We start from the raw sequence: 115,343 nt of genomic DNA on the forward strand, positions 1-115,343 counted from the left end.
ACGCGCCCAGTGCGGCCAACACCGGAACGAGCGCGATCGAGGCCTCGGTGAGGTGGTACGCGACTTTCTGACGGTGGCTCGGGTCGTCGTCGCGAGTGAGTAGACCGGCGGAGACGAGTTTGGTGAGCCGAGCGGCCAGGATATTCGAGGCGATGCCCTCGACGGAACCGGTGAGCAGCTCCCGGAAATGTGTCTGCCCGCCGAACATGATGTCGCGCAAGATGATCAGGCTCCAGCGGTCGCCGAGGAGCTCGACCGTCAGATTGATCGGGCAGCCCGACTTGCCCGGCGGCACGGGCAACTTTTCTCGAGCAACTGGTTGCGACACAGGATCAGTCTAGGTTATGTTCTTCACTGCTTGCACATCGCAATCAGAAAGGGCACACCGATGGCTCAGATGGTTCGCGTTCAGAACTTCAGCGTTTCCAGCGACGGGTACGGGGCGGGGCAGGGGCAGAGTCTCGAACGTCCCTTCGGTCACGCCGACCCCGCCGACCTCATGTCCTGGGCGGGCGCCACCGCGCACTGGGTCAACCGTACCGATCCCGGCGGCACCTATGGCCTCGACGACTACATCGTGCGCGACTACGCCTTCAACATCGGCGCGGAGATCATGGGTCGCAACAAGTTCGGCCCGCTGCGTGGCCCGTGGGAGAACTACGACTGGCAGGGTTGGTGGGGCGACAACCCGCCGTTCCATACCCCGGTCTTCGTGCTCACTCACCACGAACGCCCGTCGTTCACCCTGGCCGACACCACTTTCCACTTCCTCGACGCCACGCCGGAGGACGCGCTCGCCCAGGCTCTCGACGCTGCCGACGGCAAGGATGTGCGCATCGGCGGTGGCGTCGCCACGGTCCGTGAGTTCCTCGCGGCCGACCTCGTCGACGCCATGCACATTGTCGTCGCACCGGTGAAAATCGGTGCGGGCGAACGACTGTGGGAAAGCCCCGACGAATACGACGACCGCTTCCACCACGAACAGGTCCCCAGCCCCAGCGGAGTCGTCCACCACTTCTTCTGGCGCCGATGAGTATCGCGTGAGCTGATCGCGTTCGACGACTGTCAGTGTTCGCAGAGGGAGAATTCTCGCTCGTACAGCTCGTCGTTGTGTTCGTCGACGAAGAACTTCCGCTCTCGCATCAGTTCTTCGCGGAAGACCGCGGCCTGGGCGGGGGTCATCGTCGACGTGGGCGACCACGGTTGTTGCGGGGGGATGTCGGAGGTCGAGACGATGGTGATCGACGGGTCGACCAGGAAGAAGGCCAGGATCTTGCGGTGGCCGTCGCGGGTCGGGTCCTGGAGCCGGAACGGGGCGACGCGATGTTGCAGGATGTTGGGGAATGCCACGCAGCGACCGGCTCTGGCCTGTACTGATCCCAAGTCCTGATTGAGGATGTCCTCGTCGGCGAGGCCGAAGACCTCACGCATCCCGGTCTCGTCGTTCTGCTGGTACTGCGGGTCGTCGACGGCGGCGCGGAAACCGAGCACGCTGTCGGTAATGTTGTCGTTGTCCCAGTAGTAGATCCCGGTGGCGACGATGCGTTCGTTGAGCATCCCTTCGACGTGCCAGGAACCGCCCGGGTATTCCGGCTTCGCGGGCGTGAGCTGAATGGTGGCGAGCTTGACGATGACCTGCAACCGGCGACCGTTGAGATCGACGCGAACGCTGTCGTCGACGGGCGGCGGCGCCTGAAAGACGGGTGCGTCGGGAACGGCAGGTCGGCGGTTTTCCCACCAGTGATCCCAGGCAGCTTCGTAGGCCTGGTCGGCTTCGTCGTCGTCCTCATCGGTCGGCTCCGTGGGTTCGCTGTCGTCGTACCAGCTGAACGGGTCGACCTCGATCCGCACAGGTCGTGGGTGTCGAAGGTCGGTCAGGACGTTCGCCAGCATCGGTAGCATGCGGGCGAGGAGGTCCGGCAGGACGGATTCGAGTGCGTGATGGCGAGCGGGGTCGACGTTGTTGATGTAGGAGCGGAGGACAACCTCGCCGACATCGGTGACGTCGACGTCGGTGGGCAGCCATTGAAACTTCGGTGAGTAGGCGTACCGGGCATCGTGGGTCGCCGGGCTGGGCCATGGCGCGTCGGCGGACCGGCTGACGCCGCGGACCAGGCAATACAGCGAGGGATGCACGAGATTGCGCACCTGATGATTCGAGCCCGGATGCCAATCCTGTTCTGCCGCGGGAACGTCCTCGAGTACCCGGGCCGCTTCGATCAAGCGGGACCGCAACGCGTCGTCGATCAGGGTGTCCGACTGCCACACCCCATCGACAGCGGAGACCTCGATCCCGGTGCTCTCGTCGCGCACACCGGCGTAGTACGCGAGTTCATCGAGCACATAGCGGATTTGAGCCGCCGACATCCCGAGCTCGGTGGCTTCTCGAGTCCATCGGGCGAGGATGTCGGCGTCGGTGATCTTCCGATGCCACTGCGATTTCGCCCGGATTCCCGCGCTCAATCGCATCATCTCCAGCTCGCGCACCGTCCGAACCGGCGCGAGCGCCACCAGATGAGCGACACGAAAAGGCAGGGGAAACGGGGCGATCTGGGTCAATTCTTCGTTCTCTCAACAGTTCTGGCGACGCGAATACCGAGACGACACTAGTGGACGCGAAAGCCCTCAGAGACGAGGGTCGGTCGGCACGGATTCCATGGCGAGGATCGCGAAGACCAACTCGTGCACCCGCCACAACGGTTCGCCGGCCGCGACGGCATCCAGGGCTGCCAGGCCCAGGGTGTGTTCGCGCAGGGCGAGGGTGCGTTTGCGGCCGAGGGTGCGGTCGCGGAGTCGGGTGAGGTGTTGCGGTGCGGTGTAGTCGGGGCCGTAGATGATGCGCAGGTATTCGCGGCCTCGGCATTTGATGCCCGGTTGGGCGAGTTTGCCTTTGGCGCGGTGAGCGAGTCCGGCGTAGGGCTTGATGACCATGCCTTCGCCACCTGCCGAGGTCATCGCGAGCCACCAGGTGGTGGCTTCGGCCTCGGCGGCGGGGTCGGACAGATCGACGACGCGATGTTCGGTGGGGCGGAAGGTCACCGGGTCGGCGGCTACCAATCGGTCGCTGATGCCGAGGTGGCAGCCGTGGTCGCGGTCGGCGTAGGTGGCGCCTTCGGCGGCCAACAGGGCGAACGGGGCGATCTGAACGCCGTCGAGTCCTGTTGTCGGCCAGCAGTATCGACGGTACGCGGCGGCGAAAGCGTCCGCGTTCTCGGCGCGGTCGGCGGTGCGACTACGCAGTTCGCCGAGGTCGAGTCCGCGGGCCAGACCGGCATCGAGTGCCGCGACAGCCGACGGAAGCGCCGAGCGCGCGGCCGCACCGGTAGCCGCGTACTGGGTGCGGATCAGCCCGGCGGCTTTGGCCGACCAGGGCAGCAGCTCGCAATCCAAGAGCAGCCAACCCGATTCGAGTTCGTCGAAAATCGGTGCCGCTGCGGTCCGTACGCGGTCGAGCAGCGTTTCGGTCAGCGAGGGATCGGTGAAGAACGACCGTCCGGTGCGGGTGTAGATCGCGCCGGAACAGCCGTCGCCGACCCCGAAACGATCCGCTGCGCGATCGCGGCACACGAGCACCACGGCCCGCGAACCCATGTGCTTCTCCTCGCACACCACCTTGTCCACGCCCGCCGCGCGATAGTCGGCGAACGCCTCCGTGGGGTATTCGAGATAGCCCTCGACGGTCGACGTGGACGGCGGGGACATGGTCGGCGGCAACCACAGCAGCAGCCGAGGGTCGATCGCGAACCGGCTCATCACCTCCAGCGCGGCCGCGGAGTTCTCGGCGTCGACGATCACCGTGCCGTAGTCGGTGCGGATGTGCCTGCGACCCGTCACATCGGCGAGGTCGAGAGTTTCGTTGTCACGGGCGGATTCGGCGTCGGCGAGCGGCTTGATCGGTTCGTAGTACACCTGCGAGGCCCGCACCGCCACGAACGTCTTCTCCGGGTAGCGCATCGCCGTCAACTCGCCGCCGAACACCGCACCGGTGTCCAGGCAGACGGTGTTGTTGACCCACTCGATCTTCGGAGTCGGCACGTGCCCGTAGACAACCGTCGCCGCGCCACGGTAGTCCCGCGCCCATGGGTAACGCACCGGCAAGCCGTATTCGTCGGTCTCCCCGGTGGATTCGCCGTACAGGCAGAAGTCGCGCACTCGACCGGATGCCCGACCGTGATACGCCTCTTTGAGCCCGGCGTGCGCGACCACGAGCCGCCCGCCGTCCAAGCGCAAGTGGCTCACCAGGTCGTGGATCCACTGCGCCGCGGAGGCGATGAATTCCGGGGACTCGCTCTCCAATTGCTCGAGCGTCTCCGCGAGACCGTGCGACACCGTGACGTTCTTACCGCGCAACTTCTTCAGCAGCTTCTGCTCGTGATTGCCCGGCACGCACAGCGCGTTGCCGCCGGCGGTCATCCCCATCACCAACCGCAGCACACCCGGGGAATCGGGCCCACGATCGACGAGGTCGCCGACGAATACCGCCTGACGCCCCTGCGCGTGCGTGGCGTCGACAGCACGACCCGCCTCGTCGCGAACCAGCGTCCACCCGAGTTCGACCAGTAGCGTTTCCAATTCGGCTCGGCAGCCGTGCACATCGCCGATGATGTCGAACGGCCCCGTGAGTTCGCGCCGGTCGTTCCATGCCTTCTCGTAGGTGATCGTCACCTCGGCCGGATCGCTGACGACGTGCACCTTGCGAAAACCCTCGCGGCCGAGTTCCCGCAGCGAACGCCGCAGATCCTGGCTCTGGCGCTTCAGCACAGTGCGACCGAAGTCTCGATCGGTGCGGCCCTGAGTGCGTTCCCACGCGATGGCTTCGGGCGTATCGATGACGATCGCGACCGGCAGGACATCGAAAGACCGTGCCAACGCGACCAATTCGGCCCGCGCGTGCTTCTGCACATTGGTGGCGTCGATGACCACCCGGCGACCGGCGCGCAGCCGGATGCCGGCGATGTGCCCGAGCGCGTCGAAGGCGTCCTTCGTCGCGGACTGGTCGTTCTCGTCGTCGGCCACCAGGCCACGGAAGACGTCCGACGACAGCACCTCGGTCGGCTTGAAGTGCTCGCGGGCGAAGGTGGACTTGCCGGAACCGGAGATGCCGATGAGGGCGATGAGTGACAGCTCGGGCAGGTCGATGTTCACAGCGCGCCTTTACGTTCGGGCCCGGAGGCGGTAGCGGAGCGTGGCCGCGCGGGGTCGAGCGCAGGCGCCGATGTCACAGTGGCCTTGCGGAAGAGCGCGAGCTGGGTGGGGGAGCCGGACCGCGGATCGTGGTCGCCGACCGGACGGATGTCGACGGTGTAGCCGAACGTCTCGGCGACGTGGGCGCACCAGTCGGCGAATTGCGCACGGGTCCACTCGAATCGGTGATCGTCGTGGCGGTGTCCGTCGAGGGTTTCGTAGTGCACGTTGTATTCCACGTTCGGCGTCGTCACGATCACCGCGCCGGGGGCGGCGTGGCCGAAGACGGCGCGTTCGAGCGCGGGCAACCGTGACTCGTCGACGTGTTCGATCACCTCCATGAGCACGGCCGCGTCGAAGCCTCGCAGCCGGTTGTCGTGGTAGGTCAGCGCCGACTGGATCAGCGTGATCCTGGCTCGCTGCCGATCCGACATCCGATCGAACTTCAAGCGCCGCTCCGCCATCGACAGCGCCGCGCTCGAGACATCGGCGCCGACGATCTCGGTGAACCGGGCATCGGCCTGCAGGGCGAGGAGCAGAGCGCCAGGGCCACAACCGAGATCGAGGACGCGCGAGGCGCCGGTCTCGGCCAGTGCGGCGAGGACGGCTTCCTTGCGCAGCTTCACCAGCGGTGTGCGGCGCTCGGCGGCTTCGACGCGTTCGACGGCGTCGGTGGGCATCTCGGCGTCGTCGAGTGGTTCGTCCACCGCACGCAGGCGCTCCAACGCCGACAGGGTCAGTGTCCGTCGCCCGGCCAGGTAGCGCCGGGCGATCAGCTCGCGATCGGGATGGGAGCCGAGCCAGCCCGCACCCGCGCGCAACAGCTTGTCGACCTCGTCGGCGTCGACCCAATAGTGCTTGGCGTCGTCGAGCACCGGCAGGAGCACATAGAGGTGGTTGAGCGCGTCGGCCAGCCGCAACGTCCCGGTCAAGCGGAGCTGGGTGTAGGGGGAGCGACCCCACTCCGGGAACTCGGGATCGAGCGGCTGCGAGGTCGTCGATACGGTCCAGCCCAGCGGCGCGAACAGCCGCTCGACGATCTCGGTCCCGCCCCGGCACGGCACCGCGGGTACCTCGATCTCCAACGGGATCGCCGTGCCCGCCAGCTCCGCTCGATCCCGGCTCGTCCCGTTCAGCGCCGACCGGAACACCTTGCCCAACGCCACCGACAGCAAGCTCGACGCCACGTACGGTCGGTCGTTCACATAGCGTCCCAGTGCGGAGCCGTTGTGCCCCTTGGTCGGCCGGGCCAGTTCGACCGGGTCGACATCGAGCAGCAGCGCGACGGTGCAGCGGTCGACGTCGGCCTGTGGATAGAACACGTGTGCCGTGCCGCCGGTGGTCGTGAACGACTGCACGCGGTCGGGATGCTTGACCACGAGATATCCGAGGTCTGTCGCCGGCGTGTGAGTCGTAGAGATCGTCAGGAGCACTCGCTGATCCTGTCACGCCCCGCCAGCGGTTTTATCCGGTCGCCGACTCAGCCGAAGTCGAACGACGGCGGGATGGCGACGATCACGACCGCGGCCCACACGCCGTACACCGGCAGGTAGTCGGTCTGCCAGCGTTCCAGGGCGGCGAAGGTTCGCCTGCCACGCAGGAATCCGAGACCGAGGTGGCCCGACCACGTCAGGTTCACCAGCAGCACCACATTCAGGCCCAGGGCCACCACCTTGTTCGGGGTGGAGCCGAATTCGGCGATGCGGGTGAGCATCGCGGCCAGCATCACCACGTCGACTGCCAGCGCGGCGACCACCAGGAGCAGTTGCAGGCGATCGAAGAGGCCGGGCGGGGTCAGTGGGTCGCGGGCCGAGATCGTGTAGAGGAGCAGGCCGAGGACCAGCACGAGGATCAGGTCCATCAGGATGAGCAGATCGCGATCGACGGCGGTCAGGCTGTGGGTGGTCGCGAGGGCGGCGAGCAGCGCGAACAGCATGACGATGGTGAGCGGGGTGAACACCCGTGTGAGCACCGGCGCGATGTTCTCCACGACGTTCTGTTTGGCCTCGACCAGCCAGGCGGCGACGATCACCGCGCCCGCGGCGCCGAAGGGCAGCACCCAGTCCTCGATCACCGGCTCGATGTCGAAGTCGAGCGTCCCGAACGCGCCGACCGTGAGTCCCACCAGCACGCCGCCGCCGAGCGCCAGCAATGTCAGGTAGACGAACCATTCCCCGGTGAACCGGATGAAATCCATCCGACGCCGCCCGGATCGCCAGTCACCGCCCGCGTACGCCAGGCCGACCACCAACCACAGCAGGATCGGTGCGTGGATCGCGGCGATGATCTCGGTCGCGCCCTCGGGCTCGAACGGAGAGAGGTTCAGGACGAGCGCGGTGAGCACGAACGGGACGAGCAACACCGTTGCCACCCGCACGGAAACCTGCCGCTTCCAGGCGAAATAGCCTGCGAGGAAGGGTAATACGAACAGGCTGAGGTTGCGGGCCACAGCGGATCCGTCGAGCCAGGTGAAGCCCGCCTTCATCGTGAACGCCGCCCCGACGGCGAGTACGAGAACCACCAGCAGTTCGCGATTGTTCGCACCGCTCTCGGACTCCTCGGGCACCAGAACCAGCTGCTTCCACAGTCTTTCGGAATGCTCGCGGGCGAACTCGCGCGAGATCGCGTCCATGCTGCCCATCCGCTTGACCGCGACGAGGAAGGCCTCCTCGCCCGACAGGCCCCCGGCCTGCAAGGTCGAGATCTGTTCGCGCAGATGGTCTTCCATTTCGTCGACATCGGCGAGGGAAATGGCGTGATGACGCTGGACGTATCCGCGCCACTGGTCGATATGGGCTTGCAGCTCGGTTTCCATCACGCCCATCCCTTCGTCGTGGGTGCGGTGGCACCGCGCCAGACCTGCTCCAGCGCCTCGGCGACCACGCTCCACTGCGCCTGTCGTTCGGCCAGTGCTGCGCGACCCGAATCGGTGATCAGGTAGTGCTTGCGTCGGCGTCCGCCCTCGGACACCCGCCACGTCGACGACACGTGCCCGAGTCGCTCCAAGCGGTGCAACAGCGGGTACAGCATCCCGTCGGTCCATTGCATTCGCCCCCGTGAGAGCTGGTTGACCTGCTCGAGGATGGCGTAGCCGTACGACTCGCCCTCGGCCAGGATTCCCAGCACCAGCGGCGTCGCCGAGGCTGCCACCAGGTCTTTGTCTATGCGCATGACACTCCTATACCTAGAAGATCTATGTCATAACCTAGCAGATCTAGGTATATGGGTGTGGATGTCGCACCCTAGGGTGAGGATTTCGTTGAATCGCCTAACGACCGTGTCGAGGGCCCCGATGAAGTGTGCACATACGCGCTACAGCGCGTAGGGGACACAGAATCGAGGAACCATGAAGAATGCAGTTCGGATGGGTGCGCTGATCGCCGTCGCCGCGGCGCTGGTCGCAGGCTGCACTGACGAGAGTGGTTCAGGGACAGCTACTTCGACGTCCCGCGCGCCGGCGACCCCATCGTCGACCAGTGCGCCCGCGCCGGGCACGCAGGCTCCCGGGGCCACCGCGCCCGAGCGGACGTCCGCGCCACAGCCCGGCGCCACCATCGCACCGGAGCCCGAAACACCGCCCGTCACACAGGCTCCCACGGTGGTCCCGGCTCCCGACAGCGCCTCGCCCGCCCCCGGCGACGACATCAGTGGGCCGGGTCGCTGCATCGATACGTCCTCGGCGGGTGTTCGCAATGCCCTCGCGAGCCTCGGCGGAAGCTGGGTCGCCGGGCAGGCCTCGGCCGATCAGCCGGGCAACTGTGGGGAACTGCTGTGGGTGCGCGCCATCGGCGGCAACTCGGCGGGGGCGCCGATTCACCTGCTGTTCTTCCACGACGGAAAATACTTGGGCACAGGCACTTCAGAGCCTTATGCCTTCACCACCGTCGTGGGTTCGAGTAGCACCGCCGTCACGGCCGAGTACCGGTGGCTGGCCGCCGACGAGCCGTTCGCCACACCGCAGGGCGGGCCGGCCACGATCACCTACTCGTGGACCGGTTCGAGTGTCGTGATGAGTGGGCCGCTGCCGTCGGAGGTCACCCGACCTCACCGCTGATCCCGGGCGAGACGCCCGAGCCGGAGGGCTCCGGACGCAGCACCAGCACCGTGATCTCACTCGGCGCGAACACCCGCAGTTGCGGACCCCAGAAGCCGGTGCCGCGGCTGGTGTAGAGCTGGGTGTTGTTCGCGTGGCGGCTCAGGCCCGCGACCACCGGCTGATCGAGCCGGACGAGGTAGTGGAAGGGCCAGATCTGCCCGCCGTGGGTGTGACCGGAGATCTGTAGCGCGACGCCCGCCGCGGCGCTGTCGGCGATCTGTTTGGGCTGGTGGGCGAGCAGCACGACCGGCAGCGCGGGGTCGGCATCCGCGAGTGCGGCGGGCAGATCAGGGCCGTGACCGGGCAAACCGACGCCGGTCGGGTCGTCGATGCCGGCGACGACGAGCCGGTCGCCGTCGCGGGTGAGGACTTTGTGCTGGTTGTGCAGCGGTTGCCAGCCGAGTGCGGCCATGTAGTCGATCCAGCCCTGCGCGTCGCCGAAGTACTCGTGATTGCCGGTGATGTAGAACCGGCCGAGCGACGCTTCGACCTTGCCGAGCGGATCGACCTGAGCCTGGCGTTTCGCGACCGAACCGTCGGCGAGATCGCCGGCATGACAGGCGATATCGGGCCGCTGGGCGTTGACCACCTCGACCACGCGCTCCGACCAGCGCCGCCGATTCAGCGCCGCGTAGTGGGTGTCGGTGACGACCACGACCCGCAACCCGTCGAGCCCCTGCGCCAGTCCGCGAATCGCGACATCGACCGTGCGCACCCGCGGCACCCGGCGCGCCTCGTACACACCCCAGCCGACCAGCGCCGCCGACGTGACCAGCACCCCCGCCGCCACGATTCGCGCACCGTCGATCCCACCGACGGCCAGCGCGCCACGCACGAACACTCCGATCACCGACCAGGAGAAGACCACCCACAGGACCCCGAGCAGGGTGTCGCCGACGATCACCGCCGGATCGGACTGCGCGGGCCCGTGCCCGAGGAACATCGTGAACGGCAGGCACACGAGAGCGGCCACACAGATACCCGTCCCGACCCAGAACAGGGTCCCGTTGCCACCGGTCGGCGCCGAGACCAACGTCCACCAGGGCACCCCGAACAGCAAGGCGAGGACCAGCGACAACATCATCAGGCGTACGGCGATCTTCACGGCGGTCCCGTTCTCGGCAGGGGCGGCCGGGCGCGGCCACGAATCGACCTCCCAGGGTAGCGCTCCGTCCGGGCGCCCCTGCGCCGAGAATCCGCAGTTGCGGGCACGCGCGCGAACCGAGCTGCCGCACTGCGCAATTCGATGTTCCCCGGGGATCAGGGGCGCGCTATGCTGCCCGGCAGGGCCCCGCGCGCAGGTTTCGCACCGCGGCGGGTCGAGTGGGGAAGCGGCGATGCCGCACAGATGGGAAGGCCGGAACATCGATCATGCGTGGGGTAAACAAGCTATTTCGGCGGGTTGTCGCAGGTGCCGCGGTGGCGGTGCTGCCGTTCGGCGCTTCGGTAGCGCCCGCGGCCGCCGACGCCGACCCGTCCGCGATCGACTTCCGGGTGGATACGTCGATGGGCGAGATCAACACCAGGATCATTCGCGCGGCCGACGGCAACACCGATCGGGTGGTCTACCTGCTCGACGGTGAACGCGCCGAAAACGACCTGAACGGCTGGGAGAAGCACACCACCATCCCGGCGCAGATGGCGAAGTTCAACATCAACGTCGTGATGCCGGTCGGCGGGCAGTCCAGCTTCTACGCCGACTGGGAGCAGCCGAGCAACTTCTTCGGCGTCAACCCCGACGGGTCGATGCTGCCCAGCGCGGACTCCGGTTCGGCGATCGGCGGCTGGGAGGACACCCAGGGCAAGACCACCACCTACCGGTGGGAAACCTTCATCACGAAGACGCTCCCGGAGGCGATGAAGTCGCGGCTCGGCTTCAGCTCGACCCGCAACGGGGTGGTCGGCCTGTCCAGTGGTGGTAGCGCGGCGATGTTGATGGCGGCCTACTACCCGGAGCAGTTCACCTACGCGGGATCGCTGTCGGGCTACCTGCACATGTCGATGCCCGGCATGCGTGAGGCGCTCGGCGGGGCGATGATCGCCAGCGGTGGCTACAACATCGAGGCGATGGCGCCCGCGGGCAGCGAGAAATGGCGCCGGATGGACCCTTACGGCTTCGTCGAGAAGCTGATCGCCAACAACACCCGCCTCTATGTCTCCGCGGGCAGCGCCAAGCCCGCCGACCAGGACCTGTCCTCGATCGACGCGATCACCCAGGGCATGCCGCTGGAAGCGATCGCTCTGGCCAACACCCGATCGTTCGAAAAGCGCGTGACCGCACTGGGTTACGAGAACGTCAGCTACGACTTCCCCGACATCGGCATCCACAACTGGGGGACCTGGGAACAGGTCGCCATCCGCCTGATGCCGGACATGGCCCGCAATATCGGCAAGCCCCTGCCCGCGGGTGCGACGCCCCCCGCCGGTGGTGCACCGCCCGCTGGTGGACCTCCGGCCGGTGGTCCGCCCGCCGGCGGCGAGCCGCCGAAGTAGCCTCCGACGCAAATGAAACCGCCGCTACCCATGCTTCGGGTAGCGGCGGTTCGCGTTTCGGGGCGCTCAGCTGGTCTTGATCGGGGTGTCGTCGGTCAGGCCCCAGCGGGTTTCGGTGTGGACGGCGATCTCGGCGGGAGGTGCGGCGACCGTGCGGGTGAGGCGTTGGAGTTCGCCCCAGTCGCGGGTCCAGTCGTCGGCCAGGTAGGCGGGGATGGTGCGCGATTGCATGAGCAGGCCGGTCCAGCCGAGCGGTCCGCCGCCGGTGTCGCCCTGCCAGGTCTCGGAGACCTGTGCGTTGAGCTTGTCGGGCTGGATCCGCCAGATCGGCATCTCCGCGACACCGTGGCGATGATCGAACGGTCGCTGGCACGAGAAGGCCAGTCCCACATGCCAATCCGCGAGCACCGGATCGGCGCTGCCGACGACGGTGTGCAGGCTCGACAGTTTCGGCAAGCGGGGCGGGGTGAGCGCGAGCCACTGCAGGGGATCGGGCTCGCTCGCGTCGGCGGACAGTCGAATGGCGTTGGTCTCTGCTGGAATTCGATCCAGGGCTACTGGGATATTGCGCCAGCCGGGTGCTCCGCCGACCGTCGGCGGGGCCATATCGCCCAGAGCGGTGATGGTTCCGTCGTCGGAGCGGCGCGCGAACTCCACCCGCAGCCGCTGCCCCGGCATGCGCGAGCCGTCGGGGGCGGTGGACTCGATCCGCCCGGCGACCGTCAGGATCAACACCCGGTACGCCGTGTCCTGTTGTACGGCAGCGAGATCCATTCGGTACCACTGGGTCGTCAATTGTGTTCGCCGCGGCTCACCGGTCGAGTAACTACCGAGCACCGGTGTGCGTTCCGGAGCGAGCCCGAACGGCAAGGCCATCGTGCTGCCGTTCACGCCGGTCACCGCGGGTCCGGAAGTGCCCGGTGCGCCCGGTGGCCCCGCGTTCGGACCGCTCGGCGGCGCCCCGTTGGCACCGCCTGGTGCGGAGCCGCTCGGTGCGCCGCCCGGCGCACCGCTCGTACCACCGGGAAACCCGCCCCCACCAGGTGCAGAGCCTGCGGGGCTCGCGCCGCCTTGCATGCCTGGGCCGGGGCCCGCGCCGCCTGGGAGGCCTGTGCTGGGGCCCGCGCCGCCGGGCGCGCCTCCACCCGGGCCCGCGCTGCCGCTGGGACCAGGCCCCGAGCCCGAAGGTGGGGCGGAGGATTGGCCGGGTCCGGGGTCGGGGGCGAGGCTGCCGATTCCGTTCGGGGTGAAGCCGGTGTTCTCGGCAGCCAGCCCGTCGGCGACACGGCCGCTGTACGGGGTGAGCAACGAGCCCGCGGTATTCGTCTCGACGAGAACGTCGTCCGCCATCGCGCACCGGTCGCCCGCCAAGGCACGCAGATTCGACAGTCCGACCGAGTAGGCCGGATATTGCGCGATCGCCGCCGAAGCGAGCGATCCCACTTCGAACACCACCATCGCCGCCGCGGCGACGGTCAGTGGCGCGACCGCGGGGACCCGGCGGCGGCGTCGGCCGACGCCACGGCCGCCACCAGCGCCCACGCGGCCACGATCGAGCAGGCGGCCACTGTCGGCACCCACCTCGGGGTCACCGCCGAGGCCGGCCCGGTCACCGTTGTCGGGTGGATCGAGGACCGCGCCGTCGGCACCGCGAGCGCCGTTGCCGTGGGTGCCGACATCGTCGTGACCACTCACTGTGGTGGCGAAGGGCGCGCGGTAGTACTGGCACAGTGCGACGACGAGGGCCGCGGCCGTCGCGGCGAGGAATGCGGTCGATACCGCGACGCCGCCGATGGTGGGGGCGCGGTCGGGCCAGGGGACTCCGTAACCGGAGACGTACCACCAGCCGTTGGAACCGGTGAAGCTCACGGCGAGCAGGAACAACACGGCGGCCGCGAACAGGGTTCGCGGGTACCCGAGCCGGGTGCGGGCCAGGGCGACCGCGGTGATCGCGGCGAGTGCGGCCGCCAGGCCCGCGTAGACACCGAAGTGGTGGGTCCACTTGGTGGGGGTGAACATCATCAGCAGCAGCGCCATGAACACGACAGCGAGCATCCGGGTGACCGGGCCACGGGCGGTCGCCGGGATGCGGCCACCGCGCAGGGTCGCGGCGATGCCGACGGCCAGGCACACGAGCATGGCGAGGACGCCGAAGCGGCGGGCCAGGGAACCGTCCGGGTTGACCGACAGCAGCGAATCCCAACGGGTGCGTTCCTCGAACCAGGACATGTCGGGGCCGACGAGTTGGCGGACACGGGTGGCTTCGAGCACGGTCGACAACGTTTGATCGGCGAAGACGACGACCAGCACCAGCGTGCCCGCGGCGACGATCGGGGCCACGAGTGCGGTGTAGCGGAGGAATACGGCTCCGCGAGCGCTCGCGTCGGCGCCCGAATCAGGTGTGGCACGGGCGATGATCGTCCGCAGTACCGGTCGGGAACCGGCCAACAGTGCTGCCACGCAGATCAATCCGGTGGGGCCGGCGGCGAGGGAGAACGCGGCGATCAGCACCGCGACGGCGGCGGGCAGCAGGCGGCGGGTGGCGATCGCCCGCTCCATCGAGCACCAGGTGAGCAGCGCGCCGACCGCGATCAGGGGTTCGGGGCGCAGTCCGTTGTTGTAGGGCAGCCAGATCGAGAGGAAAACCAGCGCCGCGGTCCCACGCGCGACTCGGTGCGAACTCACGCCCGAACCCAGGCGCGGCAGCACTTCCCGGCTGAGCACCAGCCAGCACGCGAACCCGGCGAGCAGCGCGGGCAACCGCATCCACAGTCCGGTCTCACTGACCCGGGTCAGCTGCGCGAGCACCTCGTACGGCCATCCGAACGGCGCCTCGGCGACCTGGAACCACCGGTAGTAATTGGCGGTGTAGCCGGCTTCCCTCGACGCGCGCGCCATCGTCAGGATGTAGCCGTCGTCGGAGCTGTTGGCGCCGATCACATGCCAGACGGCCAAGGTGCCCGCGACCGCCGCGTCGATGCCGGTGAATCGCCACCAGCGCGCGGGAAGGATGCGCCGGGAGCGTCGACCGTCACGAGTGTCGCTGCGGTGCAGGCAGATCAACGCGAGCAGCGCACACAACACCGCCCCGATGATCGCGGCCAGCTTCCAGCCGGTGGGACTCGACGAGAACCGCGCATCGATCTCGGCATGCAGCCGCGCGTCTCCCATCCGTCCACGATCCAGTTCGGTATAGACCCCGACCACCTGCGGCCGCATGTCCGCGTCGACGGTCGTCTTCGTCGGTGACCCGTCGGCCCGGGCCATGCCGGTGAGCTCGGCGGTCGTGCTCGATGCCGTGGAAACCACCGTCAACGCACCGCATCGAGCATCGCTCGTATTCGCGGGCACAGTGCCCGGTCCGGATGGCGGCTTCGTAGACGACGGCGGCACTCCGCTCGGCCCGTTCGGCGGAACCGTGCCCGAGGGGGGAGGGCCGGCGGGGGACTGGGCGCCGTTGGGTGGGTTGGCCCCAGCGGGTGGAGGTTGCCTGTCGGGGCGGCCCTCGGCTTCGGAGCCGGGAGTGCCCGCTGGTGTCGCATCGGCTCCCGCGATGTCCGCGATCGACGCGCTCAACAGCAGCTTGTCGCGGAGGACGACGGACAGCGCCCGGTCGCCTCCCGGCCGGTCCTCGATCCGTGCGACCAAGCCCTTCGAACCGGCTCGCGGCGCCTGAGCGGGAACCGTGGAAAGGACTGTCCCACCGGTCATATCGCGCAACGCCGTACACGGGATGCGCACATCGAGCGACAGCGGCACGTAGTTTACGAGCGGCGCGCTGAGTTGCATCGACTGCGGCTGTGGCCAATCCAGGCTCGCGCGCTGCTGCTGAACCGGCAGCAACGGAGTCGCCACCGCCAGTGCTACCGCCAGCGCCCCCGCCACGATCCCGATTTTCTGCATTCGGCCGAAGCCGGAAGAATCTCCACCCACAACCGATGATGCTAGCCATGGTCGTTCGGTCGTTGTCGCCTCAGCGTGGACGGCGCAGTTCGGTGACCGCGATCCGTGCCGCCTCGCCGATCGCGGCATCGACCACCGGCAGCATCGGGTCGGCACGGGCGGCACGGGTGAACACCGCCACCGCCACCGGTGTTTCGCCGGGGAACTCGATGACGGCTACTTCGTTGCGGATCACGCCGATGGTGCCGGTCTTGCCCGCGACGAGCACACCGCGATGCGGGAATCCGGCGGCGACACGGTGCGGCCAGACCTGTTTGCTCATCACCGCGCGCGCGAAATCGGTGCTCGCCGTGGACAAGATGTCGCCCGACCACAGCTTCCACAGGAATCGGGTCATCTGTTCGGGTGTCGTCGCGCTGGCGTAGGAGGGGTCGTAGGCGGAGACGGTCCACGCCTCGTCGTTGTCGGCCAGCGCGGCGAAAGCCTCCGCGGTGCTGTGGGTATCGGTATCGCGGACCAGGCTGCGATGTTGGTCGGCCGTGCCGCCGATGATGCGGGTATCGGTCAGATCGAGTTCCTGCGCGAGCTCGACCACCGCGACCAGGCCGACCTCGCCGAGCAACACGTCGGCGGCGGCATTGTCGGACACCGTCATCATCGAGGTCGCCAGATCGCGGCGGCTCAGCGTGACCGGATCGTGCAGTGCCGCGATGCCGGTGGGGCCCGGCGTGCAGTCGGCGGGGTCGATGGTGAGCCGGCCCGCGGGGTCGATTCCGCCGCGGTCGACCTGTCGTAAGAACGCTGCCAGCAGCAGCAGCTTGTAGACCGACGCGATCACCACGCGGTCGTGCCCGCCGACCGAAACCTCGCCGGGGGTGCCGTCGCAGCGGCGGGCGTGGAGCCAACCGGAACAGCCCGCGTCCGCGAACACGGCACGAATCCGGGCGGTCGCCGACGTGCTCATCGCAGTCGCTCCCGGTAGAGCACCCGATCCAACGCCTCGGCGTGCGCGCCGGCATCGGCCCGGCGAATCACCCTGACCCGCACGGCGATCGACTGCGGCGCCAACGTCAGCCAGGCCACTCCCGGCGTCGGTGTCGGTGGTGCGGCGCTGATACCGAAACTGGTGCCCGCGGCGACGGCGGCCAGCACCGCCCTGTCGTCGGGAGCCGCGAGCGGCACGGCGTCGAGTCCGCGTTCGCGCAGCAGGTCGAGGATGGCGTCGAAGGCGGGCGGGTTCGCCGCGCGCGGTGGGTGCGCGAAATGCAGTCCGGCCAGCATCGGGAACGTCGGCCTTTCGGCGGTGGTGGTGCGATGGTCGGTGGGCACCACCAGCCAGCGCGGCAGCTTCATCACCGGCCCGGCCTCCACGCCGTCGACCAGCGCTGGATGTTCGATCACCGCCACATCGCACACACCCGTCCGCACCTCGGCGACGAGATCGACGGTCGTACCCAACGTCGTCGCCACGCTGCCGCCCGCCGCGCGCAGACTCGTGACACACGCGGCGACCAGGCGATCGGGCAGCGCGCTCGTCGCCGCGAACCGCACGGTGCCGCTGAGCTGGGCGATCCGCTGTGACTCGGCGAGCAACCGGTCGGCGTCGTCGACGAGCAGCCGGGCGCGCGGCAGCAGGTGCCTGCCCGCGGTCGTGAGCAGCGCGCCCTGGCTGGTGCGGCGGATGAGTTCGACGTCGAGATGCTGTTCGAGGCGACGCAACCCCTGCGACAGGGGCGGTTGGGTCATGTCGAGCGCCGCTGCCGCCCGCCCGAAATGGCCCTCGTCCGCGACGGAGACGAAGAATCGGAGGTGGCGGATCAGATCCATACCGCCATTGAACCAGCGCACCTGCCGCGACTCGGCCGATCCGGTGCGACGAGCTGGTCGGGATCGGTATCCGCCCCGTTCTCACCCCGCTGACCTGCGGTCATATCGTGTCGGACTCGTCCAGGCCACTGTCCGATATTGGCCCGGAAACGGTCCGCGATGATGTGGTGCACCGGTGACTTCCTCCATACCGACACCCCGCCTGCGGACCCGGATAGCCGCCCTCGCACTGGCGATATCGGCCGCGACCCTCACCGCCTGCTCGAGCAACGATGCCGCACCGGCACCGACCACTTCGACGACCGCGCTCGCCACCGCTCCGTTCGCCGACCTGGAGGCGAAATACGGTGCTCGACTCGGCCTCTCGGTGGTCGACACCGGCAGCGGCGCGAGCGTCGACTACCGCGCGGGCGAACGCTTCCCGATGGCATCGACCTTCAAGGGCTTGGCGTGCGGCGCTCTCCTGCAGGCACATCCGCTGTCCACCGGCTACTTCGATCAGGTCATCCACTACACCGCTGCCGACATCGTCGTGAACTCACCGGAGACGGCGAAGCACATCGACACCGGTATGACGGTCACCGCGCTCTGCGATGCGGCGATCACCCTGTCCGACAACACCGCCGGAAATATGTTGCTCCGATTACTCGGCGGCCCGGAAGGATTCACCGCCTTCCTGCGTACCCTCGGCGACACCGTGTCGCGGCTGGATCGCTGGGAACCCGAACTCAACACCGCGATCCCCGGCGACGAACGCGACACCACGACCGCCGCCGCGCTCGTCGCGAACTACCGCGCCCTCGTCGTCGGTACCGCTCTGCCCGAGCCCGAGCGTGTCCAGCTCGCCACGTGGCTGAAGGCCGGCAAGACCGGTGCCGAACGCATCAAGGCCGGCTTGCCCGCGGACTGGATCGTCGGCGACAAAACAGGCACCCCGGCCTACGGCTCCGCCCTCGACGTAGCCGTCGCCTGGCCGCCCGGTCGTGCGCCTGTCGTCCTGGCCGTTCTCACCACCAAGCCCGACCAGAACGCCGACCCGTCCAACGAACTCGTCGCCGAGGCAACGAAAAGTGCTGTAGGCGAGCTGAATTGCGGTTGACCTCGTCGCTCAGTCCAGCCGCCACCCCGACGACACCGACCGCGCGCACCGATGCGGTTCATCACCGGCGGCGACGAAAAGAGCGGTGAGCATCGGGATTCCGAAGTCGAGGGTCGCCGGGGGGAGCGGCCCGGTGGCGACGAGGCCCGCCAGTCCGTGGCCGATGGCCCAGCTCTGGGTCGCCAGGTCGAGCGGGTCGGTGTCGGCGCGGAATCGGCCGGTGGTTCGAGCGGACTCCACAGCGACGACGAGGCGGTGCAGGGTGGCGTCGGCGGCCTCGGCGTCTTCGAGATCGAAGCCCGCCTCGAACATCAGCCGGTACAGGTCCGGGTTGGCCATGGCATTGGACAGATACGCGCTGCCGAGTGCAGCCAGGTCGGTGACCGGGTCGTCGGTGCTCGGCACCTCGCGTAGGCGCAGGGCGAGGCGGGTGAAACCCTCCTGACGGACTGCGCGCCACAGGCCGTCCATGCCGTCGAAATAGGTGTACACCGCCATGGTGGAGACCTCGGTGCCCGCGACCAGGCCGCGCAAGGTGACGGGCTCGCGGGTGGCCACCATGTGCGCCGCCCGTTCGATCAGCATCGACCGCACTGCGGGATTCTTGGTTCTGGCCATAGCGCAAGATTACATATCACTGCTATGTTATTGATCGGAACCCTCCGATGACGGGAGAAGACATGGCTGTGCAACTGGTGAATCCGGACGGGCTGCCCAAGCCGGAGGTGTACCGGCAACTCTCGATCGCGACCGGGTCGCGGCTGGTCTTCCTGGCCGGGCAGGTCGCGCGCGACGGTGAGGGAAACCCGGTCGGCGCGGGAGACTTCGCCGCGCAGGTCGAGCAGGCGTACCTCAATATCGGCACCGCGCTCGGGGCGATCGGTGGTTCGTTCGACGATGTCGCGAAACTGACCGTCTATGTCGTCGACTGGAACGCGGACAAGTACCCGCTGCTCGGTGAAGGTGTCGCGAGGGCCGCGGCGAAGCTCGGCGTCGATCCCGTCAAGCCGATCACATTGATCGGGGTGGCCGCGCTCGGTGAGCCGGATCTGCTCGTCGAGGTCGAGGCGACGGCCGTGCTGGAATGAAGCACGCGCGGTGCCACGCCCGGGGAGCGAGGGCTCGCCGGGCAGTGCGGACGCCGTCTCCAGAATAGGTGTCTTCACTCCCTGACGAGACGGAACCCATTGCAGTGACGAAGTTCCCGACGCCCGCACTACTTTCGGCATGACATGGTCGCTCCGGTGACGAAGCGTCTGCGCCGGCTCGCCGCGCCCATAGCTGCCGCGGCCGCGCTGGCCCTGGTGGCGTTCGGTGTGCGAGACACCGAAACGTCGTGGTCGAGTGCCTGGGCGACCTCTGTGCAGTACCCGATCTATCAGAACTGGTCCGCGCTGGGCTTCTCTGATCAGACTGTGCGACAGGTGATCCGCCTGTCGCAGCAGGGCCCGCAGGTCCGGGTTCGGCTGTCGAACCGGTACGGCGAATACCCCTTGCCCGTCTCGGCGGCGACGGTCGCGGAAAGCGCCGGCGGAGCCGGCGTCGTCGCGGAATCGGTGCGGGCGTTGACCGTTGGTGGTCGCTCCGACTTCGTGATCGCCCCGGGCGCTGAGATGACCAGCGACGCAGTGCAAAGCGTGGGGGCCTCGCTCGCGGTGACCCTCTACTTCGCGCAACCCACCGGCCCGGCGACCCAGCACGGACAGGCGCTTGCCACCACCTACCGGGCACACGGCGATCACGCCGCCGAACCGTCGGCAGCACCCTTCACCGAAACCTCCCAGTCCTGGTACTACCTGGCCGGCGTCGACACCCTGTCACCGAACGCGGGACACGTCACCGTGGCCTTCGGTGATTCGCTCACCGACGGCTACCGCTCCACCCTCGACGCCGACCAGCGCTATCCCGACCAACTCGCGGCGGCGGGCCACCACGGGCCGGTGGTCAATGCCGGAATCAGTGGCAACCGGCTGCTCACCGACTCGACCGTGCTCGGCGACAGCGCGCTGGCCCGGTTCCGCCGCGACGTTCTCGAACAACCGGGCGTCGGCACCGCCGTCGTCCTGATCGGCATCAACGACATCGGCCTGTCGGGCAGCGCGGGCCCGGACGGGATTGTGTATCCGCGAGTGTCGACCGATCAACTCATCGCCGGATACCGCGAATTGATCAGTCAGGCACGAGCGCGGGGTGTGCGCATCGTCGGTGCGACGATCTTGCCGTTCGCCGGGTCGACGTATTTCTCACCCGAGAAGGAGCGCCTGCGTAGCGAGGTGAACAATTGGATACGGGAGTCGGGCGCCTTCGACAAGATTGTCGACCTCGAACAAGCACTGGCCGCGCCCGATGATCGAACTCGGCTCGCCGACGCGTTCGACAGCGGTGATCACCTGCACCCCAATGATTCCGGCTATCGCGCCATGGCCGTGGTCATCGCACCGGCTCTCACCGCGTGAGCACGGTCTCGCCCGACCCGTCATGACCAGGCCGGATGCTGACCCGTATCCCAACGTCCGGTGAACCCTGATCGGTCGAGTGGCAGGTCGGGCGGGGGCTCGATATGCTCGACTTCCATTACGAAACAGGCTGCCTTGCTGCGTGTTTGATCGACCATGAGGGCAGGGGGCCTGTGAGTACTGCGGAAGCACTGCCGATGGCGCAATCAGCAGCCGCGCCGGCGGAGTCCGGTGACAGCGCCGGATCCGTGGTGCTCGGCGCCGGGGTGGCGGTGATCGCGATCGCCGCGGTGACCGCGGTGTTCGCGCCCCCGTCCATCGGCATCCCGGTACTGGCCGCCGCGGTCGCCGCGGCGCTGTTCGGTTGCCCCGCGGTCTGGTTCGCGCTACGGCAACGCGCACAGGCACGCGCGAGTACGGCCGCCGCCGAGCGGGCCGAACAGCAACTGGCCGCCACGGTCGCCGAGGCGAGCGCGCGGCTGACCCAGGCCGACGAGCACACCGCCGCGTACGCGTGGGAAGCCCAGGAGGCGGCGCGACGCGGCGCGGCGGCGCTGGCCGCGTTCGCCGGTGCTGCGGGCCGCATCCAGGCGATGACCACCTCGATGCTGGCCGAGCTGCGCGAGATGGAACACCGCCACGCCGACCCCAGGGTGCTCACCGATCTGCTCCACATCGACCACCGCACCGCGCAGGCGGGACGCCTGGCCGACAGCATCGCGGTGCTCTCGGGTGCGCGCACCGGACGCCGGTGGGCGAAACCGATCGCGATGGAATCGATTCTGCGCGGCGCGATGGGTCGCGTCGCCGGCTACCAGCGGGTGCGGTTGCGCGCGATCGCCGAGATCGGTGTCGCGGGGCACGCCGCCGAAGGCGTGATGCACACCCTCGCCGAACTTCTCGACAACGCGTGCAACTTCTCCCCACCCACCACCGAGGTGCACGTGTACGCCGCGGAAGTGCCCGCGGGCGTGGTGATCACGATCGAGGACAGCGGCCTGATCATGAGCGATTCCGCGCTCCGGCGCGCCGAAGCCGCCGTCACCGGACGTGATCACAAGGGCAAGGGCGCCGACCTGGCCTCGCTGTCGGGCACCCGCCTCGGGCTCGCCGTGGTCGGGCATCTGGCGCGCAAACACGAACTCACCGTGTCGTATCGGCCCTCGGCGATCGGGGGCACCGCGGTCGTGGTTGTGGTCCCGCGCGAGCTCACCGCGCGCGCCGAACGCCGCGGTCGCAACGTGGTGGCCCCGCCACGCTTCGCCGAGCCCGCCACGCTGAGCCAGTTCGATACCCCGATTCCGCGCAGGACCGACACCGGCACCATGGATTTCGGTGATCCGGTGGGCCAACACGCGCGACCGGAGGCCGACGGCGCCATGCCCTCTTCGCCCGCGCTGCCGAAACGTCGCAGGGGCGACACGTTGGCCCAAGTCCACCCCGAAGGCCTGACCGCCGCGCCCACCGCCGAGGCGCCACCGGCCAAGCCCACCGCCCTCGGTGCCTTCCAGCGTTCCGCGCCGGGCCGCACCACCTCGAGCCACGAACCGGGCGGCGCCGCCGCGGCTCCCGACCCACTGGAGGACCGATGACCACCACTGCTCCCGCGAATCTCGGCTGGCTGCTCGAGAAGCTGCTCGCCCGCACCCCCCGGGCCAGGCACGCCCTGCTGCTCTCGGGCGACGGCCTGAAGATCTGCCACACCCCGGAACTCGATGTGGACCGCGCCGATCAGCTGGCCGCGATCGCCGCCGGATTCCAGAGCCTGTCGCACGGGGCTTCCGTCGAGTTCGGTGACGGGCGGGGCGGAGTTCGCCAGTCGATGACCGAGTTCTACGGCGGCATCCTGTTCGTGGTCGAGGCCGGGCGGGGCGCGCACCTGGCGGTGGTCGCCGCCGAGGACGCCGACGCGGGGCTGGTCGGGCACACGATGCACGAGCTGGTCGAACAGCTCGGCGAGCACCTGGCGGCCCAGCCCAGACGCGGAGCGGTCGAGTGACCAGGGCAGGTCGTGACGACGATCCCGACCGCTTCTACACCCTGACCGGCGGCCGAGCGCCCGCGACCGAGGACTTCGACCTGGTCACCCTGGTGGTCAGCGAGTCCGCACCCACCGCGGGCATGACCTCGGAGCAGTACGCGGTCCTCGACATGTGCCGGGCGCCGACCGCCGTGGTGGAGATCGCGGCCGAACTGCGTCTGCCGGTCGGGGTGACCACGGTGGTGCTCTCGGATCTGCTCGCCGCGGGCAAGATCACGGTGCGCCCACCGCTGTCGGCGGCGATGTCGCTGGATGCCTCCACCCTCGAGAAGGTGCTCGTTGGACTTCGCAAGCTCTGAGAACGTGCCCGAGCGGGCTCGAGCGCCGCTCCACAGCACGGCAATGCACGGGTTGAAGATCGTGGTCATCGGCGGATTCGGCGTCGGCAAAACGACATTGGTGCGTTCGGTGAGCGAGATCAGGCCACTCGACACCGAGGCCACCATGACCGATGTCGGCACGGACGTCGACGACACCAGCGGTGTGCCGGGCAAGTCGACCACCACCGTCGCCTTCGACTTCGGTCGTATCACCCTCGATGACGAACATGTGCTGTATCTGTTCGGAGCGCCTGGCCAGCAACGGTTCTGGTTCCTGTGGGACCGCCTGTTCGCGGGCGCGCTCGGCGCGATCGTGCTGGTGGACCAGCGCCGGATCAGTGACTCCTGGTACGCGATCGACCGACTGGAACATCAGGGCACCCCGTTCGTGGTCGCCTGCAACGACTTCGGTGGTTCCCATGCGCCCGACGCGGTGCGTGAGGCACTCGATCTCGATCCCGCGGTGCCGCTGGTGATGTGTGACGCGCGCTCGCGCGAATCGAGCAAGCAGGTGCTGATCGCACTGGTCGAGCACCTGTATTCCGCTGTCCCACAGGGAGAAACCGTCTCATGAGCACCCCGACCGGCGCCTGCCCGATGACCGGCGCCGTGCCGTTGAGCGGCCCCGAGTTCCACATCGAACCGCACGAGGTCTACCGGCGGATGCGCCGCGATCACGGCCCCGTCGTCGAGGTGGAGCTGCCGGGCGGGTTTCCGGCCTGGCTGATCATCGGCTATCGCGAACTGCATCAGGTGACCAGTGATCCGCTGCTGTTCCCGCGTGATGTGTCGCTGTGGAACCAGTGGGGCAGGGTACCGGAGGACTGGCCGCTGCTGCCGATGATCGGGCACCCGATGCCCTCGATCTATTTCACCGCCGGCGCCGAACACCGCAGGCATCTGGCGATGGTGGAGCCCGCCCTGGACGCGGTCGACCACTTCGAATTGCGTAGGGCCTGTGAGGAACTCGCCGACCGGCTGGTCGACGGGTTCTGCGGTCGCGGCAGCGCCGACCTGATCGCCGAGTTCGCGGTGCCGCTGCCCGCTCTCGCGCTGGCGCGCATCCTCGGCCTGCCCGACGACGACGCCGCCGACCTCGCCCTGGCGATGAAACAGCTCGCCGACGGTGGCGCCGACGCCCAGGCCGGGCACGTGCGCTTCGGTGAGCACATGGCACGCCTCGTCGCCGTCAAGAGGGCCCGTCCCGCCGGGGATCTGGCGTCGATGATGCTGGCCGACCCCGAGCCGTTCACCGACGAGGAGTACATGAACGACCTGATGGCGATCGCCGCCGCGGGTCACCTCACCACCGCTGACTGGCTCGGCAGCTCGATGCGGCTGATGCTCACCGACGACCGGTTCGCGAACGCGCTCGGCGGTGGCAGGCGCAGTGTCGGTGAGGCCATGAACGAGGTGCTCTGGGAAGAGGGGCCCACCTCGATTCTGGCGGGCCGGTGGGCGGCGCGCGACACCCGTCTCGCCGACAAGACGATCCGGGCGGGCGATCTCCTGCTGCTCGGTCTCGCGGCCGCCAATCTCGATCCACATGTGCGCCAATCGTTTACCGACGGCGGCTCGGTACCCACCGGCAACAATGCCCATTTCGCGTTCAGCTACGGCGAGTATCGCTGTCCCTTCCCGGCGCAGCAGATCGCGGAGATCATCGCCAGGACCGGGATCGAGGTGCTGCTCGACCGGCTCCCCGACGTCGACCTGGCAGTACCCGCCGACCAACTCACCCGGCGACCTTCGGCTTTCCTTCGGGGCATGACAGCGCTGCCCGTTCGTTTCACACCAGTTCGACCCGTCGGAGGTTTTTCGTGAGTTCGCCATGCCCTTTCGCCATCGACCCCATGGTCGGTGACCTCAACGGGGAAACCGCCCGACTTCGAGCACTCGGCCCGATCACCCGGATCGACCTGCTCGGCGTGCCCGCCTGGACCGTCACCGATCACGCCCTCGCCCGTCAGCTGACCACCGACACCCGGCTGGTCAAGGACATCAACGCGTGGTCGCTGTACGCCGACGGCGTGGTGACCACGCAGTGGCCGCTGATCGGGATGGTTCTCGTCGACCGTTCGATGTTCAGCGTCGACGGCGCCGAGCACCGCCGGTTGCGGCTCAAGACCGCCCAGGCACTGGCGCCGCGGCGGCTCGAAGAGCTCCGTCCGGTGATCGAACAGCTGACCGCCGATCTGCTCGACGACCTCGAAGCCGCCGGCGCCGACGGCGCCGCGGTGGACCTCAAGGAGGTCTTCGCCTACCCGCTGCCGATGCGCGTGGTCGGCGACCTGATGGGCGTCGCGCGCGAAGACCACGCGCAGCTGCTCGAGTGGTACAAGAAGTTCTTCTCCGTGATGACCCCACAGGACGAGCGCCTCGAGGTGATTAGCGGCCTCGACGTGTACTTCACCGACCTGGTCCGGCAGAAGATCGCGGACCCGGCCGACGATCTGACCTCGGCGTTCGTCACCGCCGACGAGGGCGGCGAGCCGCTCACCGAGGAAGAGGCGATCGGCAACATCAAGGCCCTCGTCGCCGCCGGACACGAGACCACCGTCAGCCTGATCATCAATACCGTGCGTGCGTTGCTCGCCGAGCCCGAGCAGCTGGCGAAGGTTCTTGCCGGGGACGTGGAGTGGAAGCAGGTCATCGAGGAATCGCTGCGCTGGGACGGACCGGTCTCGCACCTGCTGATGCGTTTCGCCACCGAGGACATCACCGTCGGCGACACCGTGATCGCCAAGGGTGAGGGCGTGGTGATGTCCTACCGTGCCGTCGGCCGCGACACCACGGTGCACGGCGAGACCGCCGACGAGTTCGACGTGACGCGCTCGACCGCCAACCGCCACTTGGCCTTCGGCTACGGTCCGCACATCTGCCCCGGCGCCGCGCTGTCGCGGCTGGAAGCCGCGATCGCGCTGCCCGCGCTGTTCGCCCGCTTTCCGAAACTGCGACTTGCCGTGCCCGACAGTGAGATCGGCAACCTGCCGGTGCTCACGCAGAACGATCTGGCCGCGTTGCCGATCATCCTGAGCTGACCGGCGATGCGTCGCGCCCGGTGGCTCCTACGCCGGGCGCGACGCTATCCGTGCGCTACAGGCCCAGATCGCGGCCGATCAGTTCCTTCATGATCTCGTTGGAACCCGCCCAGATCTTGGTGACCCTGGCGTCCATCCACGCCCGTGCGACCCGGTACTCACGCATGTAGCCGTAGCCGCCGTGCAGCTGCACACACGCGTCGAGCACGTCGTTCTGCACCTGCGCCGACCACCACTTGGCCTTGGCCGCGTCGACCGCGGACAGCTCACCGGCAGCGTGGGCGACGATGCCCTGATCGACGAACGCCTGTGTCACTTCGACTTTGGTGACCAGTTCGGCGAAAAGGAACTTGTTGTACTGGAAGCTGCCGATCTGCTGTCCGAATGCCTTGCGCTCCTTGGCGTATTGCAGCGTTTCGTCCAGGATCGCGCTGGCGTGCGCGAGGTTGGAGACCGCCGCGCCGATGCGTTCCTGCGGCAGCCGCTCCATCATGGCGATGAAGCCGCGGTCGACCTCGCCGAGCCGGTTGGCGTCGGGCACACGCACATTGTCGAAGAACAGTTCGGCGGTATCGGATTCGGGCTGGCCGACCTTGTCGAGCTTGCGCCCGCGAGTGAAGCCGTCCATCCCGGTTTCGATGACGAACAGCGTGATGCCCTTGGCCTTCTTCTCCGGGCTGGTGCGAGCGGCGACGATCACGAGGTCGGCGTTGAAACCGTTGGTGATGAACGTCTTCGAGCCGTTGACGATCCAGTCGTCGCCGTCGCGCACGGCGGTGGTCTTCAACGCTGCCAGGTCGGAACCGCCCGAGGGCTCGGTCATGCCGATGGCCGTGATGATCTCACCGGTGCAGAACTTCGGGAGCCAGCGCTGCTTCTGTTCATCGTTGGTGAGCTCGACCATGTAGGGCGCGCACACGTCGTAGTGGATGCCGAACGAGGACGCGATCGCGGCGCTCGCCTTCGACAGCTCCTCGCCGAACACCGCGTTGAACCGGTAGTCACCCGCGTCGCTGCCACCGAACTCCTCGGGCACACCGAGGCCGAGGTAGCCCATTTCGCCTGCCGCGAGCCAGGTTTCACGGTCGATCGCCCGTTCCTCGACGAATCGTTCGGCATTCGGCTCGATCGAGCGCTTGACGAACTCGGCGACCGACGCGCGGAAGGCGTCGTGGTCCTCGGTAAAGATGGAGCGCTTCATGGTGTCCTTTCGCTGACTTACTGTTCGGGCCGTTCGCCCAGCAGAACCAATGACGCCCGGACAACTCTGGCCGCGTCGGGTTCCTCACCGCTGATCACATCGGTGTAGATGAAGGTCTCGGTTATCCGCACCAGCAACAGCGCCAACTCCGACACCGGCAGCAGCGGATCGAGATTTTTCGCCGAAATCTCTTCGGCGAGAAGTTCTTCCACGATCGCGACGACGCGATGCTGCACCGATCCCGCGCGCGTGGTGAGTAGTCGCAGCGCCCGTTCGGGTTCGCGCAACAGGAACTGGCGGAAGGCGTCGGAGGTGTTGGTGGCCTGCGCGAAATCGCCCAGAATCGTCGCGATGCGGTAGGCGCCGCGACCCGGAGCCGCGGCCGCCGCGCGACGCAAGGTCGGCTCGGCGACCGACCAGATGACCTCGGCGAGCAGTTCGTCGCGCCCGCCGACCCATCGGAACAGCGTTGCCCGGTTCACCCCGAGCGCGACGGCAAGTTCCTTCATCTCTAGTCGGTGCCCGGCCAGGAAGACGGCCCTCGCGGCGCGGAACGCGCTCACGGCATCGGGGCGTGCCGCGGCGTCCTGGAGTCGCTTCTCCAGCGCCGTCTGCTCGATCATGTCACCTCCGTGCACCGTTTCCTACAGTGTATGAACTGTGCAACATCTGTCAATATGTTGCACTCCGGGCACAAAGACGGGCACAAAAAAACTCCCCGGTCACAATGACCGGGGAGTTCTCGTTGTAGCCCCGACGGGATTCGAACCCGCGCTACCGCCTTGAGAGGGCGGCGTCCTAGGCCGCTAGACGACGGGGCCAGAACAACAGCTCACTTGCGTGAGCCGCGCGGACCATACGATAGCCGACGACCTGGTGATCGACCAAAACGGGTGATCGAGCCCAGAGTCCGCGCCCCTGCGCAGTGGTTGACCATCCCGCACCGGCCGGGCACAGTGAGGCCATGACCAGCAAAGAGCTGCGCGGCGGGGTGGAGATGAGCAATCTCGATCAGCCGTTGTTCGACGGAGCGGAGGCGACCAAGCGGGACCTGGTCGACTATCTCGAGTTCGTCGGCGAGCGCCTGGTCGAGGTGTTGCGGGGGCGGGCGCTGTCGGTGGTGCGGGTGCGTCCGGGGCAAGAACCGTTCATGCAGAAGAACCTGCCGAAATACACCCCGGAATGGGTGCCGCGCGCGACGGTGTGGGCGGAGAGTTCGCACCGGGAGATCACCTACGCGCTCGGAGATGATGTGCGCACGCTGCTCTGGTTCGGGAATCAGCGGGCGGTGGAGTATCACCCGCTGTTGTTGCCGATCGACCACAGCGCGGGACCGACACATCTGGTGCTCGATCTGGATCCGTCGCCGGGCCAGACGTTTCGTGATGCCGCCGCGGGCGCACACCTGATCCGGGCAGCGCTGGAAGCCGACGGCCTCGCGGGGGCGGTGAAAACCAGTGGCGCCAAGGGCTTACACGTTTTCGTGCCGATCGAGGCGGGCGTCGCGATCGAGGACGCCGCAGCCGCGACTCGCGCCGTCGCCGCCAGGGCCGAGCGCATCGACCCGAGCGTGGGGACCACGGCGTTCATTCGCGAGGACCGCGAGGGCAAGGTCTTTCTCGACTCGACGCGAGCAGGCGGTGCGACGGTGATCGCCGCCTACAGCCCGCGTATCCGCCCGGGTGTGCCGGTGTCGTTTCCGTTGCGCTGGAACGACATCGACTCGGTGGTCCCCGCCGACTTCACCCTGCGCACCGCACCCGGCCTGCTCGGCGACGCCGACCCCTGGGCTACGGAAATGCCCGCGCCACAGGCGCTTCCGGCGGACCTGATCGCCGAGGGGCACACGATTCCGATCGCTCGCGTCCAGGCTATGCACGAAGGCAAACGTCGGGCGCGTGCCCGTCGCTCCGATTCCTCGTGACTGCCGCCTTGTTTCGACGCCGCCCGCTCAGCTGATCGCCGAGATGGCTCCGACCAGTTCGACCCGGCGGGTGATCCCGAGACGAGGGTAGATGCGGTAGAGGTGCGAGCCGACGGTGCGGTGGGACAGGTAGAGTTTTTCCGCGATCTGGCGGTTGGTGAGCCCCTCGGCGGCCAGGGTGGCGATCTGTAGTTCCTGGGCGGTGAGTTGGTCGCGGGCCGTGGGGGAGCGGCGGGTGCTGGCCTCGCCCGTGGCGCGCAGTTCGTTGCGTGCGGCCAGGGCCAAGGGGGCGGCGCCGAGGGCATCGAAGGTGTCGCGGGCTTCGCGCAGTGCTTCGCGGGCTTCCGAGGTGCGGCGCAGTCGGCGCAACCGGCGGCCGTGATGGAGCTGCAGTCGGGCGCGGTAGAGCGGCCAGGTGCCCGCATGGCCGTTGAGCGCAACGGTGTAGGCAGCGTCGGCGTCGGTGTCGTCGGCGAGTACCGCGCGGCTGTATTCGTCGACGACGCACAGCATCGAGGTAGGGACCCGCTTCGACAGCAGCGGCAGGTCGGCCAGGAATTCTCTTGCGACACCGATGTTTTCGGAGGCCACGGCGGCATCGGCGAGTTCGGGGGCGACCCACCAGCATTGCATGGGGTGGCTCACCGGGTCGGCCGGATCGTAGACCCGCGCCAGCGTGGCGAACGCGTCCTCGGCGCGCCCGGCCAACAGCAGGAGCATCCCGCGGGTCTGCTGCGCGGCGATCTGGATGCACCGCATCCCGGTGGACAGCGGGCCGGCGCCGATCGCGCGCAGATGATCGGCGGCCAGGTCGGGTTCGCCGCGCAACGCGGCGACCATCGCCAGATTGACGCGCCCGGTCGCGGCGTAGAACTCCTGGCCGCTCTCCTCGGCGAACGTGCGGGCCTCCTCGGATTCGGCGCGGACCCGGTCCCAGTCGCCGAGCCAGATGCGAGTCCAGTTCCCGGCGCCGAGAATGCCCGAGAGCAGGCCGAGTCGTCCCTGGCTGCGACTGATCGCGGCGGCGTCGTCGATATACGCCGTGCCCCGGCGGAAATCGCCGAGGAACAGCGCGGTGTAGCCGAGCAGGCGCAGGGCGGGCGCGTCGGCGCGATCGGGCTCTAGCTGTTCGAGTTGCTCGAGGATCTCCTCACCGCGCTCCCACGGCAGGCTGAGCGCGCCGACCGCGAGCACTCGGGGATCGTGTGCGGGCAGGGCAAGGGAATCCAGCTGAGCGGCAATGGATTTGCGTGAAGCCTCGGCGGCGTCCTGGGACGAGCACCGTGCGGCGGCGCACCACAATATCCCCGCTGCCAGGTCGGTATTGCCCGCCGCGTGCACGTCGGCGGCGATATCGACGAGCTCCCGGATGCGACGATCGGCGTCACCGTAGCGCTGGAAGGCCACGACTTCCTCGACGGCGGCCAAGCGCGCCCGTTCGATCGGGCCGAGAACGCTGAGGTCGGCCCGGCCCAACAGGTCGACGGCCTCGCGGCGCGCACCGGTCTCGCTCGCCAGTTCCGCCGCCTGCAGGAGTAGGGCGGTGGTGCGGTCGGGTCGTTCGGACAGCTCCGCCGCACGGTCCAGGGCGGCGACCGCGGCCATGATGGCGCCGCAGGCTCGCGATCGCTGCGCATAGTCTTCGAGCCGCGCGGCGATGGCGTCGTCGGTCCCGAGTGTGGCCGCGGCACGATGCCAGAGTTGCCTGTCCGGGAAACCCGAAAGGACCTCGGCCAGAATCGAATGCGCGCCGAGACGTTGGGTCAGCGGCGCCCGGACATAGGTCGCCGAACGCATCAGTGGATGCCGGAAGCGCAGGAGCGCACCCGCCATCTCGACCAGGCCGGCGTCGATGGCTTCCTGCAGGTGCCCCGTGCCGACCGGGGTGCCCGCGAGTTCGGTGGCCGCCCGCAGGAGCCTGCCCACGTCGCAGCCTACATCGGCGGCGAGGACGACGAGCAGGGTCCGGGCCGGCTCGCTGAGCTCGGCCGACCGGGTGGCGAAGGCGGCTTCGAGGCGGGCGGTCAACGGGAAATCCTCGATCACCCGCTCCGTGGTCTCGCGGATCGCACGCGGTAATTCGATGAGCGCCAACGGATTTCCGTCGGCTTGGCGCAGCAGCCGTTGTCGCACGGTGCTCGACAACGTGGGCGCCTGCGCCTCGAGCAGCACGGCGGCGGCCTGTTCGTCGAGCGGTTCGACCGTGATCTCGGGCAGCCCCGCTCGTCGCGCGGAATCCTCGGATCCGGTGCGGGCGGCACCGAGTACGAGCACCGCGTCGCTGCCGATCCGGCGCGCGAGGAAGCCGAGCACATCGGCGCTACAGCTGTCGAGCCACTGCAGGTCGTCGAGGATCAGCACGGTCGGTCGAACGGCGGCGGCCTCGCCGACCAGTTGCAGCGCGGCCAACGCCACCGCGTACAGGTCGGGCGATCCGTCTTCCTGGCCGAATGCCGCGCGCAGCGAGCGTTGCTGGGAAACGGGAAGCTTGGCCATCTCCGAGTGGAGGGGGCGTAGGAGCTGATGCAGGGCCGCGAAAGGCAAGCCCGCTTCGTTCTCGACGCCCACGGCGGAGACGACAGTGAGGTGCTGGTCGGTTGCCGCCTGCCGAATCACACTCAGCAGAGCCGACTTTCCGATACCAGCGGGCCCACGCAGGATCATCGCCGAGCCGTTTCCGGCGACCGCTCGATCCAGCAGATCCACCAGCACGGCCGAATACCGGTCTCGCCCGATCAACGCCGACCGTGAAATCTCACCGAACATCGCCCGATCCTGACAGAGAACCGCCGGTTTCACAACGCGACGACGCAGGTAGATGCGGTAAACCGGGCGATGACTGAGTCATCGCCCGACACCACGACTCAGTCGTGTACGCAGTCATTCGACTGATTCGCACGGGGTGGGTCCGCTCGTAATTTTGTCGCCATGACACACACCTTCACCACCTCCGACGGCGCCGAGATCTTCTTCAAGGACTGGGGCACCGGCCAGCCGGTCGTCTTCAGCCACGGCTGGCCGCTGAGCGCCGACGCCTGGGATGACCAGGCCCGCTTGGTCGCCGAGCACGGCTATCGCGCCATCGCCCACGACCGCCGCGGTCACGGCCGATCGAGCCAGACCTGGGACGGCAACACCATGGACCGCTACGCCGACGACCTTGGCGAACTGCTCGAGCACCTGGACCTGCGCGACGCGGTGCTGGTCGGTCACTCCACCGGTGGCGGTGAAGTCGCCCGCTACCTGGGTCGCCACGGTAGCGCCCGGGTTGCCAAGGCAGTGCTGCTCGGCGCGGTGCCCCCGGTGATGGTCAAGTCCGACACCAACCCCGACGGCACCGCCATGGAGGTCTTCGACGGAATCCGCGTCGGTGTCGCCACCGACCGTTCGCAGTTCTACTGGGATCTGAGCGAGGCCTTCTACGGTTTCAACCGGCCCGACGCGACCGTCTCCGAGGGGGCGCGCCGCGCGTTCTGGCGACTCGGCATGCAGGTCGGGGTGCGAGCCGCCTACGAATGCATCGCGCAGTTCTCCGAGACCGATTTCACCGAGGACCTGCTCGGCATCGACGTGCCGGTACTGGTCGCCCACGGTGACGACGACCAGATCGTCGCGCTCCACGGTTCGGCGATGAGGTCGGCCGAGCTGATCAAGAACGCGACGCTGCGGGTGTATGCCGGTGCGCCGCACGGCCTGTACGGCGAATTCCGCACCGCGTTCGAAGCCGACCTGCTCGCCTTCCTCGCGCACTGACCGACCGAGTCGCACGCCACTTCTCCGCTTACCCCGAACAGCTCCCGAGGAACCCATCATGCGTATCACCACTGCCGTCAAGCTCACCGCCGTCGCGTTGGGTCTCACAGCCACCGTCGCCAGCGCGGGTTGCGCCGGCGCCCAGCCCGCCCCCGTCACGCCGACCGTTGTCCTCGTCCACGGAGCCTTCGCCGAGTCCAGCAGCTGGAACGGCGTGATCGAACAACTCAACCAGCAGGGGCTGACCAGCATCGCCGCAGGCAATCCGCTGCGCAGCGTTTCCGGTGACGCCGACACCGTCCGCAGTGTGGTGGCGTCGATCGACGGGCCGGTCGTCCTGGTCGGGCACTCCTACGGCGGTCAGGTCATCTCTCAGGTCCACGACCCCAAGGTCAAGGGGCTGGTCTACGTCGCGGCGTTCGCTCCCGAAGAAGGCGAGACCATCGGCGAGCTCTCGGGCAAGTTCGCGGGCAGCACGCTCGGCGAAACGCTGAACAAGGTGGCGCTGCCCGACGGCAGCACCGACCTCTACATCCAGCCCGCCAAGTTCCACCAGCAGTTCGCCGCCGATGTACCCGCGGCTCAGGCCACCTTGGACGCCGCCACCCAGCGTCCGCTCAACGATCGCGCCCTCAACGGCAAGTCCGGTGCGCCGAACTGGAAATCTGTGCCGTCGTGGTTCGTGTTCCCGGATGCCGACTACAACATCCCGGTCGCCGCACACCGCTTCATGGCCGAACGGGCGGGCTCGCGCGCCACGGTGGAGATCAAGGGCGCCTCGCACGCGCTCACCGTCTCCCAACCCGGCGCGGTGGCGAAGGTCATCGTCGAGGCCGCGACCGCAGTCGACTGATCCCTGGCAACTGTGCCGCGTGGACTTCCCCGCGGCACAGCAGGCCGGGAACGGACTGCGCTGTTCGGGGTTCAGCCGCCGAGTGACGCGACGCCCGCCTGGGCGAACTTCTGGTCGAGGTCGCCACTCGGGGCGCCCGCCACGCCGATGCCCGCGATGGGGGCGTTGTCGGCCTTCACCGGGGCGCCGCCGCCAAGGAAGAGGGTGCCGTCGATGTCGGCCAGGTGGGGCGCGGACCCGAGGCGCTCGGCCAGTTCGGTGGTGGGGGCGTTCCAGGAGACGGCGGTGAAGGCCTTCTGCTGGGCGGCGTCGTAGGACTGCGGGCCCGCGCCGTCGCCGCGCAGGGTGACGATGACATTGCCGTTGCGGTCGACGACCGCGACGCTCACGCGCTGGTTCTCCTTCGCGGCGGCGTCGAGGGCGGTCTGGGCGGCCTTGGTGGCGGCGGTGATCGACAGATGGGTGGACCGGGTCAGGTTGGCGTCGGCGGTGTCGACGACGACGGGGGTGCGGGTCGCCGGGTCCTGATCCTGGGCCTGGACGGTGACGACACCGACGACACCCGCGCCGATCACCGCGGCAGTGGCGCCGGCGACGATGAGACGGTTGCGGACGCTGAACGTGCTGGTCATTGCTGCTCCTGAGGGGATTCTCGACCGCCCGGCGATCTGCGGTGGCCTGGTGATATCCATCCTGTTCGCTCGGCGACCCCGCCGAATCGGCGTAGTGGCTGCACTCCGCGGCCGGATCGGTCGACCCCCGGGTCGACCGATCGGCTGACCCGCCGCGAGCACTCGCCGGGGACAATCGGAGTTTGCCCAGGCTTATGGGCCGCCTCCAGCCGGACCGACCTTCGAGGTATGGCGCCGAAGTGGACGGCGAGAGGCAAGATCGAAGTTCCCGGCCGAAACCCGCGGCGTCGGCCGCCCAGGACAGGAGTTCCATGAAGCGCACTCCGCAGGACGACACTCGCCTGTTGGCGGTCATCGTGCACAGCGCGTTCTACGTCCTGCTCGCCGCATCGCTGTTGCGATTCCTGTTGCGCCACAGTGAAAGTCCGCGTACGCCGTGGGTCATCGCGCTGGCGCTGACTCTCGCGGCCCTCTACGCCATGAGCGAGTTGCGTCATTCGAGCCGACCGCTGTGGTTCATTCTGCTGGTCATCGCGTGGGCCGTGCTCGTGATCCTCGCGCCGAGTTTCGCGTGGTGTGCGGTGCCGCTGGTGTACACGGGGCTGCGGATTCTGTCCGAGCGGGTCGCGGTGTCGCTGGTGGTCGTCCTCACCGCGCTGGTGGTTCTCACGCAGGTGAAGTTGGCCGGATGGGTCGACCCGAATGTGCTGTTGGCCCCACCCGCGGTGGCCGCGGTGACCACCGCCTTGTTCGTCGGAATGCGACGCCAAGCGCAGCGGCAGGCAGCCCTGATCGACGACCTCGTGCGAACCAGGAAGGAACTCGCCGCCACCGAGCGCAGGGAAGGCACCCTGGCCGAACGCGAACGCCTCGCGATGGAAATCCACGACACCCTGGCCCAGGGCCTGTCGAGCCAGCGGATGCTGCTGCAGGCCGCCGACCTGGTGTGGGACACCGACCCGGAGCTCGCGCACACCCACCTGCGCTCGGCCGCTGCCATCGCCGACCGCGATCTCACCGAGGCCCGTCGCTTCGTCCACGACCTGGCCCCCGCCGACCTCGCCGCGAGCGGATCGCTGCCCGCCGCCCTGACCGCCATCGCCCAGCGCGCCACCACCGACACGCTGACCGTGCGCTGTCATATCGAGGGAATGCCGGGCCCACTGCCTCAGCGAACGGAAGCGACCCTGCTGCGGATCGCCCAGGGCGCGCTGGCCAACGTGGGCGAACACGCCGCGGCCACCACCGCCACGATCACCCTGACCAGCCTCGACGACCAGATCGTGCTCGACGTCGCCGACGACGGACGCGGCTTCGATCCCGAAGCGCAGGCCGCCGATCCCCAACGACATCGCGGCCACGGTCTGCCCGCGATTCGCGCGCGAGTGCGCCAACTCGGCGGCACCTGCACCATCGAGTCCGCCTCCGGTGACGGCACAGTGCTCTCCGCCGCGATTCCGCTCGCGCCCGGCGCACCGTTCGCCGACGACGCGACCGCCGACCAGTGAAGCGATCGCCGACAACGCGGCGGGCATTCCATCGGCTGACCGCGCCGTCGCCGGCCTGCGAGGATTCGCGGCGACCCCGAACGCGCGCACTAGCATCGGCACGTGACCACCACCGTGCGCCTGTTGATCTGTGACGATCACGCGGTCGTCCGCGCCGGACTGCGCGCGCTGTTGTCGAGTGCGCCCGAGATCGACGTCGTCGGCGAAGCTGCCGACGGACCGACCGCGGTCACGCTGGCCGCGAGCCTGCACCCCGACGTGGTGCTGATGGATCTGCAGCTCGGCAGTGAGCTGGACGGCGTGGAAGCGACCCGCCGGATCACCGCTCAGCCCGCGCCGACCCCGCACGTGCTGGTGCTCACCACCTACGACACCGACGCCGACATCACCCGGGCGATCGAGGCGGGGGCCACCGGCTATCTGCTCAAGGCCGAACGGCCGGAGGAACTGTTCGCCGCCATCCATGCCGCCGCGAGCGGGCAGACCACCCTGTCCGCACCGGTCGCCGCCAAGGTGATGGCCAAGATGCGCAACCCCGGCCGCACGCTCACCGCCCGTGAGCGTGACATCCTCGGCCAACTCGCGCGCGGCCTCGGCAACCGCGAGATCGCGCGCGCACTGCACATCAGCGAGGCCACGGTGAAAACCCATCTGGGCCGCATCTACGACAAACTCGGCGTCGATACCCGCGCCGCGGCGGTCGCGGTGGCCACCGAGCGGCGCTTGCTCGCCTGACGCCGCCTGGGCGACAGGGCTGCGCCGGTCGGACGGGGTGTGGCCGCGCCCGAACCTACGCGGGCGCCAGGGTGGCGGCGCCGAAGGACACGTGGAAGCGCTCGCACCAGATGCTGACCGACTTCACCGTCGACAGATCGGTGCCCGCGGGCAGCTCGTAGTTCTGGTTTCCCTCGTTACCTTTCAGGGGCCCGAGGTCGATGTGGTCGCCGTCGTCGAAGTTGTACCAGTCGTCGGCGATCACCGGCTGATCGGTGAGCCAGACGTGCAGGGCCGGCCCGTCGGAGGTGTTCAGGTCGACGATCCGGAGCACGATGGTGCCCTCTGACGTGCGCTGGAGCTGCGCGGTGCCGGAGGTGTCGTGCTCATGGGACAGGAAGGCGCCCTCGGCGATCACCGGCGGCGGCGCACCGTCCACCGCGACGATCGGCGCCTCGTCGACGGTCACCGTGGTGAACAACCGCCATGGTTGGAACAGGTAGAGCCCCACGGCTACAGCCGCGACCACACCGAGGGCGATGGCAGTGAACAGGGTCCGGCGAGTGCTCATGTGTGCCTCCTTCGCACCCATCATCCCCCGGCCGGGCCCGCTTCACATCCCCGAATTACCGGAACGGAAACGTGACCGCGGTCTCGAAATTCATATGAGCCCCGTCACATTACGGCACTATAACAACACAGGTGTGATTACGGATTTATCACGGTCGACCAGCGATGAACGGTGTTCCTTTGGACAATATCCGCTACAAACCGCTCCGTGATCGGTACGTGATCTCAGCGCGCATACCGGCTACATTCGGTCACGGCTTGAACAACAACCCGAGCCGAATCGAATCGCAGAACGCCGGAAAGCCTGCCCCGCGATTCGAGGATCCCCGACATTACTGAGGGGCAGGGACGCGGTAGTTTTCATCACCGAGTCGGTGGGCGCAGACAGGAAAATACTTTATGTCTTTCAATCGCAAGTTCACCACCCGTGCCCTTGGTCTTGCCGCTGTTGCCGGCGCGATGATCGCCGTTCCGGCCGGTCTGACCACCGCAACCGCCTCGGCGAACAACTGGGACGCCGTGGCGCAGTGCGAGAGCACAGGCAACTGGAACATCAACACCGGTAACGGCTACTACGGCGGCCTGCAGTTCTCGCAGAGCACCTGGGAAGCCTACGGTGGTACGGGCACGGCCGACAACGCCAGCCGCGAGGAGCAGATCCGCGTGGCCGAGAACGTGCTGGCCGCGCAGGGTCCCGGCGCCTGGCCCGTGTGCAGCGCCTACCTGTAAAGGGCGCTGACAAATAAGACTTTCCTTGTCGGGAAACGAATTACCCGCTATTCGAAGCACACGTCGAATAGCGGGTTTTTTCGTTGTCCGGAGAATCCAGTCGAAATACCGTGAGCGACGCGGCGAGCATCCGGGAATCCGCCGGATCGGCCGGGTCGAGTCCGGTGAGTTCGGCAATCCTGCGCAGCCGATAGGTAAAAGTATTCGGGTGCACGTGAATCAGCCGTGACGCTGTTTTACGATCGCCGCCGTGCACGAGGTGCGCTTCCAGCGCATCGATCAGGTGTGGACTGCTCAGGAGCGGAATCACCTGCTGCGCCAGCCGTTCTCGGGCCGGGCCCGGCCGGGTGAGTTGATATTCGAGCAGCAGGTCGTCGAGTCGATAGCAGCCGCCGGGCTTACCGCGGAGCCGAGCCAGCTCGGTCAGTTCGGTCGCGTCCTCGGCCGCCGCCGGAATCGCCTCACGGCTGACGCCGCGGAATTCGGCCAGATACACCGGGACGCCGAACTGGGTGCGCAGCCGGTCGGCGAGTTCGTCGAACTTCTTCGCCTCGAGGACGTCGGATTCGGAACTGTGACCGATCAACGCGATGCCGTGGGTGCCGTCGAAGGTGGCCGGGGTGGTGGTGCCGGTGAGTTCGTCCAACGCGCGTTGCAAGACCCGGATCCGTCGCCTGGTCACCAGGTTGGCCGCGGTGCCGACGCGGGGCGGCTCGCTCAGGTGGACGGCCAGCACCGTGTACTGGTCGGCGAGAATCGTGTCGGCGCGGGCCGCGAGCTCCTCGGCGGGCAGGCCGCGCACCAGCGCCGAACACAACTCCCGGCGCGCCTCGCGTTCGGCGTGATAGATCGACTGCTCGACCTCGGTGTAGGTCTCCACGACCGTCATGTTGATGTGGCGCAGTAGATCGAGCAGCCGGCAGCCGACGCGCGCCATCTCCGCGGTCTCGGTGGGCAGGGCCAGCGACAGTGCCTCCGCGAACACCGACTGCGCCGATCCGTGTATCGCGCTGATCAGCATCGGCAACGGCAGTCGATCCTCAGCGTGGCGCTCGGCCACCGGGGCAACGAACGCCGCGACCTCGGCGTAGGTGAACTCCCGGTCGGCGCCGATCGCCTCGAGCACGGCCCGCCCGCACGCGTAGATGGTCGGCAGCACCTCCGCGGTGAAGTGGCCGTCGGGTAGCTCGGCAGGCGCGTTGGCCCCGAGACCGTCGGCGAGCATGCGCTCGGAGATCTGCGGCCACCGCGTCAGCAGGCGGGCGGTCAGCGCGGGCAGAGCGGGGAGTTCGGAAACGGGGTGTGCGGCGAGCATGACTCGATTGTGTCCGACGACATTCCCGTGCAGGACCATCCGATCGAAATAGGACAGAACTTGGTTCCGGTGCCAAACCGGTCCAGAGTTTCTCGTTGCCCGGTGCAGTGACATCACTGTGTTCTGGGTCATAGATTCGCAGAGCGCGTCCGAGCTACCTGTTCGTCGGCGCGGATCTACGGAAGTGACACTCATGTTTGCAACGATGCAATCCCTTCGCCGTGCCCTGTGTGGACTCGGCATCACCGCGGGCCTGATCGCGGCCGCCGGCCCGGCCACCGCGACACCCACGCTGGAGCCGACGGTCACCGCACTGGCCGAATACCTGGACGCGGGCACGGTCGCCGCCGCCGACGGCCGCACACCCACCGCCATCGCCGACACCGGCAGCGCCTCGGGCAGCAGTTCCGGTTCGGCCGGCAGCCGCTCCTCCGACGCCGTCGGTGAGGGCCCCGAGATGTCGGCCTACCTGCCCGCCTTCGCCTACGGCCTGCTCCACCCCGACGCCGCGCCCGCCGGTGCCAATCGCTGGGACTGCAAGCCCTCGGCGCAGCACCCCCGCCCGGTGGTGCTGCTGCACGGCACGTGGCTCAACGCCTACGACACCTTCTCCTCTCTCTCGCCGCGCCTGGCGAGAGCCGGGTACTGCGTGTTCGCCCTGAACTTCGGTAAATCCGGACTGCTCGAAGCCGGTGGACTCGGTGCGGTGCTGCCGGGCCGCTACGGCGTGGGCCCGATGGCCGACTCCTCGCGTCAGGTCGCCACGTTCATCGAGCGGGTACGCGCGGCAACCGGGTCGGACCAGGTCGACATCGTCGGCCATTCCCAGGGCGGCACCATCGCGAACCACTATCTGAAGTTCGAGGGTGGTCAGGGCAAAGTCGGCAAGCTGGTCAGTTTCGGCGCCACCCACCACGGCACCTCGCTGCTCGGCATCGCCGCCCTCGGGCGCATGATCAACAACGCGGGCATCGACATCATGGGCTTCTACCGGCCGGTCATCGGCGCGTCCAATGTCGAGCAGGCGATCGGATCGCCGTTCTACACCACCCTCAACGCCACCGGCGACACGGTGCCCGGCGTTGCCTACACCGTCGTCGGTTCCCGCTACGACGAGGTGATGAACCCCCTCGACCTCGGTTTCCTCCAGGCGGGGCCCGACGCGACCGTCGACAACATCGCGCTGCAGGACGGCTGCGAGCAGGACGTCTCCGACCACCTGACCATGATGTATTCCCCGCGTGCCGCCTCGATCGCGCTGCGGGCGCTGGATCCGGCAGGCAGTCCCGAGTTGGCCTGTACGTTCAACCCCTGGTTCTTCGGTGGCGGTGGCAGCCTATGACCGTCGCCGCACCGCTCGCCACCTCGCGCGAGGCGCCGCTACTGCCGCCCGACGACCCGTTCTACACCACCCCACCCGGCATCGACGCGCTCGCGCCGGGGACGGTGGTGCGGTCGCGGCCGGTGGAGATCGCGCTGTTCGGGGTGATCCGGCAGCAGATCACGGCGTGGCAGTTGCTCTACCGCACCTGCGATCTCGACGGCACGCCGGAGGTCTCGGTGACCACGGTGCTGCTGCCCTGGGGTGCCCCGCCGCGCCCCCGGCCGCTGGTGTCGTTCCACTGCGCGATCGACGCTGTCGCACCACAGTGCTTCCCCTCCTACGCCTTGCGACGTGGCGCGTGGACGATCGGCTCGATCGCGCCCCTCGAGCTGCCCATCATCGCGATGGCGCTGGAGCAGGGGTGGGCGGTGTCGGTGCCCGATCACGAAGGATCGGGCGGTCGATTCGGGGCGGCGCGTGAGCCCGGTTACCGGGCGCTGGACGGGATTCGGGCCGCGCTCGACTTCGCCCCGACGGCTTTGGTACCAACCACTTCTGTTGCCCTGTGGGGCTATTCGGGCGGCGGATTGGCCACGGCGTGGGCCGCGGAACTGGCCGCCGAATACGCACCGGAGCTGAATATCGTCGGTGCGGTCGCCGGGTCGCCGGTGGGTGACCCGGCCGCGGCCTTCGTTCGCCTCAACGGCGGGTGGTTCGCCGGGTTCCCCGCGGCGTTCGTCGCCGGATTGCGGCAGGCCTATCCCGAACTCGATCCGGTGCTGCACGATCACCTCGACGCGCGATTCCGTGACCTGCTCGGTGAAGCCGAAGTGCGCAGCACCTTCGCGTTGCTGTTGCGGTTCGCCCGCCGCGATGTCACCCGCCATCTGCGGGCAGGCATGGCGGAGCTGCTCGCCGAACCCGTCCTGCGTCGCGTTCTGGCCGACATCGAGCCCGGCACCCGTGCCCCCGCCGCGCCGCTGCTCATCGTCCAGGGGGTGAACGACGAGGTGATCGCCGTCGCCGATATCGACGCCCACGTGCGGCGCTATCAACAGGCCGGGGCGACGGTGCGCTATCTGCGGGTGCGCCGGGGTTCACACCTGCCGCTCGAATTCCTCGTCGTGCCCGCGGTTCTCGACTGGCTCACCGACCGATTCGCCGGTCGCCGCGCGCCGATCGGTACGTGCACTGTTGACTCTGTCGCCCGGTCACCGCGAGCCTTGCGCACCCATCTCGCGTTCGCGCGGCTGGTGCTGCGCATGGTCGCCGGTCTGCCGATCACAGGGCCCGGTGCGGCATCAGGTGAACGAGCCGGTCTGTGTCGCGGCGATTCCGAACGTCCGTACGTTGTCGATGATGCCGCGATCGCCGTCGAGTGTTGAGGGCGTGTGCTCGCGCAGGTGGGTGGTGGTGAGCTGAGCACCGCCGCGCACCGGTTCGCCGGCAGCGAGGAATTCGACACTCTCGCGGTCTGTTTCGCCGTCAGTCGTGAATTCCTCCGTCGAACTCACAGGTCTGCCACGTATCGGTCGTCCTCGGGGTGCGCTTCGACAGCCGTCAGATATGCCCTCAGGCGACGCCGCAACTCGTGCACGGCCAGCTCCTGGGCGGCCACCAACTCGTCGACCGTCACGCCGGCGGCAGAGCTCACCGTCGGCGGGTACGCGCAGAGGTCGCCGCGGTCGGCCTCGATCAGCATGCGCCGCACGGCTCGCTCCTGCTTGTCGATCGCGTTGGCACGGCGCCGGTTTCGGGTGTCTTCGTCGAGTCGATGACGGGCGATGGCCGCGATCAGGGAGTGCCGACGCCGATCGGCGCCGTCGATCGCGGTCGCGCGCTGCCGCCGAGCCGCCTCGCTGTCGGTGGCGGCGAGCTCCTCGGCCCGCGCGCAGGCGTCGCGCACGCTGTCGCGATGCTCGGCCTCACCGTCGGCGAGCAGCAATCGCGCCTGCGCTTCGAAAGTCGCTGCCATCGCCCGCAATCCCGCCCTGGCATGGGCGCTCACCCGAAACACCATCGTCGCCGCGACGGCGAGCTGCCGCGCTGCGTCGTTCCTCGAAGGCGTCATCCCCGCGTTCCTCACTACCGGGCCCATCAGCGGCCGTCGAGAACATAGATGCGCCGCATCGCCGTAACGGTTCGCCGCGAACCGTTCGGGCTCCGCACGGCATCACTGTGGCGAGGGGTTTCACCGACGTCGTCGCCACCACCCACCGCGACGGCGTCAGTGAAGTACTACAGCCCTGGGAGCGATGGCCGCGTTGTCGCTCGCCGAGTGGAGCCGCAGGGGGGTTCCACCTGGTGAATGGCCCGCCCTCCCGGGGAACGCCGGAACCCGATCGCCGGACGAACACGTCCGGCGATCGGGTTCGGGCTCTGCGCCGCGGCCGTGACGATCAGCTCAAACCGGCGACGATCGCCGCCCGCACCGGATCGCCGACGGGCAGGCCCTTGGCCACCCGACGCCACGCATTGCGCCCCGCGGTGAGTGAGCAGCGCACCGCGTCGGTGACCGCCGATGTGTGCGCGGTACCCAAGGCCGCACCCGCGAGCAACGAGATCTCCAGATCCTCCGACATCGTGAGGGCCCTGGTAACCACCTGACCGGTGAGCGTGCCGTCGTCATCGGCGTAGAGGACCACGAGCAGTTCGGTGCGCTCGGCACCGAGGCTCACCGCGACCCGCACGACGTCGCCCGCCGTGGCGCGTGCCCCGAACGAATGCACCGAGACGCGCGTCTGCTCCGCGCCCGCGGGCGAGCGGGTGAATTCGATTCCCAGCTCCCGATCGAGCTGTTTCTGCACCGCACGGGTCGCCGTCGTATCGCCCTGCGACGACGCGGCGAGCGGCTGCACGGTCCAGCCGGGCACTGTCATCACCGCTGCGCGCACACCGAGATCGCCGACGGAGGCCGACCCGCTCTCGCCTCGGAGGAGTCGTTCGGCGATCCGTGCCCCCGCGGCGGCGGACACGGCATCCACGTCCGGGATGTCGGACTCGGCGAAGGCGATCAGCACCGCGAGATCGACGGGCAGACTCAGACGGTGCGCTTCATGATCGGGCATCACGCCGTCTCCTCGTTGTCCCGGTCGCGGGCGTCGAGCTGCTCGCGCACCGCCTCGCGGAGCAACTTGGCGCCTGCCGCGCGCAACCGCTTGACCTTCTCCTGGCTGAACCGCAGGTCTCGGGCCACCTCGCCGGTGGTCTGCACATCGGAATAGCTGCCGTCGGTGGCGATCAGGAAGGTCGCGCGGAGCACGGCCGCGGTCTCCGCGTGCGCGATCGAGTCCAGTGCGTCGCGCAGGATGGCGCGATCGACGAGCCGGGTCTCGGTATCGCCGCACCGGTGATCGGCGAGTACCAGCACCGCCGACTCGTATTCCACCCGCTGGCCGGGGTGGCGCTTCTCGGCCGTGCGACTCCGCCGATCCTGCAACACCTGCCACTGAAGCTTCTTGAGCACCAGCGCTTTCCAGTGCCGGATCCGCTCGGTGGGCAGGGTCGCGGTGAGCTCGACCATGGTGTCCTGGGCGACATCTTCGAAGTCGCTGCGCATGTCCGGGTCGAGCCGATCCAGGACATAGCGGGCTTTGGCCGCCGCGTAGCTCGACATGGTGGCCAGGTCGGCGCCGAAGATATGGACGACCACTGCCGGGCGAAGCGACGCGGGGACCTCGCCCCACGCGGCGCCGAGCCACTGGTCCAAGGGCTCAGTACTCAACTGGCACCCCCACTCGGCCGGCGACCGGCAAACCGCGCCTCGTCTTCTCGACGCCGTCGAGGCTACCTGCGCCGCGCGTCCGGCCGAAGTGAGACAGCGGCCCACGGTCCGGGATCGAGCCAGTCGCATCGCGGAGCCTCCTGTCGGGTCGATCGGCTCCTACACAGATGCCGTTGCCGCCCCGGGCGGTTCGCTCGTCGGACACGCGCGATCAGGTGGGGCACGCCGGTGAGGCGACCATGAACGAGAACGCGATCTGGCAGTACCACGCCTTCTCGACCTTCCATTTCCCGTCCTCGGCGACGAAGTTCACGATGATCGGATGCGGCGCGCTGTTGTTGATCGACGCGGTGCCGTCGGCGAGCATGCCGGGTGGGGCGGTTCGTGTGCCGGTGATGGTGATCTCGATGGTGGCCCCGCCCTGGCGGGGGGCGTCGGCGACGCGGTTCGGCAGTTCGGGGTCGCTGCCGATGCCCTGGATGAGCTCGAGCTTCTCGGCGTTGGGTACCGCCGTGTCGAGCAGGCGTCGCATCAATTGCTCGACCTCGTCCGCGTCGAGCATCGACGGAGCCGCGGAAATCTCTTGCGCTACAACTGTTGTCGGCGCGGTAGTGGTGTCCTGGGTGGCGGTACAGCTCGCGGATACCGCCATCGCGGCCAGCGCGGCCGTAGCGGCCAGGGTGCGTTCGGCGATGTGTCGTCTCGACAACGTGGTCCCCTGGGTCGATCGGTGGTGTGCTGGAATTCAATCGTATCGGGGCGTGCTCGGGCGGGTCGGGGTGATGCCCCGGCGGGAGACGGGGGACAGATGGCGGTCGAACCGACCGATGACGCGCTACTGGTCGAGCTGACCGGTGCGCCGCAACGGTGGCTGGCCCTGTGCCGCGATGCCGTCGCCGCCGGGCCCGACGACGCCCACCGCCTGCTGCTACACCGCCGGGAAACAGGGGTACTGGCACGGCAGTCGCTGGCCCGGTGGAAGAACCTCGCCGCGGACGACGATCCGCTCGAGGAGGAAGCCGAGGATCCTGATGCCCAGGGTCGCCGGATCACCGCGGATCTGTCCGCGGCACGCGCGATGGCGGTGCTGGCACAGGCATTGACCGGTGCGCTCGACACCGACGACGCGTGCGAGACCTTCCTCGATCACGCCGAACGCGCCGGTCTGACCTCGGTCGGCACCCAGTTGCTGCCCGCGGGGACGCCGATCACCGGTGCGGACGCCCCGCTCGGCGACATCGTGCGTCATCTGCTCGGTCAGGGCGGTCGTCCGGCCCGCGGCTACGCCATCATGGCCGCGCTGGAACTGGCCGGGCACACCCTCCCGGTGGTGCGCAGCAGTCGGATCAGCGTGCTGTTCTTGAACTTCGGCGGTGGCGGCGAGGTGGGCGTGCTGCGCCTCGACCAGGTCCGTGGTGGACCGAGCGGCCTGCATCCGGACCCCGCGCGCATGAGCTTCCTGCAAGCCGATCGCGAATTCACCGACAGTCTCGACAGTGCCTGGCGGATCAGCAGACTGGCCGCCACCGACGCGTGTGTGCGGTGGTCGGTCTCGACGCACGGCAGCGCACCGGCCAACGACATCAACGGTGCGTCGATGGGCGCGGCGATCGCGGTCGCCCTCGACGACCTCGCACCACGGCACGCTCTGCTGCGCAGACTGCGGCCACGGCGCCTCGATCCCGAGTGCGCGGTCACCGCCGGGCTGTCGGGCGCGAACCTGACGGCCGTCGGCGGTTACGCGGGCAAACTCACTGCCGCGCAACGCTCATCGCTGCGAGTGGTGGTCGCTTCGGAGGCATTTCGGGAGGCCGCCGAGAAGGCGCCACAGAACTACGCCGACCGGATCTCGGCCGCTCGCACCGTGACCGAAGCGATCGCCAGGACCCGCACCCGGGCGAACCTCGCGCTGTGGATCGCGTCCGTCGCGGCCGGGCTCGCCGTGCTGCTGGCGGTGGTGTCGGTGACCAACCTGGTCCAGTTGCGCAACGAGAACGCGGTCGCGCGAGCGGAATCCAGTTCACGACTGTTCGCCGGCGTCGCGCGCGGGGGCGGCAGCCTCAATCCCGCACTGTCCCAGCAGATCGCGCTGGCCGCCTACCGCACCGCCGCGACCGAGGAGGCGCGGTCGGCACTGTTGGAGAACACCGCGACGAACGCGCCGATCCGGATCAGCCCGGGTGTCGTGCTCGGCCGGGGCGTGGTCTTCGATCCCGACGCACCGCGCATCGCGACCACCGCGCGGGGCGACCTGATCGCGATCGGTGAAGGCGACGGCACCGTCGAACTGGTCCGGGTGACGGAGGCAGGCGTCGACCGATGGCCACGGTTCGCCACCGGCAGCGGACACATCCGCGGCGTGGCGCTCAGCGCCGATCACGCATGGTTGGTGGTCGCGGGCGATCTGCGCTCGGCGTTGTGGAACATCGCCGACCCCGACGCGCCGCGCCTGGTGAGCCCGCTTCCGCTGTCCGGTCGGTTGCCGTCGTCGGTCGCGCTGAGCCCCGACCTGGGGTATGTCGCCATCGGTACCCACAGCGCGACGATTTCGCTCTGGCGCCTTGGCGATGATCCCGCGCACCCGGTCGCCTTACCGACGCAGTCGGCCACGGGCCGGCGTGTGGAGCTCGCCCTGAGCGATCGCACCCTGGTCGCGGCGGCGCCGTCGTTGTTCGGCGGAATCTGGACCACCACGGTGCTGGCCTGGAACACCGAGACCTTCGACCGCGATCAGACGCCGGTGTTCGAGCGCCGCATCGAACGTCCCGGCGGTGCCGAGGCGCGGTCGGTCGAGTTCACCGCCGACGGCACCGTGCTGGCCGTCGGCCTCAATCCGGGTGAGGTCGCGCGCTGGCGGGTCGGCGCGACCACTTTCGACCCGATGCCCGCCGTGACGCGGGGCGCCAACGAATACCTCGACGTGTCGGTGACCGAGGACGGTCGATCCGCCGTGATCGTCGGCGGTGACAGCAGGGCCCGCATCCGCGATCTGGACACCGGCGAGGAGCTGGTCACCTTTCCGATCGATATGGTCGCGCGGGCGCGCTTGCTGCGCGGTGGAAGATCCCTGGTGACAACGAGTTTCGACCATGCCGTGCACGTTTTCGCGCTACCGGGCCCGGTGGTCTCCACCAGTTCGCTCACCCTGTTCCGGTTTCCGCTCGACCAGCCGGCCCTCCCGCAGGAGCTGTTCCCGCACCTGCGAATGCTGGCCCGAACGCCCTTCGCCGTCGATCGGGCGCTGCTCGACGGCGACCCCGCCGGCCTGATCGACGTCGTCGCGATCGCCCCGGACGGAACCAGAGCGGTGACCAGGACCGAAACCACGATCCAGGTGTGGGACATCGCCGACCCGGCGAATCCGCGTCGGGTCGGCGCGCCGCTGAGCGCGGCCGGCGTCGACATTCGCGCGATCACGTTCAGTCCCGACGGCGCCATGGCCATCGGCCGCAGCCTGACCCAGACCGTCGAGATCTTCGATGTCACCGGCGAACCCGAGTTGCGGTCGAGCATCCGATTCGGCCGCGGCTACCCGACCTCGCTCGCCTTCAGCCCGGACGGCACTCGGCTCGCCGTCGGCAGTCATCGCACCGGCAATGTCAGCGTCTTCTCGACCACGCCCGCCGCGCCGCCGATCGCCGAACTGTCCGATCTGCCGACCCCGGGCCAGACCATTTCGCTGGCCCTGAGCGCGCGCGGCACTCTCGCGGTCGGCACTCTCACCGGCGCCTTCGTCTACGCGCTCGGTGAGCCGGGTACTGCGCCGCGCGCCCTCGCGGTCCCCTCGGGTGCCAACGGCTCCGTCGGTTCGGTGGCCTTCGACCCCGGCGGAACCCGGCTCGCCGTCGACGACATCGTCAGCGGCGCCATCCTGCTCTGGGACTACACCGACCCCGCCGACCCCACCGCTTACGCCACCATCGCTCGGGGCCAGCGTCACCGGCAACCCACCATGCTGGCCTTCGCCGCGGACGGCGCCGTCCTCACCGAATCCGCCGTCGACGGCACCCTGCGTCAGTGGCGCACCGATGCCGCCGCCGAGGCCGACCGGATCTGTGCCAGCGGCACGACCCCCATCACCCGCGAGGAATGGGCGCGTGCCCTGCCCGGTCACGCCTATGTGAACACGTGTCCGGTGCGCTGATCGCTGACGACGCGACCTGCGTTTTCGCATTTATGTGTGACAGTATGTCGCGGTGCCCCTATTTCTTGGGGCAAGAGAAACGTTGCCTTATCGAATGTCGCCAGAAAATCTCATCGGGCTCTCAGAGTTATGTAAGAAAGATTGGGTATCGCGCGAAAATGCCAGGTAGGCGCCGTGCTGTGGCCGAACTGTTACCAGTGTCACTAAATCGGGAAAACCGTAACTCGGGGCGTTCGGGTGTCGATACGCCATTCGTAAGCCAGCTTCGGCTGGGCCTATGCGAGAAACAGAGGAATTACTATGATCCCCGTTATCATCGACACCGGTAGCGCCGCCCTGAACGGCCTCTTCGATACTTTCGGCGCCGCACTCCACGGGCTGGTCGACACCCTGTGGACCGGTTCCTTCGGCGGCTGACTATAGCCCCATAGGTCGATGAAACGACCTGGTCCGCGCTAGCGCGTGATCGACGAGAAGGCCCCGCACCCGATGGTGTGGGGCCTTCTCTCGTCGGTGGGGTCAGTGCGCGTGCGGCGCGCTCTCGCTGACATGTTTCGGGCCGTGCGCGTCGGCACAGGGGTGGGAGTCGCGGTGGCCGATGTCGAGCAGCTCGGGACCGGCGTGATCCACCTGCAGGGTGACGTGTTCGATGTGGTGCTCGTGGTCGAGCATGTGCGCGATGTCCTCGCGGACCGCATGGCAATCGTGGGCGGTCTGCACGAGGACATGGGCCGACAGGGCGGGGGAGCCGGAGGTGATCTCCCAGATGTGCAGATCGTGTACCTCGGTGACGCCGTCGCGCGCGGCCATGTCACGGCCGATCTGCGCGGGGTCCAGATGTTCGGGCGCGGCCTCGAGGAAGATCCGGCTCGACGCCTTGATCAGCCCGATTCCGGCCTTGATCATCAGCGCCACCACGATCAGCGTGGCGACCACGTCAGCCTGGACCCAGCCGGTGAGGATGATGACCAGACCGGCGACCGCGGTGGCGATGAACGCGAACAGGTCGTTGAGGATGTGCTGGTAGGCGCCTTCGATATTGAGGCTCGTGCGGTCGGCGCGGCTGATCATCCAGGTGGCCAGCACGTTCACGGCGATGCCGACGATCGCGGTGATCAGCACCAGCCAGCCGTGCACCTCCGGCGGCTCGAACAGTCTGCGGATCGCCTCGTAGCCGAGCCAGAGTGCCAGCAGGAGCAGGGTGAGTCCGTTGGCCTGTGCCGACAGGATCTCGGCGCGCTTCCAGCCGAAGGTCATCCGTCCGGTCGCCGGGCGCGCCGCGAGCCGGATCGCCCACAGCGCCAACGCGATCGAGGCGGCGTCGGTGGTCATGTGCGCGGCGTCGGAGAGCAGTGCCAGCGAATCGGCGATGATGCCGACGGTCACCTCGCCGATCAGGAAGGTGACGATCACCGCCAGCGCGCCGGCCAGCCAGCGTCGATCGCTGTCGGCCGATACTCCGTGGTCGTGCCCGTGTCCTGCGCCCATCGCGTTCCCCTCTTCTGCGGTCCGATCGTTGGCAATCATATGCATACATCGCTATGTATGCAATTCCTTCGCGGTCGGGCGCGATCGGCGCTGGTCACCGGATGTCATCGTGGCGTATCCAGCCTAAGCCTGTGGGGGTCTGCCGCTCCTCGCGTCGGTTCCGGAGTTGGGTGGCCGCTGTGGGCGCGCTGTCCGTTCGCGTGCGGCCTCGCCGCCCCGCAACGCGCGACCCAGGAGAGGCCCGCGACCAAGCCTGATCAGTCCTGGTCGGGCCAGGTATCGGCGACGATCAGTCGCCCGGCTGCCGGCAGCAGCGCGTAGTGGGCGGCGATCACGTCGGGCGGATAGGTCGGCCAGAACGATACGGCGCCGGTCGCCTTGTCGATGACGTACACCGAGCCGCCGACCGGAATCGGCCGATCCGGTGGCGCGTGTAACGGCTGAACCGCGAAAACGGTGAAGCCGTCGGCGAATTCGACGATCTGCCGGTCGTGCCCCGGCGGATCTGCTGGTAGGTACTCGGCCGCCACGCGGGTGGCCTCGGCTGGGTCGACCGGCGTCTGCGCGTCGGTCGGATATGCATGGATGTCCACGTTGTTCGCTCCTCGCGGCGATTGTCGTCGCCCCGCAGCGATCGTGCTGGACTTCGCTCGAATGCGCGAGTCCGGACAAGGAACGAGCCCGGCGTCCCTGCTCCCCCCTCCTGGAGCAGGCCCGGCCGGGCTCGCAGGAACTACTCTGCGCTACAGGTCCAGCAGGATCCTGAAGAGTCGCTTAAGGCTCGACGTTGTCATCGACGCGGTCCGCCGCGATATCCCCGTATGACGGACAACTCCTGCGGTGCGCACTGCGCGCGTCTGTGTACCAGGGACGGGCTGGCCGAGGTGCTGGCCACCGATCGCGGCCTGCTGCACTGGCGGGCGATGCGTGGCCTCGGCGACGCGGGCCTGGCGGAGCACGCGGTCCAGGAGACCTTGCTGCGTGGCTGGCGTTCCTGTCACGACTTCGACGACCGCAAAGGCAGTGTGCGGACCTGGCTGCTGGCGATCGAACGCAATGTCGTCATCGACATCCTGCGGGCACGCGCTGTTCGGCCCGGGGACGTGGGTTGGGACGACATCACCGAGGTATCGGTCTGTGGCGGAACGGATTTCGCCGACGGGTTGGTCGACGGGCTGCTCGTCGACCAACTGTTGGCCAGGCTCCCCGAACCGCAGCGAGCGGCGGTGACCGAGGTGATCCTGCACGACCGTGGGTACCGGGAAGTCGCCGCGGATCTCGGTGTTCCGGTGGGGACGGTGAAGACCCGGGTGCACTACGCGCTGCGATCGCTGCGTCAGTTGCCAGAAGTTGCCTGAACGCTGTCCTCCCGTGCTCATCTGGGCATCCGACCAGCGTATTTCGACCTTTCCATCCAGTTACAGTTCGGTAACTGTGCTTGCCCTGTGGTTGCCAACGTTGCAAGAGTGAACCACTGGGTTTGGTGTTACCAGGTGTTACCAATGGGAAGGGAGGGGTGCTCCGGTCCCGGGGCGCCGACCGAACATGCAACCAAACATCATCAAGGCCGGAATCTGCTCTACCGTCTCCGCCGCGGTGGTGGTGTCGCTGTCGGGGTTGGTTCCTGTGACCGCCCACGCCGCCCCTGAACCAGCCACCAGCGAGCTCGCCGGTAAGACGATCTTCCTCGACCCCGGCCACCAGGGGTCGGCGCATTCGGAGGACCTGAGCCGCCAGGTCGACAACGGCCGCGGCGGCACCAAGGACTGCCAGACCACCGGGATGACCTCGCTCAACGGCATCCCCGAACACACCATCAACTGGGACGTCGCCCAACTCGTGCGGGCCTCCCTGCAGGCACTGGGTGCCGACGTGGTGCTGAGCCGTGCCGACGACACCGGGTGGGGCGGCTGCGTCGACGATCGCGCCCGCGCCGCCAACGAGTCCGGCGCCGACGTGGCGGTGAGCATCCACGCCGACAGCGCGGGCCCCGACCAGCACGGATTCCACCTGATCGTGCCGCAGCTCCCGATTCCCGACACGGTCGCCGACAGGGCGCAGTCCGGTGGCGGGCGACTCGCGTCGAGCGCGGTTCGCGACGCCTACCTGGCGGCCGGCTTCTCGCCGGCGAATTACGCCGGCGTCACGGCGGGCCTGCAGACCCGTGAGGATGTGGCAGGCCCCGCGTTGACGCAGGTTCCGCTGGTGTTCGTCGAGATGGGCAACGGCGCCAACGTCGACGACGCCGCCCGCCTGGAATCGCGCGAAGGCCAGCTCGAGCACGCGGTCGCCATCACGACGGGCGTCGTCGGATTCCTCCTGAACAAGCCGATCCCCGCCTTCGCCGCCGCACCGGGTCGGGTGCCGGTCGCTACCCCCGCCCAGGCGCCGCGGCGCGCACCCGCGGCAGACACCACCGAGACTCCCGCACCCACCAGTGCGTCGTCGGCACCGAGCGCGCCCGCGAACCAGAACGGAGCTTCCGCGCCCGCGCAGGATTCGGTCGGCGCCGGGACACCCCCCGAGAGCTCGAACGGGGCCACAGATCCGACCGAGTCCTCGCAGCCGTCGAGCAAGCCGCAAGAGGTCACCGCATCGACTCCGGGGGCGCCTGCGGCACCAGAAGCCGGCGCCGCGCCGGCTCCCGACCAGGCACCGGCTGGTCCACCCGCGCTGTCGAGCGGCTCGAGTGAACAGTCCGCACCGACCGAGGATCCGGCCCCGGCCGACGCCGAGGGTCCCGCCGCCGCGGCTCCCGCGCCGGTTCCCGCCCGCGCCCCGATCGCGAATCCGGTACCGGTGGCTCCCGTGCGTACCGCGGCACCCGGTGCTCCGGCCCGCACGGCGCCGCCAGAGGCTCCCGCCACCACGACCCCGAAGAAGCGCGGCACCGCACCCCAGACCGAGGCGACACCCGGCGAATCCGAGCTCGATCTGAGCACCCTCGGCGGCCCGATCACCACGGTCATGACCCTGCTGATGCCGCTGGCCCAGGCGCTGGGCATGGACGAATCGACCATCCCCGGCCAGCTGATCAATCTGGCATACACCCTGGTGGGCATGGTTTTCGGCCCCAGCTGAGAGTTCATCGCACCCACACCGCCCACTCCTGATATCCGGGAGTGGGCGGTGTGCTGTGCGGCGACGGCGAGATGGCAGCATGGGCCGGGTGATTCCTGTGGTGATCGTGGCCGGTTTCCTGGGCTCGGGGAAGACGACCCTGCTCAACTATCTGTTGCGCAACAATCGGGGCACCCGGATCGGGGTGGTGGTCAACGATTTCGGGTCGGTGAACATCGACGCGATGCTGGTGGCGGGACAGGTCGACGCGATGGTGTCGCTGGGCAACGGCTGCGTGTGCTGCGCGGTGGATGTGTCCGAACTCGACGACCTGTTCGCCCAGCTGGCGCAACCGCGCAGTGCGGTGGACGTGATCGTGGTCGAGGCCAGCGGACTGGCCGAACCCCGCAACCTGATCCGCATGGTGATCGCCAACCCGAACCCGCGCATCGCCTATGGCGGACTGGTCGAAGTAGTCGATGCCGAGCAGTTCGCCGCCACCAGCGCGCAACATCCGGAATTGGTGACACATCTGCGAATGGCGGATCTGGTCCTGGTCAACAAGGCCGACCGAGTGGAAGCCGAGGCGCTGGCGGCTTTGCGCGCCCAGCTGGCCGACTGGGTCGGGCAGGTGCCGGTCTACGCGACAACGCACGGACGAATCGATCCCGGCCTGCTGTTCGACGATCGGGCCCCCGATCGGCCGAAAGTGGCCGAGCAGCTGAGTTTCGACACCCTGCTCGACGACCATGATCACGACCATGACCACGACGACTCCGACCACCGACATCTGCACGACGACTACGTCTCGGTGTCGTTCACGAGCGAGCGAGCGCTGAATCCCCGTGCGCTGGTGAGCTTTCTGGAGGACCCGCCGTCAGGGTTGTTCCGCGCCAAAGGATGTGTGGAATTCGCGGTCGCGGGGGAGCGACGCAAATTCGAAGTCCACCTGGTCGGCAGGCATGTGGTCTTCACTCCCGGTCCCTGGGCGCGTGGCGAGCAGCGCGTCTCGAACCTGGTACTGATCGGCACCGGGCTCGACACGGATACCGCACTGAAACGCTTGCACGACACCGTCTTCGACGGCGACACCCCGCTCGACGAGCAGGCGATGCTCGGCGTGTGGAGATACACACCGAGCGAGCTCTAGCCTCCGCTCAATACCGGCGCCGGCCGGGAGTCCCCGCGGCCCAGCGGAGCCGCCGCCGGACGATCTCGGCGATCAGGTCGGCGTCGGCTGATGGAATGGTCAGGCCGAGGCCGGGCAGGACGGTGGAAACGACGACGGCCGTCGGCTCGGTGGCTTCGAGGGTGCGGCCGTCCGGCAATTCGATCCAGGTGTAGGCGGGTCGGCCGGGCGGGTACCGGTGCACCGAGACGTCGGCGATGTATCGGAATTCGACGACGAACAGGTTCGTGGTCTGCGTGGGGTGCGCGGACTCGTACCTGTGTATCCGATCGACCGTCTGGACCGCGATCCTGTCGCCCGTCATCGTGACCGCGACAGTGTGGAGGTTGTCGCGGTCGTGCCGGAAGAACACGAAGTCGCGGCTGACGTGATAGCCCTGTGTACGCAACCTGATCGGCACGTGCGACTCGGCGAATCGGCACGCACTCACCGCGGCGAACTGCCCACGGGCGAGCTGGGTGTGATAGGCAGCGACAACCGCCGCCACGAGATAGACAGGCAACGACCAGAGCAGATGCCCTGAGCCGTAACCGAGTCCGGGAGCCGCGACCATCTCGATGACGCGGAGCACGAGCTGCGCCAGCAGCACGAAGGCCACTACGAACCACGGACCGGGCGGCCACAGCCGTTCTCGGACCCACATGATCGCGGCACCGTGTGTTCCCACGGCGGCCAGCAGTTGGCACGGCAGCATCCAGACGATGACCGACGCGGGCGCGAGGGTGATCAGCGGGATGGTGGCAAGAACCCACGCGACCGTCGGCGTCACCACAAAGGCAGATCCGAGCAGCCCGGCAACCCGCGGCCACCGCGCCGCAACGGTGCCGGCGATCAGCGGATCGGCCAAGGCCTGCGGCGGTAGTGGGAACAATTTCGCCCGAATACGATGCGACGCACCGCCCATCTGCGTCGATCCGTGCACTGCCATCACTGGTATTCCCCCGCGGTCGCTCGTTGTGAAGGCCACTCACCGAAGAGCGCGAGGCCGCACGCCATCGTGACGTATCGCTGATCGCCCTCGCAATCAGACCACTTGCTGTGAGCCCCGCAGGAACAGACGAAGCTATTTCTGTTAGCGTCCGGGCGTAAGGATCGGGGTCGACGCTGCGACTTCGATTCGAGATCGGAACGGGTGGGGATGGAATCGATATCAGGTAGCGGTGGGAGCGTGTCGGTCGACACGACCGAACTTCGTAGCCACAGTGCCGCCGTGGATCAACAGCGCAGCTACACCGATTACGGCTTGGACGCGGCCGGCCATGTGGCGAGCCTCGACGATGCTTACGGAATCTTCTGCCTGCCCTTCGCAGCCATGCTCGATGACGTGCACGCGAGCACGATCGCACTGCTGAGAGGCCTCTCCGAATCTATGGGCACCACGGTGGCCAATCTCAACAAGTGCGCGGAGACCTACGACACGGTCGATCAGGGCAGAGCGCAGGCCATGGGCGGCGCTAGCAGCCAACTGACCGGTTAGACCGGCGGGTTTCGGACCGCGGGAGGGGAAGAAATATGAGCTTCGATGATCCGAGCAGCACCAATCGGTTGGTGACCGCCGGAACTGACTACCGCAACAATTACCAGCCGCTGACCGAGTCGCTGATCACCAATACCGGTCTCCCGACGGAGTCCGGCACCGGCATCATGACGGGCTTCACGACGTTCGAGGCCGGCTGGGAGATGGGCGAAGGGCTCGCGAAAGGCGATGTCGGACTGGTGATCTTGGGCGCCGCGGCCGGCTCGCTCGACGTCGCCTCGGCTATGACCGATCCGATCGCTTACATCGGTGCCCAAATCGTGTCCTGGATGCTCGAGCATGTCGAACCGGCGCGTAAGGCACTCGAGTCGGTGACCGGTAATCCATCGATGGTCAAGGCGTACGCCGCGTCGTGGGAAAACATCCAAACGCACATGACGCAGGTACGCGATGATCTGAAGACGGCGGTCGACACGGGGATCAGCAGCTGGGAGGGCGAGGCGGCGACCGCGTATCGGGCCAAAGCCGCGCAACTCATCGGCCAAGCGGATGCGGCGGCCGGCGCCGCCTACGGTGTCTCGGTGGCGACGCTCAAAATGGCCGAGATCGTTACCGGTGTTCGCACCGCCATCCGCGACCTGCTGTCCGCGCTGGCAGGTGCGATGATCTCCTGGACAGCGGAACTCCTGGTCAGCGTCGGCACCGCTACGCCGCTGGTCATCGCTCAGGCCACCACCAAGATCGCCTCGGTGGTGTCGACCGTCGCCTCGCTGATGGCGAAATTGAAGTCAGCCGTGACCGATCTCGGGACGTGGGCTGTGGTCTTCAAAGATCTCATCGACGGTGTGTACCGCCAGGAATCGGCAGGCACCGCCTAGGAACGGTCTCGCCGCACTCGGATGGCGGCAGCACCGAACGCCATTGCGAGCTAACCGCAGGCGTTGACCCATTCGGAGAGCCCGTCGGCGAACAGTTGGCGCTTCCAGATGGGCACTTCGTGCTTGATCCGGTCGACGAGGTCGGCGCAGACGGTGAACGCTTCGGCGCGGTGGGGTGCCGCAACTGCCACCACGATCGCGAGCCCGCCGATGGTGAGGGAGCCGATGCGATGGGTGGCCGCGACCGGAAGTCCGCTCGCCTCGGCTACTTCGGCGCAGATCGCATGCAGGAACCGTTCGGCCTGTGGGTGCGCGGAGTACTCCAGCGCCGTCACCGCCTGCCCGCCGTCGTGGTTGCGTACCTTGCCGGTGAACACCACGATCGCGCCGAATTCCGGCCCGTCGACGGCCTTTTCGACAGTGAGGGGGTCGAGGTCCTGATCGCTGATCGTGGCCAGGCGGACCGCCCCGGAGTCACTCATGGTTGCCGCCTCCGGCTACTTGCGCGAGCAGATGATCCAACAGGGGCCCCAGCACGGCGATGCCGTCTGCGACCCCACCGGGCGAACCGGGCAGGTTCACCACGACGGTGCGCCCGGCCAGCCCGGCTACGCCGCGACTGAGCGCGGCGAGCGGGAATTTCGCCGTGCCGCGCTGCCGGACGGCATCGGCGACACCGGGAAGTTCACGATCGAGTACGGCGCGAGTGGCCTCGGGCGTCGCATCGGTGGGGGAGGCGCCGGTGCCACCGGTGGTGACGACGAACGCCGGGGTCCCGCTCAGCGCGTCGGCGAGCCCGGCGGCGATGTCGGCATCGGCGTACACGAGCGGGCCACGCACCGAAAACCCTTGGGAAGTCAGCCATTCGACGAGAACGGGGCCGGTGGTATCGGTTCGGGTTCCCGCCGCCGTGCCGGTGGACGCGACCACGACAACGGCGGTTCGGGCATCTGTCGGCGTACCGGTTGATTCCGACCCGGCAGGCTCTGCGGCCTTGTCGTTGCCCGCGTCACCGCGGCCACGGGTCGTCGGCGTTGCTACGTCCCGCACAATCGCGGTGCCGGCCGGATCCGGTGTGGATCCGCTATCCACCTGAGCCGGTCGGCTCAACGCGTCCCCGCCGGGACGGCCCACCTCGGGTGCATCGGGGCGCACCCAATGCCCGTGCTTGCCGCCCTCTTTGGTGACCAAACGCACCCCGTTCATCACCGCGGCGGGGTCCACGGCCTTCACCATGTCGTGCAGCGTGAGACCCGCGACGGCGACAGCGGTGAGCGCTTCCATCTCGACCCCGGTCGGGCCCTTCGTCTTCGCGGTCGCCTCGACGGTGATGGTGGTCTCGGTGAACCCGAACTCCACCTTCACCGACGACAACGCCAACTGATGACACAGCGGGATCAGCTCGGAAGTCTTCTTCGCACCGGCGATTCCGGCCAACCGCGCGGTGGACAGCACATCCGCTTTGGGCATGCCCTCGGCCCGCACCAGCGCGATCACCTCGGCGGTGGTCTGCAATTCGCCTGCGGCCACAGCGATCCGGGTGGTGTCGGCTTTCGCGCTGACATCGACCATGCGCGCGCGACCCTCGCGGTCGACGTGGGACAACTCGCTCATAGCAACAAGATTCGCACAGGGACACCGGCGGCCAGCGAGGTGACCTCGGCCGGAACGTCGACGAGCGCATCGGCCCAGGCCATGCCCGCGATGAGATGCGAGCCGGGGCCCGAGATCACTTCGACCCCGTCCTCGGTCATCGACCCGCGCAGGTACTGGCGACGACCGGCAGGGGAGCGCAGCGGCGTGCGCAGGGTCGTTTCGCGGCTCAGGGGCTCGGGCAATCCGGCCAGGGCGCGCACGGTCGGGCGTGCGAACACGGCGTAGGACACCATCGTGCTCACCGGATTGCCCGGGAAACTGAGTACGGGAACGTCGTCGACCACCGTGTACCCCTGCGGCCCGCCGGGCTGCACCGCGACCGAGCCGAATGTCCCACCGAGCGGAGCCAACACATCCTTGACGACCTCGAAATCGCCCTTGGACACCCCACCGGAGGTGAAGACGAGGTCGGCGGCGGCGATCGCGCCGCGCAGCACCGAGGTGAACACCTCGGGATCGTCGGTGCTGTGCGCGACCTCGACCACCTCGACACCGTCGGCCCGCAATGCCGCGGCCAGCGCGATGCCGTTCGAGTTGTAGATCTGGCCCGGCGCCAGCACCGTGCCCGCGGGCTGGAGTTCGTCGCCGGTCGTGATGCACACAGCGCGTAATCGGCTCAGGACCGGCACCGTGGGAAGGCCGACGGCGGCCAACGCCGCGATGTGCCGGGGGGCGAGCACGGTGCCCGCCCGCGCGACGAGCTCACCGGCGTGCACATCGGTGCCTGCTTCGCGCACGAATTCGCCGCGCCCACGGCCACGTTCGACCACGATCCGACCGTCACCGGCCTGCACATCCTCGACCGGGACCACGCAATCGGCGCCGGGTGGCATCGGCGCACCGGTCATCACCTTCACCGCCGAGCCCGGTGGCAACGCGTCGGTACCCGCCTTGCCCGCTGCCACCACGCCGACGACAGGCAGCGTGACCGGCGTGACGGCCACATCGGCCGCGCGCACCGCGTATCCGTCCATCGCCGAGTTGCGGAACACCGGCAGGTCGATCGGCGAGACCACATCGGTCGACAGTGTGCGACCGAGCGCATCGGGCACCGGCACCTGTTCGTCCGGGCGGTCGGCGAGGGGGGCCAACAGCGCGGCGACGGTGTCGCGGTACTCGTCGACGCTGCGTGCCGACGCGGTGGCGGGCCGAGGAGTCATGGTGCCAGCTTAATCGCCGCTGAGGGGGCCGGTCGGGGTCGCGTAGCTCACGGTGGCGGGCCGGCCGCGGTGAGCTGACGAGTTCGCGAAGAATCGGCCCGGCGCACAGAATGTGACGGGCATTACGGGTCATACTGTAGAGATGACGCTGGTCGAAATGGGGATACCCGCCGTGCGATCGGAGCGGCCGTCTCTGGACGGCAGGCCCGAAACGCCGTTCCTCGTCGACCGCTTCGGCCGGATCGCCCGCGATTTGCGCGTGTCGATCACCGAGAAATGCTCGCTGCGTTGCACCTACTGCATGCCCGAGGAGGGCCTGCCGCCGATCCCGCGCCAGGACCTGCTCACCGCCGACGAGATCGTGCGGCTGGTATCGCTGGCCGTGCGCGAGCTGGGCGTGCGGGAAGTGCGGTTCACCGGCGGCGAACCGCTGATGCGCCGCGAGCTGGAACAGATCATCGCGGGCTGTCACGCGGCGGTGCCCGGTACTCCGCTGGCCATGACCACCAACGGTGTAGGTTTGGAACACCGCATCCGCGGGCTGGCAGCGGCCGGTCTGAGCAGGGTCAATGTCTCCCTCGACACCGTTGATCGGGTCGATTTCACCCGCCTCACCCGCCGCGACCGCCTGGAATCGGTCCTCAGCGGCATCCGTGCCGCGCGGGAGGCGGGCATGGCGCCGGTGAAGGTCAACGCGGTGCTGATGCGCCAGAACCTGGCAGGCGCGGCCGACCTGCTCGCGTGGTGCCTGGCCGAGCAGTGCGAACTGCGATTCATCGAGGAAATGCCCCTCGACGCCGACCACGAGTGGGCGCGCGATCACATGGTGACCGCCGCCGACCTTCTCGATGTCCTCGGCGAGCGGTTCACCCTGACCGCCACCGCCCGCGCCGACCCCTCGGCCCCGGCCGAGAAATGGCTGGTCGACGGCGGCCCGGCGACCGTCGGCATCATCGCCACGGTCACCCGCAAGTTCTGCGACAGCTGCGACCGCACCCGGCTCACCGCCGACGGCATGCTCCGCTCGTGCCTGTTCAGCGACCAGGAGTTCGATGTGCGCACGGCGTTGCGGGCAGGCGCCGACGACGACGAGGTCGCCGAGCTGTGGCGCGGTGCGATGTGGCAGAAATGGGCCGGTCACGGGATCGACGCCGCCGGTTTCGTCCCCCCGGAACGCACGATGGGAGCCATCGGTGGTTGAGGTCCGCTATTTCGCCGCCATCGCCGACGCGGTCGGCAAGAACGCCGAATCCCTCGATCTGCCCGCCGGCGCCACCGTCGCCGATCTGCGCGCCACCCTCGCCGCCACCTATGGTTCCGACGTCGACGGCCTGGTCGGCGTCTGCGCCTTCCTGATCGGCGACGAGCTCACCCGCGACCCGTCGGCCATGCTCCGCGACCGTGTCGACGTACTGCCCCCGTTCGCCGGCGGATAGTCGCACATGGTCCAGAGCAAGGCCACCGATGTGGCGGCCTACCTCGCCGAACTCCCGGTCGATCGTCGCGAGACTCTGACGAGGCTGCGTGAGTTGTGCCTGGCGGAGCTGACCGGCTTCAGCGAGGTGATGTCCTACGGCATGCCCGTCTACGAGCGCGACGGCGTCGGCGAGATCGCCTTCGCCGGTCAGAAGCAGTACATCTCGTTCTACCTACTTCGTTCCGACATTCGGGCGGCCTTCGCCGACCGCCTCTCGGAGCAGGACATGGGCAAGGGATGCCTGCGCTTGCGCAAGGAACCGGACTACGACCTCGTTCGAGACCTGTTGCGTGCCACCGCCTCCGGCGAGGGTCCGACGATCAGTTGATCCAACGGTCCCGGTTCGGCGCACCCGCTAACGCCACCAGGTGTCGTGCGGGGTGACCGGAACGGTGCGCTTGTGGCGGGTGTTGGTGAAGATCGACTCCAGGCGCGCGGCCACCTCGGGGGTGACGTCCTTGCCCTCGAGGTAGTCGTCGATCTGGGCGTAGCGCAGGCCGAGGGCGTCCTCGTCGGCGAGGGCGGGACGGTCGTCCTCGAGGTCGGCGGTGGGGACCTTGGACCAGACGCTCGACGGCGCCCCGAGTTCCTGGAGCAGGGCCGCGCCCTGGCGCTTGGTGAGACCGGTCAGGGGCGTCAGGTCCACACCGCCGTCGCCGAATTTGGTGAAGAATCCGGTGACAGCTTCGGCCGCGTGGTCGGTGCCGACCACCAGCAGGCTCTCCTGGCCCGCGAGGGCGTACTGGGCGACCATCCGCTCGCGTGCCTTGATATTGCCGCGCACGAAGTCACGCAACCGCTCGTGGTCCAGCGCGCCCGCGACCTCGATCCCCACCGCGTCCGCGCTGGGGCGAATGTTCACCACGACGGTGCGATCGGGGTCGACGAAGTTCAGCGCGATCTGCGCGTCGTGTTCGTCGGCTTGCACGCCGTAGGGCAGCCGCACGGCCAGGAATGTCGCCTCGACGTCGTCGGCGCGCAGTTCCTCGACGGCCAGTTGGCACAGCCGTCCGGCCAGTGCGCTGTCCTGCCCGCCGCTGATCCCGAGGACGAACCCCTTGGCCGGGGTGGTGGCCAGGTAGTCCTTGAGGAAGTCGACGCGGCGCCGGACCTCCTGTTTCGGCTCGATCTCGGGCAGCACACCCAATTCGGCAATGATCTGTTCACGCAGTGTCCCCATGCGGTCTCACTCTACTTGCGAGACAGGCGAAACGACCCGGCGAACGAGCCATTCCCAGTTGTCCCCGATGTGCTCACGCGTGTAGCCGAGTACCTCGACCTGATGAATGACCAGTGCCGCGGACAGCGTGGACAGCAGCGTGTCGGCGATCAGCGCAATCTCACCGTCCGCCCCTGTCGCCCGCAGCAGCAGCATGACGTGCGCCCGGTGCAGGGCGTAGGGTCCGCCACCGAAGCGCCCGTTCTCCTCGGCGGCCTGGTGTAGATCGCCTTCGACCTCGATATCGAGCAGCCGGGTCCGCCCGAACGCGATCAGCCGTTCGACCGGGTTCGCCGCGGGGCCGAGGGGTGCGGGTCCGAACATGAACGCGGCTTGGAACTTCTGCTCGGAGTGGTCGAGCAGGGCCAGCATCAGCCCGGTGCGGTTGCCGAACCGGCGAAAGACCGTGCCCTTGCCGACGCCGGCGCGCTTGGCGAGCGCGTCCATCGTCAAACCGGCGACTCCGTGCTCACGCACCAACTGCTGGGCCGCGTCGAGCAGCAGCGCGCGGTTGCGGGCGGCGTCGGCGCGTTCGACGGGCTCCGCGCTGCCGGGCAGTGGCCGTCCGATCCCCAGCAGGGGTGGCTCGTCGGGCCCGGGTGTGCTGTAGCTCACGCCGCTCACACGTCCTCCGCGGGAAGTAATCGGACCGTGGTCCGGTTATTGTCGGATGAAACTTGGATCATTTCACTGAGTACACCAGGAGTCGTTATGAGCGAGACCCGCATCCTTACTCTCGTCGGAAGCCTGCGCGCGGGCTCCATCAACCGCCGCCTGGCCGAGGCTGCCGTGCAGACCGCGCCCGCCGATGTCGAGATCACCATCTACGAGGGTCTCGGCGAGATCCCGTTCTACAACGAAGACCTTGACGTGCCCGCGGCGGTGCCCGCGCAGGCCGAGGCGTTGCGTGCCGCCGTCGCCGCGGCCGACGCCGTCCTGCTGGTCACGCCCGAGTACAACGGCACCCTGCCCGCCGTGCTGAAGAACGCCATCGACTGGGCCTCGCGTCCGTACGGCGCCGGTGCGATCAAGGGCAAGCCGGTCGCCGTGGTGAGCGCGTCGATCAGCCCGAACGCCGCGGCGTGGGCGCACGGCGACACGGTCAAGTCCGTCGGCGTGGCGGGCGGCGTCGTCGTCGAGTCGGCGCACGCGAAGTTCGCGACCATCGGCGAGCGTTTCGCGCAGACCCATCCGGCCGAGGACGCCGAGGCGCTGACCCAGCTCGGCGCGACCGTGCACGAGTTGGTCGCCGCGGTGAACGGCACGCTGATCTCGGCGTAAGCTGGGCGATCGGCAGGGGCGTCGCATCCATCGCGGATGCGGCGCCCTTTCGGTGTCCGCGGAGTTTGCTGAAGACTCGCCGGTAGACGAAATCGTGATCTGAGCCACTGTTTTCCCTGCTCGTCGCTGGCCCGTCCTGGGACTTACCGCGTGGGAATTACATCCGTGCGACTCGCAACACCTTGTGTTGTTCCCATCTGTCGGACACTAGGTGTAGTGTCTGTCGTACTGGAAGACGGTGTGGAGCCACCACTGATCGGGCCCAAGGGAAGGGGTTGCGAGCAGGGCTTTCTTCGCCAGATCCAGGAGTTTGCGCAGCATCACCCGTTCGTGCATTGCATACGGATCACAGGCTGTGGATCAGGCATAGGAGAGAGGGACTTCCATCATGACCATCACCGTGTACACCAAGCCCGCTTGCGTGCAGTGCAACGCCACCTACAAGGCTCTCGACAAGGTCGGCGTGGACTACGACGTCATCGACATCTCGGAGAACGACGAGGCGCGTGACTTCGTCATGGCGCTGGGCTACCTGCAGGCGCCGATCGTCGTCGCGGGTGACGATCACTGGTCGGGCTTCCGTCCCGACCGCATCAAGGCGCTCGCCGTCGCGGCTGCCTGATTCGCGCCGGTTCGCCGGTAAGGAGGCGCCATGCCCGAGCAGACGACTCCGGGCGGGCTGGTCTACTTCTCCAGCGCTTCGGAGAACACTCATCGTTTCGTCGAGAAACTGGATCTTCCGGCAACTCGACTTCCACTGCACACCGCTGATTCGCTGCGGATCGACGAACCCTATGTGTTGATCACCCCCACCTATGGTGGTGGTCGGCACGTCATGGGTGGACACCGTCCCGACAAGGACCTCGTTCCGCGGCAAGTCGCCAAGTTCCTCAACGACCCACACAACCGCGCGCTGCTGCGCGGGGTGATCGCGGCCGGAAACACGAACTTCGGCGATACCTATTGCGTTGCAGGAGACATCATCTCGCAAAAATGCGGGGTGCCGTACTTGTATCGCTTCGAACTCATGGGAACCGCTGAGGACGTCGCGCGCGTCCGAGAGGGATTGGGATTGTTTTGGCAACAGCAACCACAGCACCGGCAGGCAAGTCAGCACGCCTAGAGCAGTCGGCGGTGCGCGGCGAGACCGGCGAGGTCATGGACTTCCACGCCCTCAACGCCATGCTGAACCTGTACGGCCCCAACGGCGAGATCCAGTTCGACAAGGATCGCGAGGCCGCACACCAGTACTTCCTGCAGCACGTGAACCAGAACACCGTCTTCTTCCACAATCTGGACGAGAAGCTGGATTACCTGGTCAAGGAGAACTACTACGAGACCGAGGTGCTCGACCAGTACGGTCGCCCCTTCGTCAAGAAGTTGTTCCAGCAGGCGTACGCGAAGAAGTTCCGGTTCCCGACCTTCCTCGGCGCGTTCAAGTACTACACCTCCTACACCCTCAAGACCTTCGACGGTAAGCGCTACCTGGAGCGGTTCGAAGACCGTGTCTGCATGGTCGCGCTGACGCTGGCCGCCGGTGACGAGGTGCTCGCGAGCAACCTGGTCGACGAGATCATCGACGGCCGTTTCCAGCCCGCCACCCCGACCTTCCTCAACTCCGGCAAGAAGCAGCGCGGCGAGCCGGTGTCGTGTTTCCTGCTGCGCATCGAGGACAACATGGAGTCCATCGGGCGCTCCATCAACTCCGCGCTGCAGCTGTCCAAGCGCGGCGGCGGTGTCGCCTTGCTGCTGAGCAACATTCGTGAGCACGGCGCCCCGATCAAGAAGATCGAGAACCAGAGCTCGGGTGTCATCCCGATCATGAAGCTCCTCGAGGACTCCTTCTCCTACGCCAACCAGCTGGGCGCGCGCCAGGGCGCGGGCGCGGTGTACCTGCACGCGCACCACCCCGACATCTACCGCTTCCTCGATACCAAGCGCGAGAACGCGGACGAGAAGATCCGCATCAAGACCCTGTCGCTGGGCGTGGTGATCCCCGACATCACCTTCGAGCTGGCGAAGAAGAACGAGGACATGTACCTGTTCTCGCCCTACGACGTCGAGCGCATCTACGGTGTGCCGTTCGCCGATGTGAACGTCACCGAGAAGTACTACGAGATGGTCGACGACAAGCGCATCCGCAAGTCGAAGATCAAGGCGCGCGAGTTCTTCCAGACCATCGCCGAGCTGCAGTTCGAGTCGGGCTACCCCTACATCATGTTCGAGGACACGGTGAACCGGGCCAACCCGATCAAGGGCAAGATCACCCACTCGAACCTGTGCTCGGAGATCCTGCAGGTGTCCACCCCCTCGGAATTCAACGACGATCTGTCGTATTCCAAGGTGGGCAAGGACATCTCGTGCAACCTCGGTTCGCTCAACATCGCCAAGGCGATGGACTCGCCCGACTTCGGCCAGACCATCGAGACCTCGATTCGCGCGCTCACCGCTGTCTCGGATCAGACCCACATCTTCTCGGTGCCCTCGATCGAGCAGGGCAACAACGAGTCCCACGCCATCGGCCTCGGTCAGATGAACCTGCACGGCTACCTGGCGCGTGAGCGGGTCCACTACGGCTCCGAAGAAGGTGTGGACTTCACCAACATCTACTTCTACACCGTTGTCTACCACGCGATTCGGGCCTCGAACCTGATCGCCAAGGAGCGCGGCTCCGCCTTCGGTGGGTTCGCCGACTCCAAGTACGCCAGCGGCGAGTACTTCGACAAGTACACCGAGCAGGCATGGGTGCCCAAGACCGACAAGGTGGCTCAGATGTTCGCCGAGGCAGGCGTGCGCATCCCCACCCAGGACGACTGGCGTCTGCTGAAGGCCTCGGTGCAGGAATACGGCATCTACAACCAGAACCTGCAGGCCGTGCCGCCGACCGGTTCGATCTCCTACATCAACCACTCCACCAGCTCGATCCACCCGGTGGCGTCGAAGATCGAGATCCGCAAGGAAGGCAAGATCGGCCGCGTCTACTACCCGGCCCCTTACCTGGACAACGACAACCTCGAGTATTACGACGACGCCTACGAAATCGGCTACGAGAAGATCATCGACACCTACGCCGCAGCCACCCAGCACGTGGACCAGGGCCTGTCGCTGACGCTGTTCTTCAAGGACACCGCCACCACCCGCGACTTGAACAAGGCGCAGATCTACGCGTGGCGCAAGGGCATCAAGACGCTCTACTACATCCGCTTGCGCCAGATGGCCCTCGAAGGGACCGAGGTGGAGGGTTGTGTCTCGTGCATGTTGTGAGCTGAGCTGACGATCAGGGGCGGTCTCCCGAGGGGGACCGCCCCTTCGCGTCACCGGGCACTGTCGACGAGGTCGAAGCAGGACCAGCCACCACGGAACCATTGACCGATCAGGTGCCAGGTCGAGGGGTAGGTGCCGTCGGCGTGGCGCAGCCGGAGTCCGTATCGGCACTTGCCGATTGTCGTCCGGGTGAGGCGTTGGACGACCGTGCGGTGCAGGAAGGACGCGCCGAGCCAGGCGGCGATGCCGTACAGGACGGCCGTCGCGCCGGGCGCCACGTACCAGGCGGTGGCGCCGATCGCGGCGTGCAGCGTCATGTCGATGAGAAAGGCGGCGATCACCCCCGTCTCGTCGCCACTGGAAGTTCTTGCGGTGAGGGGGAATTCGTCCTTCGAGCGCGGGGACTGCGTTGTCTCGGTCGCGACGAACACCGATTGCCGGTCTGTAGTGCGCTCGTATCCGCTGTACCTCGGCGGTGCTGCGTTGCTCATGCGGCCCAGCGTGCTCGACACCGCTTAACAACCACCCGGTGCCGACCTTGGTGAATCGCCTACCGGTGTGGCTGCGGTTTCGTCACAGTCGCGGCGCGTGCCCGGTGGTGATCGGCCCAAGTCTTGTCCCACGACGGCTCGAGACGATGGGGAACCTTGTTAGCGTGGCCGCGTTGACCAGGCACGGTGAGAGGGAACGGATGAAGCGCGCGCTCATGGGGGTCGGTGCCGGGGCAGCGGCAATAGCGGTACTCGTCGGATGTTCGAGCGCGGAGCGCGAGTCGGCGGAACCGGTGGCGTTGTTCGAGCCGTGTACCGGAGTGACCGCGGACGCGTTGCGCAAGGCCGGTGTCGATCCGGCGACGAAGGAGGCGGCCGGCGGCGGCGCCGCCGGCTGGCAGACCTGCGAGTGGACCGGCGAGACCGCCCATCTGCGGGTGTTCTCGACGTCGCGAACCCTCGAGGAATTCGAATCAGAGTCGGGTGCAGCGGCCTTCACCGACCTCACGGTCGCGGGCCGGAAAGGCCGTCGCCTCGCTGCCGCGACCGGCCCCGCCTCCTGTGATGTGCTGTTCTCGGCGGACCAGGGAGTGATTCGCATGGTCGTAGTGAACAACGCCACCCAACAGGGCGCCGACCCTTGCGCCATCCTGCGTCAGATGGGCGAATCGATCGTGCCGACCTTCCCGGAGTAAGTCGACAACCCGTCGACGCGCAGCCCGCTCGACCGTCCGGGTCAGGCCAATGTCGGGATCACCTCGCGTTCGAAGAGTTCGATGCCGGAGGTGTCGTAGGCGGCTTCGGGGAAGTTGAGAATGGTGTAGGCGAGGCCGCGATCCTTGACCTCGGTGAGGCGCTCGACGATCTGTTCCGGGGTGCCGACCGCCGCGCTGGTCGCGAACTGTTCGTGCACACGGGCTTTCGCGCCGTCGGCGCCGAGGAAGGGGGTGAAGCGTTCGACGATGGTCGAGAGCCGTTCCTGCACTTCGGTTTCGGTGCTGCCGACAACGGCGTTGAAGTTCGAGCTGCGGGTGATGGCGGTGAAGTCGGTGCCCACGTCCTCGCAGTGTCGGCGCAGGATGTCGGACTTGTGGGTGAACTCGTCGGGTTCGCCGCTGAAGTTGGTGTAGTCGGCGTACTTCGCCGCGATGCGCAGGGTCTTCTTCTCACCGCCACCCGCGATCCAGATCGGAATACCCTTCTCCTGCAACGGGCGCGGGTGCACGATGGCGTCGTCGACCTGGTAGTACTCGCCCGCCAGCGTCGCCCGGCCGGTCTGCCACGCCTGGCGGAGGATCTGCACGCCTTCGTCGAGGCGGCCCAGGCGCTCACCCGCAGGCGGGAAGCCGTAACCGTAAGCGCGCCACTCGTGTTCGTACCAGCCGCCGCCGATGCCCATCTCCACCCGGCCGCCGGAGATGAGGTCGACGGTGGCGGCCACCTTGGCGAGATAGGCGGGGTTGCGGTAGCTCATGGCAGTACACATCTGGCCCAGCCGCACGCGGGACGTGGCGGCCGCGAACGCCGCCATCAGCGTCCACGCCTCGTGGGTGGCCTCGTCGGTGGGAACGGGCGTGGTGTGGAAATGGTCGTAGACCCAGATCGACTCCCAGTCGGTGCCCGCGTCGAACCGCTGGGCCAGCTCGCGCATGACCGACCACTGGTCCGCCGGTTCGATACCGACCAGATCGAGCCGCCAGCCCTGGGGAACGAAGATGCCGAAGCGCACAGGTGTCTCCTGGAGTGAGTAGAACTCGAGCGGCGCCGCACGCCGCGGTTGTCGAGATCCACTGTTCCACTTCTTCGTGTTCGGGCAATTGTTCCGCGCACACCGCACCGAACCCGGGACCGGCTGTTGTGCGCCGAAATCCGCACGGCACGCGGGGATTGTCCGAGCGGGCCGGTAGCCGTGTGAACAATATTTCCCCACCCCCGACGGTCGGCGGTCGAGCGGGCGGTCGGCACCGATGCGGTAGGTCAGGCGTTCGGGTCGCCGTAGGACGCGGCGATGTCCTTGCTGCTCGGCCAGCCGCTGTAGGTCGGCGACTGCGGCCATCCCTCGGGGCTGTCCTGCCACTCCTCTTGGCGCCCGTAGGGGAGCGCGTCGATGAGACCGAAGGTGTAGGCGAGTTGTTCGGTGCCGCGGCCGTCGGTGTGCCAGCTGCGGTAGACCGTCTGGCCCTCGCGCAGGAACGTGTTGACAGCGAAGCCCTCGCCGGGGCCTGCGCCCATGTCGGCGCCGAAGGGGCTGTCGGCGGTCGAGTACCAGGTCATCGTGTTACCCACGCGCGTCTTGTAGGCGAGCACCTCCTCCATCGAGCCTTGGGTGACGACGACGAATCGCGCGTCGTAGGCGTGCAGGAAGTCCAGCCGCGCGTACTGGGAGGTGAGCCCGGTGCAGCCGCCGCACTGCCAGGTGTTTCCCGGCGTCCACATGTGGTGATAGGTGATCAGCTGTGAGTGTCCGTCGAAGATCTCCGCGAGCGAGACATCGCTGCCGTCTTCGGCTTTCAGTGTGTAGTCCGGCAGCCGGACGGCGGGCATGCGTCGGCGCTGGGCGGCGACGGCATCGAGTTCGCGGGTCGCGGCCTTCTCCCGGATCCTGAGTTGATCGAGTTCGGCCTGCCAGGCGTCCTGATCGACGATGGTGGGCAGTGCGGTCATGGGGGGCCACCCTTCGATGTGTACGGTGTGCACATTTGATATGTTCACACCGTATACTTCATCGAAAGGGAGTTCAAGGGTTGGCCTATCACCACGGTGACCTCGCGGCGGCACTGGTCGAGGCCGGGCTGGAGCTCACCCGATCCGGTGGTCCCGACGCGCTGACGATCCGCGAAGTCACCCGCCGGGTCGGCGTCACGCCGAATGCCGCCTACCGGCACTTCCCCGACCGGCAAGCCCTGCTGCGCGCGGTGTCGGCCGCGATCGAATCCAGGATGGCGGCGGGAATGGAGCGCAGCGCGGCGGCGCCGCGTGCGAGTCTGCGCGCGGTGGGCTTGGGCTATATCGGCTTCGCGCTGATCGAGCCGGGCTGGTTCGCGGTCGCGTTCTTCGGGGCCGGTGACACCTCGCCCGCATCGGTCGTCGATTCGCCCGCCTACCTCGCCCTCGCCGATGCGCTGGACATGATGGTGCACATCGGCGATCTCGCCCCCGCGGCACGCCCCGGTGCCACCTGGAGTTGCTGGTCCACCGTGCACGGCTTCGCGGAACTGGCGTTGCGTGGCCCGTTGCGGCACCTGGACCGCGCCGAACTGTGGCCGCTCGCCGAGCAGGCCGTCGACACCGTGATCGCCGGGCTGCCACGGGTGTTGTGATCGGTGTCACTGTGACCGGTGGTACGCGTGCTGAAGGTGAAACGAATGGCGTCCGCATGTAGTCTCATGTGCGGAAGGGTGTGCCCAGGTGGGCACTCCAAGCGATTCGCGGAGCGATGATTGCCGCGGCGACTGCGAGGAGGTGGGGTTGCGATGCGCAACGAACCCCCCAGTCGAAGGCCGCGCGGCGTCGCCCCTTCGTCCTCGCACGACAAATCCTGACCTGCTCGGTCCGGTCAGTGCGTGCCGGCCTCGGTGGTGGACGCCCCGCGGTGTGAACCACCGTCACTCGTTCCACTCCTCGCCCGTCCTGTAGCTGTGCCGCAGGCGTGTGCGCTGTTACGTCAGGGGACTCGCTCATGTCGAATGTCGATCTCGTCACCACCCGTCATGTATCCACCGAAACCGTTGTGCCCGAAGTGGTTTCGCCGCACCGCTCGGTTGCGGACCACGCGGTCACCGAAGCGCTCGAAATCCTGTCCGAATCGGTGCGCGACATCCTCGAAACCCACCGTGTCTGTGGCGGCCTCGACTGGCTCGACAACCGCCCACCGCACGTGATCGCCGACGCGCTGGCCCGCATGGACGCCGTGCAGGCCGGAGTCGTGTTCCGGTTGCTCGACAAGGAGCGCGCGCTGAGCGTGTTCGAGGAGCTGGAGCCGGTCGACCAGCAGCAGATCCTGCAGGGCCTGCGCGAGAAGAGCTTTCGCGATCTCGTCGAGGCGATGGATCCCGACGACCGTGCCCGCATGCTGCACGAGGCGCCCGCCAAGGTGGCCAAGAAGGTCCTCGCCGGGCTGAGCCCGCGCGAGCGCCGGATGACGGCCACCCTGCTCGGCTACCCCGAGGGGTCGGTCGGGCTGTACATGACGCCGGAAGTTGTCGCGCTGCCGGACAACCTGACCGTCGCCCAGGCGCTGAGCTCTGTGCGTGCGAAGGGCGCCAACGCCGAAACCGTCTACACCCTGCCCGTTGTCGACCGCGGTCGCCGCCTCACCGGCATCGTCGAACTGCGCGAGCTGGTGCTGCACTCCCCGGACGCGATGGTGTCCGAACTCGTCGTCACCGAACCGCCGTTCGTGCGGGCTACCGACGCCGCGGAGAAGGCCGCCCGGCTGATGAGTTCCACCAACCTCATCAACCTGGTGGTCGTCGACAGCGAGGACCGGGTGGTCGGGCTGCTCACCATCGACGACGCGATGGAGGTGCTCGAGGCCGCAGACAGCGAGGACGTCGCCAAGCAGGCGGGTTCGGCGCCGTGGGAGGGCCACTACATGGCCGCCAAGGTGTTCCAGCTGGCGCGGTATCGGGCGCTGTGGTTGATGCTGCTGCTGTTCGCGGCGACGCTGACCGTGAGTGTCACCGACATGTTCGCCACCACTCTCGAACAGGCGGCGAGCCTGGCGCTGTTCATTCCGTTGCTGATCGGCGCGGGTGGCAACGCGGGTGCGCAGGCGGCGACGGCGTGCGTGCGCGCGCTGGCGGTCGGCGAGGTGCGCGCCTCGGATCTGTTCAAGGTGATCTGGCGCGAATGCCGGGTGGGGCTGGTGCTCGGCAGCATGTTGGCCGCGGCCGGGCTGCTGATCGGCACGGTGTTCGTCGGGCCGAAGATCGCGCTCGTCGTCGCCATCACCTTGGTGGTCATCTGTGGTTGGGCGGCGACCATCGGCGGCACGATGCCGTTGCTGGCCAAGAAGTTCCGCATCGACCCCGCGGTGGTGTCGGCGCCGATGGTGACCACCCTCGTCGATGCGACCGGGCTGATCATCTACTTCACCACCGCGAAGCTGGTGCTGGGGATCTAGCGCTGGGGAAAGAGCGTGAGCGCCTGTGCCATGACGTCCATGGCGACCTCGTCGGTGCGGGCGACCACCTCCACGACCGGGACACGCCTGCCGAACGCGGTGGATTCGGCGGGCAGTTCCGGGCCGACGGCGGCGGTGTAGATCGGGATCGAGTTGTCGTAGACCGAGACCGAACGGTGCACGGTACGCCCGGCGACGGTGACTTCGGTGCTGTTGGCGGCGAGGTACTCGGGCACCCGGTAGTCGTAGCTCACGGTGATCTTCTCGCCGCGATAACCGAACAGGCATTGGGTGAGTCGCTGTTCGTCGTCGGGAACGGCGCCGGCCAGTGTGGCACGGACGGCGCACGGGTCGGCGCCCAGCAGCACTGTCGGCGTGGTGTCGGGGGAGGTGCCCTGTTTCGGCGACTCCCGCCAGCGTTCGATCATGCCGGGCACGAGTTCGTCGGCGACGGCGCACGGGTTCTGGCCCGGGGTGGAAAGGCCGAGGTAGAAGGCCGCGCTCGACGGGAACTGGGCGGTCACACCGCAGGCGCGAGGTTCGCCCGCGTCGCGGTCGGGCACGGTGCGGACGTTCGCGTCGCCGATCTGTCGCGTCGTGCCGCGCCCGCCGGCGGACAGGCCGCTCAGCAGGGTGGCGTGCCAGGTCAGGGTCGAGCCCTCACCGGCTTCGTCGCTGCCGAGGACGGCCCGGCACGAATCCAGCCCGACCGTCACGCTCTTGACCTCGCCCAAACGGGCGAGGACCTCGCGCGGCAGCAGAGCGCACACGTCGACCTGGCGCGTGGCCTGGGCGACCTCCTCGCGCTGGTGCAGATCCTGCGGAACCTTGGACCAGAATTCGGGCGGCTGAGCGGGTAGCACCGGTGCGGGCGGCGACGGTTCAGCGTGATCGGCTGCCTTGCCCTCGTCGTCGCCACCGCACGCGGCGCACACGAGCAACGCGACAGCAGCCAGCGCCATCCTTCGATACATCGGTGCCCCTGTCCTCGATGGATCCGGGCCCGGCCCCGCGCCCGAACATCGAGTCTGCCCGCAACGGCAATCGACTCGCAAACATCGGTCCCGACCGATGTCGCGTTGTCACCGCAACGAAACCTCGTCCCGATCGACATCCGGACGACATCCATTCCGGTGTTCCGCCGCCTACGGCTACCTACACTAGGATCCTTCGCGCACACCGAGATCAACAGCCGCGAAATGGACGGAGAGTGCGATGACTGCACGGCCCCGGGAACAATGGGGAACACGAGCGGGGTTCCTGCTCGCGGCGATCGGATCGGCGATCGGGTTGGGCAATATCTGGCGATTCCCCTATATCGCCTACGAGAACGGCGGCGGCGCCTTCCTGGTGCCCTACCTCGTGGCCCTGCTCTCGGCCGGTATCCCGTTGCTCATCTTCGAGTACACGATCGGCCACAAGTTCCGCGGTTCACCGCCGCTGGCCTTCCGCCGGATGTCGCGCGCCGCACAGCCGATCGGCTGGTGGCAGGTGGCGATCTGCTTCGTGATCGCCGTCTATTACGCGGTGATCATCGCGTGGGCCATCCGTTACGTCGGGTTCTCCGTCGGGCAGCAGTGGGGTGCGGATCCGGAGTCGTTCTTCAACAACGACTTCCTGCACATCGCCGACCAGCCGGGATTCGCCGCACCGTTCGTGCCAGGGGTGCTGTGGCCGTTGATCGCGGTGTGGGCGGTGACGCTGATCGTGCTCGCCTTCGGTGTGCGGCGCGGCATCGAGGCCGCCAACAAGATCTTCATCCCGCTGCTCGTCGTGCTGTTCCTGATCCTGGTGGTCCGGGCGCTGTTCCTGCCCGGTGCGGCCGAGGGGCTCGACGCCTTCTTCTCGCCGGACTGGTCGAGCATCACCGACGGCAAGGTGTGGGTCGCGGCCTACGGGCAGATCTTCTTCTCCCTGTCGGTCGGCTTCGGCATCATGATCACCTACGCTTCGTACCTGCGCCGTAAAGCCGATCTCGGTGGTTCGGCGCTGGTCGCCGGATTCGCCAACAGTTCCTTCGAGATCCTGGCGGGCATCGGGGTGTTCGCCACCCTCGGCTTCATGGCGCATCAGACAGGCGTGGCCGTCAGTGAGGCCGCGACCAGTGGCCCCGGATTGGCGTTCGTCGCCTTCCCGACAATCATCTCCGAATTGTCTTCCGGCGCAGCGTGGTTCGGCATCCTGTTCTTCGGTTCCCTGGTGCTGGCGGGGCTGTCCTCGCTGATCAGCATCGTCCAGGTGATCATCTCCTCGGTGCAGGATCGCACCGGGCTGGCGCGAGTGCCCGCCGTGCTGATCGTCGGCGGCCTCACCGCCGCGGTCTCGATCGGGCTCTTCCCGACGCGCAACGGCCTGTACCTGCTCGACGTGGCCGATCACTTCATCAACCAGTACGGCATCGTCCTGGCGGGCTTCGTCGCGGTGATCGTGGTCGCCTGGGTGCTGCGCAAGCTCGGCGTCCTGCGCGAGCACACCGACACGGTGTCGAACCTGAAGGTCGGTCGCGTGTGGGTGGTGCTGCTCGGTGTGGTCACGCCGCTGGTGCTGGTGTGGATGATGATCGACAGCCTGCGCCAGGAGTTCGACGAAACCTACGGCGGGTACACGACCGGATATGTCCTCGCCGCGGGCTGGGGTGTGGCGGGCGCGGCGATCCTGTTCGGCGTGATCATGTCGCTGCTGCCGTGGCGCGATCCCGGCAGCGCGGACGATGAAGACGGCACCACCGCGGTGCCGATGACCGAGGAGGCCAAGTCCTGATGTCGGCTGGTGCGATCACAATGATGATCATCTCGATCGTGGTGGTGTGGGGCGGGCTGCTCGCGTCCATCGTGGCGTTCCGCCGCCACCCCGACGACGCGGAATAGCGGGTCGCAGCCGCAGCGGAGCCGATCCGCCTGCGGCGCCACCCGAGCGGCAGGTTCGCGCGGTAAGGGGGTCGGTCAGCGTACGAGCGGCAATGCTTCGCGCATGACCTTCTCCGCGATCGTCGAGTCGGCCGTGACCGAGACGGTCGGCACGCGTCGACCGAGCAGTGCGTCGGTCGGTCCCGGAGCGAGTCCGGGACCGACGACGGCCGACAGCGACGCCAGGTCGGCCTGGGCTGTGTCGAATCGGTACACCTGGCGGGAGCCGACGGCGAAGGCCGGGGTGTCGTCGATGATGGAGCGTTCCTCTTTGTAGTCGTAGGTGACGATCGCGTCGCGCCCGTCGATACTCAACCTGCACGTGGTGACACCCTGATCGGCCGCGGGCACGCGGACACCGAGCAGCGGCGCGACCGCGCACGGATCGGCCCCGGTGATCACCGCGCGATCCGAATCCGGCGAGGTTCCCTGCGGCGGCTCCCGACGCCACTCGGTCAACGCGATCCGCAACAGCGCCTTCGCCGACGCGCACGCATCCTGCGGCGCCCGCACACTGAACGACAGATCCGCCCCCGCCACGAACCGCGCCCACGCCTGACACGCCCCACGCACCTGCGGATCGGCCGACTCCGCGGGTTCGTCGTTGAACAGCACCCGCACATCCCCCATCGACACCTCCTCGGCGGATCCGTCCATGCCGGGCTCACCCTCGAACATCACTCCGGTGCTCCACGTCGCGTCGATCCCGGTGAGATGGCCCTCGACGGCGATATTGAGCCGGCATTGGTTCGGATGCACGTTCTCGATGTCACGCACTGTGCCCAGGGCGCTCAGCGCTGCGCGGGGGAGTAGGGCGCACACGTCGATCGCCCTGACCTTGCGCAGGACAGCGATCTTCTCCTGATCCGAAACCGCTGCGGTGGACCAGAATCCGCCCTTCGGCATGGAGTCCGGCGCGGGTTCGCTCCCGCAGGCGACCAACGTCAGCACCGCGGTGACGAGCAGGATCAGCTGTCGCACAGGGGTTCTCCTTGTCCGGGTCAGGTGGCGGGGAAGAGTTCGGTGGTCGAGCGGAGCACGGATTCGAGAACCTCACGGTCTTTTCCGAAGATCCGGACCGTGGGGACGGTGGGCCCCATGAGCTCGGATCCGGGGCCGGGCAGGGCGGGGCCGACGACTGCTGTGTACGAGGCATGTTCGCTCGTGTCGTCGCTGGGGCCATAACCCCTGTGGCCGTTGACGACGAAGATCGGCTCCCCGTCCGCGACGTAGCCCTTGGCCTCGTAGGTGTAGTCGACATCGACGGACGCACCGCGGAAAGTGAACTGGCACGACCAGATTCGCTGATCGAGGACCGTGACCGCGGCGTCGAGCACGGCGGCGACCTCGCACGGGTCTTTGCCGTGCAGTGCGGTCCGCGGGGTGTCGGGAGAGGTGCCCTGTGCCGGTTCGGTGGCGAGGCCGCCCATCGCACGGGCCAGCGCGGCCTGGGCGGTGGGGCACGGTTCGGTGCCGAGCGGTGTTCGCACACTCACCGGGAGCGTGGTGGTATTGGCGAAAGCCGCGGTGGCGAGGCAACTTCGGTCCCGTTGGCCTTCGACCAGGGCAGAGTTGTCGAGATCGCCCAGAACCCCCACGGTGATGCCGTCTACCTCTTCCCGCTTGGACTGCCCCCAGCCGTATCCGGTCGGCGCCACGCCGATCGCCCAACTGACCGAAGTGCCCTTGCCGCTCTCGGTGGAGTCGAATGTCGCTTCGCACTTGTTCGGGCCGTCGTTCTCGACCTCGAGCAACGTGCCGAATTTCGCCAGGTCGGTCCGGGGAATGAGCGCGCACGGGTCTGTGGCACGCAGGCGTCGTAGCAGGTCGAGGCGCTGCTCGTCGGTGGTCGGCGCGGTCTTCCAGTACGCGCCCATCGCGGCAGCGGCCTCGATCGGTGTGGCCGGCCGCTGCTTCGGCAGGTTCTCCTGGCAGGCGGTGAGCCCGATCACGACAGCGGCGGCAACCGCGCAACGACGCAACAGCATCGACAAATCCCCTCGCGCGGGATGACGCCCGCCTCCCTACCGGCTCGCGATCGAGCCCAGTTCGCTGCCCAGTGTGCCGGATTCTGGCTCCCGGATCCGCACCGGGAGCCGGGCGGCGGGTAGTGGTCGCCCTCACCGGCGGCCGCGCCCGATCACACGCATGTGGCGAATCACTGGCGATGCGATGGTGGTGTGTTCGCGATCGTGCCGCACAATGGGGGCCGCGTGTGTGGTGCGGGTGTTCGGCCGATCAGGTCGGGTGCACACGCCGCAACACAAGCTGTAGTGCTCCCCGAGGTTGTCACCCACTACGAGTAGTGTTCGTGGGTGAAGGGCCTCGTGCACGGCGGCAGGTGCGGGTCATCAGGTCTGGCGGAAAGGTGTGGAGGCGGAATGAAGCTCATCGATCGGGCGTCGGCCATCAATTGGAATCGGGTGCCCGATGAGAAGGATGCCGAGGTCTGGGATCGGCTGACCGGCAACTTCTGGTTGCCCGAGAAGGTCCCGGTGTCCAACGACATCCCGTCGTGGAACACCCTCACGCCCGACGAGAAGCAGCTCACCATGCGGGTCTTCACCGGCCTGACGCTGCTCGACACCATTCAGGGCACCGTCGGCGCGGTCTCGCTGATCCCCGACGCGATCACCCCGCACGAGCAGGCGGTGTACACCAACATCGCGTTCATGGAGTCGGTGCACGCCAAGAGCTACAGCTCCATCTTCTCCACCCTGTGCTCGACCAAGGAGATCGACGAGGCGTTCCGCTGGTCGGAGGAGAACCGCAACCTGCAGCGCAAGGCCGAGATCGTCCTGGGCTACTACAACGGTGACGACCCGCTCAAGCGCAAGGTGGCCTCCACGCTGCTGGAGAGCTTCCTGTTCTACTCCGGCTTCTACCTGCCGATGCACTGGTCTTCGCGGGCCAAGCTCACCAACACCGCCGACATGATCCGCCTGATCATTCGCGACGAGGCGGTGCACGGGTACTACATCGGCTACAAGTACCAGAAGGGCCTCGAGCTGGTCTCCCAGGCCGAGCGCGACGAGCTCAAGAACTACACCTTCGAGCTGCTCTTCGAGCTCTACGACAACGAGGTCGACTACACCCAGGACCTCTACGACGAGGTCGGCCTCACCGAGGACGTCAAGAAGTTCCTGCGCTACAACGCCAACAAGGCGCTGATGAACCTCGGCTACGAGGGTCTGTTCCCGAAGGACGAGTGCGAGGTGAACCCGGCGATCCTGTCGGCGCTCTCACCCAACGCCGACGAGAACCACGACTTCTTCTCGGGTTCGGGTTCGAGCTACGTCATCGGCAAGGCGATCAACACCGAGGACGAAGACTGGGAGTTCTGAGCGAACTCGACTCACCAACGGCGGCGGAGCTTTCCGCCGCCGTTGCGCTGTCGCCAGGCCTGCTGTAGCCATAGTGTCGTGCCGATGAGTGACGAGATCATCCCGTTCCGCCTCGAGATTCCGCAGTCCGATCTGGAACACCTGCGGTCGCGTCTGAGCGACGCGAGGTGGCCCGCCGAGCAACCCGGCGCCGAGTGGAGTCGCGGTGTGCCGGTCGCGTATCTGCGTGAGCTGGCCGAATATTGGCGCACAGCCTACGACTGGCGAGCGGCGGAAGCGGAGCTGAACAGGTTCGCGCAGTTCGTCACCGAGATCGACGGCCAGCGCATCCATTTCCTGCACGTCCGTTCGGCCGAACCCGATGCCACCCCGCTGATCCTGACGCACGGCTGGCCGGGCTCGGTCGTCGAGTTCCTCGATGTGATCGGCCCGCTCACCGATCCCGCGGCGCACGGCGGCGATCCGGCCGATGCCTTCCACGTGGTGATCCCGTCGCTGCCCGGCTTCGGCTTCTCCGGGCCGGTCACCGAGGAAGGGTGGAACCCGGCCCGCATCGGTGCGGCGTGGGTGGAGTTGATGAGCAGGCTCGGTTACGAGAGCTACGGCGCACAGGGCGGTGATTGGGGTGCTGTCGTTGCCCCCGAGGTGGGGCGCGCGGGTGGGGACAGGGTGATCGGCGTCCACGTGAACGCGGCGACCTTCGGTTTCATCCCGTCCGGCTCGGTCTCGGAGCAGGACAAGGCGAGCATGACCGCGGCTGAACTCGCCCGCTTGGACCGCCTCGCCCACTTCGCGAGCGAGGGCAGCGGCTATTTGCGGATCCAGGCGTCGCGCCCACAGACTCTGGCCTACGGCCTGCACGATTCGCCGATCGGCCAGCTCGCGTGGATCGTGGAGAAGTTCAAGGAGTGGACGTTCCCGGCCGCCGACCTGCCCGAGCTCGCCGTGGATCGGGATCGGTTGCTGACCAACGTGATGTTCTACTGGCTCACCGGCACCGCGGGTTCATCGGCCGCGCTGTACTACGAGGCCACCCACACCCGGTCGCGGCACACCACGGCGCCGACCACGCCGACCGGAGTCGCGGTGTTCGCCGAGGACGTCGCGATCCGCCGCTACGCGCAGGCACACATCGCACACTGGTCGGAGTTCGAGCGCGGCGGCCACTTCGCGGCGATGGAGGTGCCGGACCTGTTGGTCGCCGACATTCGTGCCTTCTTCCGCGGACTGCGCTGACTCAACGCTCCCACGGTGGTCGTAGATCGGGGTCGTCGAAGGCCTTGCTCGCCTGTTGGTAGAGCTTGCCGATGCGGCGCTCGACCCGCTTGCGGGCGGCCTCGGAGATGTCGGCGGCGTCGAGGCGTGATGCGGCGTTGGCCACCGCGTGGAATACCAGGGTGGGCTCGCCGTCGATGATGTCGGCGACCGGGAACTTGTAGTCGGCCTCGGTCGCCGGATTACCGCCGGGCTCGCGATACAAGTAGATGCTCGCCATCTTCATGGCGTCGCCGTCGGCCCATTTCAGGGCGTCGTGTTCGGCCTTCTGACCGCTCCACTTGTGGTCTCGGGGCGCCCACGGCAGGTCGAGATCGGCGGCGTTGTCGGATGCGGGCGGGACTCGATCGTCGGAATGCTGAGCCATGGTTCCTCCTCGAGCGCTGGGTGGCCGAGCCGCGTCGGCGGGGTGGGCGCGACGTCATGGAGCACTGGTCGCCATGATAGCAATCGGTTCGCTACCAGCGGTTTCTCGGCAGAGCGGGCGGCGCCGACCCCTCGTCGGCGCCGCCCGAGTTTCGCTCAGCCGAGCGCGGTCAGGCCGCGTCGGTCGATCTTTCCGGTGGGGGTGCGCGGCAGTTCGTCGACGAACAACACATCGCGTGGGGCTTTGAAACGGGCGAGGTGGGTTTTCACATAGGTGCGGACAGTGTCGGCGTCCAAGTCGGCCGCGGGAACGATGAATGCGGCGAGCCGCTGGCCGAATTCCTCGTCGGGCACACCGATGACGGCCGCTTCGGTGATCGACGGGTGCTGGTAGAGCAGGTCCTCGATCTCGCCGGGGAAGACGTTCTCGCCGCCGGACACGATCATGTCGTCATCGCGGCCGTCGATGAAAAGCCGCCCGCCGGAATCGAAGTGACCGAGATCGCCGGTGCTCATCAAACCGCCGCGCAGTTGCTTGGACCCGCCGCCGGAATAGCCGTCGAAGGCGATGGTGTTGCCCACGTAGACGGTCCCCACCGCGCCGGGCTCGGTGATCCGGGTGCCGTCGCTGTCGTAGAGCGCGACGGTGATCCCGACCGGCGCTCTCCCGACGGTGCCCGGTGCGGCGATCCAGTCCTGCGGGGTGGCGATGGTGGCTGTGCCGGTTTCGGTGCAGCCGTAGAAGTTGTAGATCACCGGACCGAAGGCGCGGATCGCCCTGGTGCCCAACGACGACGGCAGCGCCGCCCCGGCGGTGAACACGATCCGCAGGGAGCTGGTATCGGTGGCGGACAACAGCTTTGGGTCCAGATCGAGAACGCGACGCAGCATGGTCGGCACCAGTACGACCATGTCGGCGCGGTGCTCGGCGATCTGCGCGAGCGCGCGGCCAGCGTCGAATCGGCCGTGCAGCACGATCGTCGAGCCCAGATTCAGCGAGAGGATGAACTGGGACAGCGCGGTGCCGTGGAACAGTGGTGCGCACAGTAGCACCGTCTGCCCGCGTCGCAGGGGCACCCTGTCCACGAATTGTGCCGCGGCCAGGGGTGATTCGACTCGTCGCGGAGCGCCCTTGGGAGTGCCGGTGGTGCCGCCGGTGAGCAGGACGAAACCGCCCTGCTGGGCGGGCGTGTCCACCGGTGGCGACGCGGAGCGGATCTCGTTGTCCAGCAGACTGATCCGATCGGGAAGGCCCTCGGCCATCGCGGCCATGGTCGGGTCGAGCACCAGTGCGCTCACGCCCTCGCGGTCGAGCACGTCCCGCAGCTGTGCCGCACCGAATCCGGTATTGAGCAACACCAGGCGAGCGCCCAGTTTCGCTGTGGCAGCCATCGATTCGACGAGCCGAACCCCGTCGGGGCAGAGCACGCCGACCGTGTCGCCCGCGTCGAGGCCCTCGGCGTGCCAGGTGGCAGCGAGCGCGTCGGTGCGTCGGTCGAGTTCTCGATAGCTGATCCGCTCGTCGCCACAGATCAGCGCGATTCGGTCGGGGGTGCGTCGCGCCGAGGATCGGATCCCCCCGGCGATCGGACCGAACGCGCGCATGGTGCGGGCGGTGCGCAGGATCTGTGCGGGGTGTCGCGGATCGATGATCCCGGCCCTGGCCAAGGCGCGGACCTGGCGTAGCGAGGTGATGGCGGCGCTCAACATACCCGCGGCCCCGGATCGGCGCCCGCGGCCACCGCGAGCAACCAGGCGACGGTGCCCAGTTCGGGAACGATCTCGGCGCTGATGTGCTCGGAGAACGGCACCCGGATCATCCGCATGTTCACCCCACGCGCGCAGTAGTCGGCGGCGATCCTGTCGATCGCCAGTTCGGCGGGCAGCAGTTGGTCGGTGGTCGAGTGCCACATCAGCAGCGGCATGTCGGGAGTGTTCTCCGGTGCGCCGAAACTCGCGGCGGACAGGGCGGGTCGCGCGGCGGCCAGCGCGGCCTCGGGGTCGGTCAGGTATTGGGCCATCGGGCGGAGCAGGGTGGTCGCCACGGAGGTGTAGAGACAGCGTTCCCGCAGGTCATCGGCCACCCGGCGGCCTTCCGGAGTCAGATACTGCTGGAGTTGGCTGTCGAAATCGGGATACTCGCGGGCCAATCCGAGCACGGCCAGCCAGCCGGTGAAGTTGGCCTGCGGCTGCTGTCCCGAGATCGCGAACGGTGCGATCGCGACCTTGTCGCCCGGAATGCCACCCTGCACGCTGCCCTTGATCTCGAGTTCGGGAGCGTAGTGGCGGCGCTGCTCGGCAGCCGATGCGGAGGCGTTGCCGCCGCCGGAATATCCCCACAAGCCCACCGGTGCGGCCTCGAGCCCGAGCTCGCCGCGCTTGGCCGCGCGGATGCCGTCGAGCACCATCCGGCCCTCGCTGGGCGACATGATCGTGTTCTCTTTGCCGTCGAAGTCGGTGACCACCACCGCCGCGCCCGCCGCGAGGAACTGGCCCATGATCGCCACTTCCTTCTGGATCCCCGCGCGCAGGGTGTAGGACGGATTGCACTGCTGGCCGAGGCTGTCGATCGCCTCCTGATACGAGATCAGCGGGCGCGCACCGGGACCCAGCCACGGGATGCCCGGCACCAGCACGGTGGTCGCGGTGGCGATCGGGTTGTCGTGGACGTCGGAGGTGCGCAGCAGGAGTTGCGTGGTGTGCACCGGCGCCGGGATTCCGAGCACGTGGGTCTGCACGACCCGGCTGCGGATGACGTCGCCGTTGGCGTAGCCGTCGAGATCGGCCGGGTCGGCGTACCAGGGGTCGTGTTGCGGCGTGGGGATCGGCACGACCGCCGGATACACCTGCGCCTCGTTCGGCAGGGGCGGCAGTTCGAAGTCCTGTGCGCCCGCCGGACCCGCTGTGACCAGCGCCGTCATCGCGAGCAGTGGTAAAGCTCGGGCGCCGAGCCGGTGGAGCCGGGGCGACCGGCGGGTGGCCGTGCTGCGCTGCATGGCATCTCCTTCGATAGGTGATGCTGATTACAGCACGATGCCTTGTTGAGAACAAGAGTTCTTGTTTTTATTCGGCAATCTGTAGGCTGAGCTGCGTGACGTCGACCGACAAGAGCCAAGCCCGCTCCCGGCGCATCCAGGGCCTGGACGCCGAACAACGCCGAGCGCGCAGGCGTGAACAGATCTTGGCCGCCGCCTTCGAGCTGATCGCCGCCGAGGGCTACGTCAACACCGCGATCGAGCAGATCTGCCAGACCGCCTTCGTCGGCAACAAGGCCTTCTACGAACTCTTCGACAGCAAAGAGGACTGCTACCTGGCGCTACTGCAACAGCAGAGCGAACGCGCCCAGGACATGGTCGCCGCCGCACTGGCCGAATCCTCCGGCGACCGCGACGACGTGGTCGGCGCCGTCATCGGCGCCTTCGCCCATTCGATGGTCGACGACCCACGCGTGGCGAAGGTGACTTTCGGTGAGGCCAGCGGCATTTCGGCGAAAGTTGAACAACAGCGGCGCGCCAATCGGCGCTGGGCCGCTCAGTTCCTCGAAACCCTGTGGAGTGAATACGGCTTCGTGCCGTCGGAGGGGATCGGCGTCGATCTGCACGCGCTGGCCGTCTCCGCGATCGGCGGCCTGTTCGAAACCGTCGCCGACTGGCTCCACACCGATGCCGGCGCGACGGGCGAAGTCGACGTCCTGATCAGGGATCTCACAGCATTCATCAAGATCGTGCACCTGGGCTTGGTCGCCGCCGCGCTTCGCTCAGCGGGCTGAGCTGGCTCGAACAACCCCGAGTGGCGGCGCTCCTATCCAGTGAAGTGGTTGAACAGCAGGGTCAGTTCAGTAACGACGTCGCGGCGCGTGCGGTCGTGGATCTGGCTTCTGTCGATAGGCTGAATAGCTGGTCGGCCTGTCCAAGCGCTCGTGTTGTGTCGGTGCATTCGGATAGCCTGGATCACGTTATGAGCAACGAACTTGCGGAGCGTCTTGCTGCAGAGCAGCGCGCACGCGTTCTCATTGATCTGCAGCTCGCCGCCGCGGGCTGGGTGGTTCAGGACAAGAGCGGACTGAACCTATTTGCCGCGCAGGGGGTGGCGGTTCGTGAGGTGACGATGGCATCAGGCCATGGGCGGGCCGACTACTTGCTGTACGTGGGCAAGAAGGCCGTTGGGGTCATCGAGGCAAAGCCGCAGGGCAATACGTTGTCCGGGGTGGAGTGGCAGTCGGCGATGTATGCCGAAGGGCTGCCCGCGGAGGTGCGGTTGAAGGCGCTGACCGTGGCTGGTCGGCTGCCGTTCGTGTTCGAGTCGAGTGGCTCTGAGCTGCACTTCACCAACGGTTTCGACCCCGAGCCTCGGTCTCGGGCATTGTTCCACTTTCCCCGACCGGAGACCCTGGCCCGTGTTCTGCGTGACGCGGAAGCCGACCCGGCGTCCCCTACTTGGCGCGGAAAGGTGCGGTCTCTACCGGAGTTGGACTTAGCTCGGCTGCGGCCGGCCCAGATCAAGGCGGTCCGCGGTATCGAGCACAGCCTCGCCCAGCAACGGTATAAGCGGAGCTTGGTGCAGATGGCGACCGGTGCCGGCAAGACCTACACGGCGGTGACGGAGTCCTATCGACTGCTCCGGCACGGCGGGTTCGGCCGGGTTCTTTTTCTGGTGGATCGAAACAACCTCGCAGATCAGACCCTCGCGGAGTTCCAGGACTACAGCACGCCTGGCGACGGCCGGAAGTTCACTGAGATCTACAACGTCGACAAGCTGACCAAGGCTGGGCTGCTTGCTTCATCGAGCGTGGTCATCTCGACGATCCAGAGGGTGTTCAGGGTCTTGCAGGGCGATGAGGTGCCTGACGTCGACGATCCGAACCTCGACGGATACATCCCTGACGCACCGGTTTCCGTCTCGTACAACCCTGAGATGCCGCCGGAGACGTTCGATCTGGTCATTGTCGATGAGGCACACCGATCGATTTATGGTGTGTGGCAAGGAGTTTTGAAGTACTTCGATGCGCACATCGTCGGGCTGACGGCGACACCGGGCAAACAGACCTTCGGCTTCTTCGAACAGAACCTGGTGTCGGAGTACACATACCAGGAGTCCGTCGCCGATCTGGTGAACGTCGATTTCGATGTGTATCGGATCAGGACCGAGATCAGCGAGCAGGGCTCGCAGATTGAAAGAGGCACCATCGTGCCGAAGGTCGATCGGCGAACCAGGGCCCAGCGCTTGGAAGCGCTCGAAGACGACTTGACTTATACCGCAAAACAACTCGATCGAGCAGTCACCAGCAAGTCACAGATCCGAACCGTTCTGGAGACCTTTCGCGACCGGCTTTACACCGAGATCTTCCCTGGCCGCTCGACGGTGCCGAAGACCCTGATCTTCGCCAAAGACGATGCCCATGCCGAGGAGATCGTCACGCTGGTTCGCGAAGTCTTCGGCAAGGGAAACGATTTCGCGGCGAAGATCACCTATACCGCCCGGGACTCGAAGAGGCAGTTGCAGGCGTTCCGTACCAGCCCCACATTGCGCGTGGCCGTCACTGTTGACATGATCGCCACGGGTACCGACGTGAAGCCTTTGGAATGCGTGTTCTTTCTTCGTGATGTCCGGTCGGGTCAATACTTCGAGCAAATGAAAGGCCGTGGTGCGCGGACAATCGCCGCTGCGGACTTCCAGGCCGTGACGCCGGACGCCGAGGTCAAAACACGATTCGTGATCCTGGACGCGGTCGGTGTTACCGAGCATGCCTTCTGCGACGCTCCACTCAATCGTGTGCACGGTGTCGGCATGAAGAAGCTCTTGGACAAGGCTGCTGCGCTTACGCTCACCGAGGACGAAACTGCCACTCTCGCTTCACGCCTGGCAAAACTTGAACTCAATCTCACCGATGCTGAACGCACCGAACTCGACAGCGTTGCCGGTCGATCGATGCGCGAGATCGTCCGTGGTCTGGTTGACGCTGTCGATCCCGATACCCAGATCAAGCACGTCGCGAACAACGGCGAAGTTCAGGAATTGCTCGACCGTGCGATCGAACCCATCGCGGCCAACCCGGAACTCCGCACCCGCATTCTCGAATTACGCGCCACCCACGACCGGGTCATCGACGAGGTAAGCCGCGACATTCTGCTCGATGCGCACGGGGTCGTTGACACCTCCCGCGCGCAGGCCCTGGTCGAATCCTGGCGCGACTACCTCAATGAGCACCGCGCAGAAATCACCGCCATCCAGATTCTCACCGAATCAGGTGACCGCCGAGCGACTTTCAAAGACATCCAGGACCTCGCCAATCGCATCGCCCGCCCGCCGCGCAACTGGACCTCGGACATCATCTGGAACGCATACGGCGCGCTCGGTGTGCAGGTCGGTGGCAATGTCGCCGGCCATCGTAAGCTGACAGACCTGGTATCCCTCGTACGGTATGCCGTGGGCGCCGAAGACGAGCTCGTGCCGTACGCGGATCGGGTCAAAGAACGATACGCCGGATGGCTCGCCCAGCAGCAGCAGGCCGGCGTTGTGTTCACCGATGTGCAGCGCTGGTGGCTCGATCGGATAGTCTCCGTGATCGCGGCATCGGCCGAGTTCTCCACACAGGACCTCGACGACGCCCCGTTCACCGAACGCGGTGGAACGGAAGGAGCCCTCCGAGACCTCGGCGACAACGCCGGAGTTCTCATCGACGAGCTGAATACGGAGCTGACTGGATGACGTTGCTTGGTGAGGTTGCGCTCGTTATTGATTGTGAGCACAAGACTGCACCCCGGTCTGAATCTGAAACGTTCGGCTATTCGATCGGAACCGGTGCGGTTCGCGATGGGCGGATTCTTTTGGAGAAGGCGAAGCCGGTAAATCGTAGCACCTACGGCCAATGGACCCGGAGAGCAATCCCGGCTTTAGGTGATCTGATATTCTCGCGGGAAGCGCCGATGGGAGAAGTAGGTGCGGTTCCAGCGGATGCGGCAGTTTGCCTCGGTCAGCGCACTGTTTTATTGCGGCCTGCCGCTGACCGGGTGACAGTCAAGTTTCTCAAATATGCGCTACAAGCGCCTGACTCCCAGCAATGGATTCAGCGGAACTCCGCTGGGTCGACCGTCAAACATTTGAATGTCGGTGACGTCCGAAAATTACCCCTTCCCTACCTGCCGTCGCTGGTTGAACAGCACCGGATCGTCGAGGTTCTCGAAGACCACCTCTCCCGCCTTGACGCGGCTCAGTCCTATATTGATATTTCGGACCGCAGAAGCAATATACTGGAACAGGCTGTTCTTGCAAATTGTCGGGAAGGAGAAATTTATCCGCTCGGCGAAATTTCTGAGATACAAGGAGGGATACAGAAGCAACCTAAGCGTGCACCGCAGGTAAACCATTACCCATTCTTGCGTGTTGCAAATGTTGGTTCAGGGACGCTGGATTTGGCTGATATTCATCGTGTGGAGTTGTTTGGCAACGAACTCGAAAAACTATCCCTGCGTCAGGGGGATCTCCTCGTGGTGGAAGGAAACGGAAGTCCGTCTCAAATTGGCCGCGCTGCGATTTGGGACGAGAGCATCGAGAATGCCGTCCATCAGAACCACTTAATACGTGTTCGGCCCGGTCCGAGTCTTTTGCCGGAATATCTTGAAGCCGTGTGGAATTCACCGCAAAATCGACGGATTCTGACGGATGTTTCAAGTTCGAGCAGCGGCCTTCACACGCTTAGCGTGGCAAAACTGAAGAAGATCTCGATCCCCGTGCCCAGCCTCGAGCGCCAAGCTGGGCTGGTCGTTCAGGTAGCGAGGAGTCGCGAAGTCATAGACAGAATCAGGTTGGCGACTGGGCATGCCAGGACTCGAACGACTACTCTGCGCCGCGCCCTGCTCGCCTCGGCCTTCAGCGGCCGTCTCATCGGCGACAACCACTCGGTTGGGGTACTTGCCAACGAACTCGTTCCTGCGTGAGACATCAACCGCTCGACGCGCGGCAGTCCCTGTCACAAACCCTGGTCGGCTCACCGGAGCATGACCTGGATTGGCCTGTGAACCAACATCGTTCTAGCAAAGGTGGGTTGCGTGGTCGCTGAGTACTCCGCTGGGCGAGTAGTCATATTCGGTCTAGGCGGGACTATCGCGATGTCGACAGCACCATCAGGCGGTGTTGCCCCGAGCCTGACGGCGGATGCACTTGTCGCGGCCGTTCCGGGGTTGGCCGAATCCGGGATAGACGTGGAAGTTGTTCAGTTCCGGCAACTTCCGGGTGCGTCGCTTACCTTCCACGACATCCAGGAACTCTGTGCCGTGATGGTCCTTCGAGCCGAGTCGGCCACGGGGTTTGTCGTGACGCAAGGCACAGACACGATTGAGGAGACGTCCTACCTCATCGACCTCCTTCATGCCCTCGACCACCCGGTCGTCGTCACCGGCGCGATGCGGAATCCGACGATGGCGGGTGCTGACGGGCCGGCGAACCTCCTGGCCGCGATCAATCTTGCGGCCGACCAGGTTGCGCGAGGTCTTGGATGCCTCGTTGTGCTGGACGACCAGATTCACGCCGCCAGTCGCGTTCGAAAGCAACACAGCACGAGTACCGGCACGTTTGGGTCGCTAGACGGTGGTCCACTTGGTTATGTCGTGGAGGGAAAGCCGCGTCTCGTCAACACGGTTCGTCGGCCAGGTACCGTTCCGACGAAACTGATTGGTGTACAACGTGTTCCGATCTTTACCGCGGCACTCGGTGACGGTGTCTACCTCCTGCGCGCGATGGCATCGCAGATCGATGGATTGGTGGTGGCCGCAATGGGCGTCGGGCACGTACCTGCTGTCATGGTCGACGCTTTGGCTGAGCTCGCCGCCGAGGTGCCGGTCGTTCTGAGCTCTCGAACCGGATCTGGGCCCGTTCTCCGTTCGACGTACGGCTTCCCGGGCTCCGAGCGTGATCTGATCTCACGCGGTCTGATACCAGCAGGATTCTTGAACCCGCTCAAAGCCAGGATCTTGCTCTCCTCGGCTTTGAGTAGCGGAGTGGACATCGATACGATCCGCCAGGCGTTTGCCGTCGCCGGTGGCGACGGAAATGCGAAGTGGCCCTGGGCAAGAGCTCTTGACGAGGAGGATGATGCGCGCTCGTGAACTGGTGATCGGCCGGAGCTTCGGTGTGGTTTTCGATCATGGGGACGACTTCTACGAAGCCCTGGGGGAGTTCTGTCGGCAAAACGATGTGCGTGCTGGGTATATCCCCTCGTTTATCGCCGGCTTCGCCGAGGTGGAGCTGGTCGGCACGTGCGATCGACTGGAAGACCCGAATGCGCCGGTGTGGTCGAAAGTCCATCTGCGCAACGTCGAAGCATTCGGCGGCGGCACTCTGGCATGGGATCCGGATGGAGGCGAGGTCAAGCCCCACATCCACGTTGCGATAGGGCTCAAAGAGCAGGCTGCCGCAGGGTATACAAGCCACCTGCTAGGTGCACGGGTGCAGTTCCTGACCGAGATGCATGTAGTAGAGGTGGTCGGGCCAGAGATGCATCGTGTCGCGAATCCTGACCTGTACGACGTTCCCCTGCTGCGCTTTCGATAATCTGTAGATGATTCCCCCGCCGGTAGCGGACAATACTGGGTCGTGGGGCAAACTCCGAAAACGCTTGACCCGTCCGTGTCCTCGGCTGCGCGCTTCGGTGCAGAGTTGCGCAGGGCTCGTACCGACCGAGGATGGTCGCTGGCTGCCCTGGGGGTATCGGTTCACGTCAGTGGAGACCTCCTCGGCAAGATCGAGAAGGCTGAGCGAACGCCGTCGGACGACCTGGTGAGGCGACTCGATGAGATTCTCGATGCCCAGGGGAACCTCATCCGCTTGTCCCTGCCGATGCGCGGCCCAGCAGCAGGTGCGGCGAAGTCTCCGCTGTCCTCTGTCCGGTGGGCGCACAAGCTCGACCGCCAGGCAAGTGAGCTCGACATCAGTACCCCCGCCGGACAGTACTTTCAAGGGGCTGCCACAACAGCTCTGTTCTGTCGGGGACAGGAGCGCGAGGGACGAATAGAACTCGTGGCCACCGACCCGCAGCGTGCGTTTGTCGCTCGGAGGCGAAGTCGTGGACTGGTCGTCGGTGTAGTTGAACGGGGCGACCGGACACAATTCTTTGCCCTCGCGACCGACCGCTTGAGATCAGCGTCCATCCCGAATGATGCCGTCCACCTCCCGCAAGCATACGAACTCGACGACTTCGCGATGGGACTGCTGTGGGCGGTGACAAACCTCGACGACGCGCTACTCGACGACGACGCTTCGCTGGCGGAGTCTGCTGCCGAACTCGAAGCGGGAGCACATGCCGGTGAGGCACTCGGCCGGAGCTACAGCCACGACCTCTCACGGGTTTCGCTGATGTGGTTGGGCTCCTCATATTGCGCTCGGCACATTCTCGGCAACACTGAATCATTCTCTGCTACACCGCAGTACTGGACGGCAGAACGAAGTGGCGAGGCCGCCTGCGGTTGGCTGCTCTTTCGCCACAAGCTTGACTATCTGCAACGCACAGCCCGTATGGCGACAGGCTCGATTCGGTCCAAGCGAACCTTCTGCTTGCCCACGGACTATGTCGCGGGCCTCGAGCTTCCGGACCGAATCCTGCTCCTGCTTTCCGTATCGTTGATGGAATCGTTCGGCATTCAGGTCGTGATCTCGGTCGATGATGACCTCGCATCAGTTCCCGGATTTGTTCTCGACGGCGGTGGGTGCGCGATACTCGCCAATTGGGTCAACACCGATCGAATCTGGCAGGTCGATGTCTGTCGCGACCCACCTGCAATTCGCGAGTTCGCTTCGGCGATAGGGCATTCTGTCGACAACGACCTCCTCGGCGTTGGCGAACCGCACGATCGGCTACGAACGTTGGCCGAATACCTTGGTATCGACTGGCCATGGTTCCGGACCCGCTGCCGAGGCTTCGCGGCAGTCGGTGTGGCCGGATTCGTGCGACCGCGGAGTCGGTTGCTGTCCTTGGACGGGGTTGAGCGTGCGTGTTCTTTCTTGGCGGCCGGACGCGGGGATTTTCAGTCGCTGTCCCCGAAGCGGTCCCGCCACGCGGCAACGTCGTCGTCGGAAATCTTTGCGAACAGTACAGGGGGGACCGCGAATGTAGTTCCAGTCGGCAGCCAATCCAACGATTGAACCTGCTCCGGACTAGGCCAGTACGTGTCGGGGAACTCCGGTCGGATGCCATGCCAGAGTCCACGGAGCGTGTGTGCGGTGTCCGGTATCAACGGTTCGCTGATCAGCGCGAACAGGTAGATCAGGTTGGCCGCTGTTCGTAGGGTCAGCGCGGCGGCCTCAGGGTCGGTTTTGATCTGCGACCACGGCGCCTTGTCATTGATGTACTCGTTTCCGACACTCCACATTGACCGAAGCGCAGCGACCGCCTTTCGCAATTCGATCGCGTCGAGGTGGCGTTCATATTCGCCCAGCAACGTCGACATTTGGCGGCCGAGATCTTGTTCTGCTTGACCGGCAGGGTGGCCTGCGGGAACCTCGTTACCGAACCGCTTGGCACTGAAAGTGAGAACCCGGTTCACGAAATTTCCGAGAACGTCAGCGAGGTCCTTGTTGACCTGGGCGGCGAAAAGTTCCCAAGTGAAACTTACATCGTCCGATTCTGGCGCATTCGCGATCATAAAGTATCGCCAATAGTCCGCGGGCAGCATGTCGAGAGCGTCATTGGTGAATATGCCACGATGCTGGGATGTGGAGAATTTTCCGCCGTAGTAGTTTAGCCAACTGAACGATTTTACGAAGTCGACTGTCTTCCATGGTTCGCGGACACCGAATTCGGTTGCGGGAAACATGACGGTGTGGAATGGAACGTTGTCTTTGCCCATGAACTGGGTGTAGCGGACATCGTCGGTGTCGTACCACCACGACTTCCAGTCCGGGCGCGACGAGTCAGCGTCAGACCACTCCTTGGTAGCCGCCAGATATCCGATTGGGGCATCGAACCATACGTAGAACACCTTCCCGTCGGCAGCGAGTTCCGGCCACGTATCGGCAGGAATAGGGATACCCCAGTTGAGGTCTCGCGTGATGGCGCGATCCTGAAGGCCTTCGGCCAGCCACTTACGCGCAATCGAAGTCGCGAGGTGCGGCCACTCACCGCTCACGCTGTCGATCCACTCTCCTACTTCGTACTGCAGTTTGGACTGCAATAGAAACAGATGGCTGGTTTCGCGGACCTCAAGGTCGGTTGATCCGCTGATCGCAGAACGTGGTTCGACCAAATCAGTAGGATCGAGCAACCGTGTGCAATTCTCGCACTGATCGCCGCGGGCGCGGTCGTACCCGCAATGTGGGCATGTCCCTGTGACATAGCGGTCAGGAAGAAACCGTCCATCGTCGATCGAATAAACTTGACGGACGGTTCGGGACTCGATGAAGCCATTTTCGTGCAACCGTCGGGCGAAGTGTTGAGTAATCTCGATGTTTTGGGCCGACGACGTACGACCGAAATAGTCGAACGACAGACCGAAGCCGTCGTAGATCTTCTTCTGAGTGTCGTGCGCCTGAGCGCAGTAGTCCGCTACCCCCAGCTTTGCCTCCGCGGCTGCCAGTTCGGCGGGTGTGCCGTGTTCGTCAGTCGCGCAGATGAAGAGGACCTCATGCCCGCGAGCCCGCATATATCTCGCATAGACGTCTGCCGGGAGCATCGACCCGACCAGGTTGCCGAGGTGCTTGATTCCATTGATGTAGGGCAGGGCGCTGGTGATGAGATGCCTTGTCATCGGGGCATTCCCCTCGGCTCGGTGATGGTCTGCTGGAGTGCCGACTCTACCTGCCGCTGTGGAGGCCCCTTGCGGACAGATCGTCTGTCCGCATGCAGTGTCTTCTCTTCATGCTGCGGCGGTGGCCTACTCGAATCATGACTGTGATATCTGACCTCGACTATGACCGATCGGCGTTGGCGGCCAACAACTTCCTCGGACCAGGTGGCCTGGACTACGACTCCGCGCGAGACCTACTCGGCAAGGTAATCGAGGTGGGACTGGCGTTCAAATACCGCTCGAGGTTTCTGGCTCCTCGCGACGCGGCAGTGCTCGATGGGATTGCGGTCGAGCCGATGCCATCGGCGGGGCTCGACCTCTTGACATTGCTGGACGACCTCGATCAGCGATACCTGCCGACGATGCCGAACTTCGCTTCGCCGATGTTCGCAGGCTTCCCTGATGCAGGAAACAACATCGCTGCCGTGGCCGGTGCGGTGCTCGGTGAGTTGATCGATGTGAATCTGATCAACGCCGACTTCTGCTCGCGCGGCGCAACTGAAATGGAGATCGCCTTGGTCCGGTGGCTGCGGGCGCTGGTTGGATACGAAGTCGTTTCGGACCCTCCCGATACTGCGCTGCAGGTCGGCGGCATCCCGACGACAGGTGGGACCGGTGCCAACTTCGCTGCCGTCTTGATGGCACGAGAACGCGCATACCCTGGCAGCCGCGAAACGGGTATTCCCGCTGATGCGTGTCCCGTCATCGTGTTGCCCGAAGGGATCGGCCATTACACGGTAGCCGCGTCGGCCGCGTGGGCAGGAATGGGTAGTACCGCAGCCCTGTACTGTCCGACTTCGGACTTCCGTTACGATCTGGCCGAACTCGACCAGCGGCTCGCTGATGCGGCCAGGCGTGGTCAGCAGGTCATCATGGCAGTCTGCTATGCCGGAGACAGCCGCACTATGACCATTGAACGGCTCATCGGATTCGCCGATGTAGTACGCAGCCACTACCCCGATGCGTGGCTGCATTGCGACGGGTGTCACGGAACCAGCCTGCTGTTCACCCGCCGATACAGTCATCGCCTTGAGGGGTTGCAACGGTACGACTCGGTGATGCTCGACCCTCACAAAGTTCTCAGCGTGCCCTACACGAATTCTTTTCTTCTACTGCGTAATCCGGCCGACGCTGGACTGGTCGCAACCGAATCCGAGCTGATCCTGCGCCAGGCGCGGTCGTTCGGTCAGGTCACACCGGCTACCGGCAGTCGATCGTTCCAGAGCCTGCGGACCTGGATGCTGATCAAGGCCCTTGGAATCGACGGGGTTGGTCAGATGGTCGAAACCCGAATCGATGTCGCCCATCGGTTTGCAGCCTTGGTCGACCAGCATCCGATGTTCGTCCGGCTCAACAGCGTAAGTATAAACTCGGTCGCCTTCACCGTTGTGCCACCGAACGCCGTGCTGCCGTTCGATCCGGCCACTGCGAAAGAGTCTGCCGCCCTGACGGTTCAGGCCTACGCGTCCATGCTGGCCGATGGCACGATCTATTTGCACAGTTTTGTGGTGCCCGATTCGGAGAACCGTCTCGGGCTCGGACGCGAGCATCGCCACCCCGTTCTCCGCTTCATGTCAGGCAACGGGTTGATCAACGACCACCATCTGGCAGCGATACTCGACACTGCCGCTGGCTATGTCTTCGAGGAGCAACTGGCGTGAGGACCTTGTCATCTGGCCTCGCGCTCGACGCAATGCGCAATGCTGCGCTTTCCGTTCTACCGCCGCAGGTACCACGTGCTGTCATCGTGTACGGCTCGTTCGGTCGAATGCAACAGAAACCGACGTCCGACCTCGACGTCTTGTTTATCGGCGACAACACCCCCCGCGCACTCGCGGAGTTGACCTCAGTGCTGATCGCCTTCAGCCACTGCCATGGGTTGCCTCTCGACGAAGAGGTCCCCTATGCCAACAAGCTATTGGTCGATTGGGAAGAGTTGAGCGCGGCGAGTACCTGCGACGTATTCGCGGGATCGCCGAGACTGACGACCGTCCGGCGTGGGGACCCCTGCTTTTTGTCGTCCGATTATATGCGCAGCAGGCTGCTTGTCACGGGTGTGCTGGCCCAGCGGACCCTCGGATGGAGCGAGGATCCGCTGCGGCTGGATTCGCTACGTGCCCGCGCCGGAGCGGGGCTCGTACGTGCGGCGTTCGACGATGTCAGATCAGCCGACGCGGATCCAGATGTGGAAGCTGTCGTCGACTACATCACCGGGGAGAAGGGAGGTATTCTCGCGGCCGACTGGCTCGGATTCGATCCTGATCCCGCAACGAGGCGTCATCTGTCTGGATTCGCGGAGTACGTCTTGCACACCAGTCGCTTCGATCGAAAGTTCCGTTCGGCTACTTCGGACGTCGCACTGTGAACAGGCTGTGCGGGCGCTCGTCAACAGCATTGGAGCTGCGTTCCTTGCGGGCAAACGGCGCCGCGGCGCTCTTCGTGACGGTCGGACCGGACCACATGGAAGACTGATCACCGTGACTGACTCCCGGCGCCTCGTAGACAAACTGTGGTCCTATTGCAACGTCCTTCGGGATGACGGTGTCGGCGTCATCGAGTACACAGAGCAGCTCACCTACCTGCTGTTTCTCAAGATGGCCCACGAGCGGTCGGTACGGAAGCTGAACCCGCAGCAAGTGGTGCCCGAGCAGTACTCGTGGCAACGGCTGTTGGATGCCGAAGGTATTGAGCTCGAACTCGAATACACCAAGATCCTGACTGGCTTGGCGGCGCAGCCGGGAACGTTGGGCACGATTTTCCGTAAGTCGCAGAACAGGATTCAGGATCCGGCGAAGCTGAAGCGTCTGATCTCGGACCTGATCGACAAGGAGAACTGGTCGGCCTCGGGGACAGATATCAAGGGTGATGCCTACGAGCAACTGCTGTCCAAGGGGGCATCCGACAAGGGGTCTGGCGCCGGCCAGTACTTCACCCCGCGTGACCTGATCACCGGCATCGTCGATGTGATCGATCCGAAGCCCTCGGACACCGTGGTCGATCCGGCCTGTGGCACCGGCGGTTTCCTTCTCGTCGCTCACGACCATGCAGCCAAGGGTGCGGAGAACCTGACGCCGGCCCAGCGCCGTCATCTACAGGACAAATTCGCATCAGGCTTCGAGTTGGTCGACGGTACTGCTCGGCTAGCTGCCATGAATCTTCTGCTGCACGGCATCGGAACACCGACGGGCGATTCGCTGATCGATGTGCGTGACGCGCTGCTTGCCGACCCTGGGCAGCGATGGAGCGTCGTGCTGTCCAACCCGCCGTTCGGTCGCAAATCGTCGCTGACAATGGTCGCCGACGACGGTCGCGAGGTTCGAGAAGACCGCGAAATCGCACGCCAGGACTTTGTCGTCACCACCAGTAACAAGCAGCTGAACTTCCTGCAGCACATCATGACCATTCTCGATATCAATGGTCGTGCGGCAGTGGTTCTTCCGGACAATGTGTTGTTCGAAGGTGGGGCGGGCGAGACGCTGCGTCGGAAGCTCCTCAACGACTATGACCTCCACACCATGCTTCGACTGCCCACCGGGATCTTCTACGCCAACGGTGTCAAGGCAAATGTCCTGTTCTTTGATAAAAAGCCTGCGGCGGAACAGAACTGGACCAAACGCCTGTGGGTGTACGACCTGCGAACCAACCAGCACTTCACGCTCAAGCAGAACCCGCTTCGGCGCGCGCACCTCGACGAGTTCGTGGCTGCCTACCAGTCCGATCGCGTGACGTTCGAGTCCGAGCGGTGGTCGTCGTTCACCTACGATGAGTTGATCGCCCGAGACAAGACCAACCTCGATATCACCTGGCTGCGCGACGATTCGCTGGAGGACACCGAGAATCTGCCCGCACCGGAGATCATCGCCCGGGAGATCGTCGAAGATTTGACGGCCGCTCTCGTTGAGTTCGAGGCGGTCGCAGCGGCGTTGGAACAGGCTGGGGTCGTCGACGTCGGGTAACCGACCTATATCCGGCGAACGCGCTGTGCACACAGGCTGTGGGGATCTGGTGCTGTTCGTCCTGCTCATGACCGGCGGAAGTTTGTCGATTGTGGAGAGATTGTCCGGCTGATCGCGATGAGCGAGGATGAGCCATCCCGGCGCTGACTTGAACGAAGGGGTTGTCGCCGTACGACGACACTTGCTGTTGTCGTCGTACGGCGACAACGGATCAGCGGGGTGGGGGGCCGCCGGGAGGTGTGCCGCCTGGCGCTCCGCCTGAGGGGGGTGCACCGTTGTCGGACTGGGTGTTCCAGATTTCGCTGCTACGCCGACGGTGAGGGAGACGGACATGCCGGTGGTGGGGGTGCCGGTGACTGTGGCCAGTTCGGCGTCCCAGCCGTCGCCGAAGACGTTGTCGGAGGACAGGGTCACCTCGGACAGGTTGCGGGTGCTGTTCGTGTAGCCGGGGTCGGCGTCGAAGACGGTGGTGCACGCGTCTTGGGGGAGAGCGATCTGGGAGGTGAGGCGGGCGTTGTCGCCCGCGACGGCGGTGGACAGGGAGTCGTAGACCTCGAAGTGGATGTGGGGCCAGCGACCGGCGTAGCAGGCGGGGAAGATCGAGGTGAAGCGGACGATGCCGTTGTCGTCGGCCACTTGGACGCCGCGCAGGTAGTTCTGTTCGGTGGCGCCGTCGGTGTAGAGGGAGTAGCGGCCCTCGCGGTCGCACTGCCACACGTAGACCGCCATGCCGGTGCCTGCCGCGTTCTCGACGAGGTCGCGCAGGTTCAGCGTGAGCGTCATCGGAACGCCCTGTGCGGTACCGGAATACGCGCCGAAGCTGGTGGTGATGTCGGAGCGCACCACGCCGGACTCGATCAGCACATTGGGTCCGTTGGAACCGTCACCCGGGTAGGGGCCGGCGGTCTCCTGCGGCGCCGCGGCGGGCGTTTCCGTTGACGCGGAGGTGGTGGCAGCGGCGGTGCCGGAGCCGGTGCTGTCGGTCGATGTCGCGCAGCCCGCCGCCGCTGCCGCGACTCCGGCGACGCCGAGGAAACTCAGCGCTCGTCGCCGTGACATCACTCGAAGATCGTGTCCCAGTCCTAGATCGTGCTCGCCCATCGCTGCTCCTTCGCTGCCGTCTAGTTGACGACCACGTTAAGGAGCTGGACTGCGCCGCGACTGCGAACACGCTGGGAGTCGGCTGGGAGTCAGTCGGTGACGTAGCCGTTGAGGCTGTTGCGCAGATCGGTGAGGACGGCCCGCGCGGCGGTGAGACCGGTGGTGTGCCAGATCTTGTCGTCGACGGCGAACACGCGGCGGTCGGTGGCGGCGCCCAGTTCTTCGAACTGCTCCGAGCGCAGGACCTGTTTGCCGTGCTCCTCGCCGTCGGGGCCGTCGAACATCACGTAGATGACGTCGCCCTCGGCTTTGGTGGCGAGATCGGCTTCGGTGATGTCGAAGGACGGACCGCGCTGGGCGGTGGGGCGTTGTACACCGACGTCGGCGAGGACCTGGGCCGCGAAGGTTTCGGAACCTTGGACCTGGATGGTGTCGGCGGTGAAGCGCAGCACCGAGGCCTGGGATTGGCTCGCGTTCAGCGCGGGGCCGAGGTCGTGGGCCTCGGTGAGGTAGTTGCGCAGGGCGGTGTCGGCGGCGTCGTCGCGGTTCATGCCCGCGGAGTAGGCGGCGAAATCGGACTGCCAGCTGCCGCCCGCGCCGATCAGGACGGTGGGGGCGATCTTGCTCAGTGCCTCGTATCCGCCGGCGGCGGGGGCGACGTCGCCGAGGATCAGGTCGGGCTTCAGCTCGGCGATCCGTGCCGGATCGGGCTGACCGATCGGGCCGATACTCGGCACCTTCACCACGCCGTAGCCCAGGTACATCGGCTGCGCACGATCACCGTCGAGGGTGACCGCGCCCGCGACCCGCTCCCACAGGCCGAGCGCGCACGCCGCGTCGAGTGCGGAGGTGGTGAGGACGACGATGCGTTGCGGGTCGGCGGGAACCTGGGAGACCCCGGCGGTGTGGGTGACCGTGCGGGTCGCGCCGGAGCCCGAGTCGGGCGCGCTCGGCGACGGGCACGCGGTGGCGGTGTCGCGATCGGTGCCGACCACACCCGCACCCGCGATATTCGTGGTGGTGCGGATGATCGTGCTCGCGTCGTCGTGCTTGTCCGCGCAACCCGCGGTGAGCACCGCGGCGCACAGCAACGCGGTAGCCGCGACGACGCCGCGCGAGCGGACAGCCTCGGCGGTGCGACGGAATCGGGTGCGGTCTCGGGCGCTCACCGGCATGCGCACGAGGGTACTGCGTTGGCCCCGGTGCGAGTGCCGCGGGTTCGCGGGCCGATCTACCGGCGGCTCGCGCGCCGGAAACCGATGGCGGCGGGCACGGCGAACAACAGCACGGCGGCGCCCGACCAGGCGAGAGTGAGCAGCAGTGGCCGGGCGATGGGCCCCTGGTCGGACAGGCCGCGCATGGCATCGACGGCGACCGACATCGGCTGGTTGCGCACCACCGGCTGGATCCAGGTCGGGAACGCCACGAGCGGCACGAACCCGGTGCTGAAGAACATCATCAGCGAGGTGAGGATCGTGATGCCCTCGACCAGCGAGGCCTTCGCGGTATAGACGGCCACCGCGGTGACCATGGTGGCGAAGGCGAGACCGAACACCACGGGAACCAGCAGGAACACGACGGCGGCCAGGAGACCGTGGTGGAAGCGGAAACCGAGCAGGTAGCCGACGATCACCACCGTCACGGTGCCCAGCAGGATGCGGCAGCCCTCGGCGAGGATGCGTGAGACGAGGCCGGAGGCGCGATGCACGGGCAGCACCCAGAACCTGGCCAGCAGGCCCGCGTCGCGTTCGCGGCCGAGCAATACCCCGCTCGCGATGGCACCGGACAGCGCGCCGACGAGGGCGACCATCGGGACCGAGCCGTAGAGGGCGTCGTCACCGGTGAACTTCTCGATCTGACCGCCCACCACGATGTCGAGCATCACCAGCAGCAGACACGGGATGAGCAGGGTCTCCAGCAGCGTGATCGGATTGCGGGCCCAGCGCAGCAACAACCGCTCGGTCTGGATCAGCGTGTGCCGCAACAGCGAGACCGAGGAGGTCTCCAGATGTTCCGCCATCACGCCCTCCTCGAACTGAGCCGGATCGCCACCGGAGTGCAGAGCGCCACGATGGCGGCGAGCCACAGCAGCGACGGTCCCATCAGCGACCAGGTCACCGTCCCCGCGTTGCCCTTCGTGTCACCGGCGAGCGCGCGCAATCCGATCGCGAACTGGGAGACCGGTTGATTACGGACGAACCATTGGATCCACTGCGGGAACTGGCTCGCCGGCGCGAGACCGGTCGAGAGCATGCCGAAGATCAACGGCGGTAACACCAGCGCCTGGGAGGTGGCTTCCGGGCTCTTGGACAGCGTGCCGATCACATCCGCGCCGAGGGTGAACGCCAGACCGATGAGCAGTGAGAACGCCAGGAAGCCGAGGGTGTGCGCGGCGTCGAGCCGGAACCGGAAGCCGATCACATACCCCGCGGCGATCGCCGCGGCCAACGAGATCAGCAGCCGGAACAGGTTGGCCGACATCCGCGCCGCGACCGGAACCAGTGGGCGCAGCGGCATCGCGCCGAAGCGGCGGTTGAGGCCCGCGACGGAATCGGTGGCCGAACGGAACGCCGCCGAGATGGCGGTGAAGGCGGCGGCCTGCAGGATCACCAGCGGCATCATGTACTGGGCGTAGCTGCTGAAACCGTTGCCGGAGAAGGTCATCACGGTCTTCAGCGGAATGTAGAAGCTCGCCGCGAAGGCCGCGGGTGCGAGAACCGATGCCAGGAACTCACCGGATTTGATCGACGGCACGATCAGTCGGGTGGTCAGTACCCACCATTGCTGCACCGTCTCCGGCGTCGCGCGGGCCGGGGTGTGCCACGTGGTGGCGGTCATGCGGAGGCCTTCGATTCGGTCTCGGTCGAGGCCAGATGGCCGGTGAGCTGGAGGAACACATCGTCGAGCGAGGGCCGCCGCAGGGCGATGTCGACGAGTTCGACCGACGCGTTGTCGAGGCGGCGCAGGGCCTCGGCGAGTGTTTTGGCGCCGTCGGGCGCCGGGATGGTGATGCGGTCCGATTCCGAGGTCAGCGACCGCACGTTTTCCGCGGGCAGCAGTGAGCCGAGCGCGGCGACGATGGTGGGCAGCCCGGCGAGGTCCAGTGGCACGATCTCGCAGTAGCTGCCGCCGGTGCGATGCTTCAGCTCGTCGGCGGTGCCGGAGGCGATCACCACGCCGTGGTCGATCACGATGATCTGGTCGCTGAGCGCGTCGGCCTCCTCCAGGTACTGGGTGGTGAGCAGGGTGGTGATACCGGCGGTCTTGAAGCTGCGCACCAGGTCCCAGACGCCCTGTCGGCTGCGGGGGTCCAGTCCGGTGGTGGGTTCGTCGAGGAAGACGACATCGGGGCGCACCACCAGTCCGCAGGCGATGTCGATGCGCCGCCGCATGCCACCCGAGTAGGTGCCGACACGCCGATTCGCGGCCTTCTCCAGATCGAATTCGCCGAGGAGTTCTCTGGCTCTGGCCTGCGCCGCCGGTTTGCGCAGACCCATCAGCCTGCCGAACATGACGAGGTTCTCGTAGCCGCTCAGCATGTCGTCGAGCGCGGCGTACTGCCCGGTCAGCATGATGCGTTTGCGGACCGCGGCCGGGTCGCCGACGACATCGTGACCGGCGACCACGGCGCGGCCGCTGTCGGGGGTGACGAGCGTGGACAGGATGTTTACCATCGTCGTCTTGCCCGCACCGTTGGGGCCGAGGATGCCGAGCACCTCACCGGGGGCGGCCTCGAAGTCGATCCCGCGCAGGGCGTGGACCTCACCGAAGGACTTCTCGATGCCTTCGACGACGACACCGCCGGTGCGCGGGTTGCTCTGCACGAGAGTGTGTTCGACGCTCATATCCGGTCTCCTGCTTCCAAGTGGTCATCGAGCAGTGGCGAGATGACCGACAGTGCATAGGGATTGGTCATGTCGTCGTGGGTCACATCGACGGCGTGGTCGGTGATGTCGCCGGTGACGTAGGGCCGCCAGCCGTCGGGTCCCATCCAGGGGGAGGGGTCGACCGTGGCGCTGAAATAGACGACGTCACCGTGGTAGACCGGGCGCCGATATCCGGTCCGGGTGCCTGCGGAGGCGTTGTAGGAGCCGGCCATGCGTTCGATGGTCGCCGCGTCGATGAGCTCGACTCCGCCGAGTCGGGCGGTGATGAGTTGCGCCGCTTGTTCGGCGGTCGAGTCGGCGGGGACGTCGTCGATGCCGAAGATGGCGCCGAAGGTGCTGATGAAGGCGCCGGCCGAGAGTCGCTCGATGGTGGCACCGTCGATGTCGGCGGTGTCGGTGTCCAAGAGGGCGACGACGCCGACCCGCTCGCCCGCGGCCGCGAGTTGCACTGCCATCGCCTGGGCGATGAGTCCGCCGAAGGACCAGCCGAGCAGGTGGTAGGGGCCGGTCGGCTGCACCGCGCGGATCTCGCGCACGTACCGCTGGGCGAATTCCTCGATCGAGCGCGCCGAGGGTTCGCGGCCGCTGAGGTCGGGGGCTTGGAGCCCGTAGACCGGTCGTCCCGGCCGCAGCTGTTCGGCGAATCCCAGGTAGCTCCAGGACATTCCGGAAGAAGAGTGGACGCAGAAGAGGGCGGGTCGGTCGCCGTCGGGGCGGATCGGCAGCAGCACATCGAGGCCGAGACCGCTCGGGCCAGGTGGTGTGGACGCTGCCGTGCGCGCCGTCATGGCGGCGGCTTCGTCGGCCGAAGCGATCTGGGCCGCAGGGGTTTCGGCGAATCGCGCTGCCGCGTCGAGTGCCTCGACCCACAGCTGCGCGAGTTCGGCGACGTCCTCGCGGGCCAGAAGCTGTGCCGCGTAGCCGAAGTCGGCCTGGAGGCGGTCGCCGACCACCATGGCGTTGATGTCGATCGCCGACATGATCGGTACCTCTGGGTGCTCGCTCGCCGCCAACTCGCCGAGCGCGTCGGTGGGGAGCCAGCCGAGACCTTCGAGGCCGGTGGGTGTATCGACCGAGGTGTGTCGGCCGAGGTAGTTCACACAGAACTGCCCGGGTAGGCGCGCCGGGAGCTGTGCGGCTGTATCGGGATCGAGATAACGCAGCAGCCCGAATCCGATGCCTTTGTCCGGGACCGCGGCCAGATCGTGCTTGACCCGGCGGATGGCCGCGCCCATCGCCGGGCCACCGGCCAGCGCGTCCGCGACATCGATGTCGGCGAGGTCGAGCCGCACCGGGTACAGGTTCGTGAACCAGCCGATGGTCCGCGACAGGTCGGCGCCGGGCACTACCTCCTCCTGTCTGCCATGGCCTTCCAGTCGCAGCAGCGCCGAGGGTTCGTCCACGCCTCGGCGAGCACGCCAGCGCACCAGGGCCAGTGCCAAGGTGGCCAACAGCGCGTCGGTGACGCTGCCGTGGAACAGGCGGGGCAGGGTGGCGAGGAGGGCGGTCGTGGTGGCTTCGGCTACCTCGACGTCGAGGCGGCGGACCGTGTGCGCCTGGTCTATCGCCGGATCGAGGTGCCGGGCGCCAAGGAGCGGGTCGGGGCCACCCACCACCGCTTGCCAGTACGGGAGTTCGGTCAGGCGCTGCTCGGAGTGGGCCTGTTCGGTCAGGGCATGCGACCAGCGGCGCATCGAGGTGCCGACATCGGTGAGTATCGGGGTGGCTCCCGCGCAGACCTGGGCCCACGCGGCGATCAGGTCCTGCACCAGGATCCGCCACGACACGCTGTCGATCGCGAGGTGGTGCGCGACGACGATCAGACGTCCCGGTCGGGTGTGCGAACCGGCGTCGCCGACCGGATCCAGCCACACGAACTGCAGGATGACGCCGTCGGCCGGGTTCAGGCGGTTCATCGCGGAGTCGAGTGCGGTGGACGCGTATTCGCGCAGTTCGATCGGGTCGGTGCCGACGTCGAAGGCCGTGCGGTGCACGAGGGCGTCGACCTCGATCGAACCGGGCTCGGCCACCCGCAGCCGCCAGCCGTCCTCGGCGGCCCACAGGCGCGCCCGCAACATGTCGTGTCGGTCGACCACGGCGGTGAGGGTGTCGACGAGTTGCGCGCGATCGATACCGACAGGCAGGTCCAACACGGCGGTCTGGGCGAACCGGTCGAAATCGCCGCCGCGTTCGATCATGTACCGGACGATCGGGGTGAGCGGCAGGTCGCCGGTGCCGCCGCCGGGCAGTTCCGCGAGAGCCTGCACCGTCCCGGTGGCATCGACCGCCGCACCCAGCGCCGCGACCGTGCGATGTTCGAAGACCTGCAGCGGCGTGCAGTGCACACCGCGCAGCTTCGCCTGGGTGACCAACGTGATGGCGAGGATGCTGTCGCCGCCGAGGGCGAAGAACGAATCGTCGATGCCGACCTGGGTGCGGCCGAGCAGTTCGGCGTAGACCTCGGCGAGCACCCGTTCGGTCGCTGTCTCCGGCGCGCGGTACGGGGTGTCGTCGGTAGCGAATACGGGTTCCGGCAGTGCTTTTCGATCGAGCTTGCCCACGGCGTTGATGGGGATCTCGTCCAGGACGACGAAGGCCGCGGGCACCATGTAGGCGGGCAGGGTATCGGCCGCCACGGCTTTGACGTGGGCGATGTCGAGGTCGGCGCCGGGTGCGCGCACCAGGTACGCGGCGAGCGCGGTGGCACCGGTGGGGCCCGCGACACCCAGTGTCACAGCGACTTCGACGCCGTCGATGCCGCTGAGCACCGCGTCGATCTCACCGAGCTCGATGCGCTGACCGCGCACCTTCACCTGGAAGTCGGTGCGTCCGAGATACTCCAGCGTCAACCGGGCGGGCGTGCCCGCGCCACGGTCGCTCCGTACCCAACGCACCAGATCGCCTGTGCGATAAAGGAGTTCGCCGGGACCGCCGAAGGGATCGGCGACGAATCGAGCTGCGGTCAAGCCGGGTCGGGCGTGGTAGCACCGCGCCAGTGCGACGCCTGCGAGATAGAGTTCGCCCGCGACGCCGACGGGCACCGGATGCAAACGGTCGTCGAGGACGAGTACCGCGGCTCCCTGGACCGGTGCGCCGATGGTGACCGGCTCGGTCGCGGCCAACGGCGCGGATCCCGTTGCCCAGATGGTGTATTCGGTCGGGCCGTACAGGTTGACCATCGTCGGCCCGTCCGCTCCGCCGCACCAGCGAGCGACCAGGTCGGGGCCGACCGCCTCACCCGCGACCGCGAGCACCCGCACACTCGACACCTCGGCGGGATCGATGGTGGCCAGTGCCGACGGCGTGATCACCATGTGGGTCACCGCCTCCGCCGCGATCAGTTCCGCGAGGGGCGCGCCACCGAAGACATCCGGCGGGGCGATCACCGAGGCGGCACCACAGCCGAAGGCCATGAGCGCTTCGAAGATCGACGCGTCGAAACTGGGGGAGGCCACCTGCAGCACCCGGGCGTGTTCGTCGAGTGCGAGATCGGCGCGCTGGGAGGCGATCAGGTCGGCCAGGCCGCGGTGGGTGACGGTGACGCCCTTCGGGGTGCCGGTGGAGCCGGAGGTGTAGATCATCCAGGCCGGATTCTCGACCCTGATCGGGACGGGAAGGTCCTCGACGGTGATGTCGGCGTCGTCGGTGGCCGCCAGGCGCGCGAGGAAGTCGGCGTCGTCGAGGACCAGCCAGCGAGTGGAATCGGAGAGAGCCGGTCGGTACTCGGCGAGAGTGATCCCGACCTCGGCGCCGGAATCGGTGAGCATGTGGTCGATGCGGTCCGCCGGATGCTTCGGGTCGACCGGCAGGAACGCCGCGCCCACCTTCGCCGCGGCCCAGAGGCCGATGTGGAGTTCGGCGCAGCGGGGGAGGCCGAGCGCCACGACGGTTTCGGTGTGGGCGCCCGCCGCGATCAGCAGCCTGGCCAGCTGGTTCGACCGGGCGTCGAGGGCGCGGTAGGTGATCGGGTGCGATCCCGGCGCGCTGGTGGCGACCGACGTGCGCGGGTTCGGTGACGTAGCGCCGGTGGTGACCGCGTCGGTGGTCGCCTCGGGCAGGGGAGCGGAGGCGGTCGTGGAGTCGGCGACCAGGGCGGGTCGGTCGGGAAAGGCGGTGGCGGTGGCACGGAGCAGCTCGGCCAGGGTGGTCGTTACCGCAGAGGCGCGACCGCGAACCGGAACCAGTTCCGCGCGCTCGGATTCGGCGAGGATGTCGATGTCGGCGAGGCGGATGTCGATGTCGGTGAGGACGGTGGTGAGCACCTGCCGCCACCGGGTCGCGAACGAGGTGATCGTGGGCGCGTCGAACAGATCCGTCGCATAGGTCAGGACGCCGTCGATGCCCGCGGGGCCGGTATCGCCGAACCGCTCGCGCAGGTCGAGGGTGAGATCGAAGGCCGAAGAGCGGCGGTCGAAGTCCTCGACTTCGAAGCGCAGCCCGGGCAGTTCGAGTACCGGTTCGATGAAGTTCTGCAGCGACAGCGACACCTGGAACAGCGGATGGTGGGCGGTCGACCGGGTGGGATCCAGGGCCCCGACGAGCTGCTCGAACGGCACATCGGCGTGAGCGAACGCGTCGAGGTCGGTGGTGCGGACGGTGGCGAGCAGCTGCCGGAAGCCGGTGCCGGGGTCGACCGGTGTGCGCAGCGCGAGGGTGTTGACGAACATGCCGACGAGATCGTCCAGAGCGGCCTCGCCGCGACCCGCGACCGGGGTGCCGACGACGACATCATCGGTGCCACCGAGTCGGGCCAGCAGCACCGCGAGAGCGGCGTGGACCACCATGAAGACGCTGACATTGTTCGCGGCGGCGACCTCGACCAGCCTGCGGTGCGTCTGTTCGTCGACGGTGAAGTCGACGTCGTCGCTACGCATGGTCTGGACAGCGGGTCGGGGGCGGTCGGTGGGCAGTTCCAGGGCGTCCGGAGCGCCCGCGAGATTCTCGCTCCAATACCGGATCTGCTGGGCGGCAACAGAATCAGGGTCCGATCCGCTCCCGAGTAGTTCGCGGTGCCACAGCGCGAAATCGGCGTACTGCACGGCGAGCGGAGGTCGACCGGGGGACGCGCCCGAGACCCGCGCCGAGTACGCGGCCACCAGGTCGGCGGCCAACGGCGCCATCGACGCGCCGTCCGCGCTGATGTGGTGCACCACGAGAACCACAACATGCGCGGGGACACCGTTTGCGGAGCCGTTCGTGCCCGTCGAGGTCGAGCGGCTGTCGGTCGGTGAGTCGAGGTCACCGCGAGCGTGCTGCCCAACGAACGCCGGGTGTTCGACGCCTTCGTCGCCAGCAGGTCGGGAGCCGTTGGGGTGCGGTGCAGTGTCGACGCCCGCCGGGTTGCCGGACGGTGCACCGCCGAGGCGGTACAGCCCGACCCGCAGCGGTGGCTCCCGGGTGAGATCGAATCCGGTGCCTGCCAGCTCGTTGATCCGATGCCGCAGCGGCGCACCGTCTTCGGTGTCGATCAGCGGCATCGAGGGTACGGCGGAGTCTATGCCGACGATGACCTGGCGTGGGCCCTCGGCGTCGGCGGGGTAGCGCGTGCGCAGGCTCTCCTGGCGCTCGACCACGTCGGCGAGCGCTCGTCGCATGGCCTCCACGTCCAGGGTTCCGGTGAGGCGCAGGGCGATCGCGATGTTGTAGGCCGACGAGTCGGGATCGAGTTGATTGAGTACCCACATGCGCTGCTGGGCGGGCGACAGCGGGATGCGGTCGGGACGCAGACGCGGGGCCAGTGCCGGTCGCCCGGCACTGCCTTCGGCGGCCGGAACGACCCGCGACGACAACTGGGCGACGCTCGGTGCGTCGAACAGATCACGCAGGGCGATGGTGGAACCGAGCGCCGAATTGACGCGCGCGACAACCTTTGTCGCGCTCAGCGAGTTGCCGCCCAGTTCGAAGAACGACTGGTCGACGCTCACTCGTTCGCTGCCGAGTACGTCGGCGAACACCTCGGCGACGGACTGTTCGATCGGCGTGCGCGGCGCGAGGTAGGACTGCTGGGTGGCCGAGAAGTCCGGAATGGGCAGGGCCTTGCGGTCCAGTTTGCCGACCGGAGTGAGCGGGATGTCCTCCAGGACGACGACATAGGCGGGCACCATGTACCCGGGCAGTTCCGCGGCGACCTGCGCACGCAGTTGATCGGTGTCGAGCGTTGTCCCCGGACCGGGGAGAACGTAGGACACGAGAACGGTGGCGCCCGCCGGTCCCTCGCGGCCGATGGTCACCGCGTAGTCGACCTCCTCGGCACGCGAGAGCACCGCGTCGATCTCGCCGAGTTCGATCCGCAGACCGCGAATCTTGACCTGGAAGTCGCTGCGGCCCAGATACTCCAGTGCGAGCGTGTCGTCCTCGCCCGCGACCCAGCGCACCATGTCGCCGGTTCGGTACATGCGCTCGCCGGCGACGCCGAAGGGGTTGGCGACGAACCTGCTCGCGGTCATCTCGAACCGGTTGAAATAGCCACGTGCCAGTGCCGGACCGGCCAGGTACAGCTCGCCCGCGATGCCGACCGGCACCGGCCGCAACCAGCTGTCCAGTACCACGAGCGCCGCACCCCGGATCGGTCCGCCGATGGTCACCGGCTCGCCCGCGACCAGCTCGGCGGGGCCGGTGGCCCAGATGCTGAACTCGGTGGGGCCGTACAGATTCACCATCCGTCGGCCCGCTGCCCACTTCTCGATGAGCTCGGCAGTGGCCGCCTCCCCGGCCACCGACAGCACCCGTAGCTCGGTGAGGTCGGTGGGTTCCATCGTCGCCAGCGCCGACGGGGTGATCACCGCATGGGTGACCCGCTCGGTGCGCAGCAGCGTCTCGAGTTCGTTGCCGCCGTACACCTCCGGCGGCGATACCACCAGCCGTCCACCCGCCGCGTGCGCGGTCAGCATTTCGAAGACGGAGGCGTCGAAGCTGGGCGAGGCGACTTGCAGTGCGCTGGCCGAGGGATCCAGTGCCAAGGTGTCGCGCTGGGCGGCAACGAGGTTCGCGATACCGCGGTGGCTGAGCAGCACCGCTTTGGGCTTGCCGGTGGAACCGGAGGTGTAGATCAGATAGGCGGTGTGGTCGATATCGAGAGGCCCGCCGCGCTCGGCGTCGGTGATCGGCGCGTCGGAGACCAACATGGCGCGGCGCATGGTGTTCAGGTCGTCGAGCAGCAGCCAATCGATGGACCCGGGCAGCGAGTCGCCGGTGGCCGTCACGGTGACGCCGATCGGGGCCTTCGAATCGGCGAGCATGTGCTCGATGCGTTCCACCGGATAGCTCGGATCCAGCGGGACGAAGGCCGCGCCGGTCTTGGCCAGCGCCCACACCGCGACCACCGATTCCAGCGATCGGGTCAACGCGAGCACCACGAACACCTCGGGGCCGATGCCGCGCCCGAGCAGCACCCGGGCGAAGCGGTTGGACCAGGCGTCGAGTTCGCCGTAGCTCATCCGCAGCTCGCCCGCGCTCACCGCGATCGCCTCGGGATCGATGCGCGCGCCCGCGGACAAGATGTCGGGCAGCGTGCGCATCGGCAACGGCTCCGGGCCGCGAACCGGTGCGAGCGTGGCCAATTCGGTGTCGCTGCAGGACCGCAGCTGCGACACCAGCGCATGGGGATTGTCGCCGAGCTGGGCGAGCAGTCGAACGAATCTGTCCAGCAGTGACTGTGCCGCCCTCGATTCCAGCTGATCGGCCATGAATTTCACGGTGATGCGCAGGGCATCGCCTGCCCCGGCCTCGCCACGCAGCGGAATCACCATGAGGTTCAACGGATAGGGCGTGGCATCGGTGCCCTCGACGTCGAGTACCCGCATGCCCGCGATATCCAGCGCCTGCGACAGTGCCTCGCGATCGATGGGATAGGACTCGAAAACGGTGAGTGTGTCGAACAATTCGGCCAGCCCCACCGCCCGGTGGATGGCGGCCAGGCCCACGTGCTGGTGGTCCATGAGCCGCGCCTGCTCGGCTTGCACGCGGGCCAGCAGGTCCGACACCTTCTCCGACGGGTCCAACCTCACCCGTACCGGGACGGTGTTGATGAACAGCCCGACCATCTCCTCGACCCCGGCCAGCTCCGGCGGTCGCCCGGACACCGTGGCGCCGAACACCACGTCGGTGCGGCCGGTGAGCATCGCCAGCAGCATCGACCACCCGGCTTGGACGAGCGTGTTCACAGTCGCGCCCGCTTCCCGCGCGGTGGATTCGAGTATCGCGACCGCGGCCGCGGACAGATCCCGCGACAGCATCGCGGTCTCGGTCGACTCGATCCCGGCGAGCGTGGGCACGGCCCGGGTCGGGGTATCGATTCCGGCCATGGCCTGGCTCCACGCCGCGAGCGAGGCCGGTGCGTCCTGTTCGGCGAGCCAGGTCAGGAACCCACGGTAGGACCGGGCGGGCGGCAACATCGACGCGTCGCCCGCGGTGACGTACAGGGCGAGCAGTTCCCGCACCAGCAGCGGCGTCGACCAACCGTCGAGCACCAGATGATGATTGGTCATGACGAGGCGGAAGTTCTCCGCGCCGGTTCTGATCAGGGTGAACCGCAGCAGCGGGGGACGGGTGAGGTCGAAGCGGGTGAGCGCGTCGAGCTCGATCACCCGGTCGAGCTCGCGCGCGCGCTGCTGCTCGTCGTCGGCGATCTCGGTGAGATCCACTTCGTGCCAGCGGATCTCGGCTGCCGACAGGACGAGTTGACGAGGCCCGTCGTCGGTCTCGACGAAGGCCACGCGCAGGTTCTCGTGCCGATCGATCAGCGCCTGCGCCGCACCGCGCAGCCGGGCGGCGTCGACGGTGCCCGCCAGGGTGAGCAGCGATTGGACCGTATACCCGTCGGCGGTGTCGGAGTCGTAGAGCGCGTGGAAGAGCAGGCCGTACTGCAGCGGCGAGAGCGGCCAGACATCGGTGAGCTCGGGATAGGCCCGCTCCCAGCGCTCGATCTGCGGCTGATCGACCGTGACGAGCTCGAAGTCCGAGGGCGTACGGCCACCCGCGTCGCCGGATCCGGCATGGGTGACCAGCGCGCGCAGGGCCTGCGACCACAGGTCGGCCAACTCGCGCACGTCGGCCTCGTCGAGCAGCCTGCCCGCGTAGGCCCAGGTGACCTCCAGGCCGGCGTCGGTGAGCACCGCGTTGATATCGACGACGGCGGCCAGCGGGGCCCGGTCGTCGTTGGTCGCGGCGAAGCGTCGCGGCACCCAGGGATCGTCACCGGTCACCGCCCTGCCGAGATAGTTGAAGCTCAGCTGGGGTGTCGGCGCGTGCGCCAGCGCCGCGGCGGTCTCGTCGTCCAGGTAGCGCAGCAGGCCGAAACCGACACCGCGATCCGGGACCGACCGCAATTGTTCCTTGACTGCCTTGATCGCCGAACCCGCCGCGCGTCCACCGGCGAACGCCTCGCTCAGGTCGATGCCTGCCAGGTCGAGCGCGACGGGGTACACGCTGGTGAACCAGCCGACCGTACGCGCGACATCGGCGCCGGGCAGCAGAGATTCGTCGCGCCCGTGGCCTTCCAGCGTCAGCAGGGCACCGGTACGGTCGCGCCACCGGCACACGGCCATGGCAAGGGCGGTGAGCAGCACATCGTCAGCGCCGCAATGGAACCGCTCGGGCACGGCGTGCAGGACGGTCTGGGCGACGTCCGGGGGCACCGTCGCCTGCCACTGCGCCATCGTGGCGACCACATCGAGGGCGGGGTCGAAGGCGGTCGGGGCCGAAACGGTCTCCGCCTCGTGGCCGGACCGATCGACGCAGACAGGCGGCGCGGTGACCTCGGTAGCCGAGCTGGTCTTCGCGCCGTCGGGGGTCCGACTGTCTGCCCGGGCGAACGGAGGGTCGGGGGTGGCCAGGATCCGCCGCCAGATCGGCAATTCGGCGAGACGTGAGGTGGCGTTGTCGGGCTGGCTGTGCGCCCAGCGCCGGAAGGAGGTGCCGACCGGCTCGAGCGCCCCGCCGAAGGCGGCGGTCGCCAAGTCCGGCAGCAGGATTCGCCAGGAGACGCCATCGGTGACCAGGTGGTGCAAGACCAGCCAACACAGTGGGGCGGCATCGTCGCGTTCGATCAGGACGAACCGGGCGACGACGCCCGCTGCGGGATCGAGCAGATCCGCGGCATCGCGCAAGGCGCGATCCACCGCGTCCGCGGTGTCGGCTCGGACCACGTCGATCAGGCTCTCGGCCTCGACCGAATCCCGTTCGGCGACAACCCATTCCCAGCCGCCCTCGACGGGTCTCAGCGTGGATCGGAGAAGATCGTGGTGCTCGAGCAGGACCTGTAGCGCCGCCGCGAGCCGCGGGCGGTCGAAACCGTCGGGCAGCCCGATCAGGACGGCCTGCCCGTAGCGTCCCCAGGTGCCGGCGTGCTCGACCATCGCGTGCACGATCGGGGTCGGTTCCACCGGGCCGACCCCGCCACCCGGCAGCTCGTCCACCGCGACAACCACGGCGTCGTCGGCGACAGCGGCCAGCGCGGCGACCGTCTTGCGTTCGAAGACATCACGGGCGCTGAACGAGATACCCGCGGCCTTCGCACGCGAGACCAGCTGGATCGACACGATGCTGTCGCCACCGAGAGCGAAGAAGCTGTCGTCGACACCGACCGCATCGAGTCCGAGCACCTCGGCGAAGAGGGCCGCGAGCGTGTGCTCGCGCGGGGTGGAGGGGGCCCGGCTCGATACCGTCCGGGCGCCGAAATCCGGCGCGGGCAGCGCCTTCCGGTCCACCTTGCCGAGCGGAGTCAGCGGTAACCGGTCGAGCACCGTCACCACGGCGGGCACCATGTAGGCGGGAAGGGTCTCGCCGACAGCGGCTTTCACCGCTTCGGGATGGACTTCGGCGCCCGACTCGGTCGTGACATAGGAGACGAGCGCGGTGGCGCCGGTCGGTGACTCGACACCGACCGTGATCGCGAAATCGATCTCGGGCAGCCGCTGCAACGCGGCATCGATCTCACCGAGTTCGATCCGGTAGCCGCGCACTTTCACCTGGAAATCGCTGCGGCCCTGGTACTCCAGCGTGAACCGACCTTCGCGGTCGGTCCACCGCACCAGATCGCCGGTGCGATACATCCGTTCGCCGCGACTGTGCGGATCGGCGACGAACCGGCTGGCGGTCAAGCCGCTGCGCCGGTGATAACCACGCGCGACACCGGCACCCGCGAGATACAGCTCACCCACGGTGCCCGCCGGTACCGGGCGCAGCCAGGGGTCGAGCACCAGGCCGCGGACCCCACCGACGAGGCTGCCGATAGTCACCGGGGCGCCGGGGACCAGCGGTTCGCTCAATGTGGTGGTGACGGTGGTTTCGGTGGGCCCGTACCCGTTGATCAGCGAGCGGCCTGCCCACTTCGACACCAGTTCCGGCGGGCACGCGTCGCCGCCGACCACGATCGTGCGCAGGTCGGGCAGCGTCGCCGGATCGAGCGAACCGACGACGGCCGGGGTGACGTTGAGATGGGTGACGCGGTGCGTGCGCAGCACCTGCGCCATGTCCTCGCCCGCGTAGGCCGACGGTGGGACAACGGCGAGCGTGGCCCCCGCGGCCAAGGTCACCACGATCTCCTCGACGGAGATGTCGAAGCTCGGTGAAACAGCATGGGCGACAACAGAGTCCGTCTCTACCCCGAAACCGGCACCCGAACTCGCGGCGAGGTTCGCCAGACCGCGATGCGAGACGAGCACGCCCTTGGGCAATCCCGTCGACCCGGACGTGTAGATGATGTAGGCGACCTGATCCGGCGCGATCGTGGCGGTTCGGTCGGTATCGGTGATCGGCGCGCCGTCCTGTGCGCGGAGTTTCGCGACAGTGGCCTCGTCGTCGAGTGAGAGCCAATCGACCCTGTCGGGCAGTGACTTTCGTACCTCGGACACAGTGACGCCGATGACGACGCCGCTGTCGTCGATCATGTGCTCGATGCGATCATCGGGATAGGTCGGATCGATCGGCACGAACGGCGCGCCCGTCGCCGCCACCGCGAGGGTGGCCAGTACGGACTCCGCCGAACGTGGAACAGACAGCGCGACAGCGTGTTCAGGGCCGGCGCCCGCGGCGATCAGCACGCGGGCCAGGCGATTGGTGCGGTCCTCGACCTCGCGATAGGTCAGTGTCTCGCCCACCCCCCAGCGCAGTGCCACCGCGTCCGGGTCGATCGCGGCGCCCGCGGCGAGAATCTCCGGCAGCGTGCGAGTCGCGACGTCGGCCGGACCACGTGCGGGCACCGAAGCCGCCTGCTCGGCGTCGGAGAGGACGGGCACCGTCGACAGCGGGGCGTCAGGTCCGGCGACCAGGAAACGATGCAGGAACAGCAGGAAGCGTTCGTGGTGGTTCGCCAGGTCGGCCTCGCTGTAGAGGTTCGCGTTGCCCTGCAGGTCGATGTGGGTGCTCTCGCCGCCGATGCCCGGGTACAGGTTGACGAACAGATCGTCGATCAGGCCGGAGGTGAGCACGTGCAGTCGTCCGACAACCGGGCCGAGCGCGATCCTGGTGTCCACCATCATGAGATTCACGGCGGGACCGAACGACACCGCCTCGTCCATCGCCCAGCCGAGATCGCGGACGATGTCCTCCTGGCGGTACCGCTGGCGTCGCAACGCGCCGGTCAGCTCGCTCTGCACGGCGAGGATCACCGCGCCGACGGTGGTGGTGGGATCGAGGCCGACGCGCAGCGGAACGACATTGGCGAGCATGCCGCCCGACCGGCGCAGTGTCGCCGAGGTCCGCGCGGAGACCGGCAGGCTCAGCACCACCTCCGGTGCGCCGGTCATTGCGGCGAGATAGGCACCGAACGCCGCCACCACCGTCGGTGCGACACCCGAATTCACCGACGCGGCAACGGAATCCAGTAATGCGCTCGTTTCCGCCGGCAAGGCGCCCGAGACCCGACGGGGGTGGGCGTCGACCTCGGCGTCGCGGCCGGCGAGGGTGACCGGGTCGGCCAGCGCGGCCAGATGCTCGCGCCAGTACTCGCGGTCGGTCGCGAAACGGTCGGAGGTGCGGTAGGCGAGATCGGCCTCGACGATCTTCTGCAACGGCTCGGCTTTGGTGGGCGGCGGTTCGCGACCGTCGAAGGCGGCGTTGTAGAGCTCGCCGACACGCTGCACCAGAGCCAGCGCGCCCATTCCGTCCAGCGCGATG

At 67.3% G+C, this 115,343-nt stretch carries 92 protein-coding genes, 1 tRNA gene and 2 pseudogenes (2 of these 95 running past the window's edge); 49 read left to right on the forward strand and 46 right to left on the reverse strand.

The features are described from left to right. Positions 1-328 carry the 5' portion of a winged helix-turn-helix transcriptional regulator gene (locus tag ACFWUR_RS00785; RefSeq protein ID WP_378899742.1) on the reverse strand. It extends 191 nt beyond the left edge of the window, so the window shows 328 of its 519 coding nt (coding positions 1-328); the start codon lies at positions 326-328; the stop codon falls past the left edge of the window. A gap of 60 nt (positions 329-388) precedes the next feature. Between ACFWUR_RS00785 and ACFWUR_RS00790 the strand changes: the two genes are divergently transcribed. After that, positions 389-1,033 carry a dihydrofolate reductase family protein gene (locus ACFWUR_RS00790; RefSeq protein ID WP_378899745.1) on the forward strand — a complete coding sequence of 215 codons (645 nt, stop codon included), beginning with the start codon at positions 389-391 and terminating at the stop codon, positions 1,031-1,033. Positions 1,034-1,065: 32 nt separating this feature from the next. On the opposite strand, the gene ACFWUR_RS00795 is transcribed toward ACFWUR_RS00790, so the two are convergent. The 5 genes from ACFWUR_RS00795 to ACFWUR_RS00815 all read right to left on the reverse strand — a co-directional run bounded on the left by ACFWUR_RS00795 (position 1,066) and on the right by ACFWUR_RS00815 (position 8,355). After that, positions 1,066-2,559 carry a DUF4246 domain-containing protein gene (locus ACFWUR_RS00795; RefSeq protein WP_378899749.1) on the reverse strand — a complete coding sequence of 498 codons (1,494 nt, stop codon included), beginning with the start codon at positions 2,557-2,559 and terminating at the stop codon, positions 1,066-1,068. Between the two features lie 66 nt (positions 2,560-2,625). After that, positions 2,626-5,145, reverse strand: coding sequence for a polynucleotide kinase-phosphatase (locus ACFWUR_RS00800; RefSeq protein WP_378899752.1), 2,520 nt, complete (start codon positions 5,143-5,145; stop codon positions 2,626-2,628). Then, the gene (locus ACFWUR_RS00805; RefSeq protein WP_378899755.1) at positions 5,142-6,617 is read right to left on the reverse strand and encodes a 3' terminal RNA ribose 2'-O-methyltransferase Hen1; all 1,476 of its coding nucleotides are present in this window, start codon (positions 6,615-6,617) and stop codon (positions 5,142-5,144) included. Before ACFWUR_RS00805 ends, ACFWUR_RS00800 begins: the two co-directional genes overlap by 4 nt. A 47-nt stretch (positions 6,618-6,664) precedes the next feature. Beyond that, on the reverse strand, positions 6,665-8,008 hold the full coding sequence (locus tag ACFWUR_RS00810) for a permease prefix domain 1-containing protein (protein ID WP_378899758.1): 1,344 nt from the start codon (positions 8,006-8,008) through the stop codon (positions 6,665-6,667). Further along, entirely contained in the window at positions 7,999-8,355 is a 357-nt protein-coding gene (locus tag ACFWUR_RS00815) for a PadR family transcriptional regulator (RefSeq protein WP_378899761.1), read from the reverse strand. The genes ACFWUR_RS00810 and ACFWUR_RS00815 overlap by 10 nt, the downstream gene beginning before the upstream one ends. 175 nt (positions 8,356-8,530) lie before the next feature. Here ACFWUR_RS00815 and ACFWUR_RS00820 point away from each other — a divergent pair, with 175 nt between their 5' ends. Further along, positions 8,531-9,238 carry an LppP/LprE family lipoprotein gene (locus tag ACFWUR_RS00820; RefSeq protein ID WP_378899764.1) on the forward strand — a complete coding sequence of 236 codons (708 nt, stop codon included), beginning with the start codon at positions 8,531-8,533 and terminating at the stop codon, positions 9,236-9,238. On the opposite strand, the gene ACFWUR_RS00825 is transcribed toward ACFWUR_RS00820, so the two are convergent. After that, complete coding sequence (locus ACFWUR_RS00825) at positions 9,219-10,385, reverse strand: metallophosphoesterase (RefSeq protein ID WP_378899766.1); 1,167 nt, start codon at positions 10,383-10,385, stop codon at positions 9,219-9,221. The two genes, ACFWUR_RS00820 and ACFWUR_RS00825, sit on opposite strands and share 20 nt — an antisense overlap. A gap of 266 nt (positions 10,386-10,651) precedes the next feature. On the opposite strand from ACFWUR_RS00825, the gene ACFWUR_RS00830 reads away from it, so the two are divergent. Further along, on the forward strand, positions 10,652-11,773 hold the full coding sequence (locus ACFWUR_RS00830) for an alpha/beta hydrolase (protein ID WP_378899769.1): 1,122 nt from the start codon (positions 10,652-10,654) through the stop codon (positions 11,771-11,773). Positions 11,774-11,839: 66 nt separating this feature from the next. Here the strand turns inward: ACFWUR_RS00830 and ACFWUR_RS00835 are convergent, their stop codons facing one another. From ACFWUR_RS00835 to ACFWUR_RS00845, 3 genes are read right to left on the reverse strand one after another with little or no spacing between them, the layout of a single operon-like run. After that, positions 11,840-15,706, reverse strand: a complete 3,867-nt coding sequence (locus ACFWUR_RS00835) for an arabinosyltransferase domain-containing protein (RefSeq protein WP_378899772.1) — start codon at positions 15,704-15,706, stop codon at positions 11,840-11,842. A gap of 40 nt (positions 15,707-15,746) precedes the next feature. Next, positions 15,747-16,640 carry a serine hydrolase gene (locus tag ACFWUR_RS00840; protein ID WP_378899775.1) on the reverse strand — a complete coding sequence of 298 codons (894 nt, stop codon included), beginning with the start codon at positions 16,638-16,640 and terminating at the stop codon, positions 15,747-15,749. Then, entirely contained in the window at positions 16,637-17,503 is an 867-nt protein-coding gene (locus ACFWUR_RS00845) for a LysR family transcriptional regulator (protein ID WP_378899778.1), read from the reverse strand. Before ACFWUR_RS00845 ends, ACFWUR_RS00840 begins: the two co-directional genes overlap by 4 nt. A gap of 175 nt (positions 17,504-17,678) precedes the next feature. Between ACFWUR_RS00845 and bla the strand changes: the two genes are divergently transcribed. Further along, a complete protein-coding gene (bla, locus tag ACFWUR_RS00850) occupies positions 17,679-18,602 on the forward strand; it encodes a class A beta-lactamase (protein WP_378899781.1) in 924 nt (307 codons plus the stop codon). 9 nt (positions 18,603-18,611) lie between these two features. Here bla and ACFWUR_RS00855 read toward each other — a convergent pair whose 3' ends face one another. Continuing rightward, the gene (locus tag ACFWUR_RS00855; RefSeq protein WP_378899784.1) at positions 18,612-19,220 is read right to left on the reverse strand and encodes a TetR/AcrR family transcriptional regulator; all 609 of its coding nucleotides are present in this window, start codon (positions 19,218-19,220) and stop codon (positions 18,612-18,614) included. A 62-nt stretch (positions 19,221-19,282) separates the two neighbouring features. Here ACFWUR_RS00855 and ACFWUR_RS00860 point away from each other — a divergent pair, with 62 nt between their 5' ends. From ACFWUR_RS00860 to ACFWUR_RS00895, 8 genes are all read left to right on the forward strand, one after another. Then, positions 19,283-19,690, forward strand: a complete 408-nt coding sequence (locus tag ACFWUR_RS00860) for a RidA family protein (RefSeq protein ID WP_378899787.1) — start codon at positions 19,283-19,285, stop codon at positions 19,688-19,690. A gap of 156 nt (positions 19,691-19,846) precedes the next feature. Beyond that, positions 19,847-21,058, forward strand: coding sequence for an SGNH/GDSL hydrolase family protein (locus tag ACFWUR_RS00865; protein WP_378899790.1), 1,212 nt, complete (start codon positions 19,847-19,849; stop codon positions 21,056-21,058). A gap of 173 nt (positions 21,059-21,231) precedes the next feature. Beyond that, positions 21,232-22,650, forward strand: a complete 1,419-nt coding sequence (locus ACFWUR_RS00870) for a sensor histidine kinase (RefSeq protein ID WP_378899793.1) — start codon at positions 21,232-21,234, stop codon at positions 22,648-22,650. After that, positions 22,647-23,057 (forward strand): roadblock/LC7 domain-containing protein, encoded by a 411-nt coding sequence (locus ACFWUR_RS00875; RefSeq protein ID WP_378899795.1) that lies wholly within the window; start codon positions 22,647-22,649, stop codon positions 23,055-23,057. Before ACFWUR_RS00870 ends, ACFWUR_RS00875 begins: the two co-directional genes overlap by 4 nt. Further along, complete coding sequence (locus ACFWUR_RS00880; RefSeq protein ID WP_378899798.1) at positions 23,054-23,398, forward strand: DUF742 domain-containing protein; 345 nt, start codon at positions 23,054-23,056, stop codon at positions 23,396-23,398. The genes ACFWUR_RS00875 and ACFWUR_RS00880 overlap by 4 nt, the downstream gene beginning before the upstream one ends. A gap of 43 nt (positions 23,399-23,441) precedes the next feature. Continuing rightward, positions 23,442-23,993, forward strand: coding sequence for an ATP/GTP-binding protein (locus tag ACFWUR_RS00885; RefSeq protein ID WP_378899802.1), 552 nt, complete (start codon positions 23,442-23,444; stop codon positions 23,991-23,993). Further along, complete coding sequence (locus tag ACFWUR_RS00890) at positions 23,990-25,243, forward strand: cytochrome P450 (RefSeq protein ID WP_378899805.1); 1,254 nt, start codon at positions 23,990-23,992, stop codon at positions 25,241-25,243. Before ACFWUR_RS00885 ends, ACFWUR_RS00890 begins: the two co-directional genes overlap by 4 nt. Next, positions 25,240-26,460: a cytochrome P450 gene (locus ACFWUR_RS00895; RefSeq protein WP_378899809.1), complete on the forward strand. Its 1,221-nt coding sequence runs from the start codon at positions 25,240-25,242 to the stop codon at positions 26,458-26,460. The genes ACFWUR_RS00890 and ACFWUR_RS00895 overlap by 4 nt, the downstream gene beginning before the upstream one ends. Before the next feature lie 55 nt (positions 26,461-26,515). Here the strand turns inward: ACFWUR_RS00895 and ACFWUR_RS00900 are convergent, their stop codons facing one another. The 3 genes from ACFWUR_RS00900 to ACFWUR_RS00910 all read right to left on the reverse strand — a co-directional run bounded on the left by ACFWUR_RS00900 (position 26,516) and on the right by ACFWUR_RS00910 (position 28,482). Then, on the reverse strand, positions 26,516-27,661 hold the full coding sequence (locus ACFWUR_RS00900; RefSeq protein ID WP_378899812.1) for an acyl-CoA dehydrogenase family protein: 1,146 nt from the start codon (positions 27,659-27,661) through the stop codon (positions 26,516-26,518). 17 nt (positions 27,662-27,678) lie between these two features. Next, positions 27,679-28,284 carry a QsdR family transcriptional regulator gene (locus ACFWUR_RS00905; protein WP_378899815.1) on the reverse strand — a complete coding sequence of 202 codons (606 nt, stop codon included), beginning with the start codon at positions 28,282-28,284 and terminating at the stop codon, positions 27,679-27,681. Between the two features lie 125 nt (positions 28,285-28,409). Beyond that, positions 28,410-28,482 (reverse strand) — tRNA-Glu (locus ACFWUR_RS00910). Between the two features lie 143 nt (positions 28,483-28,625). On the opposite strand from ACFWUR_RS00910, the gene ACFWUR_RS00915 reads away from it, so the two are divergent. Beyond that, the gene (locus tag ACFWUR_RS00915) at positions 28,626-29,585 is read left to right on the forward strand and encodes a DNA polymerase domain-containing protein (protein ID WP_378899818.1); all 960 of its coding nucleotides are present in this window, start codon (positions 28,626-28,628) and stop codon (positions 29,583-29,585) included. Positions 29,586-29,612: 27 nt separating this feature from the next. Here the strand turns inward: ACFWUR_RS00915 and ACFWUR_RS00920 are convergent, their stop codons facing one another. Continuing rightward, positions 29,613-32,351: an ATP-binding protein gene (locus ACFWUR_RS00920; protein WP_378899821.1), complete on the reverse strand. Its 2,739-nt coding sequence runs from the start codon at positions 32,349-32,351 to the stop codon at positions 29,613-29,615. Positions 32,352-32,513: 162 nt separating this feature from the next. Between ACFWUR_RS00920 and ACFWUR_RS00925 the strand changes: the two genes are divergently transcribed. Beyond that, positions 32,514-33,338 carry an alpha/beta fold hydrolase gene (locus ACFWUR_RS00925; protein WP_378899824.1) on the forward strand — a complete coding sequence of 275 codons (825 nt, stop codon included), beginning with the start codon at positions 32,514-32,516 and terminating at the stop codon, positions 33,336-33,338. Between the two features lie 58 nt (positions 33,339-33,396). Then, positions 33,397-34,191 carry an alpha/beta fold hydrolase gene (locus tag ACFWUR_RS00930; protein ID WP_378899827.1) on the forward strand — a complete coding sequence of 265 codons (795 nt, stop codon included), beginning with the start codon at positions 33,397-33,399 and terminating at the stop codon, positions 34,189-34,191. 71 nt (positions 34,192-34,262) lie between these two features. On the opposite strand, the gene ACFWUR_RS00935 is transcribed toward ACFWUR_RS00930, so the two are convergent. Continuing rightward, positions 34,263-34,823 (reverse strand): heme-binding protein, encoded by a 561-nt coding sequence (locus ACFWUR_RS00935; RefSeq protein ID WP_378899830.1) that lies wholly within the window; start codon positions 34,821-34,823, stop codon positions 34,263-34,265. 311 nt (positions 34,824-35,134) lie between these two features. Between ACFWUR_RS00935 and ACFWUR_RS00940 the strand changes: the two genes are divergently transcribed. Beyond that, positions 35,135-36,331 (forward strand): sensor histidine kinase, encoded by a 1,197-nt coding sequence (locus ACFWUR_RS00940; protein ID WP_378899833.1) that lies wholly within the window; start codon positions 35,135-35,137, stop codon positions 36,329-36,331. A 102-nt stretch (positions 36,332-36,433) separates the two neighbouring features. Continuing rightward, positions 36,434-37,066 carry a response regulator gene (locus tag ACFWUR_RS00945; protein ID WP_378899836.1) on the forward strand — a complete coding sequence of 211 codons (633 nt, stop codon included), beginning with the start codon at positions 36,434-36,436 and terminating at the stop codon, positions 37,064-37,066. Between the two features lie 55 nt (positions 37,067-37,121). On the opposite strand, the gene ACFWUR_RS00950 is transcribed toward ACFWUR_RS00945, so the two are convergent. After that, positions 37,122-37,616, reverse strand: coding sequence for a DM13 domain-containing protein (locus ACFWUR_RS00950; protein WP_378899839.1), 495 nt, complete (start codon positions 37,614-37,616; stop codon positions 37,122-37,124). A 398-nt stretch (positions 37,617-38,014) separates the two neighbouring features. Between ACFWUR_RS00950 and ACFWUR_RS00955 the strand changes: the two are divergent. After that, a pseudogene (locus ACFWUR_RS00955) lies at positions 38,015-38,341 on the forward strand (transglycosylase family protein); the annotation flags it as partial. Positions 38,342-38,384: 43 nt separating this feature from the next. Here ACFWUR_RS00955 and ACFWUR_RS00960 read toward each other — a convergent pair. After that, positions 38,385-39,659 carry a PucR family transcriptional regulator gene (locus ACFWUR_RS00960; RefSeq protein WP_378899842.1) on the reverse strand — a complete coding sequence of 425 codons (1,275 nt, stop codon included), beginning with the start codon at positions 39,657-39,659 and terminating at the stop codon, positions 38,385-38,387. A 205-nt stretch (positions 39,660-39,864) separates the two neighbouring features. Here ACFWUR_RS00960 and ACFWUR_RS00965 point away from each other — a divergent pair, with 205 nt between their 5' ends. Further along, positions 39,865-41,001: an esterase/lipase family protein gene (locus ACFWUR_RS00965; protein WP_378899845.1), complete on the forward strand. Its 1,137-nt coding sequence runs from the start codon at positions 39,865-39,867 to the stop codon at positions 40,999-41,001. Then, positions 40,998-42,368: a lipase family protein gene (locus ACFWUR_RS00970; RefSeq protein ID WP_378899848.1), complete on the forward strand. Its 1,371-nt coding sequence runs from the start codon at positions 40,998-41,000 to the stop codon at positions 42,366-42,368. Before ACFWUR_RS00965 ends, ACFWUR_RS00970 begins: the two co-directional genes overlap by 4 nt. Positions 42,369-42,493: 125 nt before the next feature. Here the strand turns inward: ACFWUR_RS00970 and ACFWUR_RS00975 are convergent, their stop codons facing one another. From ACFWUR_RS00975 to ACFWUR_RS00990, 4 genes are all read right to left on the reverse strand, one after another. Continuing rightward, positions 42,494-43,054, reverse strand: a complete 561-nt coding sequence (locus tag ACFWUR_RS00975) for a hypothetical protein (protein ID WP_378899851.1) — start codon at positions 43,052-43,054, stop codon at positions 42,494-42,496. A 328-nt stretch (positions 43,055-43,382) separates the two neighbouring features. Continuing rightward, a complete protein-coding gene (locus ACFWUR_RS00980; protein ID WP_378899854.1) occupies positions 43,383-44,051 on the reverse strand; it encodes a hypothetical protein in 669 nt (222 codons plus the stop codon). Further along, complete coding sequence (locus tag ACFWUR_RS00985; protein WP_378899857.1) at positions 44,051-44,707, reverse strand: hypothetical protein; 657 nt, start codon at positions 44,705-44,707, stop codon at positions 44,051-44,053. The genes ACFWUR_RS00980 and ACFWUR_RS00985 overlap by 1 nt, the downstream gene beginning before the upstream one ends. A 211-nt stretch (positions 44,708-44,918) precedes the next feature. Next, on the reverse strand, positions 44,919-45,416 hold the full coding sequence (locus ACFWUR_RS00990; RefSeq protein WP_378899860.1) for a hypothetical protein: 498 nt from the start codon (positions 45,414-45,416) through the stop codon (positions 44,919-44,921). A gap of 99 nt (positions 45,417-45,515) precedes the next feature. Here ACFWUR_RS00990 and ACFWUR_RS00995 point away from each other — a divergent pair, with 99 nt between their 5' ends. Then, positions 45,516-48,851, forward strand: a complete 3,336-nt coding sequence (locus ACFWUR_RS00995; RefSeq protein WP_378899863.1) for a WD40 repeat domain-containing protein — start codon at positions 45,516-45,518, stop codon at positions 48,849-48,851. Positions 48,852-49,370: 519 nt separating this feature from the next. On the opposite strand, the gene ACFWUR_RS01000 is transcribed toward ACFWUR_RS00995, so the two are convergent. Together ACFWUR_RS01000 and ACFWUR_RS01005 are read right to left on the reverse strand one after the other, a co-directional pair. Then, on the reverse strand, positions 49,371-50,339 hold the full coding sequence (locus tag ACFWUR_RS01000) for a cation diffusion facilitator family transporter (RefSeq protein WP_378899867.1): 969 nt from the start codon (positions 50,337-50,339) through the stop codon (positions 49,371-49,373). A 257-nt stretch (positions 50,340-50,596) separates the two neighbouring features. Further along, on the reverse strand, positions 50,597-50,932 hold the full coding sequence (locus ACFWUR_RS01005) for a hypothetical protein (RefSeq protein ID WP_378899870.1): 336 nt from the start codon (positions 50,930-50,932) through the stop codon (positions 50,597-50,599). Positions 50,933-51,160: 228 nt separating this feature from the next. Between ACFWUR_RS01005 and ACFWUR_RS01010 the strand changes: the two genes are divergently transcribed. From ACFWUR_RS01010 to ACFWUR_RS01020, 3 genes are all read left to right on the forward strand, one after another. Beyond that, positions 51,161-51,697, forward strand: a complete 537-nt coding sequence (locus ACFWUR_RS01010; RefSeq protein ID WP_378899873.1) for a sigma-70 family RNA polymerase sigma factor — start codon at positions 51,161-51,163, stop codon at positions 51,695-51,697. A 187-nt stretch (positions 51,698-51,884) separates the two neighbouring features. Beyond that, positions 51,885-53,420: an N-acetylmuramoyl-L-alanine amidase gene (locus ACFWUR_RS01015; protein WP_378899876.1), complete on the forward strand. Its 1,536-nt coding sequence runs from the start codon at positions 51,885-51,887 to the stop codon at positions 53,418-53,420. 79 nt (positions 53,421-53,499) lie between these two features. Further along, on the forward strand, positions 53,500-54,549 hold the full coding sequence (locus ACFWUR_RS01020) for a CobW family GTP-binding protein (RefSeq protein ID WP_378899879.1): 1,050 nt from the start codon (positions 53,500-53,502) through the stop codon (positions 54,547-54,549). A 7-nt stretch (positions 54,550-54,556) separates the two neighbouring features. Here the strand turns inward: ACFWUR_RS01020 and ACFWUR_RS01025 are convergent, their stop codons facing one another. Then, on the reverse strand, positions 54,557-55,516 hold the full coding sequence (locus ACFWUR_RS01025) for a hypothetical protein (RefSeq protein WP_378899882.1): 960 nt from the start codon (positions 55,514-55,516) through the stop codon (positions 54,557-54,559). 240 nt (positions 55,517-55,756) lie between these two features. On the opposite strand from ACFWUR_RS01025, the gene ACFWUR_RS01030 reads away from it, so the two are divergent. Together ACFWUR_RS01030 and ACFWUR_RS01035 are read left to right on the forward strand one after the other, a co-directional pair. Further along, a complete protein-coding gene (locus tag ACFWUR_RS01030) occupies positions 55,757-56,065 on the forward strand; it encodes a type VII secretion target (RefSeq protein WP_378899885.1) in 309 nt (102 codons plus the stop codon). Between the two features lie 35 nt (positions 56,066-56,100). Continuing rightward, on the forward strand, positions 56,101-56,943 hold the full coding sequence (locus tag ACFWUR_RS01035; RefSeq protein WP_378899888.1) for a hypothetical protein: 843 nt from the start codon (positions 56,101-56,103) through the stop codon (positions 56,941-56,943). Between the two features lie 50 nt (positions 56,944-56,993). Here the strand turns inward: ACFWUR_RS01035 and ACFWUR_RS01040 are convergent, their stop codons facing one another. From ACFWUR_RS01040 to glp, 3 genes are read right to left on the reverse strand one after another with little or no spacing between them, the layout of a single operon-like run. Then, the gene (locus ACFWUR_RS01040; protein ID WP_378899891.1) at positions 56,994-57,425 is read right to left on the reverse strand and encodes a molybdenum cofactor biosynthesis protein MoaE; all 432 of its coding nucleotides are present in this window, start codon (positions 57,423-57,425) and stop codon (positions 56,994-56,996) included. Continuing rightward, positions 57,418-58,557, reverse strand: coding sequence for a bifunctional molybdenum cofactor biosynthesis protein MoaC/MoaB (gene moaCB / locus ACFWUR_RS01045; RefSeq protein ID WP_378899894.1), 1,140 nt, complete (start codon positions 58,555-58,557; stop codon positions 57,418-57,420). Before moaCB ends, ACFWUR_RS01040 begins: the two co-directional genes overlap by 8 nt. Then, positions 58,554-59,759 carry a gephyrin-like molybdotransferase Glp gene (gene glp / locus ACFWUR_RS01050; RefSeq protein WP_378899897.1) on the reverse strand — a complete coding sequence of 402 codons (1,206 nt, stop codon included), beginning with the start codon at positions 59,757-59,759 and terminating at the stop codon, positions 58,554-58,556. Before glp ends, moaCB begins: the two co-directional genes overlap by 4 nt. 142 nt (positions 59,760-59,901) lie before the next feature. Between glp and moaA the strand changes: the two genes are divergently transcribed. From moaA to ACFWUR_RS01065, 3 genes are read left to right on the forward strand one after another with little or no spacing between them, the layout of a single operon-like run. After that, positions 59,902-60,960, forward strand: a complete 1,059-nt coding sequence (gene moaA, locus ACFWUR_RS01055) for a GTP 3',8-cyclase MoaA (RefSeq protein WP_378899900.1) — start codon at positions 59,902-59,904, stop codon at positions 60,958-60,960. Beyond that, positions 60,953-61,195, forward strand: a complete 243-nt coding sequence (locus ACFWUR_RS01060) for a MoaD/ThiS family protein (protein WP_378899903.1) — start codon at positions 60,953-60,955, stop codon at positions 61,193-61,195. Before moaA ends, ACFWUR_RS01060 begins: the two co-directional genes overlap by 8 nt. Positions 61,196-61,201: 6 nt before the next feature. Further along, entirely contained in the window at positions 61,202-61,564 is a 363-nt protein-coding gene (locus ACFWUR_RS01065; RefSeq protein ID WP_378899906.1) for an iron chaperone, read from the forward strand. Positions 61,565-61,591: 27 nt separating this feature from the next. On the opposite strand, the gene nadE is transcribed toward ACFWUR_RS01065, so the two are convergent. Together nadE and ACFWUR_RS01075 are read right to left on the reverse strand one after the other, a co-directional pair. Continuing rightward, the gene (nadE, locus tag ACFWUR_RS01070) at positions 61,592-62,416 is read right to left on the reverse strand and encodes an ammonia-dependent NAD(+) synthetase (RefSeq protein WP_378899908.1); all 825 of its coding nucleotides are present in this window, start codon (positions 62,414-62,416) and stop codon (positions 61,592-61,594) included. 6 nt (positions 62,417-62,422) lie between these two features. Continuing rightward, the gene (locus ACFWUR_RS01075; RefSeq protein WP_378899910.1) at positions 62,423-63,070 is read right to left on the reverse strand and encodes a TetR/AcrR family transcriptional regulator; all 648 of its coding nucleotides are present in this window, start codon (positions 63,068-63,070) and stop codon (positions 62,423-62,425) included. Positions 63,071-63,166: 96 nt separating this feature from the next. Here ACFWUR_RS01075 and ACFWUR_RS01080 point away from each other — a divergent pair, with 96 nt between their 5' ends. The 4 genes from ACFWUR_RS01080 (at position 63,167) to nrdE (ending at position 67,000) form a co-directional block, all read left to right on the forward strand. After that, positions 63,167-63,736: an NAD(P)H-dependent oxidoreductase gene (locus tag ACFWUR_RS01080; protein WP_378899913.1), complete on the forward strand. Its 570-nt coding sequence runs from the start codon at positions 63,167-63,169 to the stop codon at positions 63,734-63,736. Positions 63,737-64,124: 388 nt separating this feature from the next. Beyond that, positions 64,125-64,358, forward strand: a complete 234-nt coding sequence (gene nrdH, locus ACFWUR_RS01085) for a glutaredoxin-like protein NrdH (protein ID WP_358063548.1) — start codon at positions 64,125-64,127, stop codon at positions 64,356-64,358. A 30-nt stretch (positions 64,359-64,388) separates the two neighbouring features. Further along, a complete protein-coding gene (gene nrdI, locus ACFWUR_RS01090) occupies positions 64,389-64,859 on the forward strand; it encodes a class Ib ribonucleoside-diphosphate reductase assembly flavoprotein NrdI (RefSeq protein ID WP_378899916.1) in 471 nt (156 codons plus the stop codon). Positions 64,860-64,894: 35 nt separating this feature from the next. Continuing rightward, positions 64,895-67,000: a class 1b ribonucleoside-diphosphate reductase subunit alpha gene (gene nrdE, locus ACFWUR_RS01095; RefSeq protein ID WP_378900538.1), complete on the forward strand. Its 2,106-nt coding sequence runs from the start codon at positions 64,895-64,897 to the stop codon at positions 66,998-67,000. A gap of 50 nt (positions 67,001-67,050) precedes the next feature. Here the strand turns inward: nrdE and ACFWUR_RS01100 are convergent, their stop codons facing one another. Further along, positions 67,051-67,491, reverse strand: coding sequence for a hypothetical protein (locus ACFWUR_RS01100; protein ID WP_378899919.1), 441 nt, complete (start codon positions 67,489-67,491; stop codon positions 67,051-67,053). Positions 67,492-67,637: 146 nt separating this feature from the next. On the opposite strand from ACFWUR_RS01100, the gene ACFWUR_RS01105 reads away from it, so the two are divergent. Beyond that, on the forward strand, positions 67,638-68,186 hold the full coding sequence (locus ACFWUR_RS01105; RefSeq protein ID WP_378899922.1) for a DUF3558 domain-containing protein: 549 nt from the start codon (positions 67,638-67,640) through the stop codon (positions 68,184-68,186). 41 nt (positions 68,187-68,227) lie between these two features. Here the strand turns inward: ACFWUR_RS01105 and ACFWUR_RS01110 are convergent, their stop codons facing one another. Next, positions 68,228-69,220: an LLM class F420-dependent oxidoreductase gene (locus ACFWUR_RS01110; protein ID WP_378899925.1), complete on the reverse strand. Its 993-nt coding sequence runs from the start codon at positions 69,218-69,220 to the stop codon at positions 68,228-68,230. Between the two features lie 248 nt (positions 69,221-69,468). Further along, entirely contained in the window at positions 69,469-70,155 is a 687-nt protein-coding gene (locus ACFWUR_RS01115; protein WP_378899928.1) for a DUF899 family protein, read from the reverse strand. Positions 70,156-70,235: 80 nt separating this feature from the next. Between ACFWUR_RS01115 and ACFWUR_RS01120 the strand changes: the two genes are divergently transcribed. Next, positions 70,236-70,811, forward strand: coding sequence for a TetR/AcrR family transcriptional regulator (locus ACFWUR_RS01120; protein ID WP_378899931.1), 576 nt, complete (start codon positions 70,236-70,238; stop codon positions 70,809-70,811). A gap of 359 nt (positions 70,812-71,170) precedes the next feature. Beyond that, positions 71,171-72,616, forward strand: coding sequence for a magnesium transporter (gene mgtE / locus ACFWUR_RS01125; protein WP_378899934.1), 1,446 nt, complete (start codon positions 71,171-71,173; stop codon positions 72,614-72,616). On the opposite strand, the gene ACFWUR_RS01130 is transcribed toward mgtE, so the two are convergent. Next, positions 72,613-73,578: a peptidase gene (locus tag ACFWUR_RS01130; protein ID WP_378899937.1), complete on the reverse strand. Its 966-nt coding sequence runs from the start codon at positions 73,576-73,578 to the stop codon at positions 72,613-72,615. The genes mgtE and ACFWUR_RS01130 overlap by 4 nt on opposite strands. Before the next feature lie 253 nt (positions 73,579-73,831). Here ACFWUR_RS01130 and ACFWUR_RS01135 point away from each other — a divergent pair, with 253 nt between their 5' ends. Both ACFWUR_RS01135 and ACFWUR_RS01140 read left to right on the forward strand, forming a co-directional pair. Further along, on the forward strand, positions 73,832-75,376 hold the full coding sequence (locus ACFWUR_RS01135) for a sodium-dependent transporter (RefSeq protein ID WP_378899940.1): 1,545 nt from the start codon (positions 73,832-73,834) through the stop codon (positions 75,374-75,376). Then, positions 75,376-75,483: a methionine/alanine import family NSS transporter small subunit gene (locus ACFWUR_RS01140; RefSeq protein WP_378899943.1), complete on the forward strand. Its 108-nt coding sequence runs from the start codon at positions 75,376-75,378 to the stop codon at positions 75,481-75,483. Before ACFWUR_RS01135 ends, ACFWUR_RS01140 begins: the two co-directional genes overlap by 1 nt. A 75-nt stretch (positions 75,484-75,558) precedes the next feature. Here the strand turns inward: ACFWUR_RS01140 and ACFWUR_RS01145 are convergent, their stop codons facing one another. Together ACFWUR_RS01145 and ACFWUR_RS01150 are read right to left on the reverse strand one after the other, a co-directional pair. Further along, positions 75,559-76,503, reverse strand: coding sequence for a hypothetical protein (locus ACFWUR_RS01145; RefSeq protein ID WP_378899946.1), 945 nt, complete (start codon positions 76,501-76,503; stop codon positions 75,559-75,561). 20 nt (positions 76,504-76,523) lie between these two features. Further along, on the reverse strand, positions 76,524-77,510 hold the full coding sequence (locus ACFWUR_RS01150) for a hypothetical protein (RefSeq protein ID WP_378899949.1): 987 nt from the start codon (positions 77,508-77,510) through the stop codon (positions 76,524-76,526). Between the two features lie 393 nt (positions 77,511-77,903). Here ACFWUR_RS01150 and nrdF point away from each other — a divergent pair, with 393 nt between their 5' ends. Together nrdF and ACFWUR_RS01160 are read left to right on the forward strand one after the other, a co-directional pair. After that, positions 77,904-78,866: a class 1b ribonucleoside-diphosphate reductase subunit beta gene (gene nrdF / locus ACFWUR_RS01155; protein WP_056812336.1), complete on the forward strand. Its 963-nt coding sequence runs from the start codon at positions 77,904-77,906 to the stop codon at positions 78,864-78,866. An 84-nt stretch (positions 78,867-78,950) separates the two neighbouring features. After that, a complete protein-coding gene (locus tag ACFWUR_RS01160; protein WP_378899952.1) occupies positions 78,951-80,102 on the forward strand; it encodes an epoxide hydrolase family protein in 1,152 nt (383 codons plus the stop codon). A gap of 1 nt (position 80,103) precedes the next feature. Here the strand turns inward: ACFWUR_RS01160 and ACFWUR_RS01165 are convergent, their stop codons facing one another. The 3 genes from ACFWUR_RS01165 to ACFWUR_RS01175 form a co-directional block, all read right to left on the reverse strand. Then, entirely contained in the window at positions 80,104-80,508 is a 405-nt protein-coding gene (locus ACFWUR_RS01165; protein WP_378899955.1) for a hypothetical protein, read from the reverse strand. A gap of 155 nt (positions 80,509-80,663) precedes the next feature. Continuing rightward, positions 80,664-82,217 carry an AMP-binding protein gene (locus tag ACFWUR_RS01170; protein WP_378899958.1) on the reverse strand — a complete coding sequence of 518 codons (1,554 nt, stop codon included), beginning with the start codon at positions 82,215-82,217 and terminating at the stop codon, positions 80,664-80,666. Continuing rightward, the gene (locus ACFWUR_RS01175; protein ID WP_378899961.1) at positions 82,211-83,503 is read right to left on the reverse strand and encodes a lipase family protein; all 1,293 of its coding nucleotides are present in this window, start codon (positions 83,501-83,503) and stop codon (positions 82,211-82,213) included. The genes ACFWUR_RS01170 and ACFWUR_RS01175 overlap by 7 nt, the downstream gene beginning before the upstream one ends. 95 nt (positions 83,504-83,598) lie before the next feature. On the opposite strand from ACFWUR_RS01175, the gene ACFWUR_RS01180 reads away from it, so the two are divergent. The 6 genes from ACFWUR_RS01180 (at position 83,599) to ACFWUR_RS01205 (ending at position 91,643) form a co-directional block, all read left to right on the forward strand. Then, a complete protein-coding gene (locus tag ACFWUR_RS01180; RefSeq protein ID WP_378899964.1) occupies positions 83,599-84,276 on the forward strand; it encodes a TetR/AcrR family transcriptional regulator in 678 nt (225 codons plus the stop codon). 188 nt (positions 84,277-84,464) lie between these two features. Further along, entirely contained in the window at positions 84,465-87,215 is a 2,751-nt protein-coding gene (locus tag ACFWUR_RS01185; RefSeq protein WP_378899968.1) for a DEAD/DEAH box helicase family protein, read from the forward strand. Next, positions 87,212-88,444, forward strand: a complete 1,233-nt coding sequence (locus tag ACFWUR_RS01190; RefSeq protein ID WP_378899971.1) for a restriction endonuclease subunit S — start codon at positions 87,212-87,214, stop codon at positions 88,442-88,444. Before ACFWUR_RS01185 ends, ACFWUR_RS01190 begins: the two co-directional genes overlap by 4 nt. Positions 88,445-88,555: 111 nt before the next feature. Further along, on the forward strand, positions 88,556-89,611 hold the full coding sequence (locus ACFWUR_RS01195) for an asparaginase (RefSeq protein WP_378899974.1): 1,056 nt from the start codon (positions 88,556-88,558) through the stop codon (positions 89,609-89,611). Continuing rightward, positions 89,598-90,056, forward strand: a complete 459-nt coding sequence (locus tag ACFWUR_RS01200) for a PPC domain-containing DNA-binding protein (RefSeq protein WP_378899977.1) — start codon at positions 89,598-89,600, stop codon at positions 90,054-90,056. The genes ACFWUR_RS01195 and ACFWUR_RS01200 overlap by 14 nt, the downstream gene beginning before the upstream one ends. Positions 90,057-90,098: 42 nt before the next feature. Beyond that, entirely contained in the window at positions 90,099-91,643 is a 1,545-nt protein-coding gene (locus ACFWUR_RS01205; RefSeq protein ID WP_378899980.1) for a multiprotein-bridging factor 1 family protein, read from the forward strand. Here the strand turns inward: ACFWUR_RS01205 and metG are convergent. Further along, positions 91,526-93,244: a methionine--tRNA ligase gene (metG, locus tag ACFWUR_RS01210; protein ID WP_378899983.1), complete on the reverse strand. Its 1,719-nt coding sequence runs from the start codon at positions 93,242-93,244 to the stop codon at positions 91,526-91,528. The genes ACFWUR_RS01205 and metG overlap by 118 nt on opposite strands. 137 nt (positions 93,245-93,381) lie before the next feature. Between metG and ACFWUR_RS01215 the strand changes: the two genes are divergently transcribed. The 3 genes from ACFWUR_RS01215 (at position 93,382) to ACFWUR_RS01225 (ending at position 97,239) form a co-directional block, all read left to right on the forward strand. Continuing rightward, a complete protein-coding gene (locus tag ACFWUR_RS01215) occupies positions 93,382-94,944 on the forward strand; it encodes a pyridoxal phosphate-dependent decarboxylase family protein (RefSeq protein ID WP_378899986.1) in 1,563 nt (520 codons plus the stop codon). Continuing rightward, positions 94,941-95,648, forward strand: a complete 708-nt coding sequence (locus ACFWUR_RS01220; protein WP_378899989.1) for a hypothetical protein — start codon at positions 94,941-94,943, stop codon at positions 95,646-95,648. The genes ACFWUR_RS01215 and ACFWUR_RS01220 overlap by 4 nt, the downstream gene beginning before the upstream one ends. Before the next feature lie 112 nt (positions 95,649-95,760). Beyond that, on the forward strand, positions 95,761-97,239 hold the full coding sequence (locus ACFWUR_RS01225) for an N-6 DNA methylase (protein WP_378899992.1): 1,479 nt from the start codon (positions 95,761-95,763) through the stop codon (positions 97,237-97,239). Between the two features lie 211 nt (positions 97,240-97,450). On the opposite strand, the pseudogene ACFWUR_RS01230 reads toward ACFWUR_RS01225, so the two are convergent. The 6 genes and pseudogenes from ACFWUR_RS01230 to ACFWUR_RS01255 form a co-directional block, all read right to left on the reverse strand. Next, positions 97,451-98,340 (reverse strand): annotated as a pseudogene (locus tag ACFWUR_RS01230) (dioxygenase). Between the two features lie 89 nt (positions 98,341-98,429). Beyond that, positions 98,430-99,515 carry an ABC transporter substrate-binding protein gene (locus tag ACFWUR_RS01235; protein WP_378899995.1) on the reverse strand — a complete coding sequence of 362 codons (1,086 nt, stop codon included), beginning with the start codon at positions 99,513-99,515 and terminating at the stop codon, positions 98,430-98,432. A gap of 56 nt (positions 99,516-99,571) precedes the next feature. After that, positions 99,572-100,360, reverse strand: coding sequence for an ABC transporter permease (locus ACFWUR_RS01240; RefSeq protein ID WP_378899998.1), 789 nt, complete (start codon positions 100,358-100,360; stop codon positions 99,572-99,574). After that, a complete protein-coding gene (locus ACFWUR_RS01245) occupies positions 100,360-101,178 on the reverse strand; it encodes an ABC transporter permease (protein WP_378900001.1) in 819 nt (272 codons plus the stop codon). The genes ACFWUR_RS01240 and ACFWUR_RS01245 overlap by 1 nt, the downstream gene beginning before the upstream one ends. Then, entirely contained in the window at positions 101,175-102,185 is a 1,011-nt protein-coding gene (locus ACFWUR_RS01250) for an ATP-binding cassette domain-containing protein (RefSeq protein WP_378900004.1), read from the reverse strand. Before ACFWUR_RS01250 ends, ACFWUR_RS01245 begins: the two co-directional genes overlap by 4 nt. Beyond that, positions 102,182-115,343 carry the 3' portion of an amino acid adenylation domain-containing protein gene (locus ACFWUR_RS01255; RefSeq protein ID WP_378900007.1) on the reverse strand. It continues 443 nt past the right edge of the window, so 13,162 of the gene's 13,605 nt are visible here — the last part of the coding sequence; the start codon falls outside the window, past its right edge; the stop codon is at positions 102,182-102,184. Before ACFWUR_RS01255 ends, ACFWUR_RS01250 begins: the two co-directional genes overlap by 4 nt.

The organism is Nocardia sp. NPDC058633, assembly GCF_042717045.1.
Classification (GTDB): domain Bacteria; phylum Actinomycetota; class Actinomycetes; order Mycobacteriales; family Mycobacteriaceae; genus Nocardia.

Coding starts and splice junctions, on each gene's coding strand:
- ACFWUR_RS00790 (WP_378899745.1), top strand. CDS start 389: ATGGCTCAGATGGTTCGCGTTCAGAACTTCAGCGTTTCCAGCGACGGG.
- ACFWUR_RS00810 (WP_378899758.1), bottom strand. CDS start 8,008: ATGGGCGTGATGGAAACCGAGCTGCAAGCCCATATCGACCAGTGGCGC.
- ACFWUR_RS00815 (WP_378899761.1), bottom strand. CDS start 8,355: ATGCGCATAGACAAAGACCTGGTGGCAGCCTCGGCGACGCCGCTGGTG.
- ACFWUR_RS00820 (WP_378899764.1), top strand. CDS start 8,531: ATGAAGAATGCAGTTCGGATGGGTGCGCTGATCGCCGTCGCCGCGGCG.
- ACFWUR_RS00830 (WP_378899769.1), top strand. CDS start 10,652: ATGCGTGGGGTAAACAAGCTATTTCGGCGGGTTGTCGCAGGTGCCGCG.
- ACFWUR_RS00840 (WP_378899775.1), bottom strand. CDS start 16,640: ATGAGCACGTCGGCGACCGCCCGGATTCGTGCCGTGTTCGCGGACGCG.
- ACFWUR_RS00845 (WP_378899778.1), bottom strand. CDS start 17,503: ATGGATCTGATCCGCCACCTCCGATTCTTCGTCTCCGTCGCGGACGAG.
- ACFWUR_RS00855 (WP_378899784.1), bottom strand. CDS start 19,220: ATGGCCAGAACCAAGAATCCCGCAGTGCGGTCGATGCTGATCGAACGG.
- ACFWUR_RS00860 (WP_378899787.1), top strand. CDS start 19,283: ATGGCTGTGCAACTGGTGAATCCGGACGGGCTGCCCAAGCCGGAGGTG.
- ACFWUR_RS00875 (WP_378899795.1), top strand. CDS start 22,647: ATGACCACCACTGCTCCCGCGAATCTCGGCTGGCTGCTCGAGAAGCTG.
- ACFWUR_RS00885 (WP_378899802.1), top strand. CDS start 23,442: ATGCACGGGTTGAAGATCGTGGTCATCGGCGGATTCGGCGTCGGCAAA.
- ACFWUR_RS00890 (WP_378899805.1), top strand. CDS start 23,990: ATGAGCACCCCGACCGGCGCCTGCCCGATGACCGGCGCCGTGCCGTTG.
- ACFWUR_RS00900 (WP_378899812.1), bottom strand. CDS start 27,661: ATGAAGCGCTCCATCTTTACCGAGGACCACGACGCCTTCCGCGCGTCG.
- ACFWUR_RS00905 (WP_378899815.1), bottom strand. CDS start 28,284: ATGATCGAGCAGACGGCGCTGGAGAAGCGACTCCAGGACGCCGCGGCA.
- ACFWUR_RS00915 (WP_378899818.1), top strand. CDS start 28,626: ATGACCAGCAAAGAGCTGCGCGGCGGGGTGGAGATGAGCAATCTCGAT.
- ACFWUR_RS00920 (WP_378899821.1), bottom strand. CDS start 32,351: ATGTTCGGTGAGATTTCACGGTCGGCGTTGATCGGGCGAGACCGGTAT.
- ACFWUR_RS00925 (WP_378899824.1), top strand. CDS start 32,514: ATGACACACACCTTCACCACCTCCGACGGCGCCGAGATCTTCTTCAAG.
- ACFWUR_RS00930 (WP_378899827.1), top strand. CDS start 33,397: ATGCGTATCACCACTGCCGTCAAGCTCACCGCCGTCGCGTTGGGTCTC.
- ACFWUR_RS00935 (WP_378899830.1), bottom strand. CDS start 34,823: ATGACCAGCACGTTCAGCGTCCGCAACCGTCTCATCGTCGCCGGCGCC.
- ACFWUR_RS00940 (WP_378899833.1), top strand. CDS start 35,135: ATGAAGCGCACTCCGCAGGACGACACTCGCCTGTTGGCGGTCATCGTG.
- ACFWUR_RS00950 (WP_378899839.1), bottom strand. CDS start 37,616: ATGAGCACTCGCCGGACCCTGTTCACTGCCATCGCCCTCGGTGTGGTC.
- ACFWUR_RS00960 (WP_378899842.1), bottom strand. CDS start 39,659: ATGCTCGCCGCACACCCCGTTTCCGAACTCCCCGCTCTGCCCGCGCTG.
- ACFWUR_RS00965 (WP_378899845.1), top strand. CDS start 39,865: ATGCAATCCCTTCGCCGTGCCCTGTGTGGACTCGGCATCACCGCGGGC.
- ACFWUR_RS00970 (WP_378899848.1), top strand. CDS start 40,998: ATGACCGTCGCCGCACCGCTCGCCACCTCGCGCGAGGCGCCGCTACTG.
- ACFWUR_RS00975 (WP_378899851.1), bottom strand. CDS start 43,054: ATGACGCCTTCGAGGAACGACGCAGCGCGGCAGCTCGCCGTCGCGGCG.
- ACFWUR_RS00980 (WP_378899854.1), bottom strand. CDS start 44,051: ATGCCCGATCATGAAGCGCACCGTCTGAGTCTGCCCGTCGATCTCGCG.
- ACFWUR_RS00995 (WP_378899863.1), top strand. CDS start 45,516: ATGGCGGTCGAACCGACCGATGACGCGCTACTGGTCGAGCTGACCGGT.
- ACFWUR_RS01000 (WP_378899867.1), bottom strand. CDS start 50,339: ATGGGCGCAGGACACGGGCACGACCACGGAGTATCGGCCGACAGCGAT.
- ACFWUR_RS01010 (WP_378899873.1), top strand. CDS start 51,161: ATGACGGACAACTCCTGCGGTGCGCACTGCGCGCGTCTGTGTACCAGG.
- ACFWUR_RS01015 (WP_378899876.1), top strand. CDS start 51,885: ATGCAACCAAACATCATCAAGGCCGGAATCTGCTCTACCGTCTCCGCC.
- ACFWUR_RS01020 (WP_378899879.1), top strand. CDS start 53,500: ATGGGCCGGGTGATTCCTGTGGTGATCGTGGCCGGTTTCCTGGGCTCG.
- ACFWUR_RS01025 (WP_378899882.1), bottom strand. CDS start 55,516: ATGGCAGTGCACGGATCGACGCAGATGGGCGGTGCGTCGCATCGTATT.
- ACFWUR_RS01035 (WP_378899888.1), top strand. CDS start 56,101: ATGAGCTTCGATGATCCGAGCAGCACCAATCGGTTGGTGACCGCCGGA.
- ACFWUR_RS01040 (WP_378899891.1), bottom strand. CDS start 57,425: ATGAGTGACTCCGGGGCGGTCCGCCTGGCCACGATCAGCGATCAGGAC.
- moaCB (WP_378899894.1), bottom strand. CDS start 58,557: ATGAGCGAGTTGTCCCACGTCGACCGCGAGGGTCGCGCGCGCATGGTC.
- glp (WP_378899897.1), bottom strand. CDS start 59,759: ATGACTCCTCGGCCCGCCACCGCGTCGGCACGCAGCGTCGACGAGTAC.
- moaA (WP_378899900.1), top strand. CDS start 59,902: ATGACGCTGGTCGAAATGGGGATACCCGCCGTGCGATCGGAGCGGCCG.
- ACFWUR_RS01065 (WP_378899906.1), top strand. CDS start 61,202: ATGGTCCAGAGCAAGGCCACCGATGTGGCGGCCTACCTCGCCGAACTC.
- nadE (WP_378899908.1), bottom strand. CDS start 62,416: ATGGGGACACTGCGTGAACAGATCATTGCCGAATTGGGTGTGCTGCCC.
- ACFWUR_RS01080 (WP_378899913.1), top strand. CDS start 63,167: ATGAGCGAGACCCGCATCCTTACTCTCGTCGGAAGCCTGCGCGCGGGC.
- nrdH (WP_358063548.1), top strand. CDS start 64,125: ATGACCATCACCGTGTACACCAAGCCCGCTTGCGTGCAGTGCAACGCC.
- nrdI (WP_378899916.1), top strand. CDS start 64,389: ATGCCCGAGCAGACGACTCCGGGCGGGCTGGTCTACTTCTCCAGCGCT.
- nrdE (WP_378900538.1), top strand. CDS start 64,895: ATGGACTTCCACGCCCTCAACGCCATGCTGAACCTGTACGGCCCCAAC.
- ACFWUR_RS01100 (WP_378899919.1), bottom strand. CDS start 67,491: ATGAGCAACGCAGCACCGCCGAGGTACAGCGGATACGAGCGCACTACA.
- ACFWUR_RS01105 (WP_378899922.1), top strand. CDS start 67,638: ATGGGGAACCTTGTTAGCGTGGCCGCGTTGACCAGGCACGGTGAGAGG.
- ACFWUR_RS01115 (WP_378899928.1), bottom strand. CDS start 70,155: ATGACCGCACTGCCCACCATCGTCGATCAGGACGCCTGGCAGGCCGAA.
- mgtE (WP_378899934.1), top strand. CDS start 71,171: ATGTCGAATGTCGATCTCGTCACCACCCGTCATGTATCCACCGAAACC.
- ACFWUR_RS01130 (WP_378899937.1), bottom strand. CDS start 73,578: ATGGCGCTGGCTGCTGTCGCGTTGCTCGTGTGCGCCGCGTGCGGTGGC.
- ACFWUR_RS01135 (WP_378899940.1), top strand. CDS start 73,832: ATGACTGCACGGCCCCGGGAACAATGGGGAACACGAGCGGGGTTCCTG.
- ACFWUR_RS01140 (WP_378899943.1), top strand. CDS start 75,376: ATGTCGGCTGGTGCGATCACAATGATGATCATCTCGATCGTGGTGGTG.
- ACFWUR_RS01150 (WP_378899949.1), bottom strand. CDS start 77,510: ATGCTGTTGCGTCGTTGCGCGGTTGCCGCCGCTGTCGTGATCGGGCTC.
- nrdF (WP_056812336.1), top strand. CDS start 77,904: ATGAAGCTCATCGATCGGGCGTCGGCCATCAATTGGAATCGGGTGCCC.
- ACFWUR_RS01160 (WP_378899952.1), top strand. CDS start 78,951: ATGAGTGACGAGATCATCCCGTTCCGCCTCGAGATTCCGCAGTCCGAT.
- ACFWUR_RS01165 (WP_378899955.1), bottom strand. CDS start 80,508: ATGGCTCAGCATTCCGACGATCGAGTCCCGCCCGCATCCGACAACGCC.
- ACFWUR_RS01170 (WP_378899958.1), bottom strand. CDS start 82,217: ATGTTGAGCGCCGCCATCACCTCGCTACGCCAGGTCCGCGCCTTGGCC.
- ACFWUR_RS01175 (WP_378899961.1), bottom strand. CDS start 83,503: ATGCAGCGCAGCACGGCCACCCGCCGGTCGCCCCGGCTCCACCGGCTC.
- ACFWUR_RS01185 (WP_378899968.1), top strand. CDS start 84,465: ATGAGCAACGAACTTGCGGAGCGTCTTGCTGCAGAGCAGCGCGCACGC.
- ACFWUR_RS01190 (WP_378899971.1), top strand. CDS start 87,212: ATGACGTTGCTTGGTGAGGTTGCGCTCGTTATTGATTGTGAGCACAAG.
- ACFWUR_RS01200 (WP_378899977.1), top strand. CDS start 89,598: ATGCGCGCTCGTGAACTGGTGATCGGCCGGAGCTTCGGTGTGGTTTTC.
- metG (WP_378899983.1), bottom strand. CDS start 93,244: ATGACAAGGCATCTCATCACCAGCGCCCTGCCCTACATCAATGGAATC.
- ACFWUR_RS01215 (WP_378899986.1), top strand. CDS start 93,382: ATGACTGTGATATCTGACCTCGACTATGACCGATCGGCGTTGGCGGCC.
- ACFWUR_RS01235 (WP_378899995.1), bottom strand. CDS start 99,515: ATGCCGGTGAGCGCCCGAGACCGCACCCGATTCCGTCGCACCGCCGAG.
- ACFWUR_RS01240 (WP_378899998.1), bottom strand. CDS start 100,360: ATGGCGGAACATCTGGAGACCTCCTCGGTCTCGCTGTTGCGGCACACG.
- ACFWUR_RS01245 (WP_378900001.1), bottom strand. CDS start 101,178: ATGACCGCCACCACGTGGCACACCCCGGCCCGCGCGACGCCGGAGACG.
- ACFWUR_RS01250 (WP_378900004.1), bottom strand. CDS start 102,185: ATGAGCGTCGAACACACTCTCGTGCAGAGCAACCCGCGCACCGGCGGT.